The following is a 113222-nucleotide window of genomic DNA, read 5'->3' as shown; positions in this document are numbered from 1 at the left end:
GTAACATCAGGAGGGTTGAATGAAGTCCCGTCGTGAATTGATGTTCGGCGCCGCTGGGGTTGGCGTCGGCGCCCTGATGGTGGCGACCGCCGCCCACGCGCGGACGCTCTCGGCCAGCGCCTCGCCGTCGACTATCGGTGTCGGCGAAGGTTACGTGACCGTCAGCGTCAGCGGCGGCGTCGGCCCCTACAGCTACCAGTGGACCCGCATCTCTGGCTCGACCGATATCGAGGTGTCGGACCCCAACAGTCCGGTGGTCGAGTTCGGATGGGTCGGCCCCTCGAGCGGACCGCCGCGTCTCTCGGCCTGGGTGTGCCAGGTGACCGACAGCGCGAACGATACGGTCAGCACCAACAGCGTCCACGTCGCCTACGGCGGCGCCTAAGGACGCCCCTTTCGCCAGGCGCCGGGGGCGACGCCCAGCGCCGCCTTCATGCGCCTGGTGAGACCGCTCTGATCGCCGCGCCCCGTGCGCGCGGCGATCTCGGCGATCGACAGACGGGTGTCCGACAGCAGGCGCTGGGCCGCGCGCAGCCGCGTGTCGAACAGCGAGGCGCGGGACGGGGCGGGGCGACGGGTGGTTTGGCAGCCTCCAACATAGGTTGACTCTTAGGTAGAGCAATGAACTCATTCAATCCTAGGTAACATCAGGAGGGTTGAATGAAGTCCCGTCGTGAATTGATGTTCGGCGCCGCTGGTCTCGGCGCGCTGCTGGTGGCTACGTCCGCCCAAGCCCGAACCATGACCGCCAGCGCCTCGCCGTCTTCCCTCGAAGGCGCCGGCTGGCCGCCCACCGACCCCACCTACGTCACCGTCAGTGGCGGGACACCGCCCTACAGCTACGAGTGGGTGCACATCGGCGGCACCGGCTATGTCTATCCCAACGACCCGGCAGGCGAATCCACCACCTTCTACTGGGACGGCCCATGGGGCGGTCCGCCGAAGATGTCGCGCTGGGTCTGCGTGGTGACCGACTCCGCCAGCCAGACGGCGACCACCAACACCGTCACGGTCACCTTCGACCCGACGATGTAAGGCTAGCGCCGCTTTCGCCAGGCGCCGGGAGTGACGCCCAGCGTCGCCTTCATGCGCCTGGTGAGACCGCTCTGATCGCCATGCCCCGTGCGCGCGGCGATCTCGGCGATCGACAGGCGGGTGTCCGACAGCAGGCGCTGGGCCGCGCGCAGCCGCGTGTCGGACAGCGCGCCGTGCGGCGTCGTCCCGTAGGCGTCGGCGAACCGCGCGAAGAAACGGCTCTGGCTCATGCCGGCCTCGGCGGCGAGGTCGCGGACGGTCAGCGGCTGATCGTAGCGGGCCTCGATCATCGCGACGGCTCGCGCCAGGCGCGGATCGACGGCGATCGGCGCGGCGGCAAGACCGCGCAGCAGCAGCGGCGTCCACAGGCTGGCGACGCCCACTTCGATCACGCCGGGCGCCTCGCCGGCCAGGTAGTCGAGAAGGCCGCGCACCGCGCCGGTGACCGGAGCAAAGGGCCGCTCGCGCAGGCGCTCGAAGGGCCTCATCAGCGCCCCGCCGATGTCGGCGACCACGAACAGGTTCTCGCCCGAGGCGGCGAAGGCGTGGCGCGCGCCGGGCGGGACCACGGCCGCGCGGCCCGGATCGACCCGACCGCCCCGGCCGTCGATCTCCATCTCCAGCACGCCCCGACGCGGCAGCACGATCTGGTCGAAGGCGTGGGCGTGCGGCGGCGCATCCTCGCCATAGCGGCGGAACGATAGCTCGGCGGGGACGATGAGGTCGTGGCCCATGGTCCCGTTATAGCGGGATCAGCCGTGTCCCGGGAGGGCCAGCGGCTCGTCGGCGTCGGCCACCAGCCGGCGGGCCTGGGCCAGGGCCGCGTCGATGTCGTTCTCGATGAACTCGACCTCGAGGTCGGTCAGCGGGTGCGGGGCGGCGATGACGTTGCGCAGATAGGCGCGCTTCTCGACCTCGGTCATGGTCCACCAGCCGACCGTGTGGCCTTCCTCGATGACCGCGTCACCCATGGCCAAGAGGTCGTCGGTGTCGAAGATCGGCTGGCCGGGCTTTTCCGGGAACCACTGGCCGTCGTCGGGCAGGGCCTGGTCCAGCTGGTTCAGCAGCGCCGCCAGCCACGGGCTGATCAGCAGCGGCTTCTCGTAGCCGTCGCCGAACTTGGCGCGCAGCAGCAGGTCGTAGAGCAGGTCCAGGCCGGCGTCGCCGTGGAAGGTGACGGTCTTGGCGTCGGGATCGAACTTGAAGACGTCGGACATGGCGATTCTCGGAGGCTGCGGCGTCTTCTTAACGTCACAACACGACGTTTCGGCAACGGCGAATGCTGGCGAAGCCCCCTCAGTCGGCTTTGCCGACAGCTCCCCCATAAAGGGGGAGCAGGATCCGAGGCGTCCTCCCCCGCTACGGGGGAGGTGGCCCAAAGGGCCGGAGGGGGCTGCCCAGCCTTACAGCTGGTCCAGCCCGTAGACCGCGTGCAGCGCCCGCACGGCCAGTTCGGTATAGGCCGCGTCGATCAGGACCGAGATCTTGATCTCCGAGGTCGAGATGACCTGGATGTTGATGTTCTTCTCGGCCAGGGCCGCGAACATCGACTGGGCGACGCCGGCGTGGCTGCGCATGCCCACGCCGATCACCGACACCTTGGCGACGTCCTCGTTGACCGCGACGTCCTCGAAGCCGATCTCGTCGCGAGCGGCCCGGACGATCTCGACCGCGCGGGCGGCGTCACGCTTGCCGACCGTGAACTCCATGTTGGCGGTCGCGGCGCTGCGGGCGCGCGACTGCACGATCATGTCGACATTGACGTTGGCGTCGGCCAGCCGGCCGAAGATCTGCGAGGACACGCCCGGGTGATCGGGCAGGCCCAGCAGGGTGATCTTGGCTTCGTCGCGGCTGTAGGCGACGCCCGAGACGATGCGCTTTTCCATGATTTCTTCCTCGTCGCAGACGATCGTACCTTGGCCGGGAGCTTCCCCCGGTTCGACGAAACTCGACAGCACCCGCACCGGGACGCGATGGGCCATGGCCATCTCGACCGAACGGGTCTGCAGCACCTTGGCCCCCAGCGAGGCCATTTCCAGCATCTCTTCGTAGCTGATCTTGGCCAGGCGCTTGGCCTTGCTCTCGATCCGCGGGTCGGTCGTGTAGACGCCGTCGACGTCCGTATAGATGTCGCAGGCGCCCTTGACGGCGGCGGCGATGGCCACAGCGGAGGTGTCCGAGCCGCCCCGGCCCAGGGTGGTGATGCGCTGGTTCGGGGTCACGCCCTGGAAGCCGGCGATCACGGCGATCTCGCCATTGGCGAAGCAGGCTTCCAGATTGGCGGGCGGAATGTCCTCGATGCGGGCGCGGCCGTGGGCCTCGTCCGTGATGATCGGCACCTGCCAGCCCAGGAAAGAGCGGGCCCTGTGGCCCATGTTGCGCAGGGTCATGGCCAGGAGACCGGCGGTCACCTGCTCGCCCGAGGCGACGACGGCGTCATACTCGTCGTCCGACTCCGGAAGCCCTTGCGCCGCGCGGCCGGCGCCGTCGGTCCAGGCGACCAGCTCGTTGGTCTTGCCCGACATGGCCGAGACGACCACCGCCACCTGCTTGCCCGTCGCCACCTCGGCCGCGACCAGACGCGCCACCCGACGGATGCGCTCCAGGTCGGCCACCGACGTGCCGCCGAACTTCATCACCAGACGTGACACGTCCTTGGTACCTCGACACTTGGTTATTTCTTGCGCCCGCGCGGCCGGATCGCTCCCCCTCGCGCAAGCCCGCGCCTTCTAGCGGGGCGATGGCGCAACGGCAATGTCGCGGAGGTGTCTTTTTTCCGTGATCGTGGCGAGCGCCGGCGTCCGTGCTAGACAGGCCGCATGACGCAAGCCGCCTCCTCCGCCCCCTCCTGGAGCATCGACCCCGCCGACGTGGCGCGGTTCTCGGCCATCGCCGCCGAGTGGTGGGACCCCAAGGGCAAGTTCGCGCCGCTGCACGTGTTCAATCCCTGCCGCCTGGCCTTCATCCGCGAGGAAGCCCTGGCGCGATTTGGCCGCGACGGAACGCTGCGCCAGCCCTTCGAGGGTCTTTCCCTGCTGGACATCGGCTGCGGCGGCGGCCTGCTGTCCGAGCCCATGTCGCGGCTGGGCTTTGACGTCACCGCCATCGACGCCTCCGAGAAGAACATCAAGACCGCCGCCACCCACGCGGCCGAGCAGGGGCTGACGATCGGCTACCGTCCCGCCACCGCCGAACAGCTGCTGGCCGAGTGCGCGGGTCCGTTCGACGTCGTTCTGACCATGGAGGTCATCGAGCACGTCGCCGATCCGGGCGAGTTCCTGCGCACCTGCGCCAAGCTGCTCAAGCCCGGCGGCATCATGATCGTCGCCACCCTGAACCGCACGCTGAAGGCCCTGGCCCTGGCCAAGATCGGCGCCGAATACGTGCTGCGCTGGGTCCCGCCGGGCACCCATGAGTGGAAGCAGTTCCTCAAGCCTGAAGAGCTGCGGGCCTTCATGGCCGGCGAACCAGTCGAGATGCAGGGCCCTTTCGGCGTCAGCTACAATCCGCTGACCGGCCGCTGGAGCCGCTCGGCCGATGTCGACATCAACTACATGATGACGGTCACCAGGGGTTGAAACGAAGCTTCTTTGCTACGCGCGCTCTTGTCGCGAAACCGGCTTCCACTTTCGCGGATCGCACGCCAACCGGGAACTTCAGCCCGAGGCGGGACTTCTCTCCCGCGCAGGGACTTGAACTCGGATTGGCGACTCAACTTTCGGGGGTCGGCCGTCGATCCGTTCTAGAGGGAACGGAGACTTCTCATGACTTCCAAGACTTTGGCCGCCGTGCTGGCCGCCACCGTGGCGTGCGGCGCGATCGCCCCCGCCTTCGCGCAGGATTCGGCGTATCAGCGCAGCCTTCAGAACTACGACGCCCAGCGCTCCAGCTACTATGACAAGGTCGCCGAGTATCAGGAGCGCCAGGACGCTTACGAGCGCGATCGCGCCAACTACGTCCAGGCTCGCGAGGACTACGACCGTCGCTATGGCCGCGGCGCCTATGACCGTCGCTATCCCACCTATGCCACGCGCTACAGCACGGCCCAGTATCGTGAGAGCGCCGCCTACTATTCCGAGCAGGCAGAGTTCGAACGGGCCCGCGCCAACTATGAGCGCGCCCGCTACGACTATGACCGCCGCAATGGCGACGGCGCCTATGACCGCCGCCATCCCCGCGACGCCGCCCGCTTCCGCACCAGCGGCGTGAGCTACGCCTCGGGCTCGAACTACGATCCGGGCCGTCAGCAGTGGGAGCGTGATCGCGACCGCTACATCTCGGCCCGCGACGCCTATGACCGTCGCTATGGCGTCGGCGCCTATGACCGCCGTCATCCGGGCGAGGGCTCGCGCTTCGCCGCGCCCTATGCCGGCGCCTACAGCATCGACACCAACGCCAACGTCTCGTACCCGAACGACTGCCGTCAGGACGCCAAGCGCAACGCCACCGTTGGCGGCGTGATCGGCGCTTTGGCCGGCGCGGCTCTGGGCTCCAACGTGGCCGCCCGCAATGCCCGTCCGGAAGGCACGGTGCTGGGCGCCCTGGTCGGCGCCGGCGTCGGCGCGGCCGTGGGCAACGCCTCGGCCAAGTGCGACACGCGCGGCAACTACTGGACCTACGAAGAGACGCAGCCCTACCGCTACAGCGACGGTCGCTACGCCAGCACTGGCGAACGCTGCCGCCTGGCCCCGCCCCGACCGAGTACAATGGCCGGGTCGAGACCCGTTATATCCGCGTCTGCCCCGACGCCGAGGGCCGCTATCGCGTCGAGGGCTGATCTCTCGAAACGTAAGACCCTGGCTGACAGTCGGCTTTCCGACAAATTGGAAACCGACCGTCAGCTTGGGCGTTTACGCACCGAGGGATCTTACAAAAACAATTATCGGAGAGCCCGCCATGCGCGCCCGCCTGAAGACCATCGTTCTGGCCACCGTTGTCGGTTTCACCGTCAGCTCCGTCGCCATCACCGCCGCCGAGGCCCAGCAACGCCGTGAACGCGTCCTGGTCTGCAACAAGTCCAAGGCCAAGAACGGCGCCATCATCGGCGGCCTGTCGGGCGCCCTGCTCGGCAACACCGTCGCCGGCCGCGGCAACAAGACCGAAGGCGCCCTGCTGGGCGCCGGCGTCGGCGCCGTCGCCGGTCACGAGATCGGCAAGAGCAAGAAGAAGTGCCACTACGAGTACCGCTACCGCCGGTAACGACTAGACAGGCTTAGCGCATCTTCGGATGACAAAGGGGCGGCGGATCAAAGGTCCGCCGCCTTTCGCGCGCCTGGGGAGGGAGATTTCCCCTCAGTTCACGTCGGTCTTCTTCGGGGCGGGCGGCGGCAGCGGGGCCACGCGCACGCCGTCCTCGACCAGCGCCTTGACCTCGGTGGGCGAGGCCTCGCCGTAGATGCCGCGCTCTTCGGACTTGCCCTCGTGGATGGCGCGCGCCTCCTTGGCGAAGGCGTCGCCGACATAGTCGAAATTGTCCTCGAACGTGCCGACGGACCTCGCCCATGGCCGTCATCATCATCTCGCGCATCTTCGGATCGACAGCGGGCGCCGAACTCTGGGCCTTCGTGCCCGCCACGGCCGGCGCCATGATCTGCTTGGAAACGCCGCGCGAGCCGCACAGCGGACACTCGACGAGGCCCCGCGCGGCCTGGTCGTCATAGTCCGCCGAGGAGCCGAACCAGCCTTCGAACTCGTGGGCCGCGTCGCACTGAAGCGCGTACTTGATCATGGGCTATAGATGGCGAGCTTTACGGCCCGACGAAAGGCCGGGCGTTCTGAAGGACCGGAATCGCCGCCCGCGCCGACAGGGCGGCGGGCAGATCGAGCTCGGCCATCAGCACGCCGGGCTCATCGCGGTCAAGCTTGGCGATCACCTCGCCCCAGGGGCCGACGACGATCGAGCGGCCCCAGGTGCCGCGGCCGTCCTCGTGGAAGCCGCCCTGGGCCGCGGCGATGACGAACGAGCCGGTCTCGATGGCCCGGGCCCGCAGCAGCACGTCCCAGTGCGCCTCGCCCGTCGGCCGGGTGAAGGCGGCCGGCGCGGTGATCACCGTCGCCCCGGCCAGGGCCAGGGCGCGGTGCAGGGCCGGGAAGCGCATGTCGTAGCAGATGGTCAGGCCGAACTTGCCGATCGGCGTCTCGACCACCACGGCCTTTTCGCCGGGCGTGTAGGTCGCCGAACTCCCGCGCCGTCTCGCCGGTCGGGAGATCCACGTCGAACATGTGCAGCTTGTCGTAGGTGGCGACAATCGCGCCGGTCGGATCGATGACGACCTGGCGATTGGCCGCCTTTCCGTCCTCGCGCCGGACCAGGGCCGAGCCGACGTCGATCCAGGTCCCGGTCTCGGCCGCGATCTCGCGCAGGCCGTTAACGACCGGGTCGTCGGCCAGCGCCGTCAGGGTCGGCAGCAGCTTGCTCCGGTCCTTCTGCAGGACGTTGGTGCATTCCGGCGTCAGCACGAACCGGGCGCCCTGCCCGATCGCCTCGCGCACCAGCGGCGCGACATGATCCAGCGCCGCCGCGTGCGTCGCGGGCGTCCGGGTCTGGATCAGACCGACTCGCAAGGACGCGGACGGGCTCATGCGGCGAGAAGAGCGTCCAGCTTGCCCTCGCGTTCGAGGGCCATCATGTCGTCGCAGCCGCCGATGTGCCGATCGCCGACGAAGATCTGCGGGAAGGTGGTGCGGCCCGAACGCTCCATCATCTCCTGGCGCAGCTTGGGATCCATGCCGGCCTCGACCTCGGTGAAGTCGGCGCCCTTATCGGTCAGCAGGGCGAGGGCGCGGGCGCAGTAGCCACAGAACGGGCGGGTGTAGATGGTGACGTGAGCCATGGAACGGTCGATACCCTGGTGTTGTGCGTCCTCATATAGGACGCGCCTGCATTTCTGTAACGCGGGCGACGACGGAAAGCGTCACCGACGCCGCGCCGGCGGCCAGAAGCGCTCGCGCGCACCCTTCGGCCGTGGCGCCTGTGGTCAACACGTCATCAATCAGAACGATCCGCCGGCCGACAACCCGGTGTCGCCTCCCTTCGGGGACGGCGAAGGCGGCCGCCACGTTGCGCCGCCGGCCCGAGGCCGACTTGCCGCCCTGACTGTCGGTGTCGCGCCTCCGGATCAGGACGTCGGGCAGGTAGGCCAGACCGGTCATGCGGGCCAAGGGCCGCGCGATCTCGGCGGCCTGGTTGTAGCGCCGACGGAGCATCCGCGCGCGGTGGACCGGCACCGGGACCACCGCCTCGGCTTCGGCCAGCAGGTCGACGCCGGCGCGGGACAGCCAGCGCGCGAACAGGCCGGCCAGATCCGTGCGGTCGGCGTGCTTCAGCTTCAGGATCAGTTCGCGGGAGTGCTCGTCATAGACGCAGGCGGCGCGGCAGCGCTGGAACGCCTTGGGCTTGGCCTGGCAGGCGGGCAGCGCTCCAGCGCCGCCTCGGCATAGGGCATGGCCAGGCCGCAGCCGTCGCAGACCGGATCGTCCAGGAAGGTGAGTTTCGAAAAGGCGCTGGCGGTCAGCCCGCCGCTGAGCGCCGCCGCGCCGTCCAGGCTGGACGGCGGCAGCAACAGGTCGAGCACCGAGCGCCCGAGTCCAAAGATCAGAGGTCCGGCTTTCCAGAACGGTTCGGAATCGCCATGTTCCGCGCGCAATGACCGCCTCCCCCCTGCTCTTCGACCGCGCCCTGCATCGCGTCCGCCTCGACCGCGCCGCGCCGGGCTACGCGTCCGCCGACTTTCTCAAGGCCCGCGTGGCCCAGGACGTGGTCATGCGGCTGGAGACGATCCTGCGACGCTTTCCGGTCGCCGTCGACCTCGGCGCGAGAAACGGCCATTTTTTCAAAGCCTTGAGCGACAGCGACGCCCGCGCCAACATCGAGACGCTGATCGAGACCGACCTCTCGGCGCGGATGCTGGACGGTCGCCAGACCCTTCGCGTCGCCGCCGACGAGGAGCGCCTGCCGTTCGGCGACGCGACGCTCGACCTGGTGGTCTCCACCCTGTCGCTGCACTGGACCAATGATCTGGTCGGGGCGCTGATCCAGATCCGCCGCGCCCTGCGCCCCGACGGCCTGTTCCTGGGCGCGATGTTCGGCGGCGCCACCCTGACCGAGCTGCGCCAGTGCCTGCTGGCCGCCGAGGCCGAGATATCGGACGGGGCGTCGATGCGGGTGTCGCCGTTCGCCGACGCCATCGACGCGGCGGGCCTGCTGCAGCGGGCCGGCTTCGCCCTGCCCGTCGCCGACGTCGACCGCGTGAAGGTCCGCTACGCCCACCCGATCAGGCTGCTGCGGGACCTGCGGGCCATGGGCGAGACCAGCGTGCTGCTGGACCGTTCGCGCAAGCCGCTGACCCGCAAGGTGCTGTTCCGGGCGATGGAGCTCTATGTCGAACGGTTCGCCGAGGCCGACGGCCGCGTGCCGGCGACGTTCGAGATCGTCTCGGTGACGGGGTGGGCTCCGCACGAGAGCCAGCAGAAGCCGCTGCGGCCGGGCTCGGCCAAGATGCGCCTGGCCGACGCCCTGGGTGTTCAGGAACAGCCGGCGGGCGAGAAGCCCAGGCCCTGATCAGGCGCCGAGGGCGGCCTTGGCCTTGTCGAAGACCCCGTTGAGAGCCCCGCTCAGACCCGTCAGCACGCCGACGAGGGCCAGGGCCAACAGTCCGACCAGCAGGGCGTATTCGATCGCGGTCGCGCCGGAACTCGTCGGTCCAGAAACGCTTCAGAGCACGTCGCGCAGCCAGGCCACCAGCGGCTCGTCGGCGGGCGGCATCGGATAGTCCGCAAGCTTGTCCGGTTTCACCCATGCCAGGCCCTCATGCTCCCTGCGCGTCACCTGGCCTTCCCAGCGGCGCAGCAGATAGAGTGGCATCAGGAGGTGAAAGAACTCGTAACTGTGCGAAGCGAACACGAACGGCGCGAGGCAGGCCTGGGCGACCTTGATGCCCAACTCCTCGTCCAGCTCGCGGATCAGGCATTCCTCGGGCGTCTCGCCCGGCTCGACCTTGCCGCCCGGGAACTCCCACAGGCCGGCCAGTTGCTTGCCCTGGGGCCGCTGGCAGATCAGCACCCGCCCGTCGACATCGATCAGGGCGGCGGCGGCGACGAGGACGATCGGCTTGCTCATGGGCCGGGTTTGGCGCGGCGTTCCGACGCTGGCAAGGGGCCGGGCCCTTACCTTCCTTGACTTTTGCACTGCAACAAGCGATATCCGCTTCGCGCCCCCTTGGCGCTATCGGTGCTCCAGCCGCGTGACGGTCCGTTTCCGGACCAGCCTGTCGAGCGCCCTGAAGAGATTCTCATTAGATCGCCCGTGCACGCGGGGCGCTCCCCGACGAAGAGCCTTGAGGGCTCCTACGTCTAAACCTTGAGCATTTCGCCGCTGGCGAAGGCTCAGGCCGAGGAGCCAGCCGTGCGAGGACGCATGGGCTGTCTTTCGGCGCACGAAAGACTGAATCACTTGACTCAATTCGCTGACCTTGGCCTGGCCAAGCCGCTGCTGAAGGCCCTCGCCGAGAAGGGCTACAAGGAACCGACCCCGATCCAGGCCCAGGCCATTCCGGTGGTGCTGCAAGGCAAGGACCTGCTGGGCATCGCCCAGACCGGCACCGGCAAGACCGCCGCCTTCGCCCTGCCCATCCTGCAACGCCTGGCCGAGAACCGCATGCCGGCGCCCGCCGCGGCTTCCGCTGCCTGGTGCTGTCGCCGACCCGCGAACTGGCCACCCAGATCGCCGAGAACTTCAAGGCCTACGCCGTCCATATGGGCCTGTCGGTCCACACCATCTATGGCGGCGTGAAATACGGCCCGCAGATGAAGGCCCTGGCCGGCGGCATCGACGTGCTGGTCGCCACCCCCGGCCGCCTGATGGACCACATGGCCGAGAAGTCGGCCAGCGTCTCGGGCGTCGAGATCTTCGTTCTGGACGAGGCCGACCAGATGCTGGACCTGGGCTTCGTGGTGCCGATCCGCAAGATCGCCGCCCAGATGTCCAAGAACCGCCAGAACCTGTTCTTCTCGGCCACCATGCCGACCGAGATCGGCAAGCTGGCCGGCGAGCTGCTGAAGGATCCGGTGCAGGTCTCGGTGGCCCCGCAGGCCACCACGGTCGAGCGCATCGACCAGCGCGTGCTGTTCATCGAGGCCCAGCGCAAGCGTCCGCTGCTGGCCGAGCTGTTCGCCGACAGCAACTTCAGCCGCACCATCGTCTTCACCCGCACTAAGCGCGGCGCCGACCGGGTCGCCAAGTATCTGAACGCGGCGGGCATCGAGGCCGCCTCGATCCACGGCGACAAGACCCAGGGTCAGCGCGAGCGCGCCCTGGCCGCCTTCAAGGCCGGCGAGATGCGGGCCCTGGTGGCGACCGACATCGCCGCGCGCGGCATCGACGTCAACGACGTCAGCCACGTCATCAACTACGAGCTGCCCAACGTGCCGGAGGCCTATGTCCACCGGATCGGCCGCACCGCCCGCAAGGGCAAGGACGGCATCGCCATCAGCTTCTGCGCCGATGACGAACGCAACCTGCTGAAGGACATCCAGAAGGCCACCCGCCAGACGATCCCGTCCTTCGACCGCCGCAACGACAAGCAGCTGGCCGCCGCCGCGGCCGTCGCCGACAAGCTGGTCCCGGCCGAGAAGTACGTCGATCCGCGCAAGGCCGATCCGCGCAACGACGTGCCGTCCGAGCTGCGCCGCAAGCGTCCGCGCAACCGCAACGGCGGCCAAGGCGCCAATGGCGGCGGCGGTCGCAACGAGGGCGGCACAGAAGGCCCAGGGCCGCGGTCCCGGCCAGGGCAAGGGTCCGGGCCAGGGCCGCAAGCCTGGCGGTCCCCAGAACGAGTTCCGGGGGCCCAAGCGCCAAGCCGCCCCGGCCGCCAAATCCTGGTCGCCGATCGACTGATCCTCCATTTCGAACAACCAGTTGCGCCGGAGAACCATTCGCGTTCTCCGGGCGTTTTCGTGCGTGCGTTCACCAAGGCCCCGCTTGAATCCGGGGGGACTATGGGTTCACCTTGTTCAGGGCCGGTCGTCTGATCGGATGGGGGACCACACATGGGCGAGGGCAGGCCACGCGCCGCGCCTGTACTGAGCAGGATCGCCGGCGGCGAAATGGCCGAGCGCGTGCGGGCGTTCGACTGGTCCCAGACGCCCGTCGGCCCGCGCGACGCCTGGTCGCCCAGCCTGCGCCTGGCCGTGGACATGATCCTGGCCACCAACTTCCCGATGGCCCTGCGCTGGGGTCCAGAGCTGGTCCTGATCTACAACGACGCCTATACGCCCGCCCTGCACGAGCGACACCCCGAAGCGCTGGGCGCGCGGCTGGACCAGACCTCGCCCGACTTCCAGGCCTCGATCCGCGCCTTCCACGAGGACATCCTGAACGGAACCAGCGGCGGCTTCGCGTTCGAGAAGCTGCCCCTGAAGGTGACCCGCGGCGGAGCCCAGGAGACCGGCTACTTCACCATCAGCTACAGCCCCGTCCCGGACGCCAGCGCGCCGAACGGCGTCGGCGGGGTGCTGGTCACCGCGGTCGAGGTCTCGCAGTCGGTGGCCGACCAGAAGACCCTGAAGACCACCCAGGAGCGCTACGAGATGGCGCGCGACGCGTCCGGGGTGGTCGGAGCCTGGGAGTGGGACATCAAGGCCAACAAGGTCTATGCCGACGCCCGCTACGCCGAGCTGCACAACGTCTCGCCCGAGTTCGCCGCGGCCGGCCTGCCGGTGCAGAGCTATACGCCCGCCGTTCATCCCGACGACCGCGAACGCGTCCGCGACAGCGCCTTGAAAGCGACCCAGGAGGGCGGCGACTTCTCGCACGAGTATCGCCTGGTGCAGGCCGATGGCTCGATCCGCTGGGTCTATACGCGCGGCCGGGCCTATCTGGACGAGGATGGGCAGCCGGCCCGCAACACCGGCGTCGTCGTCGACATCACCGAACGCAAGCAGGTCGAGGCCGAACTGGCGGCGGCGCGCATCGACCTCGACCTCGCCGCCCAGGCCGCCGGCATGGGTCGCTGGGACCACAAGCCCCATATCGGCCAGCGCTTCTGGGACGCCCGCGCCCGCTCGATCTTCGGCCTGTCGCCCGACGAGAAGCCCACGCAGGAGGCCTTCGAGCGCCTGCTGCATCCGGACGATCTGTCCCGAGTGCGCGCGGCCGTGGCCGCCGCCATGGATCCCTCCGGCGACGGCGCGATCAATCTCGAATATCGCATCCGCCGCGGCGGCGACGGCGCCCTGCGCTGGGTCGAGGTCTTCGGCCGGGCCTTCTTCGACGGCGGCCAGTGCGTGCGCTTCGTCGGCGTCGCGTCGGACGTCACCGAGCGCCGGGAAGCGGTCGACCGCCTGCTGCGTCAGGAACAGACCCTGCGCCTGGCCATGGACGCCGCCGATGTCGGCACCTGGCAGCTGGACCTCGACACCGGCGACCTGACCTGGTCGGATCGCTGCTATCAGCTGTTCGGCCTCCAGCCGGGCGAGCCGGTCGACCTCGAGACGGCCTACGCCCTGATCCATCCGGCCGATGAGCCCCAGGTGCGAGAGGCGACGGAGCGGGCTATCGACCCGAATGTCCGCGCGGACTACGCCATCGAGTATCGCGCGATCGGGCGCGACGACCATGTCGAGCGATGGCTGAGCGTCAAGGGCAAGGTGTTCTTCGGCGACGACGGCAAGTCCCGCCGTTTCGTCGGGGCCGTGGTCAATGTCACCGACCGCAAGCGCGCGGAGCTGCACCTGCGCCTGCTGGTCAACGAGCTGAACCACCGGGTGAAGAACAGCCTGGCCACCATCCAGGCCATCGCCACCCAGAGCTTCAACGGCCAGCGCCCGCTGGACCAGGCGCAGGAGGCCTTCTCCAGCCGCATCGTGGCCCTGGCCGAGGCCCACGACCTGCTGACCCGCGAGAACTGGGAGGGGGCCGAACTGCACGACGTCACCGCCCGGGTGGCGGCGTTGCACGGCGGCCCCGGCCGGTTCGACCTCAGCGGGCCATCGATCCGCCTTTCGCCCAAGAGCGCCCTGTCGCTGTCGATGGCCCTGCACGAACTGGCCACGAACGCGATGAAGTACGGGGCGCTGTCGACGCCGGTGGGCCGGGTCCATGTCTCGTGGGCGCTGGCTCCCGATCCCGGCGCGGCGCGGGTGGACCTGACCTGGACCGAAACCGGCGGCCCGCCCGTCGCCCCGCCCACCGAGCGGGGCTTCGGCTCGCGTCTGATCGAGCGCGGCCTGGCGGCGGAACTGTCGGGTTCGGCGGCGATCGACTTTCACCCGGACGGGGTGGTGTGCCGGATCCGAGCCCTCACGGAGGCTTGAGGCTCTAATTCATGGACTTAGAGCGCGCTCGAGCGGTTTAACTTGACCTAACGCGCTAAGCCGACGCGGCGCGCAACGCCGCCGAGATCTGCTCGTCCGTCCTTCGCAGCGCCATCATCAGCGCCCCGGCCACGATCAGCGGCAGAACCGCCCAGACCAGCCAGCCCGCCACCGCCAGCGCCGTGGCCACCCCGATCAGGGCGGCGATGAACAGCTCGGCGAAGGTCGCCAGCACCGAACCGCCGCGCCGGCGCCGGAAGTCGGCGCGCTTGCCGGGCTTCTGATACCAGACGCCGATCAGGCCCGCGGTCCAGGCCGACAGCCCCGCGCCGATCGCGGTCCACAGCCCGGCCAGCGGCGCGTACCAGGCCAGGACGGCGATCGGGATGGCCAGCAGCACGGCCACCGGCAGCAGGGCGGCGGTCAGCTTGGCCTGGCGCAGAACGCCCATCGGGGCCGGGGCGATGGCCAGCAGATCGGGCGTGTCCTCGGCCGAGACGGTGATCCAGACGAGAACTTCCCGGCCACCTGTCCGGCCAGGAAGGTGACGGCGGCGGCCGGTCCGGCCAGGGCCCAGACCGGCATGTGCGCGGCGCCGCGGGCCAGCACCAGGGCCAGCGGCAGCATGTACAGCACCCGCAGCAGCACCTGGGACAGAAGGGCGGCGTCGCGGCTAATCAGGCGCAGCTCCTTGCGCACCGTGGCCCGGAAGGGTCCGGCGGCGAACGGGCGGGTCGGCCCCCTCGCGCCCTTGCGGGTCTCGGCGCCCTGGGTGGCGGCGGCCGCGTCGGCGAAACGGCGGCCCAGGGTCTGGGCGGCGAACAGGAAGATCCCCGCGCCCAGCGCGACCAGGATCAGCAGCGGAATCGGCTCGCCCAAGGCCGCGCGCAGCGGCAGGTCGGCGAAGGGCGGCGGCTGGATACGGCCCTCGCGCGCGTCCATGGCGATACGGGCGAACAGGCTCTCGCTGGCCTTCTGGCCCATCAGGTTGCGGTACTGGCTGGCCAGAAAGAAGGCCGCGCCGATCAGGGCCGCCATCACCTGGGCCACGGTGCGCGTGCGGCGCGGACCGATCACGGCGAACAGCGCCATGGCCAGCAGCAGGCCAATCCCGGATGCGCCCAGGGCGGCGGCGGCCAGCACCACGAACACGCCCAGCCAAGCCGGATGGCCCAGCACGATCGAGGGCGTCAGCAGCAGCACCGCCGGGACCATGAACCAGAGCCCGGCATTGACCGCCAGGCCCAGGGCCCGGACGAACAGCACCTTGCGCGGGGCCAGCGGCGAGGAGAACAGCAGATCAAGATCGCCCCGCTCATAGAGGGCGTCCGCCGAGGCCGCCAGGGTGCTGGACAGCATTAGGGTCAGGATCACCGCCAGCGCCAGGTCGACGATGACCACCGCCAGCGGAACCACCGGAACCTGCTGGCCGCGCAGGGCCAGGCCCATGGCCACGCCGCCGAAGACAATCAGGCCGCCCAGGATCACGAACGCGATCAGCGCCCCGGGTCCCCGCCCCTTGCGCCCCGCCAGAAAGCCGCGCCAGGCCAGGCGCAGCTCGTGGGCCAGCAGCCACGCCGTGCTGGCCGGCTTGAACGGCAGGCTCACGCGACGACGCCTTGAGGGACGGCCTCTGAGGTCAGTTGCAGGAACACGTCCTCCAGCGTCCGGCCGCTGGCCTCGCCGGCCTTGCCGCGCAGCTCGTCCAGCGTGCCCTCGGCCAGCAGGCGGCCGCCGGCGATGATGCCGATGCGGTCGGCCATGCGTTCGGCGACTTCCAGAATGTGGGTGGTCAGGATCACCGTGGCGCCGGCGTCGACGCGCGCCCGCAGCATGTCCTTGACCAGGCGCGCGGCGGCCGCGTCCAGGCCGGTCAGCGGTTCGTCCAGGATCAGCAGCTTGGGATCGTGGATTAGCGCCCCGGCCAGGGCGACCTTCTGCTTCATGCCGCGCGAGAAGCCCTCGCACCGCCGCCGCGCCTCGCTGGTCAGGCCCAGGGTTTCGAGCAGGTCCTCGGCCCTGGCCTTCGCCGCGCGCGGCTCGATGTTCCAGAGGCCGGCGACGAACTCCAGATATTCAAGCGGGCTGAGCTTGTCGTAGATCATCGCCTCGTCGGGGGCCCAGGCCAGCAGGGCCTTGGCTGCGGCCGGATCCTTGCGGGCGTCGACCCCGAAGATCGCCACGTCGCCGCTGTCGGGCTGGGTCAGGCCCGCCACCATCCGCAAGGTGGTGGTCTTGCCGGCCCCGTTGGGACCCAGCAGCGCATAGAGCTCGCCAGCGTGGACCGTCAGGTCGAGGTCGGACACGGCGGGCTTGGCGAACGTCTTGTTCAAGCCGCGAACGATCAAGGCTTCCGTCAAAACCCGCCCCCAAAATCACACGCGGGCATGTGAGCGCGAAGTCGGGCTGGAAGCAAGGCGGCGACTAGAACCTACTCATAGCCTCGGTTCGACGGCGCGCCAGCAAGGCCAGAATCATGTTCCCCTCCCGCTGCAACGCGTCCAGCCGCTGCAGATGCTGCGAGAAGGTTTGCAAATCTAGCTCGGAGCTGAAGGCGTACTGGCCGCCTTGAATGTCCCACTCGGCCGTCCCGAGCAGACGTGAGCACTGCTCTATCGTGTCGAACGTCTCCAGCGAGATGGCGCTCAGCCGCGCCCGCTTGGGTCGCAGCTCGGCCACCGTCCTCTCGAAGACTGCGCGATAGTGCGCCTTGAGCTTGGGGGACATCCCGCTCCTGGCCACCCCGTCAAGGCCCTCGGCATCGTGCTGGGCGCGCAGGCGCTCACCGCGCTGGACCAACGCTCGGCCCTGGTCCAGGCGCGCGCGCGTTAGGGCGCCGTCCCTGTCGCGCTTGCGGAAAGCGGGCGTCAGCAGCTCCGAGAGATTCAGCGCGAGCATCTCGCGCCCGACAGCCGCTTCCTCCGCCATGATCCTCATGACGAGCGGCTTGCTTTGCTCGGCGTAGAGCTGGGCCTGGCGTTTCTCGGCCGGCGTCAGGGCAGTGTAGTATGCATCGTTGAGCGTTTCCTGGATCTCATAGGGGATAGGGACCTGCCGCGCGACGCCGAGTGTCGGCCAAGCCAGCGCGCAGAGCGCCAGCGCCTTGATCATCGACCGCATGAAGCCCCCTCCATCCCGACCTAAGGTTGAGGCATCGACGGTCCGCGTCAAGCCCTACTCCGCCGCGATCGGCGCGCGCAGGGCCTCGACGTCACGCGCCGGCGGCAGGCCGTAGAGACGGCGGTATTCGCGGCTGAACTGCGAGGGACTCTGGTAGCCGACGGAGAAGCCGGCCGCGCCGACGTCCAGGCCGTCGACCAGCATCAGGCGGCGAGCCTCGTAGAGCCGCAGCTGCTTCTGGTACTGCATCGGCGTCATGTTGGTGACGGCCTTGAAGTGGTGGTGCAACGAGCTCTCGCTCATGCCCACGTGCTCGGCCAGGAGTTCGATCCGCAAGGTCTCGGCGAAATGCTCGCGCAGCCAGGCGACGGCGCGGGCGACCCGCTGGCCCTGGCCCTCGGCCATGGCGATGTGCATCAGGCGCGCCCCCTGCGGACCGCTCAGCAGGCGGTAGAGGATCTCCTGCTCGATCAGCGGGGCCATCGCCGCCACGTCCCCCGGACGCTCCAGCAGCCTCAGCAGCCGCAGGGTGGCGTCCAGCAGCTCCGGCGAGGCCGGGTTCACCGCCACGCCGCGCACGCCGCTGGGGGTGGCCGAGGCCTGCTCGGGCAGGCGGCCGATCAGCTCGGCCAGGCGGGCCGGATTGATCGCCACGCCGACGCACAGGTGCGGCTCGGCGTCGCTGGCCTGGAGGATCCGCGCGGTGGCGGGCAGGTCCAGGGCCACCAGCAGGCAGTCGCCGACGCCGTAGTGCAGGTCCTGGTCGCCGACGGTCAGGCACTTGCGCCCGCCGGCCACCAGCCAGAACGACGGCCGCTGGTCGACGTGCAACCGGCCGCTGGGGGAGCAGCGACGCGTCAGATAGAGGCCGTCGATCGCCGATTCCGGGCCGTCGTCCTTGGCGTAACGGGCGACCAGGCTGGCGATCTCGGCATAGACGGCCGCGCTGTCGGGGGCGTTGTCGGACGCGCTCAAGGGCTTGGTTTCCTGGGGTTTCGGACCATCGAACCTCTACGCCGCCGCGCGCGAGGCGAAAACCGCTCTCACGGCCTTTTGCAGGATCGTGCATGAGCTTTGCAGGATCGGCATAACGCCGCCGCCCCGGCGCGTGGCAAACCTCCCGTCGTTCGATCCTCCCCGATCGGTCCCCAAACTCAAGGACACATTTCCTATGGCCACCGCTAAAGGCTATGCGGCGCCCGCCGCCGGCGCGCCCCTGGCGCCGTTCAGCTTCGAACGTCGCGCGCCCAACGCCGACGACGTCGTCATCTCGATCAAGTACTGCGGCGTCTGCCACTCCGACATCCACATGGTCGACAACGGCTGGGGCCAGAGCGTCTATCCGATCGTGCCCGGCCACGAGGTCGCCGGCGTGGTCACCGCCGTCGGCGCCGATGTCACCAAGTTCAAGGAAGGCGACCATGTCGGCGTGGGCTGCTTCGTCGACAGCTGCGTGACCTGCAAGGAAGCCCGCGACCTGGACCGCGAGCAGTACCAGCCGGGCCTCGTCCTGACCTACAGCGGCTTCGAGCCGGGGTCGGACACCCCGACCTATGGCGGCTATTCCGACCACATGGTGGTCAAGGAAGACTACGTCCTGTCGATCCCGGAGAACCTGCCGCTGGACGCCGCCGCGCCGCTGCTGTGCGCCGGGATCACGCTCTATTCGCCCCTGCGCCACTGGAACGCCGGTCCCGGCAAGAAGGTCGCGATCCTGGGCATGGGCGGCCTTGGCCACATGGGCGTCAAGCTGGCCCACGCCATGGGCGCCGAAGTCACGGTGCTGAGCCAGACCCTGTCCAAGCAGGCCGACGGCCTGAGGATGGGCGCGTCGCACTACTACGCGACCAACGATCCCAAGACCTTCGAGACCCTGGCCGGGACGTTCGACCTGCTGATCTGCACGGTCTCGGCCGGCATCGACTGGGGGGCGTACCTGAACCTCCTGAAGGTCGACGGCGCCATGGTGCTGGTCGGCGCGCCGGAAGAGCCCGTGCCGCTGAACGCCTTCGCCCTGATCCCCGGCCGCCGCACCCTGGCCGGCTCGATGATCGGCTCGATCAAGGAAACCCAGGAGATGCTCGACTTCTGCGGCGAAAAGAACATCGTCGCCGACATCGAGATCATCGCGATCGACCAGATCAACGAGGCCTACAAGCGCATGGCCAGGAGCGACGTGCGCTACCGCTTCGTGATCGACATGAGCACGCTGTAGCCGAAGGTCCCCTTCTCCCGCCAAGGGAGAAGGGGAAATCCTGAGAACCGCGTCTTGCAGCCCTGCCTCAGGTGCACGCCGCGCAGGAAGCCGCGCCGGGCGAGGCCCGCGTCGACCACCGCGTTCATGTGGCGGTCGGCCGGAGCCGCGCCGGTCATTTCGCGGACCAGGCCGCGGAACGGGATGATGCTGTTGATGATCGTCTTGCCGCCGGCCTCGGCCAGCTTGCCGGCGCGGTTCTCGGTATATTCGTTGCCCACCGAATAGTCGGGACCCAGCACCGCGTTCAGCTGGGTGATCTCGCCGGCGATCGCCTTGCAGGTCTTCAGGCCCTGCAGGCTGTAGGGATTGTCGAACGCCTTCTCCAGGATCGGCGGAATCTCGCGCTTGGACATGCCGACGTCACGGGCCGGCTGCGACCCGATGTCCACGGCCTTCTTCTTGGCCTCGCCCCAACGGCCGCCCGGCTCGTCCGGCGTCGTGGGCGGCTTCATCTGGGCGTGGGCCGGCCCCTGGACAGCGACCGTCAAGGCCAGCGCCGCCAACAGAGCCCACCGATAAGTCTTGCGCGTCATCCCAAAGCCCTCCGCCTACATACTGAACGCCGATCAGGAACGGGAAGCGCCAAGGCCGGTTCCCGTTCCCCGGACGGCTGTCCGGCCGTCGCGGATCAGCCGTAAGCATACTCCGGCTTGCCGTAGGTTCCGACTAGATTGACGCCAAAATTCGCGCCGTCGGAAAGATCGAACAGGAAGTTGTCGTTCGACCGGGCCATCATGCCGACGTCCTCGGTGGCCGCGGCCGCCAGCAGGAAGCCGACCATGGCCGCCTTGGTGCCGATCCCGTCCGGGCCATCCCCGCCATAATAGGCCAGATAGTCGACGCGCGTGTCGATCAGGGCGTGCGCCTTGGCGTCGGTGGGTTCGCGACCGAAGATGGTCTCATAGGCCTCCTTGGTGGCCTCCAGCAGGGTCAGATTTCCATAGGCCTGCTTGAACGACTCCTTGGCCTCGCCGTTCTTGCCCAGGTTCACCGCGAAGTTGATGTAGCGGTTCACGATGTCGAACGTGGCGTAATAGTCGCTGTTCAGGTTGGTCGTGTTGGGTCCCGTCGGCGAGATCAGGAAGTCGTAGCCGGCCTGGGTCGGGATCTTCCCAGTGAAGAACTGGTAGTTCAGCGTGGCGACCGAGGTGGTCGAAGCCGCCACCGCGCTCAACACGCCGATGGCGTTGTTCACCGTCAACTTGCCATCGACCACCGCGGTCACCAGGCCGTTGAAGGCCTCGTGATCCGCTGCCGGGGCATAGCGCATGATATGGGTGAAGGCCGTGGTCAGCACCGTCTTCGGCGAGGTGTCGACCGGCGCGCCGGCGGGCGTCGTCACCTTCAGCGGCGCGCCGACATTGTTCAGCTCCTGCTCGTCCTTGGCGAAGATCAGCAGCTCCAGATCCGCCGTCCCCGCGGGAGCGACGCCCGAGAATACGCCGGTCGCGCTGTCCAGCTTCATCCACGACGGCAGGTCCGAACCGTCCTTCAGGGTGGCGTAGTAGGTCAGCGTTCCGCCCTCGGGATCGCTGAAGCTGGTCGCCGGCAAGGTATAGCTGAAGGCCTCGCCCTCCTTCCACTCCAGGGCGTTCGGAACGTCCCGGGCGATGGGCGCGTACGTCTTTGTCGTCGACGTGCGGGAAAAGACGTCCAGCAGGACGAGCGAAGCGTCGCCATAACCCTGGCGCCAACCGGTCTCGACGTAATAGACGCCGCTGTAGGTCGCGAGCACGCCGTAGGCGGCGTCGGCCTTGTAGGCGGCGCCGGCGTAGACGAAACTGTTCGGGTCGTTGCCCTCGTCGTTCACGCCGATAACGTTCCCGAACTGGTCGTAGATCGTCATCTCCTTGGGATCGGAGAACGAGGCCGAGATGAAGTCGTACCGCACGCCCGCCGTGAGCGTGACCTTGTAGAGCGTGCGAGTCCCTATCGCGTCGGTCGTGGCCAGCTCGGCTACTTTGTCGACGCCGGCCGGCATGTTCGAATAGGCTCGGAAGAATATCTCGGTCGCGCTGCTCTTCGCCGCGGCCGAGAGCTTCGGCTGCGTCGTATCGGTCGTATAAGGAAGCACCTAAATCCCCCGCAAATCAGACTTACCTGAGCGTGCAAGCCTTTCGGGGACACAACCATGCTATTTTTGGCTTGGCAATACGGCGGAAACCAACCTCGCGAACAACGCGCGCGGAATTCGCTAGATCCGTCGAGAAGCCGACAATAATCAACGGGTTGGAAGCCGGATCGCGGGTCATCCACGGCCTGGCGCGCGAAGAATCGCCTCAGTTCGGCGGCGTCGCCGCTTCCAGGTCGAACGCGGCGTCGAAGGCGTCGTCGTTGGGCACGGCCCCTTCGAGCGCGCTCTCGAACAGGTCCTCCAGCGCGTCCCAGATGAAGGTCAGCTGTTCCAGCACGGCCGGGACCTTGGCCGGATCGAAGCCCGGATAGAGGTCCTCGACCAGCCACAGGCCGGTCTCGGCGTCGTAGCCGAAGCGGCAGCCGATCAGCCGGAACTGGGCCTTGGCCACCGTCTCGAACAGGGCCGTCAGGTCGCGGGCGTCCGCCAGGTCCTCGGGATCCAGGACGAGGCAGCGCGCCTGCAGCCAGCCATGGTCGGGCAGCAGGTAGAACGCGCCCTCCTCCTCGCCGCCGGACACCTCGAGGCCGCGATCGATCGCCTCGACCACATAGCCGGCCTCGCGGCAGGCCTTGGTCAGGTCGGCCAGCAGGGCGGCTTCCTGGTCGGGAGTGAGGTCGGTCATGGGAGGAGGCTCCTTACGCGATTGGCGTCGGGATTTCACGATAGCAGAAAAGCGCCAACCGCTTGTCGCCCCGACCCTCCGCTTCGCTGCGGCCGGGATGACAAGGGTCTGGACTTTGGGCGTGAGCCCTAGCTCCGGTAATCGCCGTTGATCGCGACGTATTGCTTGGTCAGGTCGCAGGTCCAGACCGTGGACGAGCCCTTGCCGACGCCGACGTCGACGCTGACCTCGAATTCCTGGTTCTTGACGTAGGCGCTCATCTTGGCCTCGTCGTATTCGGCCGACACCAGGCCATCGCGGGCGGCGTAGAGGTCGCCGAACTTGACGCTGATCTTCTCGCGGGCGACCGGCTCGTCGGCGCGGCCAACGGCCATGACGATGCGGCCCCAGTTGGCGTCCTCGCCGGCGAAGGCGGTCTTGACCAGGGGGCTCTCGGCGATGGTGCGGGCGATCTTGCGGGCGCTGGCCGGGCTCTCGGCGCCGTTGACGGTGATCTTGACGAACTTGGTGGCGCCCTCGCCGTCCTTGACCAGCTGCAGGGCCAGATCCAGCAGCACGCCCTCCAGCTTCTCGCGGAAGTCGGCCAGGCGCTTGTCGCCCGGACGGCTGATCTTGGGCGCGCCCGACTGGCCGGTGGCGAACAGCAGCAGGGTGTCGTTGGTCGAGCGGTCGCCGTCCACCGTCACGCAGTTGAAGGTCGTGCGGGTATAGAGCGACACCAGCGTCTGCAGGGCGGCGGGCGCGATGGCCGCGTCGGTGGCCACGAAGGCCAGCATGGTGGCCATGTCGGGCGCGATCATGCCCGAGCCCTTGGCGATGCCGGCGATCTTCACCTCCACGCCGTCGATCAGCGCCGTGGCGTAGGCGCCTTTGGGGAAGGTGTCGGTGGTCATGATCGCCCGGCCGGCCTCGGCCCAGGCGTCGGCGGTCAGGCGCGCTTCGACCTCCGGCAGGCGGGCGGTGATCTTGCTGTCGTCCAGGATGACGCCGATGACGCCGGTCGAGGCCATCATCACGTCGCGCTGGCGGCAGTCCAGGCGCTTGCCGACGGCCGTGGCCACGCGGCGCACCGCGTCGGCGCCGGGACGGCCGGTGAAGCTGTTGGCGCAGCCGGCGTTGACCACCAGGGCGCGGACGTCCGCGCCGCCCGTGGCGGCCAGCTGGCGCTTGCACCAGTCGACCGGGGCCGAGCCGACGCCGTGGCGCGTGAACACCCCCCGCCGCCGAGGTGCCCTCGGCGAAGCGCATCAGAAGCAGGTCCTCGCGCTCGTGCTTGTAGAAGCCGGCGCGGCCGGTGGCGATCTCGACGCCGGGGATCGGCGGGATGACCGGGAACGGCACGGCCAGGGGCGAGATCGCCAGGCCGGGCTTGCCCGCGCCGCCGGAGACGGGTTTGGCGGGCGCGGTCTTGGCGGGGACCGGGGCGGTCGGGCTGGCGAGGTCCTCGCCGGCGGACTTCTGGGCGCGACGCAGGCCGGCGCGCTTCAGGGCCGAGGTCAGCGGATCGACCAGGGCGCGCTCGATCGCGGCGCCGGCGGCGGCCACCGGATTGGCCGAACCCGACACGGCCTCGGGGGCCTTCGCGGCGGTGGTCTTGCCCGAAGTCTTGCCGGCCTTCTGGGGGGTCTTGGTCATATGGGCCGCTCTTACTTCTTGGCGGGTTGGACAGGTTGGGCGGGCGGCGGGGCCGAGGCCGGGGCCCCGCCCTGCAGCTCCGCCGGCGCCGAGGCCGGCTCCTGGGCGCCGGTTGCGCCGGAGACGTCCTGGGGCTTGCCGATCAGCATCTCGACCTTGGCCGAGCCGCGCAGCTTCTCGAGAATGTCGCGCACCTGATCATAGGTCAGGAAGCGAACGATCTGCGGGCGGGCGGCCTCCAGCGTGATCGGCTCCTCGGTGCGCTTGTCCTCGACCTTGACGATGACCCAGCCGCCCTCGGCCGCGAACGGACCGACCAGCGCGCCCTTCTGGGCGTCCTTCAGGGCCACGCCATAGGGCTCGGGCATCACGTCCAGGGTGAAGTAGCCCAGGTCGCCGCCGTTGAAACGGGTCGCCTGGTCGGTGGAGCGCTCCATGGCCAGGGCGTCGAACGAGGCGCCGGAGGCCAGCAGCTTCTTGATGCTGTCGGCCTCGGCCTGGCTGCCGACGATGATCTGGCGGGCGCGGATCTCTTCCGAGCGTTTCGAAAGCTTCTGCTGCTCGGCGTAGAGCTTGCGGATGGCGTCCTCGGTGACGGCCTTTTCCACCACGCCCTCGACCAGCATGTCGCCCAGGATGCGCTCGCGGGCGGCGGCCAGGCGGCGCTGGGCCACCGGATCCTTGTCGATCTTGCGCTTGGAGGCCTCGGCGGCCAGCAGCTTCTGGTCGATCACCTCGTTCGAGGCGCTGGCGGAAGACCTCGCTGGAGATGTCCAGCGGCTCGCCCTCGCTGATCAACCCCTGGGCCACGGCCTCGCGCTTGACATCGGACGCCCAGATCACCTGGCCGTTGACGCGCGCCACCGCGGTGTCGCCAGGCTCCGGCGGCTTGTCGGCGACCTTGTTCTGGCCGCAGGCGGCCAGCAGCAAGGCGCAGGCGATGGCGCTGATCATACCGACGCGGCGTAGAGTGCTGTTCAAGGCCAAGATCTCCGGCTTTGCTGAAGCCGCTCTAGCGCGGTTTTTCGCCAAGAGGAAACGGCTTCGGCGTGGAAAGCGTTCGAAGTCCCCGAAAACCGAGGCGGGACGGCCACTAAGGGGCCTGGAAGCCTTACTTGCGACAGGGTCTTCGCGTTGACACCAAGATGACCGGTGCTTAAGTCTCCGGCCGCACCGGAATAGCGGATTTTATCCGTTGCTCCAGCGCGACTTCATCTTCCGTAGTCGAGGCCGCACAGCCTTAGCGCCGGCCTCCTCGTCAAACCGTCCCACCGGATTCCCCCCGCATGCTTGGTCTCGCCAAAAAGCTCTTCGGCTCTTCCAACGAACGCAAGGTCAAGACGCTGACCGCGCGCGTGGCGAAGATCAACGCCTACGAGGCCGAATACGCCGCCCTGTCCGACGAGGCCCTGAAGGCCAAGACGGCCGAGTTCAAGGCGCGCCTCGAGAAGGGCCAGACCCTCGACGACATCCTGAACGAGGCCTTCGCGGTCGTTCGCGAGGCGTCCAAGCGCGTGCTGGGCATGCGCCACTTCGACGTGCAGCTGGTCGGCGGCATGGTGCTGCACTTCTCGGGCATTTCGGAAATGCGCACGGGCGAGGGCAAGACCCTGGTCGCCACCCTGCCGACCTATCTGAACGCCCTGGAAGGCAAGGGCGTCCACGTCATCACCGTCAACGACTACCTGGCCCGCCGCGACGCCGACTGGATGGGCCAGATCTACAATTTCCTGGGCCTCAGCTACGGCGTGATCGTCAACGGCCTCTCCCAGGGCGAGCGCCAGCGCGCCTATCGCAGCGACATCACCTACGGCACCAACAACGAATTCGGCTTCGACTACCTGCGCGACAACCTCGTCTACAGCGTCGAGGAAATGGTCCAGCGCGGCCACAACTTCGTCATCGTCGACGAAGTGGACTCGATCCTGATCGACGAAGCCCGCACGCCGCTGATCATCTCGGGCCCGACCGAGGACCGCAGCGAGTTCTACAAGACGATCGACGTGCTGGTGAAGCAGCTGATCCTGGACAAGGGTACGTACGACCACGACGAGAAGCAGAAGCAGGTCATCCTGACCGAGGACGGCCAGGAGAAGATCGAGGAGATGCTGATGTCGGGCGGCCACCTGGCCGAGGACTCGGCGGGCCTCTACGACGCGGCCAACGTCTCGGTGGTGCACCACGTCAACCAGGCCCTGCGCGCCAACGTGCTGTACACGCGTGACAAGGACTACATCGTCAAGGGCGGCGAGGTGATCCTGATCGACGAGTTCACCGGCCGCATGATGACCGGCCGCCGCCTGTCGGAAGGCCTGCACCAGGCCATCGAGGCCAAGGAAGGCGCCGACATCCAGCCCGAGAACCAGACCCTGGCCTCGGTGACCATCCAGAACTACTTCCGCCTCTACAAGAAGCTGTCGGGCATGACCGGCACGGCCTCGACCGAGGCCCAGGAGTTCGACGACATCTACAAGATGGGCGTCAGCGAAATCCCGACCAACCGGCCGGTCCAGCGCATCGACGACGATGACGAGGTCTATCGCACCGAGCGCGAGAAGAACGAGGCCATCCTCAAGCAGATCGCCGACTGCCACGTGCGCGGCCAGCCGATCCTGGTCGGCACCGTCTCGATCGAGAAGTCGGAAGAGCTGTCCAAGCTGCTGTCCAGCTTCTCGTTCGAGAACAACGGCAAGAAGCAGAAGGGCATCCCGCACCAGGTGCTGAACGCCCGCTTCCACGAGCAGGAAGCCGTGATCGTCGCCGACGCGGGCGTGCCCGGCGCGGTGACCATCGCCACCAACATGGCCGGCCGCGGCACCGACATCCAGCTGGGCGGCAACATTGACATGCGCCTGTTCAACTGGCGCCAGCAGCAGAAGGGCATGGGCCTGGAGATCACCCACGAGGACGAGGCCGCCGAGCGCGCCCGCCTCGAGGCCGAGATCGCCGACGCCAAGGCCAAGGCGCTGGCCGCCGGCGGCCTGTTCGTGCTGGGCACTGAACGCCACGAAAGCCGCCGCATCGACAACCAGCTGCGCGGCCGCACCGGCCGTCAGGGCGACCCGGGCCGGTCGAAGTTCTTCCTGTCGTGCGAGGACGATCTCCTCCGCATCTTCGCCGGCGAGCGCCTGGACGCGATCATGCGCACCTTCGGCGTCCAGGAAGGCGAGGCCATCACCCACAAGTGGCTGAACAACGCCATCGCCACGGCGCAAAAGCGCGTCGAGCAGCGCAACTACGAGATCCGCAAGAACCTCCTGAAGTACGACGACGTCGTCAACGACCAGCGCAAGGCCGTGTTCGAGCAGCGCCAGGAGTTCATGGAGAGCGACGACCTCTCGGACATCATCGTCGAGATGCGTCACGACACGATCGACGACCTGGTGGCCCGTCACCTGCCGCCGAAGGCCTATGCCGAACAGTGGGACATCGAGGGCCTGAAGGAACGGGTCCAGTCGATCCTGGGCCTGGACCTGCCGATCGAGGCGTGGGCCGCCGAGGAAGGCATCGCCGACGAGGAGATCAAGCAACGCCTCGTCAAGGCCGCCGACGACTACGCCGCCCAGCGCGAGGTGATCATCACGCCCGAGCAGATGCGCTCGGTCGAGAAGAACTTCCTGCTGCAGATGATCGATCTGCAGTGGCGCGAGCACCTGATGCACCTGGACCACCTGCGCAACGTCATCGGCCTGCGCGGCTATGGCCAGCGCGATCCGCTGAACGAATACAAGACCGAGGCTTTCTCGCTGTTCGAGAAGCTGCTGGGCGATCTGCGCACCAACACCACCCGCTGGCTGATGACGGTCGAGATCGCCTATGCCGAGCCGGAAGTCCCGCAGTCGTCGCTGGAAAACCTGGTCGAGGTCCACCTGGACCCGCTGACCGGCGAGAACGCCGCCGTCGCCGGCGCGATCCCCGACGGCCTGTCGCCGCAACAGCGCCAGGCCCTGCCGATCTCGTCCCTGCCGGAAGAGTGGGAGCGCACCAACCGCAACGCCCCCTGCCCCTGCGGCTCGGGCAAGAAGTTCAAGCAGTGCCACGGCTCGCTGGTGTAAGACGAGACGAAGCCTGAGCCTTGAAACGCCCGCCCTGGGAGACCGGGGCGGGCGTTTTGCTTGGCGCTAGATAGCTGATTTTAGAGCCTGTTTATCCCGTTTAGATGGTTCCATCTAACGGGACAGGCTCAGGCCCTTCGCGCGGGCAGAAGGATCACCGCCGCCGCCCCGACCAGGATCACCGCCGCGCTGACGCCCGACATCCGCAGCCCCGCCGCCACGTCCGTCCCGGCCAGCGCCCCGAAGATCGCCACCCCGGCCGCGCCGCCGACCTGGCGGCAGGCGTTGAGCGTTCCCGAGGCCGCGCCGGCGTCGTGTCGGTCGACGCTGGCCAGCAGGCCGCTGGTCAGGGCCGGGATCGCCAGGCCCATGCCGCCGGGGATCAGGGCGAAGCCGGGCATCATCTCCAACAGGCCGCTATCGGGTCCCAGCCGGGCGGTCAGGGCGTAGCCGCACGCGGCGATCAGCACGCCGCCTGCGGTCACCGTCCTGGCGCCCAGCCGCGCCACGAGCCCGCCGCTGACCAGATTCGACAGCACGAAGGTCGCCGTCAGCGGCAGGAAGGCGATCCCGGCCTTGCCCGGCGCCCAGTGCAGGGCGCGCAGCATGTAGAGGCCCAGCACGAAGATCAGCCCGTAATAGGTGAAGTTCAGGGCCGAGCCGACCACCACCGCCGTCCAGGCCGGGCGCTTGCGGAACGCCGCCAGCGGCATGGCCGGGTGCGAGGCATGGCGCTCGACCCACACGAAGGCGGCGGCCAGCAGCAGGCCGGAGACCAGGGCGAGCAGCGGCCAGCCGTTCCATCCTCGATGTCCGCCCTCGATCAGCCCGCCGACCAGCAGGGTGACGGCGGCGACGGCCAGGGCCTGGCCGGGGATGTCGAACGGGACCTTCGGCCTGGGCGGCGTCGTGGGGGCGACGAGCAGGGTCAGCATCGCCCCGGCCGCGCAGAGCGGCAGGTTGACGAAGAACACCCAGCGCCAGCCGACCGCCTCGACCAGCAGGCCGCCCAGCACCGGGCCGGCGGCGATCGACACCCCGCCGGCGGCGGTCCACCAGCCAACGGCCGTAACGCGCGCCCGATCGTCGCCATGCGCGGCGTGGGCGATCAGGGCCAGGGACGGCGGGATCAGCAGCGCCCCGGCCGCGCCTTGCGCCACCCGGGCCAGGATCAGCGCCAGCGGGCTCCCCGCGACGCCGCAGGCGGCCGAGGCGAGGCCGAACAGCGCCAGCCCCGCCATGAACGCCCGCTTGGGTCCGACCCGGTCGCCGATCGCGCCAGCCGACAGCAGCATCGCCGCCAGGGCCAGCACATAGGCGTCGACCACCCATTGCAGCTGCGCGGTCGGGGCGTCGAAGGCCTTGCCGATGGCGTCCAGCGCGACATTGACGATGGTCACGTCCAGCTGGGTGACCAGGAAGCCGAAGCTGGCGGCGGCGGTGATCCAGCCGAGGCGGGAAGGCTTGGTGCTCATGGCCTGCGTCATGCCCTGGTCCGGCGCGCGATTGCTACACGCGTCGATGAACCATTCCGGCGGCGATCGGTCTAGGATGCCGGTCATGGACGCCAATATCGCTTCCCCCGCCGCCCTGATCGGCGACCCGACCCGTGCGGCCATGCTGCAGGCCTTGCAGGACGGTCGCGCCCAGCCCGCCAGCGCCCTGGCCTGGGCCGCCGGGGTCACCGCCCAGGCGGCCAGCAACCACCTCGCCAAGCTGGTCGACGGCGGCCTGCTGGCGGTCGAGCGCGAGGGGCGTCATCGCTACTACCGCCTGGCCAGCGCGGAGGTGGCCCACGCGATCGAGGCGCTGTCGGCGCTGGCCGCGCCCGTTCGCTCCCTGGAGATCCCGCGCTCGCCGAAGGCTAGGGCGCTGCGCGACGCGCGGTGCTGCTACGGCCATCTGGCCGGACGGCTGGGGGTGAGGGTGTGCGAAGCGCTGGTCGACCGCGACCTGATCCGACCGGCGGATGGGAAACTCTACGACGTCACGGCCGAAGGGCGACGCTGGTTCGAGGACCTGGGCGTCGCGGTCGACAGCCTGCGCTCGCCGAGAGGCATCGCCCGCCAGTGCCTGGACTGGACCGAGCGGCGGCATCACCTGGCCGGGCCGCTGGGGGTCAAGCTGCTGGAGACGATGACGGCGCGCGGCTGGCTGGCGCTGGAGGCCAAGGGACGGGCGGTGCGGGTGACGGCCGAGGGCGCGCTGGCGTTGCGGGCGCGGCTGGGCGTGAGCCTGGAGGATGAGGGCCGGGCGGCGGCCTGAAAGTCACCTTCCTCCCCCTCCTGGGGGAGGGGGACCGCCGAACGGCGGTGGAGGGGGTCAGCTGCGGCGAGCGCGCCACCGCTTCGCGGACCCCCTCCGTCTCGATGCGTATTCGCATCGATCCACCTCCCCCTAATGGGGAGGAGAGACCCAAGCGCCTCCTAAGGCCGCAGGACTATCCCCACGTCCGCCGGCGTCCCGCCGTCGACCTGCGCCAGATACGCGGCCTGGACGGCCTCGGGGCCCTGTCCGGTCTCCACCTTCAGCCACCGTGGCGCATCGGCCACGAAGCCGCTCCACGCCGCGCCGTAGCGTCGCTCGAACTCGCCCGGCGCCCAGTCCTGCCGCCGCTTGGCGATGCGGCTCGGCGCGAAGAAGAAGGCCGGCGTAGGGCCGGGCAACGCCCCGCTGCCTGTCTTGGGCGCCTCCCAGTGGGTGCCGCCGACCAGGATCGAGGCCTTCAGATCGTCGGCGAACCGGTTGTGCACGCTGGCCAACACCGCCGCATCGCCCGCGAAGTCGACGAACGCCGCCGGTCCCTCGATCGGCGCCGTCGCCAGGTCGTCGTACAGCACGACCTGATCGTAGAACCCCAGCCCCTCGACGAAGGCCTTGTTGCGGGGCGAGGTCAGGCCCACGACCTTCACCCCGCCGCGCCGCTTCAGCAGCGCCGCCAGGCCGATCGCCGTCTTGGACGAGGCGCTGGAGAGGATCACGCTCGTCGCGCCGTAGAAATCATTCTCGTCGAACTGGTCCTCGATCAGGAACGACGTGATGAACAGGGGCTGCAGCAACGCCTTGTGCGCCTCCAGGCCGTCGTCTTCTCCGACCGCCTGGTACTGGTTGTAGACCACCGCCAGATGCGCGCGACGCGGCGCGGCGTCGGTGAAGCCGGTCTTGCCCGGCTTGGCCAGCACGGTCAGGTGCGTCGACATCGGCCAATAGCCGTAGAACCGCTGGCCGACCGCGATGTCCGGGTGGTTCGAGGCCTCGACCCGGGCGTGACCCCAGACCGGCACGCGGCCGAAACCCTCCGGCGCCGGGAAGAAGTCCCAGTATTTCATCGCCTCGCCGAACACGGCGTAGGTGATGTTGTTGGCCGTCAGGGCGAAGCTCTCGATCGCCAGGCGGACCTCGCCGTCGTTCAGCGGCGCGGGCGCGGCGTCGCGGACCTCGGCGCGGCGCAGGTTGTCTTTCGCGACCAGCAGGTCCCAGCCCATGGCGTTCTCTCCCTCGGTTTCCGATCGAGGCTAAGCGGCGGCGGAGAAGGCGTCAAACGAGCGTTTACCTCCTCCTCGTAGCACCGCTGGCAAGGAAGCCGCCCCCAACCCCAAGGCGTGGAGGCGCGCCGCGCATTGTCACCAGAACAATGTTTCCGTTGCCCCGACGGCGGCCAGGGGGCAATCCGAAGCCATCCCTCGCCCGATGGAACCGCCATGACCACGACGCCCCTGCCCTTGCGCCACTTCCTGCTGGCCCTGGCCGTGGTGGCGGTGTGGGGCACCAATTTCGTGGTCATCCGCATCGGCCTGAACCACCTGCCGCCGCTGCTGTTCGCGACCTTGCGCTTCTGCATGGTGCTGGTTCCGATGGTGTTCATCGTCAAGCGGCCGGCGGTGTCCTGGGCCAACCTGGCGGCCTACGGCCTGCTGATCGGCGCGGGCCAGTTCGGCCTGCTGTTCGTGGCCATGAAGGGCCACATCTCGCCGGGCCTGGCCTCGCTGATCCTGCAGACCCAGGTGTTCTTCACCATCGGCATGGCCATGTGGATCAGCAAGGAGCGGATCCAGGGCTTCCAGATCGCGGCTCTGGCGCTGGCCATCGCCGGCATCGTGGTGATCGCCGCCCACGGCGGCGGGGCGGCCACGCCGCTGGGCGTGATGCTGGGTCTCTTGGCCGCGCTCAGCTGGTCGGGCGGCAACATCGTCGCGCGCCAGGCCGGGCCGGTGAACATGCTGGGCTATGTCGTCTGGGCCAGCCTGTTCTCGATCCCGCCGCTGTTTCTCATGTCGCTGTGGCTGGAAGGCTGGCCGGCCATCGTCAAGGGCGTGACCGGCGCGGGCCTGTCGACCTGGCTCGCCGTGGCCTGGCAGGCCGTGGGCAACACCATGTTCGGCTACGCCGCCTGGGGCTGGCTGCTGGCGCGGCACCCGGCCGCCACCGTGACCCCGATGGCCCTGCTGGTCCCGGTGTTCGGCATGAGCGCCTCCGCCCTGGTGCTGGGCGAGAGCCTGCCGGCCTGGAAGCTGATCGCCGCGGCGCTGGTGCTGACGGGCCTGGCGGTGAACATGCTGTGGCCGAAGGTGCGGATGAAGTTCCTGGCGCCCGCCTAAAACGGACATTGACCTCCCCCGCGTCACCCGCCTGACCCTGCCTTAAAACAGGGAGGCCGCCATGACGCCGTTCGAGGTGAACTGGACCCCGGCGCAGATCGACAAGGTCCTCGCCCAGGTTCGCGCCTATGAGTTTCCGCCGGCGCCGGAGGGCGGCGGCTGGGGCTATGGCTGCGACGCCGATTTCCTGCGAGACCTTTGCGCCTACTGGACCGAGGGCTTCGACGTCGCGGCGGCCCAGGCCAATCTCAACCGCTTCCCGCAGTTCACCGCGACGATCGAGGATCTCGACATCCACTTCGTCCATGTGGTCGGGGAGGCGAAGGGCAAGCGGCCGCTGCTGATCAGCCACGGCTGGCCGGGGTCGCACTTCGAGTTCTGGGACGCCATCGCGCCCCTGGCCTTCCCCTCGCGCCACGGCGGCGACCCGGCCGATGCGTTCGATCTCGTCATTCCGTCGCTGCCGGGCTTCGGCTTCTCCGGAAAGCCCAAGCGGCCGCTGGGCCAGCGGGCGACGGCGCGGATCTTCGACACGCTGATGACCGATGTCCTCGGCTATCCGACCTATCTGGCCCAGGGCGGCGACTGGGGCGGCCTCGTCACCTCGTGGCTGGGTCTGGACCACGCCGCGCATGTGAAGGCCATCCACCTGAACATGATCGGCCTGCGCCCAGCCGGCCCGCCCACGACCCCCGAGGAGATCGCCTGGATCACCGGCTTCGGCGCCCAGATGGATCTCTGGGCGCCTATTTCCGCCTGCAGGCCAGCAAGCCGCAGTCCGTCGCCTGGCTCGGCGCCAGCAACCCCGTCGGCCAGGCGGCCTGGATCCTGGAGCGTTTCCACGACTGGGCCGACCTGTCGCAGAAGCCTTTCGAGCGGGTGTTCACGCGCGACCAGCTGCTGACCAACCTGATGATCTATGTGATGACCGGCAGCTTCACGACCGGCGCCTGGTACTACCGGGCCATGCTGGAGGAAGGCGGCCCCGTCCTGGCCGAAGGGCAGCGCTGCGAGACCCCGACCGCCTTCGCCAACTTCCCTGGCGAGAGCATCTACAAGCCCCCGCCCCGCTCGTGGGCCGACCGGGCCTACAACATCGTCCGCTGGACCGAACAGCCGCGCGGCGGCCACTTCGCGGCGATGGAGGAGCCTGAGCTGTTCGTCGACGATGTGCGCGCCTGGGCGCGCGCGACCTGAAGATTTTCTGACCCGTCGGCGAGAATATTGGACCTTATCGCCCGTTCCCGCGCGGCTAAGGTCGCGCCCGTCGTCGCCTGGATTACAAGTACGAGGAAACGCCGATGTCCGACCGCAAGCTCCACCCCGAGACCCTGGCCCTGCACGCCGGCTGGCGCGCCGATCCCGCCACGGGGGCCGTGCGCCGCCGATCTACCAGACAACCTCGTACCAGTTCGAAAGCGCCGAGCACGCGGCCGACCTGTTCGCCCTGCGCAAGCTGGGCAACATCTACACCCGCCTGGGCAACCCCACGACCGACATCCTGGAGCAGCGGCTCGCGGCTCTTGAAGGCGGCGCCGCAGCCCTGGCCGTCGCTTCGGGCCAGGCGGCCTCGGCCCTGGCGATCCAGAACCTGGCCCGGGCCGGCGACAATATCGTCAGCTCGACGGACCTCTATGGCGGCACCTGGAACCTGTTCGCCAACACCCTGCGCGACCAGGGGATCGAGGTTCGCTTCGTCGATCCGCAGGACCCGCAGGCCTTCGCCCGCGCCACCGACGAACGCACCCGCGCCTACTACGCCGAGACCCTGCCCAATCCGAAACTGACCGTCTTCCCGATCGCCGAGGTGGCGCAGATCGGCCGCGAGCGGGGCGTCCCGCTGATCGTCGACAACACCGCCGCCCCGCTGCTGGCCCGACCGCTGGAGCATGGGGCGGCGATCGTCGTCTATTCGACCACCAAATATATCGGCGGCCACGGCACCTCGATCGGCGGCGTCATCATCGACGGCGGCAATTTCGACTGGACGGCCCATCCCGAGCGAAGCCCGACCCTGAACACGCCCGACCCCAGCTATCACGGCGCGGTGTGGGCCGAGGCCGCCAAGCCGCTGGGTCCGATCGCCTATGTCCTGCGCGCCCGCACGGTGCTGCTGCGCGACCTGGGGCGCGGCCCTGTCGCCGTTCAACGCCTTCCAGATCCTGCAAGGGCTGGAGACCCTGCCGCTGCGTATCACCCGCCACAGCCAGAACGCCGCCGCCGTGGCCCAGGCGCTTGCCCAGACGCCGGGCGTGACGCGCGTGATCCACCCCAGCGTCCAGACCGGCCTCCAGCGCGAGCGCGCCGACCGCTATCTGTCGGGCGGCCATGGCGGCCTGGTCGGCTTCGAGCTGGCGGGGGGTCGCGAGGCGGGCCGCAAGTTCATCGACGCGCTGAAACTGTTCTACCACGTGGCCAATATCGGCGACGCGCGCAGCCTGGCGATCCACCCGGCCTCGACCACCCACTCGCAGCTCAGCGCCGAGGAGCAGGCGGCGACGGGGGTGTCCGACGGCTATGTGCGCCTGTCGATCGGCCTGGAGCATATCGACGACATCCTGGCCGACCTGACCCAGGCCTTGGCGGCGGCCCAGTAGGTCGATCGCCCCCGCGGGTTCCGCTTGCCCGGAACCCGCGCGGGCCTCTATCCAGAGGGCATGACAAGCCCCCGCTACGATTTCGCCTCTGACAACGTCGCCGGCGCCATGCCCGAGGTCATGGAGGCCCTGATCGCCGCCAATGTCGGGACGGCCTCGGGCTACGGGACCGACCATGTCAGCAAGGCCGCAGGCGACCGCATCCGCGCCCTGCTGGACGCCGACGCCGAGGTCCGGTTCACGGCCTCGGGCACAGCGGCCAACGCCTTCGCCCTGACCCTGCTGGCCGCCCCGCACGAAGCGGTGCTGGCCCACGAGCACGCTCACATTTGCACCGACGAGACCGGCGCGCCGGGCTTCTTCAGCCAGGGCGGCGGTCTGATCGGCCTGCCGGGCGCCTCGGGCAAGATCGCGCTGGCGGGTCTCGAGGCGGCCCTGGCGCGGCCCGAAGTCTCGTACAACCAGCCCGCCAACGCCCTGTCCCTGACCACCGCCACCGAATACGGCACGGTCTATTCCGAAGACCATCTGCGCGCGCTGATCGCGCCGGTGAAGGCCAAGGGCTATGGCGTCCACCTGGACGGCGCCCGCCTGGCCAACGCCGTGGCCGCCGGCTTCGACCTGAAGAGCGTGGCCAGGATGGGCGTCGATATCCTGGTGATGGGCGGCACCAAGGCCGGCTCGACCCCGACCGAGGCCGTGGTGTTCCTCAACCCCGCCCACGCCCGCCGCCTGGACGCCCGCCTGAAGCACGCCGGCCAGCTGGTCAGCAAGGGCCGCTTCCTGGCCGCCCCGTGGCTGGGCCTGCTGGGCGAGGACGGCTCCACCGGTCCCTGGGCCGCCCGCGCCGCCCACGCCAACGCCATGGCCCGCAAGCTGGCCGACCTGATGCCGTTTCCGATCAAGCACCCGGTTCGAGGCCAACGGCGTCTTCGTCGAGATGGACGAACCGACCCTGGAGCGCCTGCGCGGCGAGGGCTGGTTCGTCTACCGCTTCCTGGACGGGACCGTGCGGTTCATGTGCTCGTGGGCGACGACGCCGGAGATGGTGGAAGACCTGGGCGCGGCGCTGGCGCGGGTGGCCTAAGTAGATGCTCCCCCGCGCGCGGGGGAGCTGTCGCGGAGCGACTGAGGGGGCTAATGCGGCAGGGGCTCCAGCTAGCCCCCTCCGGCCCTCCGGGCCACCTCCCCGGCATCGCGGGGGAGGATCTTTGGCGCCGCTTCGGCCTGAGCGAAAGCCACGACCTCCGCCGCCGCCGCGCTGGCGCTCGTCTCGGTGATCCCCAGCAGCTGGGCGATCTCGCTGGCCGGGGCCGGGCGGCTGATGAAATAACCCTGGATCTCGGCGCAGCCCTGGCCTCGAAGGGCGTTCAGCTGCTCCAGGCTCTCGACGCCCTCGGCCGTGGTGACGATGCCCATGGACGAGCCGAGGTCCAGCACGGCCTTGATGATGGCCATGGCGTCGCTGTCTTCCAGGATGTCGCGCACGAAGGTCTGGTCGATCTTGATCTTGTCGAACGGGAAGCTGCGCAGATAGCTGAGCGAGCTATAGCCCGTGCCGAAGTCGTCCATCGAGATCCGCACGCCCAGGGCTTTCAGGTCGTGCAGCATCGACATGTTGGCGGCGCTGTCCTGCAGCAGCACCGACTCGGTGATCTCCAGCTCCAGGCGCTGGGCGGGCAGGCCCGAGGCCGCGATCGCCGAGACGACAGTGCGCACCAGGCCCCGGTCGCGGAACTGGGCCGGCGACAGGTTCACCGCCAGACGCACGTGATCGGGCCATCGGGCCGCTTCCGCGCAGGCCGTGCGCAGCACCCAGTCGCCCAGCGGGACGATCAGGCCGATCTCCTCGGCCAGCGGGATGAAGTCGGCCGGCGAGACCATGCCCCGGTCGGGGTGACGCCAACGCAGCAGGGCCTCGCAGCCCGTCACCCGCTCGTCGCCCAGATTGTACAGCGGCTGGTAGTAGAGCTCGAACTCGCCGGCCGTCAGGGCCCGGCGCAGATCGAGTTCAAGCGCGCGGCGGGCCTGCAGCTGCTCGTCCATGGCGCGCTCGAAGAAGTGGAAGGCGCCGCGACCGTCGGCCTTGGCGCGATAGAGGGCCATGTCGGCCTTCTTCAGCAGTTCGTCGGCGTCCTCGCCGTCCGAGGGCGCTGCGGCGACGCCGACGCTGGCGCCGATCACCACCTGGTGGCCCTGCAGGTCGAACGGCGCCGACATCGCCTCGAACGATGCGCTCGGCCAGGCGCGTGGCGCCGGTCATGTCGGACAGGCCGGCCTGGACCACCGCGAACTCGTCGCCGCCCAGGCGGGCCACGGTGTCGCCTTCGCGCACGCAGCCGCGCAGCCGCTCGGCGGCGACGCGCAGCAGCTCGTCGCCCAGCGGGTGGCCGAGGGTGTCGTTGACGGTCTTGAAGCGGTCGAGATCAATGAAGTGCACGGCCAGCTGGTCGCCTTTGCGGGCGCGGCGGGCCAGGGCCTCCGACAGGTGCCGCTGAAACAGCACGCGGTTGGGCAGCTCGGTCAGCGGATCATAGTGGGCCAGGCGGGCGATCTGGGCCTCGGCCCGCTTGCGCTCGGCGATGTCTTCCGAGACGCCCAGCAGGTATTCGGCCTGCCCCTCGGCGTTGCGCAGGGCGATCTTCTTGGTGCGGAGGATGGCCATGCCGCCATCCTTGCGCGGCACGTGGTCTTCCTCGATCACGCGAACCTCGCCCGACTCCAGGACCTCGCGGTCGCGCTCGACATAGAGCGCCGCCAGTTCGGCGTCGTGGAAGTCGGCGTCGGTCTTGCCGATCACCTCGGCGCGAGGCCGGCCCAGCATCTTCTCGCCGGCGCGGTTCAGCAGGACGTAGCGGTGATCGTCGGCGCGCTTGACGAAGACCATCGAGGGCATGGCCTCGACGATGGCGGTCATGAAGGTCTGGGCGCGCTCGACATCGGCCTTGGCGGCGGCCAGCTCGGCCACGCCCCGGCGGTTGGTCTCGTTGGCCGCCTGCAACAGGCCCAGCACCGTGCCGACGCCCAGATAGCGGCCGCCCTCGGTGACGATGAAGCCGCGCAGCAGGTCCGAGGCGCGGTAGGACAGGCTGTCGGTGGTGAACTCGGCCAGGGCCGTGTCGGCGTCGACGACCAGCGGCTCGCTGTCCATCAGCGTCGAGATCGGACGGTTGGCGTACAGGGCGCGGCCATACTCGGCGGCCATGCGCAGGAAGAAGGCGTTGCGTTCGACCAGGCCGATGGGGCGGTCGTCGGCGTCGACGACGGGCACGATCAGGGTGTCGGGCTCCTCGCGGAACCGCTCGTACAGGGCCTTGCCGAGATCGTCCTGAAGCGCGGGTTTCAGGGAAGAAACGGTATCCCGCAGGGTGAACATGGTTACGCCTCCACTCGCGGAGGGAAGGACCATTTCCTCGGCTAACGACGTGCTAATGGCCCCGCTTGAACGGGGTTATTTCGCGAAAACTTCATGGCGGCGTCACAGTGTTTGCGGGCGTGTTTACCGTGCCCGCCCACCCTGACGGCCTATTCCCTCGTGGCGTCCCCGAGCAGCACCTGGCCGACCCAGCTGACGATCCCCGTCACCACGGCGGCCTGCACCCCGGCCCACAGGCCGTTCACCGCCAGGCCGTCCAGGAACCAGGCCACTAGCCCGATCATCGCCGCGTTCACCACCAGCAGGAACAGGCCCAGGGTCAGAAGGGTCAGCGGGAAGGTCAGGACGGTGACCACCGGCCGGACCACGGCGTTGACGATCCCCAGCAGCAAGCCGGCGATCAGCAGGGTCTTCCAGCCATCGGCCGTGACGCCAGGCACGATCCGCGCGGCCAGCCACAGGCCGGCGGCGGCGATCAGGATGCGGAAGATGAAACGGAACATGCGGCGCGACTCCCCTCTCGATGGACGGAGATTGGCGCAATCGCGCGCTCGATCAAAGTGACGCCGCATTCGTACAATATCCCAGCGGGCAACTCGGACATTACAAATGCGTTACCACTCTTCCAACTGCCGCTTCGCGAACTATCTAGTCCCTCGTGTGGGGGATGATCGCGCGCGATTGGCGAGCGGATCCGCACGCAAGGGGATATGAAAAGCATGGCCGTGAATTCTCTATCGGTGATGTCGCCGGACGGCGGCCTGTCGCGATACCTCACCGAAATCCGCAAGTTCCCGATGCTGCCCAAGGACGAGGAGTTCATGCTCGCCCAGCGCTGGAAAGAGCATCAGGACTCCGAAGCCGCCCACAAGATGGTCACATCGCACCTGCGTCTCGTGGCCAAGATCGCCATGGGCTATCGCGGCTACGGCCTGCCGATCGGCGAGGTGATCTCGGAAGGCAATGTCGGCCTGATGCAGGCCGTCAAGAAGTTCGAGCCCGACAAGGGCTTCCGCCTGGCCACCTACGCCATGTGGTGGATCCGCGCCTCGATCCAGGAATACATCCTGCGCTCGTGGTCGCTGGTGAAGATGGGCACGACCGCCGCGCAGAAGAAGCTGTTCTTCAACCTGCGCAAGGCCAAGAGCCAGATCGCCGCCTTCCAGGAAGGCGACCTGCGCCCCGAGCAGGTCAGCGCCATCGCCACCAAGCTCGGCGTGCTGGACAGCGAGGTCATCTCGATGAACCGCCGCCTGTCGGGCCCCGACGCCTCGCTGAACGCGCCGCTGCGCGCGGACGGCGAAAGCGAGTGGCAGGACTGGCTGGCCGACGACGACCAGGTGTCGCAAGAGACCGTCGTCGCCGAGAACGAGGAGAAGTCGCTGCGGATGTCGCTTCTGGAAGAGGCGATGGTCGAGCTGACCGACCGCGAGCGTCACATCCTGACCGAGCGCCGCCTGAAGGACGACCCGACCACCCTGGAAGAACTGGCCGCCCAGTACGGCGTCAGCCGCGAACGCGTCCGCCAGATCGAGGTCCGGGCGTTCGAGAAGCTGCAGAAGACCATGCGCGAGGCGGCGATCGCCAAGAACATGGTGGATGCGTAAAAGCTTGAGCTCACGGAAGTGAGACGGAAAGGGGCGCTCGCTGAGCGCCCCTTTTCGTTGCGCCACGGTCCTGAAAGTCCGGCGGCCGGCAAGGCGCCGGCGGCGAATTTCGACCCGTTGGCGACCTTCGCAGGGTCGGCTACCGTGGCGATCCCATGTCTACAAACGTGCTGCCTTACGCGATGGCCGCGCTGTGCTTCGTAGCGGCGATGTACGCTGGTACGCGCGCCAACGCTGTCGTGTTCGAGGTCGTTAGAGCGATCAATCAGCAAAGCCCTCCTGAAGATCAAGAAGCGCTCTACGTTTGGTATCCCTCAAAATGGGATCGCGTAACGACCAAATACAAAGCACTGTTTCCCGAAGGAAAGCTGCTCAGGAAGTTCTGGGCCTACACGGCACTTAGCGCGATTGGGATGCTTTGCGTGTTGTTTTCGCTGGCGTCCGGGGAACACTAGCCCGATCGTAACGTCCGACAGCCACCCCAAGCGGGCTTAGTCGTCTTCGCCGAAAATGCTCGGCTCCAGTGTCATTGTTGCGCCGACCATTCTGATCTTCGCACATTCAGCGTGGGCGTAAATCTGCTGCCAGGGATCGTCATCGCCGCGTTGGTCGGCATCCCAACGCCATAGGCTTTCCACACCGATCGCCACTGCACCGTGATCGGTTCTCTCAATGCCTTTGCCGCAGAACCAGCAGGTGTATTCGTTCATGTGCGCATGCTGGCTCAGCGGCAGCGTTGCGACAAGGTCCGCTCACCACCCCGAACAGACGATGGGCAGGTCTGCTATCGGACGTCTGCGGCCGGCTTTGCTTGTATCGGTGCGCTCCCCCATCTCCGGACGGGAATGACCGAGCTTTTTATGGTGCTATGAGCACGGCAATGACCGACACGACCGCTCCCCTCCCCCAGTTGATCCTGCTGCCCGGCCTGCTCAACGACGCCGAGCTGTGGCGCGACCAGATCAGCGGCCTGGCTGATGTCGCGCGGATCTGGGTTCCCGACCTGACGCCCTACGCCACGATCCGCGAGATGGCGCAGAGCGTGCTGGAGAAGGCCGAGCCGCGCTTCGCCCTGGCCGGGTTCTCGATGGGCGGCTACGTGGCCCAGGAGATCGCCCGGATCGCGCCCGAGCGCATCGAGCGGCTGGCCCTGCTGGACACCTCGATCCGCGTCGACACGCCCCAGCGCGCGGCGCAGCGCCGGGCCCTGAACAAGGCCGCCGCCAAGGGCGGGGACGTTCCTGGGCGTCGGCCAGGCGATCATGAAGAGCTATGTCGACGCCTCGCGCCTCGACGACGCCGACCTGACCGGCCGCATCGTCGACATGACCCAGCGCCTGGGCCGCGAGGTGTTCCTGCGCCAGAACAGCCTGGAGCGCGAGGACGGCGAGGCGGCGCTGCGCGCCCTGCGCGTGCCGCTGGTCATCATTGTCGGCGAGAACGACCAGATCACCCCCGCCGAGGGTCACCGCGCGATGGCGGCGGCGATCGGCTGCACGCACCTGCTGGTGATCCCCGACACCGGCCACATGACGCCGATGGAGGCGCCGGGGCCGGTCAACGGGGCGCTGCGCCACTGGCTGGGAAGACCGGCCGGGACGCGTTAGCGCAGACGCGCCGCGCGACCTTCAAGATTTCTGAGACAAAACTGTCAGGGAAACATCGCCTCCCAAAACTATGCCGACCCCCGGGCTGTCCAAGCGCGCTGCTCAAGAATGCGCGACGAACAAGGGGATACTGATGAAGAAGACCATGCTCTTCGCGCTGGCGGCCTTCGGGCCGCTGGCCCTGGCGTCTGTCGCCGCCGCCGCCGCGCCCGAGGACGCGCCGATCGCCACCGCCGAAACGCCGACCCTGGCTTCGGAAGTCGTGGTCCAGGCCAAGATCGCCTATCGCAACCGCAGCGAATCGACCGCCCCGGTTCTCGACTACGGGCTCGACTATTTTCAGCGCTTCGAGCCGCTGACCGTCGGCGACGCCCTCAAGCGCGTGCCCAGCGTCTCGTTCTTGTCGGACGTGCTGGAGTCGGACGGCGTGCGCCTGCGCGGCCTCGATCCGGCCTACACCCAGATCCTGATCAACGGCGAGAAGGTCCCCGGCTCGGGCTCCAGCTCGGGCGCGTTCGGCAGCGGCTCGGACCAGGCGTTCTTCGTCGACCGCATTCCGGCCGAGCTGATCGACCACATCGAGATCGTCCGCAGCAACAGCGCCAACCGCAGCGGCGACGCCGTGGCCGGCGCGCTGAATATCGTGCTGCGTGACGCCATGAAGCTGGACGGCGGCTATGTCCGCGTCGGCGCCCTGCACTTCGACGACAAGCGCGTGCGCGAGACCTATGGCGCGGTTCGGGGCGGATAGGTCGGCCCCGGCCGCCTGCTGGTCGGCGCCAACGTCCAGGGCCGCCGCAATCCGAAGGAAAAACTCAGCCTGCGCTACGACGAGCCGGGCGCGGCCCTGAACAACAACGAACTCCAGACCGACAAGCGCAACGGCACCGACAGCTCGTTCAACATCGCCTACGACGTGCCGGTCGGCGCCGGCCAGCTGTCGGTCAACGGCTTCTACGTCCACACCGACCGGTACCAGAACGAAGACTCGATCGAGTACAACACCGGCAACAACGTCAACGCCAACCTGTCGAGCATCAACGACAACGACGTCGACATTCAGCAGGACAGCTACGCGCTGAACGGCAAGTACAAGTTCCCGATGGCCGGCGGCGAGACCAGCATCAAGCTGGGCTACGCTTCGTTCGAGAACAACGAGTACGAGTTCGAGTACGAGACCGAATATCTGCGGGACTCGACCCCGTTCCCGGACGGCGACCGCTTCACCGGCGACCGCGCCAAGACCCGCATCGCCGACGACGAGGTCTCGGCCAAGCTCGAGCACAAGCGCGACCTGACCGACAGCGCCAGCCTGGAGTTCGGCGTCCAGTACGAGGGCAAGCGTCGCGACGCCCACGTTCAGGAAGTTCCGCGCAATCGCTACAACCTACCGGCCGCTTCGCCGCCCGCCTTCCGCCCCTATGGCGTGGTCGGCAGCGCGCGCCTGGAGCAGACCCGCATCGACCCCTACATCATGGCGTCGGGCCGCTCGAACGGCGTGAAGTGGGAAGCGGGCCTGCGCTACGAGACCACCGACGTCACGATCGAGGACTACGTCCTGAGGACCAAGACGGACAAGGACTACCAGATCCTGCTGCCGTCGGCCTCGGTGCGCTACAACCTGTCGGGCGCCGACCAGATCTACGCCTCGGTCGCCCGCACGGTGCGCCGTCCCAGCTTCCAGCACCTGTCGCCGGTGCTGCTGGAGGAAGAGCTGGGCTCGAACGACTTCGTCGGCAACCCGAACCTGGATCCGGAAAAGGCCTGGGGTCTGGACGTCGGCTACGAGCGCCGCATGGGCCGCGACGGCGTGTTCGGGGTCAATGTCTTCTATCGCGACGTCAAGGACCTGATCGAGCTGACCAACACCGGCGTGCGCGGCTCGGCCGATGATCCGCCGGATGACATCGCCTGGGTCTATTCGGCCCGCAACACCGGCGACGGCAAGGTCTACGGGATCGAGTTCGACCTTTCGACGCCGCTGTCGTTCATCGGCCTGGATAACACGGGCGTCTTCCTGAACTACTCGTACCTCGACTCCGAGGTCAGCGACGAGTTCGGCAAGCGCCGTTTCAACAGCCAAGCCGAGTCGGTGTTCAACGTCGGCTTCATCCAGGACATCCCGTCCTTCGGCGCCGCGTTCGGCGTGACCTATCGCAAGCAGGGCGAGGCCTACAGCCGCGTCGTCGGCGAGGAGGTCACCACTACCTACGGCGCCGACCTTGAAGCCTTCATCGAGAAGCGCATCGGCAAGAACATGGTCGTGCGCCTGACCGGCTCGAACCTGCTGGACGCCAACAAGCGCGAGACGTTCAACAAGTTCACCACCCTGGCCAGCCAGCAGACCCGCGACTTCGACGAGTACGAGCTCGAGCGCGAAAAGGCTGGTCCGGTATTCCAGCTGGTCGCCCGCATGGCGTTCTAGGGAACCGACCACCTGAAACGAAGAAGGCGGCGCCCGCGAGGACGCCGCCTTTTTTGTGTTCTCCCGGCCCCAGAGAGGAAGGAGCCCCCTAGGCCGCGCGGCCCGTGTCCTCGCCGGCCATGAAGCCCATCAGGGCGTCGATGCGCTTGACCAGTTCGACGCGGGCCGCGGGACCGGCCAGGTCCGCGCCCATGCAGGTTTCCAGCGCCGCCGCGGCCTGGACCAGGCGGCTGTCCTTGACGAACTCGCCGACCTTGCGCAGCTCCACCGCCTGGGCGACCAGCGCGCGGCGGGCCTGGGCCGGATCGCTGTCCAGCGCGGTGGCGGCGGATTTGACGATGCGCAGGGCCTGGGACAGGCGCGCGGCGGGCGTACCGGCGCCGTCGGCCTTGCGCTTGCGCGGACCCTTGTAGTCGGCCGAGTTGAAACGGCGGCGGTCGGGACCGACATAGGCCACGGCCTCGATCCAGTCGCGCGGCTTCAGGGTCACCGCTTCGAGACGGCGCTCCAGGTCGCCCAGATTGAAGGGCTTGCGCATGAACTCGTGCACCCCGGCGTCGCGGGCGCCGAAGATCGCTTCGGCGGTGGCTTCGGCCGTGCACATGATCACCGGGGCCTCGCGGCACATCAGGTCGCTGCGACGGATCTTGCGGGTGAAGGCCAGGCCGTCGACGCCGGCCTGGTTGTGCTCGACGAAGATCAGCTGGGGGTCGGTGGCGCGGGCCATGGCGTAGCCCTTCTCCGCCGACGGCGCGGCGAAGATCTGCACCCCGCCCAGGGGGCGCAGGTGCTCGGCCAGCAGGCGCGCCGTCGCCGGATTGGGATCGACGACCATGACGCGCTGCACCTTGGCGGCGACACGCTGGATTGTGCGGACGTTACCGTCGAACACGGACGACAGCCTCCTCGAAACTAGACCCCGACGAATAGACCCAGATTGTAAAAATCCACTTATAATCGTGAGGCGATCAACCGCGTCGGTTTATCGCGCTGGTTCGGCGCCCAGCCCCTACACGCCCAAGGGAACCGACAGGCCGGCCTCGAAGTCCATCAGGATATCGATGGCCTCTTCGACGTCGACCGTCAGCGGCTCGTTCTGCGGGAAGCGATAACGCCAGTAGCTGGAGATGTGGGAGATCACCCCCACGCGCTCGCCGAGCGACAGGAACATCTCCGGCGCGCGCAGCAGGAAGTCGCGGAAGGCCGTGGGCCGGCCGTTCTCGATCAGATCCTCGAATGCGTCGTCATAGACCTTCAGCGTCCGCAGGATCGCCGAGCGCTCGACCAGCACCCCGCCCTGCAGGCGGCGGCGGGAGTCGTCGACGAACTTGGCGGTCTCGGCGTCCTTGTTGCCGGTGACGATCAGACGGCCGATTTCCTGGCCCACCGTGGTCAGCTGCGGCCACAGCTTGGTCAGCATCCATTTGTAGTAGAGGAAGCCCTTCCAGCTGAAGACGCCTTCCTTGAAGCTCTCGCCCTCCATGACCAGGGTGTCGCGCAGCGGCTCCAGGCGTTCGTCGACATCGGTCGACAGCAGGGCCTCGACCAGGCGCGCGGCGTGGGCGCGGCCGACGCCGCCGGCCCCGCGATAGGCCAGCTCGATCAGCCGCGAGATTTCCAGGGTCACGAAGCCCTGCATGTTCTCGTAGTCGGCCGTCGACAGGGCGAAATAGCAGTTGGCGACCAGCACCCCGTGGCGGCGCAGGTGCTCGCGCAGCAGGAACGGATCCAGCGACGGCAGCACGTCGATCATCCGCAGGGTGGCCAGATCCCGGCTCATGTCGCCCGAGGCGTTGCAGGCCTCGATCACCAGGTCGGCCCAGCCGCGCTGGCCCACGAACACCGACTGGCCGCCCAGGCCCAGGTCCTTGCGGTCGAACGGAATGATGATCTTGGTCGCCGTCGGCCGGGCTTCGTCGAACAGGTAGATGTCGTCGTTGCGCAGGCGGTGCTTCAGCACGATGGCGGTGTTCAGGGTCCGGTTCCGGAACAGCGGCGCCTGGGCGTATTCGGGCCGGTGGGCGCTTTCGGCCTCGACGGCCAGCAGGTTCAGGACACGGCTGGTCGAGGCCGTGCGCTCCAGGGCGCGCAGGCTGCGCATCATCCGATCGGCCTTATGGACCGGCTTCAGCCTCCGGCGACGCGCGAGTGCGGACACGAAACCCCCTCTGTAGACAGGTCGTCATAAGGCCCGGATGGCTAACAAACGCTAACCAAACAGTGTTCGCTCAGTCGCACGCAACCGAAAGTGGGGACGAGGCTGGGGTTCGTCCCCAGGTCCCGCCTGGTGGGGCCACGTGGCCGGATCGGAGATCGCGCTCTGGGCGCTCTACCCGTGCTCGGCGCCCTCGGCCTTGCTGGAACACCTGAGGACAGCCTTCCCCCCCCGGCGCGCCCGGGATAGACGCTAGCTCGCGGCCTTCAGCGCTTCGGGAGCCGTCGCCGCGCCGCGCAGCCTGGCCACCGTCATCAGCAGACCAGCCGGCTGGATCGGCTTGGGATGGGCGTCATCGAAGCCCTGGGCCATCAGACGCTCGGCGTCGCCGACCATGGCGTCGGCGGTCAGGGCCACCACCGGCAGGTCGATCCGGCCGCCCTCGCCCGCGCGGATGCGGCGCACGGCCTCGAACGCCGTCCATCACCGGCATGTGGACGTCCATCAGCACGACGTCGAAGTCCTCGACCCGCAGGCGGGCCAGGGCCGTGTGGCCGCTGGCGGCGGTCGCCACCTGGACTTCCGCGGCCTCCAGGATGGCGCGGGCCACGGTCTGGTTGATGGTGTTGTCGTCGACGACCAGCACGCGCGCGCCGGTCAGGTCGGCGGCGACGTCGCCATCCAGCACGTCGTCCGGCGCCGTGGCAGCGGCCAGCGGCAGGCGGGCGGTGAAGATCGAGCCCTGGCCTGGCGTGCTCTCGACGCCGATCTCGCCCCCCATCTGCTCGGCCAGACGCCGGCAGATGGCCAGGCCCAGGCCGGTGCCGCCGAACCGGCGGGTAATCGTGCGGTCGCCCTGGACGAACGGGGTGAAGAGCTGGTCGACCTGGGCGGCGTCCATGCCCACGCCGGTGTCGGAGACGGACAGGGTGATCCCCTCGCCCGCTTCACGCCCGCACGGCGCGACGCGGATGACCACCCGGCCGGCGTCGGTGAACTTCAGGGCGTTGGAAATCAGGTTGCGCAGGATCTGGCGCACGCGGATGTCGTCCCCCGCCAGCCAGGCCGGCGTCGCGGGGTCGATCTCGACCGCCAACTCGACGCCCTTCAACAGCGCGGTCTCGCGCCAGACCAGGCGGATCTGGGAGACCGACTTGCGGATATCGAACGGCGCGACGTCCAGGGCCAGCTTGCCGGCTTCGACCTTCGACAGGTCGAGGATGTCGTTGAGGATGGTCATCAGGCCGTGGCCCGACTGCTCGATCATCTCCAGATAGCCGCCCTGGCGCGCGTCCAGGTCGGTGGCGCGCAGGGCATGGGCCATGCCCAGCACGCCATTCATCGGGGTGCGCAGTTCGTGGCTCATCATCGCCAGGAAGGCCGACTTGGCACGGCTGGCGTCCAGGGCCTCGGCCTCGGCGCGTTCCAGGGCCTGGGCGGACTTGCGCATCACGCGCACCGCGTCGATGGCGTAGCCGATCAGGCCCGCGATCGTCACGAGGACCACGGCCTTGTCCCAGACGGTGAAGCGCTTGGCGACGAGGCCCACCAGGATCAGGGCGCCGAACGGCCCGGGCAGGATGGCGAGCATGGCCGCCCAACTGACCGTGGCGTATTTCAGCCCCTCGACCACGAGCCCGAACAGAATGAGCACGGCGGCGAACTTCATCGCTATCGGACCGTGCACCGCGCTCAGGCCGGCCATGATCGACCAGGCCAGCGTGAAGCAGGCCGGCGGCCCCACCCGCAGAGCCAGCGGCGTGCGCCCGGTCTGGCGCGGTTCGAAGACCATCTGCAGATAGACCAGCCAGCCTTCGAGGACGAGATTCACCGCGCCCCAGGCCAAGGCCGGCCCGGCGCCGAAGTGAAAGGTCAGCAACCCGCCCACCAGGGCGGTGACGGCCAGGCGCGCGACGCGGCTGCGCCGACTCATCATGAGCGAAGCGCCTTCGCGTCCGTCGTCGAGAAAGTCTCTCAGCCCCACCCGCCGTCCTCTCCCGGTAGTTCTCGCGGCGGAACTTGGGCGAACAAGGTTCACAATCGTTTACGATGTGAAAGCCTGTCCGCCTTTTTCGGCGGCGGGCCCCCGCCGTGGGTAGGGCGCCCGATGGACGGTGACCCTATCCCTGGAACGGGTTTCGCATCAGGCCCCCGCTATCCCTGGAAGGGGTCGCGCATCAGGCCCCGCTACCCCTGGAAGGGGTCGCGCATAAGGCCCCGCTACCCCTGGAAGGGGTCGCGCATAAGGATGGTGTCGTCGCGCTCGGGGCTGGTGGACAGCAGGGCGACCGGCGCGCCGATCAGTTCCTCGACCCGGCGCACATACTTGATGGCGTTGGCGTTGAGGTCCTTGAACGAGCGGGCGCCGGCGGTGCTTTCGGTCCAGCCGGCGATCTCCTCGTAGACCGGCGTGGCCGCGGCCTGGTCGCGCAGGCCGGCAGGCAGGTAGTCGACGACCTTGTCGCCGATCCTGTAGCCGACGCAGATCTTCAGGGTCTCCAGCCCATCCAGCACGTCCAGCTTGGTCAGGGCCACGCCGTGGATGCCGTTGATGGCCACCGACTGGCGCACCAGCACCGAGTTCGAACCAGCCGCAGCGACGGGCGCGGCCGGTGTTGACGCCGACCTCGCGGCCCACGGTCGACAGGTGCTTGCCGACCTCGTCGAACAGCTCGGCCGGGAACGGGCCTTCGCCCACGCGGGTGGTGTAGGCCTTGACGATGCCCAGCACGAAGCCGGTCGCCGCCGGCCCCATGCCCGAGCCGGCCGAGGCCTGGCCCGCCACGGTGTTGGACGAAGTGACGAACGGATAGGTGCCGTGGTCGACGTCCAGCAGAGCGCCCTGGGCGCCCTCGAACAGGATCTTGCGGCCGGCCTTGTGGGCCTGGTCCAGCACCCGCCACGCCGGCTGGGCGTAGGGCAGGATGCGCGGGGCCAGCGCCATCAGGGCGTCGAACAGCTCTTGCGCGCTCGCCTCCGGCAGGTTCAGGCCGCGACGCAGGGCGCCGTGGTGGCTGAGCAGGCGCTCGATCTTCGGCTTCAGGGCTTCCGGATCGGCCAGGTCGGCGACGCGGATGGCGCGGCGGCCGACCTTGTCCTCATAGGCCGGACCGATGCCGCGGCCGGTGGTGCCGATCTTCTGGGTCGAGGCGGCCTCGCGCGCCTGGTCCAGGTCCTTGTGCAGCGGCAGGATCAGGCAGGCGTTGTCGGCCAGGATCAGCAGGTCGGGGGTGATCGCTACGCCCTGGTCGGCGATCTTGTCGATCTCCGAGAGCAGGTGCCAGGGATCGACCACGACGCCATTGCCGATCACCGACAGCTTGCCCTGGACGACGCCCGAGGGCAGCAGGGCCAGCTTGTAGACCTTGCCGTCCACCACCAGCGTGTGGCCGGCGTTGTGGCCGCCCTGGAAGCGCACGACGACATCGGCTCGGTTGCTGAGCCAGTCGACGATCTTGCCCTTGCCTTCGTCGCCCCACTGGGCGCCGACAACGGTCACGTTTGCCATGGTGGAGATATGCCTTGTCGCCTGCCGGGTGACGTCGCGGGGTCCTTCGACAGGAACTCGACCCCGGACGTTCAATCAGTTTTGGGCGGCGCCGCGCGATCGGTCAAATCGACCCCGCGCGAAGTCAGAAGGCGTAAACCAGCCGGACCCCTGCGTCGTCAAGCCCCTGGTTCTTCCCTTGGTGGAAGATCTGGCCGTTCGACAGGTGGGTGTAGGACAGCTCGACCGACAGCTTGTCGCTGACCTGGTAGCCCAGGGCCAGCTCCGGCTCGAACAGCACGTGCGAGCCGAATTCGATGCGGTGATAATAGAGATAGGTGCGGCGCGCCCGCTCCTCGTCGCTGAGGCCTGGCGCGTTGGCCGGCGGCAGCTTGGCCTTGCCGTCGGTATAGGCCAGGCCCATGCCGGGGCGCAGGTAGAAGCCGCCCCGGCTGGCCGAAATCCACCTTCCAGTCGAAGCCGGCGGCCACGAAGTTCGAGGTGTTTTTGGTGTTGATCGACACCATCGTGTGGACCTGCGGCTTGCCGAGCCAGCGCAGGTTTTCCAGCTTGTTGGTGCGGTAGCCGAGGTGGATGTCGGCGCCGTCCTCGCGTCCGGCGGCGCCCAGGCCCACGGCCTTACCGATGAAGGTCACGTCGTGCTTGTAGACCCCGACGAAGGCCTCTCCGGCCATCGCGGGAGCGGCGAACCCCAGCCCCGCGCCCCCAAGCGCGAGGGAGCCCAAGGCGGCGAACATGGCGGTCTTCATCGAGTTGTCCTGAACAGATTGCCCAGCCCTATATGGAGCGAACGGTCATTGTCGCAAAGTGTTTCAGGCGCGGCCTTTCGAATGGTTGCGCCGGGATGAGGCGGCGGCGCTTCAAAAGCGCGGCCGCAACCCCTAAACCTGGGGGCATGACCATCGCGCTCACCGACATCCAAGCCGCCGCCGAACGCCTGAAGGGCCTGGCCGTCGAAACCCCGCTGATCGAGAGCCCCGCGCTGAACGCGCGCCTGGGCGGGCGCATCTTCCTGAAGCCCGAGACCCTGCAGCGGGCCGGGGCCTTCAAGTTCCGGGCGCCTATAACCGGCTCAGTCAGTTGAACGACGCGGAGAAGGCGCGGGGCGTCGTGGCCTTCTCGTCCGGCAACCACGCCCAGGGCGTGGCCCTGGCGGCCCAGCTGCTGGAGATCCCGGCCCTGATCGTCATGCCGTCGGACTCGCCGGCCGTGAAGGTCGAGGGCACCCGGGGCTTCGGGGCCGAGATCCGCTTCTACGACCGCTTCACCGAGGACCGCGTCGCCATCGCCGACCAGATCGCCGCCGAGCGCGGTTGCACGGTCGTGCCGTCCTACGACGATCCGCACATCATCGCCGGACAAGGCACGCTGGGGATCGAGGTCGTCGAGCAGGCCCGGGCCCGAGGCGCGGAACTGGACCGCGTGCTGTCGCCGGTCGGCGGCGGCGGCCTGATCGCCGGGACCAGCACGGCCGTGAAGGCGCTTTCTCCGTCCACGGAGGTCTGGGGCGCCGAACCCGCCGGCTTCGACGAGACCCGCCGCTCGCTGGAGAGCGGCCGGCGCGAGACCATCGACAACGACGCCCGCTCGTTCTGTGACGCCCTGCTGACCCCGATCCCGGGCGAGCTGACCTGGGCGATCAACAGCAAGACGCTGAGCGGGATCGCCGCGGTCACCGACGCCGAGGTGGCCGAGGCGATGCGTTACGCCTTCTCGGTGCTGAAACTGGTCGTCGAACCCGGCGGCTGCGTGGCCCTGACCGCGGCGCTGACCGGAAAGATCGACCTGAAGGGCAAGACGGCGGCCATCGTGCTGTCGGGCGGAAACGTGGATCCGGGGCTGTTCGCGCAGGTTCTTCAGGGCGAACTCTAAGCAACATAATCCTTGTCTTCCCGGACGCCTCACGGAGGCTCTCCGCTTCGCTGCGGCCGGGATGACAAGAGGAGGATTGGGGACGACATGAAACTTCCAAGCGCCGAGCACCTCCCCCAGACGCCTCTCCTGGTCCTCGACCGCGCGGCGCTGACCCGCAACCTCGCCCGCATGCAGGCCCTGTGCGACGCCGCCGGCGTGCGCCTGCGGGCCCATGGCAAGACCCACAAGTGCTCGACCCTGGGCCGCCTGATCATCGAGGGCGGCGCCGTCGGCCTGTGCTGCCAGACGGTGGGCGAGGCCGAGGCCTATGTGACCGGCGGGATCACCGACGTCCTGGTCACCGCCCCCGTCCCGCCCTGGGGACCGCCGCGCCTGGCGGCCCTGGCCAAGACCGGCGCGACCGTCGGCGCTGTCGCCGACGACGAGGGCCAGATCGACCGCCTGTCCGACGCGGCCGTCGCGGCCGGCGTCACGCTGGATCTGGTGGTCGATCTCGACCTTGGCACCCACCGCGCCGGCGCCTATCCCAAGGACGCTCTTAAGCTGGCCCGCGCCGCCGACGCGGCGCCGGGTCTGCGGTTTGCGGGGATCCAGGCCTATCTCGGCCATCTGCAGCACATGGACGACCTGACCTTGCGCAAGACCGCCGACGAGGCCGCCTTCGCCACGCTGAAAGCCCTGGTCGCCGAACTGACCGCCGCCGGCCTGCCGCCGCCGGTGGTGACGGGCGGCGGCACCGGAACCCACGTCTTCGACCTGGCCTCGGGCGTCTATACCGAGCTGCAGGCCGGGTCATATGCGGTCATGGACGTCGAGTACGACGCCTGCGGCGCGCCGGACGGCCAAGCCTGGGCGTTCGAGCCGGCGCTGTTCATCGCCTCCACCGTGGTCTCGGCCAACCACAAGAGCCACGTCACCGTCGACGCCGGCTTCAAGGCCGTGTCGATGGACGGCCCGCCGGCCCGGGTGGTGGCCGGCGCCGCGCCGGGCTCCCTCTGGCGGCCGATGGGCGACGAGCACGGCATGATCGCCCACCCGGCCCTGATCGACGTGCTGAAGGCCGGCGGCCGCGATCCGCTGGGCTTCGACCGCGCCGTGGCCGACGCCGACGCCGATCCCGACCGCGCCATCCCCGCCGATGCGCCCAAGGTTGGCGACCTCGTCTGGCTGAGCCTGGCCACTGCGATCCGACCATCAATCTCTATGACGCCCTGCATGTGTGGGACGGCGAAAAGCTGGAACGCTGGCCGGTGGACGGCCGCCGGGTCTCCCTCTAGGGTCCGCGCCCAACGACAAGATCTGCTCCTGGAGGGGCTTGAGATGAAACGCCTGCTGCTCGCCACCGCCCTGATCGCCGCGCCCATGCTGGCGCACGCGGCGGACGCGCCCAAGATCGACCCCGCCAGGCTTTCGGCTCACATCAAGGTGCTGTCGTCCGACGCGTTCGAGGGCCGAGGCCCCGCCACCGAGGGCGAGAAGAAGGCCGTCGGCTACATCGTCGACCAGATGAAGGCCATCGGCCTCTCCCCCGCCGGCGACCTGCAAAAGGACGGCAAGCGCGCCTGGACCCAGAACGTGCCGCTGGGCAAGTTCGAGATCGCCGGCCCGGTCGCGGCCAGCGTCACGGTCGGCGGCGAGAAGCAGGCCTTGACCCAGGGCGAGCAGGTCGCCATCCGCGCGGCCATGACCAATGTCGACAGCGTCTCGATCAAGGACGCCCCGCTGGTCTTCGTCGGCTATGGCGTCAAGGCGCCGGAGCGCAACTGGGACGACTTCAAGGGCATGGACCTGAAGGGCAAGGTCCTGGTCGTGCTGATCAACGATCCGGACTTCGAGACAGGTTCCGGCGATTTCGGCGGCAAGGCCATGACCTATTATGGCCGCTGGACCTACAAGTACGAAGAAGCCGCGCGCCAGGGCGCGGCCGGCGTCCTGATCGTCCACGAGACGGCCCCGGCCTCGTACGGCTGGAACACGGTCAAGAACTCCAACACCAACACCATGTTCGACATCGTCCGCAAGGAGCCGGCCAAGTCGCACCCGTCGATGGAAGCCTGGATCCAGCGCGACGTCGCCGCCGATCTCTTCAAGAAATCCGGCCTGGATTTCGACGCCCTGAAAAAGCAGGCCCAGACCCGCGACTTCAAGCCGGTGGTGCTGAAGGGCGCGACCTTCTCGGCCGACTTCAAGGTCAAGCACGAGGTCATCACCTCGCACAACGTCGCCGGTCGCATCGTCGGGACCAAGTTCCCCAACGAGACCATCATCTATAGCGGCCACTGGGACCATCTGGGCGTCGGCGCGCCGGACGCGCGCGGCGACAAGATCTATAACGGCGCCATCGACAACGCCGACGGCATCGCCGCCCTGCTGGAACTGGCCCGCGCCTTCAAGAGCCAGCCCCGCGCCCCAGCGCTCGATCCTGTTCCTGGCCGTGACCGCCGAGGAAAAGGGCCTGCTGGGCTCGGAATATTACAGCGCCAACCCGCTGTTCCCGCTGGCGACCACGGTCGGCGACATCAATATCGACGCCCTGTCGGCCGCCGGTCCGGCCAAGGACATCGGCACCTCGGGCGACGGCAAGGTCGACCTGCAGGACATGCTGGTCGCCAAGGCCAAGCTGCACGGCCGCTACTTCACGCCGGATCCGGTGCCGCAGGCCGGCCACTTCTACCGCTCGGACCACTTCCCGTTCGCCAAGCGCGGCGTGCCGGCCATCTCGATCGGCTCGGGCAACGACCTGGTGAAGGGCGGCAAGGAAGCCGGCGAGAAGGCCGAGGCCGACTACACCGAAAAGCGCTACCACCAGCCGGCGGACGAATGGTCGGCCGACTGGGACCTGTCGGGTCAGGCCATGGACCTGGGCCTCGTCTACGAGATCGGCCACGACCTGGCCAACAGCCGCGTCTGGCCGCAATGGCAGGCGGGCTCGGAGTTCAAGGCCCTGCGCGACAAGACCGCCGCGCAGCGGAAGTAGAGCTCGTTCAAACGCTCCAGCCTTGTCATCCCGGCCGGAGCGCAACGTAGAGCCGGGACCCAGGGGCCGCCGCACTGCCGCCCGCCCCTGGGTCCCGGACAGCCTCTTCGAGGCTTCCGGGATGACAAGCTGTATCCGCGAAGTTTTCTGACATGACCGCCTCCGTCTTCGACCTCTTCAAACTCGGCGTCGGCCCGTCGAGCAGCCACACCATGGGGCCGATGACGGCCGCCGGGTTGTTCGTCGGGCGGCTGCGCGAGGCCGGTAAACTGCCCGACGTGGCCCGGGTCGAGGTCCGGCTCTACGCCTCCCTGGCCCTGACCGGCCGAGGCCACGCCACGGACCGCGCAGTGATCCTGGGCCTGATGGGCTTCGTCCCGGCCATGCTCGATCCCGACACCGGCGAGGCGGCTTTGCTGGAAACCCAGGCCACACAGTCCCTGAACCTGGCCGGCGACCACGCCATCGCCTTCGACGAGGCCAAGGACATCGTCTGGCTGGGCCACGAGCGCCTGCCGCAGCATCCCAACGGCCTGACCTTCACCGCCTTCGACAAGGCGGGCGAAGCCCTGGCCGAGCGCACCTATTTCTCGATCGGCGGCGGCTTCGTCCGCGACGAGCGCGAGATGGGCAGCAACGCCCCGCCGGAGGAAGGCCCCGCCGTCCCCTTCCCGTTCGAGAGCGGCGCCGACCTGCTGGACCGCGCCGCCCAGGCCGGCCTGACCATCGCCCAGGTCATGGCCGCCAATGAGTTGGCCCGGATGGACGAGGGGGCGATGAACGCCGGCCTCGACCGCATCTTCGGAGCCATGGAGGCCTGCATCGATCGCGGCATGCGCCAGGACGGCGTCCTGCCCGGCGGCCTCGCCGTCAAGCGCCGCGCCCGCCAGATCCACCAGACGATCCTCGGCCGGATGGAGCGCCAGATGAGCGACCCGCTGGCGGCCATGGACTTCGTCAATCTGTGGGCCATGGCGGTCAACGAGGAGAACGCCGCCGGCGGCCGCGTCGTCACCGCCCCGACCAATGGCGCCGCCGGCCTGATCCCGGCCGTGCTGCGGTTCTTCGTGCGCTTCCACAAGGGCGGCCCCGAGCAGATCCGGGTGTTCCTGCTGACCGCCGCGGCGATCGGCGCGCTCTACAAGCGCAACGCCTCGATCAGCGGCGCCGAGGTCGGCTGCCAGGGCGAGGTGGGCGTGGCCTGCTCGATGGCCGCCGCCGGCCTCGCGGCGGCCCTGGGCGGCACCAACGCCCAGATCGAGAACGCCGCCGAGATCGGCATGGAGCACAACCTCGGCCTCACCTGCGACCCGATCGGCGGCCTGGTGCAGATCCCCTGCATCGAGCGCAACGCCATGGGCGCCATCAAGGCCATCGACGCCGCGCGCCTGGCCCTGCTCGGCGATGGCCAGCACTCGGTCAGCCTGGACAAGGTCATCGCCACGATGAAGCGCACTGGCGAGGACATGAACGAGATCTACAAGGAAACCTCGATGGGCGGTCTGGCGGTGGGGCTGTCGGTCAACCGGGTGGAGTGCTGAGGACTCGCCCCCCTCCGGGCCTGACGGCCCTCCTCCCCCAGAGGGGAGTTATATACTTGCCAAAGCAACCCGATCCGGTGGATGATTCGAGCGCGTTCCAGGCAGCGTCTTTCGGCAATCATTCCAACGTTGTAGCCTTCCCGCTCACCGATGAATCGGCGGCCGGGGAGGTTCGCGTGGACCGCATCAATCAGTTTGCATTTCTTGACCTTGGTAAGAAGCTGCAAGCGCTATCGTCGGCGCCAGATGCCACCGTCCTGTCGGACAGGGTGTTCGCCGTCTTGAACGCCAAGTCAGCCATGAGCGATTTGCTAAGCGGCAAGCCTGTCCCGCTCGGCGTATCGCGCGCCAAGGCGGAAGCGCTGGGCTCGGCTTTGGAAAAGTTGATCGCCGGTCATTTGGCCAAAGAGGGCGGCGGCATCAAATGGGATGCCGATATCCCTGATTGGCGCTGGCACACTGTGACGGTTGCTGTAACGGCGTTTGAGACCGTTTTTAGCGAGGAAATGCGAGAGGCGGACACCTATCGCGTCCCGACGAGAGGTATCTATTCGACTTCCAAGCTGATTGATGCGGCTGACGAGACGTTTCCCGAAGACCTACGGCCCATCATTCCAGAAAAGACGCGCTTGGATTGGTGCGCGGCGGGACGATGCTTGGCGTTCAACTTGCTTTCGGCGTCTGGATTTCACGTAGCCCGTGCGGTCGAGGGGACCGTTGAGTCCTACTACCAGCTAGCCACCGGGAAACAGAAGACGCTCAATAGCTGGAACGACTACATCAAGGCGCTTGAGCCGCTTGTGACGGCTCCTTCGCCAGATGGAAAGTTGCAGCCGTCCGCGAAGGTCATCGGCGAGCTAAAGCAGATGAAGGACGACTACCGCAATCCGATCGTCCACCCGCGCGTTGTTCTCTCCGAACCAGACGCCAGGATGCTATTTGCCAACGGCGAGAGCGTTATTATCGCGATGGCTCAGGAGATTAGAGACGTGCAGCAGGCCACGCCGATTAACGCCCTTCTCTCGTTAGTTTCCGAATGACCGACATGGCGGATGCTGACGAGAAGCGCGACGAGGAGGCGTTCAATGCCTTGCTAGGCAAGATGATGAACACGCCCCCAAAGCCGCACGACCAGATGAAGAAGGGGCGCGAGCCGAAGCCCGCGCCCAAGGCCGACTGAATGTCAGCGCCTCAACAAGGCATTGGCGATGCGGGTGTTGAGATCGTCGGCTCTTCGCAGGGCGTTCCCGACATTAGCGCCGAGCTTTCTGTTCGCGCGCCAGTGCAAGGCGCGGACGTTGGCGAGGCTATCAGCACCGCCGAGAGCCAGGGCGATAATGTGATCGACCTCCCATCCGTACTCGCCCTGCTTTCCGTGGTGGTCCCACACGATCAGGTTCCCGTGAGCGTCGATGCGATAGTCGGCGGGAGAGACGCCCTGGATCGGGCGACACGATTGCCACGCGGCAATCTTCTTCTGTTCAGTCCAAGGCAGTTGGGATAAAATGTTCATGGCTTGCGCCGTCCTATGCAACGCCCCGTGAGGGGCAGGGATGGCATGTCGTTGTTCTTTCCAGGGAATCACGCGACATACCGGCGTTAGCCATAGCACAGCGCACGCCCGACTAGGAGTCGTGGCGTGCGCTGTTTGTTCTCACAACATGTAGACGGTTTTGGCCTTACGCTTGGCGGCGAGCTTGCGCGCCTTTTGCTTAAGCGTGCGCGCCTTCGTTAGTCCGCCGATAGGTCAGGCGCTTGCCGCCGATCATGCGAAGGGCTTCGTCGGTACGCATGGCGTCGTTCACGCCGAGCGCCGAGCGGTTCGAATAGCGGAAGTCAAACTCGGCGAGATAGCGGCCAAGGTGGGCCGCTGAAACGTGGTGGAAGGTGCCGTAAACGCCGCGCTTGAGAACCGAGAAGTAGCCTTCAACGGTGTTGGAGTGAGCGTCGCCGCGAACGTACTCGTCGCGGCCGTGGTCGACCATCTCGTGACGGGCGAACTCCTTGCCGAGACGCATGTAACCGCCCGCCGTGTCGGTCATTAGGTTCGACGAGCGGTGAACGTTGGTGAAGACCAGCGGGCGCAGCGTAGCGCCGGTGATGTTGGCGATGTGATGCGAGCGAGCGCGACCGTTACGCTCAACGAGCGTATGGACGATCTGCTTACCCATGCCGCCGATGTTCTTCGAGTTGCGCTTGGACTTGTGCTTGTTGGCTTCCTTGCCGCCGACATAGGTCGTGTCGGCTTCAACGGTCTTGCCTTCGCCGCCAAGGGCGCCGGGGTTGGTCTCGGTCATAGCCTCGCGGATGCGGTGGCACATGAACCAGGCGGTCTTGTAGGTCACGCCCAGCGTACGGCCGATCTGGTGAGCTGAAATGCCCTTCTTGCTGGACGACATAAGGAAGGTCGCCAGCAGCCACTTGTTGAGCGGGATCTTGGACTTCTCAAACACGGTCTTGACCGTGACCGTGAACTGTTCGCGGCAAGCGTTGCACTGATAGAGGCCTGGGCGGTGAGCCTTGCCCTTGAGGCCGGTGGCGTCATCCACAACGCCGCAATGCGGGCAGATCGGACCTTGCGGCCAACGGAGCGCTTCGAGGTGCTCACGGGCCTTGTCGGCGTCTTGGAAGATCGGCGAGGTCAGATTCATAGCGGCGGCTCCTGACAGCTAACTTAGCCGTCAGGACTGCTTTGTAAAGTATATAACTCCCCCCCAGAGGGGAAGAAGACATTCTTCCGCCCCCGCTGGGGGCGGACGACCTCGCAACGCGAGGTCAGATGGGGGCCGCGCGGCGCTTGCCGATTTGGCTCGCGATGCTAGGGTGCGCGCCGGGAACAGGAAGGGAACAAACATGGCCAAGGGCAAGATCCGAACCGGCATCGGCGGCTGGACGTTCGAGCCCTGGCGCGGGACCTTCTATCCCGACGATCTCAAGCAGAAGGACGAGCTGAAATACGCGTCGTCGAAGCTGACCAGCATCGAGATCAACGGCACCTACTATTCGACCTTCAAGCCCAACAGCTGGCAGAAGTGGCGCGACGAGACGCCGGACGACTTCGTGTTCGCGGTCAAGGCCAGCCGCTTCTGCACCAACCGCAAGGTGCTGTCCGAAAACAACGATTCCCTCGAAAAATTCCTGTCCCAGGGGCTTGAGGAACTGGGTCCGAAACTGGGTCCCATCAACTGGCAGTTCATGGCGACCAAGAAGTTCGACGCGGCGGATTTCGAGGGTTTCCTGAAATTGCTGCCAAAGGAGCGGAAGGGCGTCCAGCTTCGTCACGCCCTGGAGGTCCGCAGCCCGACCTTCGCCTGCCAGGAGTTCTACGACCTGGCTGCAAAGTACGGCGCGGCCATCGTCTACGCCGTCGACGACGAGGAGCCGACCTGGCCCTGCATCGACCAGCCGACGGCGGATTTCACCTATGCGCGGCTGATGTCCAGCAAGCCGGACGAGCCGACGGGGATGACCTCGGAGGAGCTGGACGGGGTGGTGAAGCAGGCGCGGAAATGGGCCGAACGGGGCGACGTGTTCGCCTACTTCATCGCCGGGGCCAAGGTGCGCAATCCCGCGGCGGCGATGGCGCTGATCGAGAAGCTGGGGGCCTGACTCCCTCTCCCATAGGAGAGGGTTGGGGTGAGGGGTTACGAGGGTCGACGGCGTGCCGGCACTCCGTCCGACGCTGTAACCCCTCACCCTCCCACCGCTCCGCGGCGGGCCCCGCCCTCTCCCATAGGGAGAGGGGTTTCCTCACCCCTTCTTCGGAAACCAGGGCACGAAGCCGCTGGTGCGCGCCACGTAGTCCTCATAGCCCGGCTTGGACTTGCGCATCTTGCCCTCGGTGGTCGGCACGCCGCTCCAGCGGGTCAGCAGCACGGTGATCAGGATCGGTCCCGGCAGGCTCCAGGCCCCCAGGCCCGTCTCCGCCGCGATCAGATAGAGCCCCCACCAGACGCAGGCGTCGCCGAAATAGTTCGGATGGCGGGTGTAGCGCCACAGGCCCCGGTCCATGACCTTGCCGGCGTTGGCCGGGTCGGCCTTGAAGCGGGTCAGCTGCGCGTCGCCGATGGTCTCGAACAGAATCCCGACGACGGCCAGGGCCGCGCCCGCGAAGGCCAGCGGTCCAAGCGCCCCGCCCTGCTGGCCCAGCTGCACCGGCAGAGCCACCACGAACCCCAGGGCGAACTGCAGCGAGAACACCAGCAGCAGGGCGGTCTTGGCGAAGCTCCAGCCGCGATGCTTTTCGGCGTGCTCGATCATCGCGACATAGCGCCGGTCGGGCCCGTGCTGGCGCCAGCGCCAGAACAGATAGCCGCCCAGCCGCGCCGCCCACAGGGCGCAGAGCCCTGTCAGCAGCAGGCCATGTGGGCTCGGAGGTCCTTGCAGCAAGGTGCTGCAGGCCAGCAGCGCCATGCCCGGTCCCCACCAGGCGTCGATGAAGCTGACGTCCTTGAGCCGGAGACTGATCAGCCAGAGCGCCAGGAAGGCGACCGCCGAGACAGCGGCGTTGATGGCGAGGACGGTGAGCAGCGGCATGGCGAGACCTCGGGTCTGGTCACCAAGATACGCGCCAAACCTCGAAAAAGATTTCGCCCGCTACAGCCAGAGCCCCTCGGCCTCTGTCGCGTCGCCCCAGAAGCCCGCTTGCGGCGGCGTGATCCGCCCGCGCTCGACCCGCAGTCCCCCCGGGTGATCGGTCGCCAGCCACCACGGCCCATCGAGGTCGGCGAAGTCGCTGGCCCCGCCCAGATGCAGCGCCGGCGCGACGCCCAGGGACGAGGCGACCATGCAGCCGGTCATCACCTGGAAGCCCAGCGCCTTGGCCGACTTCAGCATGGCGACCGCCTCGGTCAGGCCGCCGGTCTTGTCCAGCTTGAGGTTCACCGCCTGGTAGCGCCCCTTCAGCGCCGCCAGGTCGCCGCCGACATGGACGGACTCGTCGGCGCACACCGTGAACGGCGGGTCCCAGCCTTCGAGGTCATGGTCGGCGTCGGCCGGCAGCGGCTGCTCGACCAGGGCGATCGGCAGGTCGGCCAGCAGAGATTTCAATCCGTCGAGAATGTCGAAGGTCCAGCCCTCGTTGGGATCGACGATGAAGCGGGAATTGGGTGCGGCGGCCGCGACGGCGCGCAGGCGCGCGGCGGGGTCCTCGGCCGACAGCTTGATCTTGATCAGCGGCGCGTCGGCCACGGCCCGGGCGGCCTGCCCCATGGCCTCGGGCGTGTCGAGGCTGACCGTCACGGCGGTCACAAGGGCGGAGGGGATCGGCAGGCCGGTGGCGGCGGCCACGCTGACCCCGGTGCGCCTGGCCCGCAGGTCCCACAGCGCCAGATCCAGCGCGTTACGGGCGGCGCCAGGCGGCAGTGCGGCGCAGGCGGCCTCCACATCGGTCGCGGCCAGGGCCGGCGCCAATTGGGCCAGCACGCTGTCGACCGTCTCGCCGTAGCGGCCATAGGGCACGCTCTCGCCGCGCCCGACGTGGCCGTCAGCCGAGGCGACCGCCTCGACCACGTCGGCGGCGGTCTTGACCCCGCGCGAGATGCGGAACGGGGCCTTCAGCGGGTGCGAAACCGGACGGACGGAGACGGCGATCGACATGCCCGAAGGGATGCCGCGTTTCGCGGTGTCCTACCAGCCCCCCAAATCACCAGCCCCAGCGACGCGGGATCGGCGAGTCGGCGCGACGCTCGGCCATCACCTTCAGGGCCAGCGGGCGGTCGACGACGAACAGGGCCAGCCAGACCAGCAGCACGCCGGCATAGTGGATGGCGCCGAGAACGCCGCCCGGACGGCCCGGACGCACGAAGCGGGCCCGACGGGCGAACGGCTGGGTCATGGCGAAGTCGGTCATGTCTTTTCCCCGGTCCGATGAGGGGCCTCATCTGATGACGACGACCTTGGCCTGGCCTTGCGCCAGAATCGGACGTATGCAGCCAGGCTTCGGTCGACCGCGTTTCGCCGAAGGACTTCGAAAGGACCGACCCCATGGCCAAGACCGTCAGCATCAACATCCCCCACCAGCTCGGCGCGGCCGAGGCCAAGCGCCGCCTGGAGCAAGGCCTGGCGCAGCTGGCCGGCCAGATCCCCGGCGGCGACGCCAAGGGCTTCACCCAGAGCTGGGCCGGCGACGTGCTGAACTTCTCGGCCGTGGCCATGGGCTCGACCATCACCGGCGTCGTCCAGGTGCTGGAGGACCACGCCCGCCTCGACATCAGCCTTCCCGGTCTGCTGGGCATGGCCGCCGGCAAGATCAAGGACGAGCTGTCGCGGCGTGGGCAGTTGCTGCTGAAATAGGCTAGACCATCGCCACTTCGACGGCGTCCAGGCGGGCCGGATCGCCGGCGACGAAGATCTCGACGATCCGGCCGTTTTCGACGCGGAAGTCGAGCACGCGGGTCAGCTGGCCCAGCGGCGCCACCACAGCGCCGATCGCGCCGTCGACCAGGGCCGTGCGGGCGGTCTGGGCCAGGCCGTTGTAGAAATTGGCCACCTTCTCGGCGCCGCGCAGCTCGCGGACCTGACCGCCGCCGCCCAGGACGTCGGAGCGGACCACCACGTTCGGCGCCAGCACGGCCATCAATCCCGCCAGGTCACCGGTGCGCGAGGCCAGCAGGAAGGCGTCGACCACGCTCTTCTGCGCGGTCTGAGCCGCGTCCAACGACGCCTCGCCGCCGCGCACCCGGCGACGGGCGCGACTGGCCAGCTGGCGGGCGGCGTCGGGCGTGCGCTCGACGATCGAAGCGATCTGCTCGAACGGCATGTCGAACAGGTCGTGCAGCACGAAGGCGATGCGCTCGGCGGGGCTCAGGGCCTTCAGCACCACCAGCAGGGCCAGCCCCACGGAGTCGGCCAGGATCGTCTCGCGCTCGACCGCGTCCTCGCCGCTGACCGAGGGCTCGATCCCGCCATCCAGCGCGTCCTCGCGACGGGATTTTCTCGACCGCAACATGTCCAGGCAGACGCGCGAGGTGACCGTGGTCAGCCAGGCCGACAGATCGTCGACGCCGTCGGCTCCCGACCGTGACAACCGCAGCCAGGCCTCCTGCACGGCGTCCTCGGCCTCGGGCAGCGAGCCCAGCATCCGGTAGGCCACGCCGCGCAGACGCGCCCGATCAGCCTCGAAACGGTCGGCCAGGACATTTTCTTGCGGCATCGGTCACATCGCTCCGTCGGGCTTCGTCACCTCTTCGACGAACGCAAGCCGTCGGATGTGACCGGCGGCGTCGCCAAACCGCAAGGAGCAAGACCGATGCAAGCCCGCCAAATGAACGCCAGGATGCCCCAGCCCGCTCACCTGCTGCCCGACGCCATGAAGGCGATGATGGCGCTGTCCAGGTCCGCCCATGTCGAGGGCGTGCCGGAAACCCTGCACGAACTGCTGCACCTGCGCGTCAGCCAGATCAACGGCTGCGGCGTCTGCCTGGAGATGCACGCCCGCGGCGCCCTCAAGTCCGGCCAGAGCCCCGAACGCGTGGCCACCGTCGCCGGCTGGCGCGACACGCCCTACTTCACCGAGGCCGAACGCGCCGCCCTGGCCCTGGCCGAAGCCGTGACCCGCGTCGCCGACAAGGCCGACCCGGTGTCCGACGAGGTCTGGGACGAGGCCGCTCGTCACTATGACGAAAAGGCGCTGGCGGGCCTGCTGATCAGCATCTCGGCGATCAATGTCTGGAACCGCCTGAACGCGGCCACGCGTCAGGTGGCCGGGTCGCTGGGGGTGTCAGCCCCCAGCCCCTTAGAGCCGCCGCGAGTCGAAGTCGTGGCGGCCCAGGCTCTCGAAGCGGCCTTCCTCGGCCTTGTTGATATATTGCGAGGCGACCAGCCAGCTCTTCACCGGGCGCAGGGTCGCCAGGCAGCCGATGATCAGGGCCGGGAACACCGTCACCAGATGCACCCACAGCGGCGGGTGGTAGGCCACCTCGACCCAGGCGAAGATGCCGATCACCACGATGCCGATGCCGCTCATCACGAAGAAGGCGGGGCCGTCGGCCGGGTCGGCGAAGCTGTAGTCCAGGCCGCAGCGGTCGCACTTCGGCGCCAGCTTCAGGAAGCCGCCGAACAGCTTGCCCTCGCCGCACCGCGGACAACAGCACTTGAAGCCGGCCTCGATGGGGGTCGGCGAGTTCGTAAACTTCATAGTCGGCCATCGGAGGCCCCTTCCTACAATCGCAGGATTGTTCCATACATTGCGCGATCAATGTATGGATATCGAGCCATGTCCGCAACTAAGGGATCACCGAATCCGGCCGCCGCATGGTTGCGCCGCATCGAGACCCTGGATGGTCCCGCCTATCGCCGCCTCGCCACGGCGCTCGAGCAGGCCGTGGCCGAGGGCGAGCTGCAGGCCGGCGACCAGATCCCGGCCCAGCGCGAGGTCGCCCGGCTGGTCGGGATCGACTTCACCACGGTGACCCGCGCCTACGCCCTGGCCCGCGAGCGGGGGCTGATCGAGGGGACCGCCGGGGCGCGGCACCTTCATCCGCTCCCGCGCGGTCGAGGACGAGGCGGGGCTGGTCGACCTGTCGATGAACCTGCCGCCGCCGCCGGCGGGACTGAACCTTGGCGCTCTGCTGCGCGAGGCGACCGGCGCGATCCTGGCCCGCACCGATCCGGCGACCTTGATGGCCTATCACCCGGGCGCGGGCTCCCTGGCCCAGCGCGCGGCCGGCGCGGCCTGGCTGGCTCCAAGCCTCGGCGAGGTCGATCCCGCGCGGGTGATCGTCGCCAGCGGCGCCCAGACGGCGTTGTCGGCCCTGCTGGACCATCTGACGAGGCCGGGGGACACGATCCTGGCCGAGGCCTTCGCCTATCCGGGCCTGCTGGCCACCGCCGCCCGGCGCGGCCTGAGCGTCGTGGCCTGCCCGATGGACGCCGAGGGGCTGGAGTTCCGAAGCTCTGGATCGGCTGATCGCCCGGCATCGCCCGCGCCTGCTGTGCTGCACCCCGACCTTCCAGAACCCGACGGTGGCGACCATGGGCCTGGCGCGGCGCGAGGCGGTCGTGGCGATCGCCCGCGCGGCCGGCGTGACCATCCTCGAGGACGACGCCTATGGCCTCTTGCCGACCGCGCCCCTCCCCGCTCTCGCCGCCCTGTGGCCCGAGGGCGTGTTCCATGTCGCCACCACCGCCAAGGCGCTCTCGCCCGGCCTGCGCCTGGCCTATATCGTCGCGCCACCGGGGCAGGCGGAAGGCGCGGCCCAGGCCCTCCACGCCATCGCCCAGATGCCCGCGCCGCTGATGGCGGCCGTGGTGACCCACTGGATCCGCGACGGCGTCGCGACCCGCATCCTGGAGGGCGTGCGCGAGGAAGCCGTCGCCCGCCGCGCCCTCGCGGCCGAGCTGCTGCCGGCGGCGCTGGGCGGGCCCGAGAGCTTGCACGTCTGGCTGCCCGGCGCGACCGCGACGCCGGCCGCCAGAGATCGCGGCCTGGCGCTGGTGGGGGGCCGAGGCCTTTCGGGCGCCGGGCGCGGTCGGCGAGGGTCTGCGGGTCTCGCTCGGCGCCGCGGCCAAGCGGGCGACCTTGAGCCGGGCGCTGACGGAGCTGGAAGCCCTGACTAGTCGGTGATCCCACCGCGCCGGAACGCGTCCGCCAGCTGATCGATCAGCGCGCGCACCGACGGCGGCAGACCGCGCCGCGTGGTGAAGACCACGTGGACGATGCCGACCCGGCTGCTCCAGTCGGGGAACACCCGCACCAGCCGCCCGGCTTCCAGCAGGTCGCGGCAAGCGTGATCCGGCAGGAAGGCCACGCCCAGGCCGGCGGCGGCGGCGTCGCGCAGGGCCCCGAAGTCGCCGCAGGTCATGCGCGGCGTGTGCTTGACCGTCCGCGCCTCGCCGTCGGCGTCGAGTAAGCTCCCATTCCAGCTCTCCGATCTGGTCGGTGGGGCTGAGGGTCGGCAGGTCCGCCAGCGCCGCCAGCGGTTGACCCGCACAGCGCATGGCCAGCTTCGGATCGGCCACCAGGATGCGGGTCGAGCGGCCCAGGGTGCGCAGGGTCAGGGCGGCGTCGGTGTCCGGCGTCAGGCGCACGCGGATGGCCAGGTCGATCCGCTCGGCGATCAGGTCCACGGGCCGGTCGACGGCCACGATCTGCAGCCGCACCTTCGGATAGCGCGCCATATAGGCCTGGAAGGTCGGCGACAGCGCCTCGACCAGACCGACCGGACAGCTGCAGCGCACCAGCCCATGCGGCTCGCTCAGCGCCTCGGCGACCACGGCGTCGGCCTGCTGGGCGTCGAGCATCAGCAGGCGGCAGCGCTCGTGGAAGGCCTGGCCGACCTCGGTCACCCGGAAGCGGCGGGTCGAGCGCTCGATCAGCCGCACGCCCAGCCGCGCCTCGAGGGCGGAGATCCGACGGCTGAGGGTCGACTTCGGCTGGCGCAGCGCCCGCCCCGCCGCCGCGAAGCCGCCGTGCGCCACCACCTCGGCGAACAGAACATAATCGTTGAGGTCGACGGCCATGGATTGTCTCACCAATGGAACGCTGAAGGCCGATTTACCCGTCTACTCCGCTTTTCGTCCCGATCACATGTTGTTTTCACCGACGGACGAGCCGCCGGCTCAACAAGGATGAAGACGATGAACAAGACTTTCGAGGGCAAGGTGGTCGTGGTCACCGGCGGGGCCAGCGGCATCGGCCTGGCCACGGCCAAGCGCTTTTCCGAGCTCGGCGCCGCGGTTTACGTGACCGGCCGCCGCGAGGCCGAACTGGCCGCCGCCGTGAAGGCGATCGGCGGCGACGTGACCGGCGTGCAGGGCGACGCCTCCAAGCTGGCCGATCTCGACACGCTGTACGACACCGTCCAGCGGCGCCACGCCCATATCGACGTGCTGGTGCCCAACGCCGGCGGCGGGTCGATGCTGCCGCTGGGCGCGATCACCGAAGAGCACTACGAGGACACTTTCGGCCGCAACGTGAAGGGCGTGATCTTCACCGTGCAGAAGGCCCTGCCCCTGCTGCGCGACGGCGGCGCGATCGTGCTGATCGGATCGACGGCGGGGTCGGACGGCACGCCGGCCTTCAGCGTCTACGGCGCCAGCAAGGCCGCGGTGCGCAACCTGGCGCGCGGCTGGACGAACGACCTCAAGGACCGTCAGATCCGCGTCAATGTCGTCTCGCCCGGGCCGATCAAGACGCCGGGCCTGGTCGAGCTGGCCGGCCCGGACGCCGCCGCTCAGCAAGGGCTGCTGGATTTCATGGCCAGCCAGATCCCCCTGGGCCGCGTCGGCGACCCGGCCGAGATCGCCAAGGCCGTGACCTTCCTGGCGTCCAGCGACGCCTCGTTCATCGCCGGCGCCGAGCTGTTCGTCGACGGCGGCATGACCCAGGTCTGAGGAGACTTCAGATGACCATCGAACAACTGCTGACCCGCAACCTGCACGAGGTGTTCGGCGAGGGCGATCCGGCCCGCCGCCGGGCCGCGATCGACGAACTCTACGCCGAGGACGCGGTATTCTACGGCCCGGATGGCGAGGGTCACCACGGCCGCGAGGCGATCGACAGGATCGCCGGCGTCATCCGAGCCTCGCACCCGACCTTCGCCTATACCGAGACCTCGCCCGCCCAGGCCAGCCATGACGCCGGTCGACTGTCGTGGGTCTCGGGTCCGGTCGGCGAGCCGCCGCGCTATGCCGGCCACGACTTCATCCTGGTCCGCGACGGCCGGATCGCGGTGATCTACGTCTTCCTCGACGGCGAGGACAAATAGCCGACAGAGGGCGGCGTCTGGCCTCAGAACTCGGCGTCGTCCTCGGCGTCTTCGCCTTCGCCCTCGCCGCCCATGGCGTTCTCGAGGCTGTCGATGATGTCGTCCATCTGGTCGGGGGTGATCGAGACGTAGAGCGACTCGCCGCCGATGGCCGAGACCAGCAGGCGGTAGCCGTCGTCGGTCTCCTGCAGGCTGAACGATTGGAGCGGCAGGAGCTGGGCCATGGGGGATCCTTCCCGAAAGAGCGAGGCGCTCACTTAGAGGCCCCGGCCGGCGACTTCAACGCCCGCTACTTGAGCGCGCCCCTGCGCAGCATGGCCACATGGGTGGCGATCAGCGTCTCGCGCTCGATCCAGGGGAATTCCGGCCGGGCGATCAGCAGCGAGACCAGGCCGTGCAGCCCGGCCCACAGCGACTGGGTCGCGGCCATGGGGTCGTCGCCGGCCATCAGCCCGCTGGCGTGCAGTTCAGCAACCATCTCGACGAAAACCTGGAAGACCTCCTTGCCGGCGGCCATCGGCTTCCCGCCGGTCTTTTCCAGAAATGAGCCGTCGACGCTCTTCTCCAGCATGAAGGCCACCCGGTAGGCGTCGGGATGGTCGAGACCGAAGTCGATATAGACCCTCAGGCAGCGATCGAAATTCTCGGTGGTCGGGGTGTAGCCGACACGCGCGTCGGCCATCCGCTGGCCCAGGATCGCGAAGGCCCGCACGCACAGCTCGGCGGCGATATCGTCCTTGGTGGTGAAATAGGCGTAGAGGGCCGGCTGCGAAATGCCGGCGATCTCGGCGATCTGGCGGGTCGAGACCGCGTGGACGCCCTTCTCGGCGAACAGGCTCTGGGCGGCGTTCGAGGATTTCCTCGCGGCGCTCGGCGCCATGGCCCTTGGGTTTACGCGGGGAACGCGTTTGGGGAGACTTCATCGACGGTCGTTGACCACTGCTATCCAAGCTTGACAAGCCCTCGCTATCGATCACTGATAACTTATCATCGATCGATTTGGAACAGCTTATGTGGCGAACACCGCTCCCTCCCCTGGCGGCGCTGCTGATGACGACGGCGCTGGCGGCCTGTGACGGCAAGGCCAGGACCGAGGCGACGACGCCGCCGACTCCGGTCGAGGCCGCCCGCGTCGCCGCCCCCCGGCGCGGCCGGTTCGGTGACGGGAGCCGGTACGCTGGAGCGTCGCCGCGAGATGGCGCTGTCCTTCCGCATCCCCGGCGTGCTGACGGCCATGAAGGTCGAGGCCGGCGACCGCGTCTCGGCCGGCCAGCTGGTCGCCGCCATCGACCCGGCCGGGGTCGACGCTCGTCAGCAGCAGACCATGGCCGACCTGGAGCGCGCCCGCCGCGACATCGAGCGCGACAAGACCCTGTTCGAGAAGGGCTATGTCAGCCGCCAGCGCATCGACGACCGCCAGAGCGCGCTGAAAGCCGCCCAGGCCGCCTATGACGCCGCCCGCTTCGACCGCCGCTGGGCCAGCCTGGTCTCGCCGGCCTCAGGCGTGGTTCTGGAGCGCCGCGCCCAGGCGGGCGAGGTCGTCGCCGCCGGCCAGGTGGTGGCGCGGATCGCCGACCTTTCCAGCCCGCTGGTCCTGCGCCTGCCGCTCTCCGCACGAGAAGCCGCGCGGGTCCGGGTCGGCGACGCGGCTCAGGTGAGGGTCGAGGACGCGCAGGCCAGTGGGACCGAGCAGAGCCTATCCGGCCGCGTCACCCGCGTCGGCGAGGCCGCCGACACCCGCACCGGCGCGATCAGCATCGAGATCGAGCTCTCCGCCCCGCCCGCCGCCCTGCGCAGCGGCCAGGTCGCCCACGCCACGCTGTCGGTCCGCACCGCGCCGGGCGCCACGACCGCCTTTGCCCGCATCCCCGCCGAGGCGGTGCTGGAGGCCAACGGCCAGCGCGCCTTCGTCTATCGGTTCGACCACGGCAAGGCCCGGCGCATGGCCGTCGGCTTCGGCGGCTTCGACGGCGACGACGCCCTGGTCTCGGGCCTGCCGGACGGCGCCCAGGTGATCACGGCCGGGGCCGGCTTCGTGGCCGACGGCGAGGCCGTGCGGGTCATCGACCCCAAGCGTCTCGACGCCTCCAGGGGTCAGTAAGCCGTGAAGTTCGATCTCGCGACCTTCGCCGTCCGTCGCTGGCAGTTCACCCTGGTCGCCTTCGGCCTGCTGATCATGCTGGGGATCAACGCCTTCAACAACGTGCCGCGCTCGGAAGACCCGCACTTCCCGACGCCGATCGTCATCGTTCGAGCGGTCCTGCCCGGCGCCGAGCCTTCGGAGATCGAGCAGCTGATCGTCGACCCGATCGAGGACGCCGTCGACGGCCTCGATGACATCGACAAGGTCGAGTCGACCGCCGTGGACGGCTCGGCCATCATCCGGGTCCACTTCACCTGGGACGTCGACACCGAGCGCAAGTTCGACCAGGTGGTGCGCGAGGTGAACGCCATCCGCGGCAACCTGCCGGCCGGCGTCCAGCGGCTGGAGATCGAGCGGATCCGCACCACCGAGGTGTCGATCGTCCAGGTCGCCCTCACCTCCGACATCCTGCCGATGCGCCGCCTGGAGAAGACCGCCGACCGGCTGCGCGAGCGGCTGGACCGAGTGCCGGGCGTGCGCGAGGCCAAGTACTGGGGCGCGCCGCCTTCGGAGGTTCAGGTCACCCTGGACCTGGCCCGCCTGTCGGCCCTGAAGCTGCCGCCCACCGCCGTCGTCGACGCCCTGAAAGCGGCCGGCGCCGAGGCGCCGATCGGCGCGGTCCAGGCGGGGGAGCGCCGCTTCAACGTCAAGTCCGGCGGGGCCTTCCACGACCTGGCGACGATCGGCGACACGCCGGTCCGCTCGCTGGGCGGCCAGGTGACCCGCGTGCGCGACGTCGCCCAGGTGGCCTGGGCCCAGGCCGAGCCGACGCATCTGACCCGCTTCAATGGCAAGCGCGCCGTCTTCCTGACCGTCAACCAGAAGGACGGCCAAGACGTCGCCAAGATCACCAAGGGCGTGCAGCGGGTGCTGGACGACTACGAGAAGACCCTGCCCGCCGGGGTGAAGATGGAGCGCGGCTTCGTCCAGGCCGAGAACGTCAAGCACCGGCTGAACAACCTGTTCCGCGACTTCGGCATCGCCCTGTGCCTGGTGCTGATCACCCTGCTGCCGCTGGGGCCACGGGCGGGCCTGGTGGTGATGGTGTCGATCCCGCTATCGCTGCTGATCGGCCTGACCATGCTGCAGGCGCTGGGCTTCACCCTGAACCAGCTGTCGATCGCCGGCTTCGTGCTGGCCCTGGGCCTGCTGGTCGACGACAGCATCGTCATCACCGAGAACATCGCCCGCCGGGTGCGCGAGGGCGAGGACCGGGTCGACGCGGCGATCAACGGCACCCGCCAGATCAGCCTGGCGGTGCTGGGCTGCACGGCGACGCTGATGCTGGCCTTCCTGCCGCTGATGGCCCTGCCGGCCGGCTCGGGGGCCTATATCAAGTCGCTGCCGGTGACGGTGCTGTGCACCATCGCCGCCTCGCTCTTCGTGTCGATGACCATCATCCCGTTCCTGGCCAGCCGCCTGCTGGACAAGCACTCCGATCCCGAGGGCAACGCCCTGCTGCGGGCGGTCAACAACGGCATCCATCGCTTCTATCGGCCTGTGCTGCACCGCGCCCTGGCCCGGCCGTGGGTGGCCATGGCCATCCTGCTGGCCATCTGCCTGACCACCTTCCCGCTGGTGAAACTGGTCGGCTCGTCGCTGTTCCCGGCCGCCGAGACGCCGCAGTTCCTGATCCGCATCGAGACGCCCGACGGGACGTCCCTGGCCCGCACCGACCAGGTGCTGCGCTATGTCGAGCAGCGCGTCCGCGCCGAGCCGGACGTCATCTGGGAAGCCGCCAACCTTGGCCGCGGCAACCCGCAGATCTTCTACAACAAGAGCCAGCGCGAGAGCGCCACGACCTTCGCCGAGGTGTTCGTCAGCCTCAAGCGCTGGGAGCCGGGCCGTAGCGAGCAGGTGCTGGACCGCCTGCGCAAGGCCTTCGCCGACTATCCCGGCGCGCGGATCAGCGTGCAGACCTTCGAGAACGGCCCGCCGATCGACGCGCCGGTCGCCGTGCGCGTCACGGGGCAGAACCTCGAGGTGCTGAAGGCCCTGGCCGCCCGGGCCGAGGCGATCCTGAAGGCCACGCCCGGAACCCGCGACGTCACCAACCCCGTCCGCCTGGACCGCACCGACCTCGACCTCGGCGTCGACGAGGCCAAGGCCGCCGCCCTGGGCGTCCAGGCCGGCGCCACGCGGCGCATCGCCCGCCTGGCCCTGTCCGGCGAGGAAACCGCCCGCTTCCGCGACCCGGACGGCGACGACTACGCGGTCAAGGTGCGGCTGCCGATGGCCCAGGCCGACGGCGCGGCGCGCAATCCGCTCTCGGCCCTGAAGGGGGTCTATGTCCCGACCGCCGACGGCCTGGCCGCGCCGCTGGACGCCATCGCCACCCCCCGCCTGAAGTCCAGCCCCTCGCGCATCGACCGCTTCGACCGCGAGCGGACCGTGACCGTCAGCGCCTGGGTCCGCACCGGCTTCCTGGCCTCGGGCGTGACCCAGGACGCCCTGGCCCGGCTGAACAAGGACCTGCCGCTGCCGCCGGGCTATCGCCTGTCGCTGGGCGGCGAGGCCGAGGCCGCGTCGGAAAGCTTCGCCGGCCTTGGCGCGGCGGTGCTGGTGGCGGTGTTCGGGATCCTGGCCGTGCTGGTCCTGGAGTTCCAGAAGTTCAAGACCGCCCTGGTCGTGGCCGGCATCATCCCGTTCGGGGTGTTCGGCGCGGTGCTGGCCCTGGCCCTGACCGGCTATTCGCTGTCGTTCACCGCCACGATCGGCGTGATCGCCCTGATCGGCATCGAGATCAAGAACTCGATCCTGCTGGTCGACTTCACCGAACAGCTGCGCCGCGAGGGCATGAACCTGCACGACGCCATCGAGAAGGCCGGCGAGGTCCGCTTCCTGCCGGTGCTGCTGACCTCGGTGACGGCTATCGGCGGGCTGCTGCCGCTGGCCCTGGAGCGGTCGGGCCTCTACTCGCCCCTGGCCATCGCCATCATCGGCGGGCTGATCACCTCGACGCTGCTGAGCCGGGTGGCGACGCCGGTGATGTACTGGCTGACGGCGCGGGGCAAGGCGGAGGGGGCTTAGGAGCTCAGCACAGCATCCCTGGCTTACGCGAGAGCTTGCCATTCGCGGCCACTCGCGGCGTCGATCCAAATGTCGCGCTCACGCGCTGGTGACTTCAGGCTCTAGATACCGGCATGCGCAATCACTTCGTCCCTCAATTCCTCCAGCGTCCATGGACCGACAGCAGCGGCGAGCTTCAGGTCTTCCGGATGAAGTCCGGACGGTTCGAGACATACCGGCAGGTGCCGAAGGGCAACGGCTACTTGGAAGACATGCTGTCGCTTACGCGCGACAAAGTCGCCGGCATGGACAAACACGCCATCGAGAAGGTTGTGCTTCAGTCAGTAGATAATGACGCGAGCAAGGTGCGAGACAAGCTAGAGGCTGGACAACTCGGTGTGCTGACCATCGAGGAACGGTCCGCGTGGGTGCGCTTCATCATGTCTCTACAACTGCGCCAGCCAAGCACCGTCTTGTATCTGAGGAGCGAGTCAGAAGCTTTGCTGAGGAAATCCTTGGCCGAGCAGCCTGATGAATACGATGCCATCGCCATGCCGGGGGCACCGGCCACGCTGGAGGAGTGGACGGAAAAGCACTTCCCCGGCGCGATTGAGAACTTCGGCCTTTCGTTCTTCCATGAGCTGCTCAACGACCAGGGCATAGGCAATAAATTGTTGCGACTGCGCTGGTGGGTCTGGGATTTTAGCGTGTGCAGACATCACCTACTACTCGCCGACTGTCCCTGCACCTTCGCCGGCGGTATCGACAATCCCAATCTCGCAGTGATTTTGCCGATTTCGCCCACAAAGGCGTTCATGGCCACGCGTGGAGAGTTAACTGCGGACGCACTACGGAAAGCCGATCCAAAACTGCTGCTGGGCCGACTGAACGATGCAAGTACGAAGCAGGCGACTGAGCGTGTCTTCGCGCGAGATGCCTCGCCTCGTCGGTTTATCGAGAACCGGTGGCCAGCGGCTACTGCGTAGCCGATAGGAACGTGAGCGGCATGGCACCTAACCAGAGGCCCGCCCGCCGCTTGCCTATTGTACGATCGTATAGCAACCTCTCCGCCTATTCTGGGGAGAGCGACACCATGGCCGAAACCACCACCCGCGACGCCGTGATCATCGGCGGCGGCCACAACGGCCTGGTCTGCGCCTTCTACCTGGCCAAGGCCGGGCTGAAGGTCACGGTCTGCGAGGCGCGCGGCGTGGTCGGCGGGGCGGCGGTGACCGAGGAATTCCACCCCGGCTTCCGCAACTCCGTGGCCAGCTACACGGTCAGCCTGCTGAACCCGCGGGTGATCGCCGACATGGGCCTGCACGACTACGGCCTGACCTTCCTGGAACGGCCGATCTCGAACTTCCTGCCGATCAGCGACGAGCGCTATCTGAAGCTGGGCGGCGGACTGGAGCGCACCCAGGAAGCGTTCCGCAAGTTCAGCTATCGCGACGCCGAGGTGCTGCCGGCCTACTACGCCATGCTGGACGAGATCGGCGACGTGCTGCGCGACTTCGCCCAGGAGACGCCGCCGAACCTGGGCGACGGCCTGCCCGGCGCGCTGCGAGCCTTGCGCCAGGGCGGTCGCCTGGCCATGCTTTCCCGGCAGAGGAAGCGCGACCTCTTGGACCTGTTCACCAAGAGCGCCCGCGACGTGCTGGACGGCTGGTTCGAGAGCGACGCGGTCAAGGCCGCCTTCGGCTTCGACGCCGTGGTCGGCAACTTCGCCAGCCCGGACTCGCCGGGATCGGCCTATGTGCTGCTGCACCACACCTTCGGCGAGGTGAATGGCAAGAAGGGCGCCTGGGGCCACGCGGTCGGCGGCATGGGCTCCATCACCCAGGCGATGGCGAAGGCGTGCGAGGCGGCGGGCGTCGAGATCCTGCTGAACGCGCCGGTCGAGGGCGTCCATATCGACGGCGCTAAAGCAGTCGGCGTGCAACTGGTCGACGGCCGCCAGATCATGGCCCCGATCGTCAGCGCCAATGTCAATCCGGCCCTACTGTACAAAAAGCTGGTCCCGCCGTCGGCCCTGACCGCCGACTTCCGCAAGACGGTCGACGGCTACAAGAACGGCTCGGGCACCTTCCGGATGAACGTGGCGCTGTCGGAGCTGCCCAGCTTCACCTGCCTGCCCGGCAAGGACGCCGCCGAGCACCACCAGTCGGGCATCGTGATCGCCCCCAGCCTCGACTACATGGACGCGGCCTATCGCGACGCCAAGGCGGACGGGATCAGCAAGGCTCCGATCGTCGAGATGCTGATCCCCTCGACCATCGACACCTCCCTCGCCCCCTCCGGGCCAGCACGTGGCCAGCCTGTTCTGCCAGCAGTTCGCCCCCACCCTGCCGAACGGCCGGTCGTGGGACGACGAGCGCGAGGCCGCCGCCGACCTGATCATCGACACGGTCGAAAAGTGGGCTCCAGGCTTCAAGGCCTCGGTGCTGGGCCGCACCATCCTGTCGCCGCTGGACCTGGAGCGGAAGTTCGGCCTGATCGGCGGCGACATCATGCACGGCCACATGTCGCTGGATCAGCTGTGGGCCACGCGTCCGTTCCTGGGCCACGCCAGCCACCGCGCGCCGATCGCCGGCCTCTACATGTGCGGCGCGGGCACGCATCCCGGCGGCGGGGTGTCTGGGAATCCGGGGCGGAACGCGGCGCGGGAGATCCTGAGGGACAAGGACTTCGCCACGGCGGTCAAGCTGTCGGTGGTGGGGCGATGACCATGCCTGGCACTGGCCCCTACCTGACCGCTTCGCGGTCGTCCGCCCCCGAAGGGGGCAGAAGGAAGCCCGCGACCTTCTTCCCCCTCCGGGGGAGGAGCGCGCAGCGCGGAGGGGGCCAGTGACCGCCATCCCCGAACGACGATCCCCAGGCCGACTGGGGCCTGCCCGGCTGGATCTACGGCTCCGAGCGCTTCTTTCGCGAGGAGCAGGACAAGATCTTCCGGCCGTCGTGGCAGATCGTCTGCCACCTGAACGACATTCCCAAGGCTGGCGACTTCCACACCTTCGACTTCGTCGGCGAGAGCCTGGTGGTGGTGCGCGGCAAGGACGGCGGAGCGCGGGCCTTCGCCAATGTCTGCCGCCATCGGGGCGCGCGGCTGCTGGACGGCCCTGTCGGTCGCTGTGGCGGCCGGATCGTCTGCCCCTACCACGCCTGGACCTACGACCTGGAAGGCCGGCTGATCGGCGTGCCGATGCGCGACGACTACCCGGCGCTGGACATGGCCAAGGAGGGCCTGGCCACGATCGAGACCGAGATCTGGCGCGGCTTCGTCTTCGTGCGGATTGAAGGCGAAGGGCCGTCGGTGGCGACGATGATGGCCCCCTACGAGGACGAGGTCGCCCACTACCGCTTCGAGGACCTGCAGCCGTTCGGCCGCGTGACGCTGCGGCCGCGCACGGTCAATTGGAAGAACATCAGCGACAACTATTCGGACGGGCTGCACATCCCCGTCGCCCACCCGGGCCTGACGCGGCTGTTCGGCAAGGGCTACGGCGTCGAGGCCCACACCTTCGTCGACAAGATGTGGGGCCAGCTGATCGACGAGCCGTCGGAGAGCCCGTCCGAGCGCCTGTACCAGGACCTGCTGCCCGACGTTCCGCACCTGCCCGGCGACCGCAAGCGGCTGTGGACCTATTTCAAGCTCTGGCCGAACTTCGCCTTCGACATCTATCCGGACCAGGTGGACTTCATGCAGTTCATCCCGATCTCGGCGGAGAAGACCATGATCCGCGAGATCGCCTACGCCCTGCCCGACGAGCGGCGCGAGATGAAGGCGGCGCGTTATCTGAACTGGCGCATCAACCGGCAGGTCAACGCCGAGGACACCGAGCTGGTGGCCCGCGTGCAGCAGGGCATGGCCTCACGCACCTTCACGGCCGGACCGCTGGCGACCAGCGAAGTGTCCTTGCGCAGCTTCGGCCGCAAGATGCGGGCGCTGATCCCGGAGGCTCGGATGGCAAGGCCGCCGGAGGGGTGGTGAGGGAGGGCTAGATCTTGCGCGCCGCCTTCACCCGCGAGACCGCCGACGTCCGCCGGCAAGCGCTCGTGGCCGCCGCCGAGACCGTGCTGGCGCGCGAAGGCGTCGGCGGAACGTCCGTCCGCGCGATCTGCGCCGAGGCGGGCGTCTCGCCGGGTCTGCTGCGGCACTATTTCGAGGGTGTCGACGAGCTGATCGCGGCGGCCTACGAGGCCGTCAGCCAGCGGATCGACGCGGCGCTGGACGCGGCGCTCGAAGCGGCCGGCCCGACGCCGCGCGAGCGCCTGCTGGCCTATCTCGGCGCCAGCTTCGCGCCGCCGGTGCTGGATCCGCGTCTGCTGGCCGCCTGGATCGGATTCTCGGAGCCTGGTGAAGACCAAGCCGCGCATCGCCGCGATCCACGCGGCGTCCTACGCGGACTTCCGGGCGCGTCTGGAAAAGTTGCTGAGCGAGGCGGACGTGACCGACACCCGCCTGGCCGCCATCGCTCTGACGGCGACCGTCGACGGCCTGTGGCTGGAGCTGTGCCTGGACCCAGCCACCTTCAGCCCGGAAGAGGCGCGCGCGGTCGTGACGCGCGCGCTGGAGAGCTGGCTGGCTTAAGCCGCAGCCGCCTGGTGCGCCGCGCGGTTGCGGCCCCACGAAGGCGTGCGGACTTCCGGCTCGTCGACGTGGACCTGGGCCTTGCGGCCCTGCTCGCGCATGTGGCGGGCCAGCAGCTGGGCCAGGGCCTCGGCTTCGTGCTGCGAGGAATAGCAGCCGATCAGTTCGGCCGAGTCGTTCCAGGTCACATGCCACACACCGGCGACCGGGCGGACGTAGTAGTGATTCTCGGTCATGGAGACCTCCTTGGACGTACTCAACGTGTGACTAACCACGTCGACATGACAGTTGTTTCGCTATCGCACAATCAAATTGCGTTGCGATGCACAATGCATGGTCCGGGCCACGGTCGACTGTGCCGAATTTCACAGCGGGCTAGGGGGCGTCCTTCACGACCGCCCCGCCCTTCATGACCTTGGGAATCCGGGTCAGGATCCCGATGTCCGCCAGCGGGTCGCCGGACACCGCGATCAGGTCGGCGTAGCAGCCGGCCGCGTCGCAGCCGACCTTGCCGGTCTTGCCCATCAGCTCGGCCGCCACGGTCGTGGCCGACTGGATCGCCTGCATCGGCGTCATGCCGTACTTGACCATGTAGGGCAGCTGGCGGGCGTTGAGACCGTGCGGATAGACGCCGGAGTCGGTGCCGTAGGCGATCTTGACCCCGACCTTCACCGCCTTGCGGAAACCCTCGCGCTGGGCCTCGGTGGTCTCAAAGTTCTTGCGAAGGGTCTCGGCCGGCCAGCCATGAGCCTTGCCGTATTCGTCGATCCAGTCGCCGTCATAGATGTCGGCCACCAGATACACGCCCTTGGCCTTCATCATGGCGATGGCCTCGTCGTCCATCAGCGAGCCGTGCTCGATCGAGCGGACGCCGGCCCGCATGGCGACCTTCATGCCCTCGGCTCCATGGGCGTGGGCGGTGGCGTAGGTCCCGCGCTTGGCGGCCTCCTCGACGGCGGCGCGGATCTCGTCTTCCGACAGCTCCATCTGGCCGGGTTCGGTGCCGACGGTCAGCACCGCGCCGGTGGCGATCAGCTTCAGGAAGTCGGCGTGATGCGCCAGAATGTTCGCGGCCTTGCGGTGGGTGTCGGCGGCGTCCTCGACCACCCCGACCCGCATCTCGGCCGGGATGCCGACGTCGGCGGCGATGCCGGTCACCTCCCCGCCGCCGCCGGGGACGGTGATATAGGCGCCGGCCACCGACATGCGCGGACCCGGGACGAGACCGTTGTTGATCGCGTCGCGCAGCGCCACGTCGCCGAACGCCCGCCAGGTCCCGACATCGCGCACGCTGGTGAAGCCGGCCATCAGGGTCTTGCGGGCATGGTCGGCGGCGATGAACGACTGGTAGGCGGCCGTGGTCAGCAGCGGCTCGGCGATGTTCTCGGTCTGCTCCTGGTCGACCAGATGGGTGTGCATGTCGATCAGGCCGGGCAGGACGGTCAGCTTGCTCCAATCCGTCAGCGGGCCGTCCGTCGGCGCCGTTTTCCAGGGCGTGACGGCGGTGATCGTCTCGCCCTCGACGCGGATCAACTGGTCGGTCAGCACCTTGCCGGCCCGCGGGTCGATCAGCTTGCCGGCGCGGACATAGGAGACCTGGGCGCTGGCGATCGTGGGGGACCAGCGCGGCCAGCAGGGCGAGGGAGGCGAGCTTCACGAGACAGTCTCCGGAAGAGCGGAACGCGCCGCGCGGGCGGTGAGAACGCGGACAGGCAGGCCGACCAGCAGCAGCACGACACCCCACAGCGTGGCCTGGGCGCCGGCGCCATAGAGCGTCCAGGCCGAATAGACCGCCGCCACGATGGCCAGCGCGGTCAGGAGCATCGAGGCGTCCATCCGATGCTTCTGTTGCAGTCGCAACGCCGCCAGGGCGCTGAACAGATAGGCGAACAGGCTGGCCGAGGTGGCCAGCAGGGCGATGAAGGTGAACAGGTCGGCCATCGACTTGGCGTAGTTCATCAGCACGAGGATGGTCAGCAAGACGCTGGACAGGACATGGGCCCGCACGGGCGTTCCGCGCTTGCCGGCCTTGCCCAGCCAGGCGGGGAACACCCCGTCGATCGCCATGGCGTAGGGCATCTCGCCCTGCAGCAGCACCCAGCCGTTCAGGGCGCCGAAGGCGCTGATCGCGGCGAAGGCGGCCAGAACCAGCCGCAGGTCGCCGCCGCCGTGATAGCCGACGAAGTCGGCGAACGGGGCGTTGGAGCCTTTCAGCAGGTCGGCGGGCGACAGCAGCACCACCGCCGAGCAGACGACCAGATAGATCAGCCCCGTGAAGGCCGTGCCGTAGAGGGTGGCGCGCGGGATGGTTCGGGTCGGCTCATGCACCTTGTCGGCGGGCACGGTGGCCGACTCCAGCCCCAGCAGGGCCCACAGGGTCAGGGTCGCGGCGGCGGTGATCCCGCTGGCCGACAATTGCGACGGCTCGAACGGCGTCACGGCCGCCCCGCCCCTGCGCGCCAGGATCACGACCGCCAGACCCGCCACAGCCAGCAGCGGAAGCAGCTTCAGGATCGTCGCGACCACCTGCAGCCGCCCGGCCGACCTGGAGCCCCAGCAGTTGACCGCCGTCAGCGCCCAGACCACGGCGACGGTGACCAGCGCAGCCAGCCCCGGAACCTTGGCGAGCGCCGGAAAGAACACCGACAGATAGCTGACCCCGCCGGTGGCGATGGCCGCGTTGCCGACCCACAACGAGATCCAGTAGGCCCAGGCGACCATGAAGCCGGCCGTCGGTCCGAACGCTTCCTGCGTGTAGGCCAGCGGTCCGCCGGCGCGGGGAAAGGCCTCGGCCAGGCGCGCGAAGACGAAGGCCAGGCACAGGGCGCCGCCGATGGTCACCAGCCAGGCGATGACGGCGTTCCAGCCATAGGGCGCCAGCGAGGCCGGCAACATGAAGACGCCCGAGCCGATCATGTTGCCCACGACCAGGGCGGTGCACATCCACAGGCCCAGCGGACGGGCGCTCGACGACGCCATGGATCCCCCTAACGCAAAGCGAAAAGGGGCGGCCTCTCGCGGACCGCCCCCCTACTCACCCCACCACCAACTAGAACGTCTTGCCGAGCCTGACCCCGATGGTCCGGGGCTGGTTCGGAACGATGTAGTACTGGGTCCCGCAGACGCTTTCGGCGCACTCGGCGTAGCGGTTCAGGCTGGCCCGCTTGTCGAAGGCGTTCTTCAGATAGATCGAGATCGACAGGCCGTCCTTGTCGATCCCGCTCGAGAAGTCGGCCGTCGTATAGCCCTTCTGCCGGCCGATGATGTTGCGCTCGACGATCCGCAGGTCGGTCCAGTTGCCGGACTGGCCGACGATCGAGCCCTGGGCGAAGGCGTTCCAGTCGGCGAGGCTGAACTCGTAGCGCGCCGTCAGGTTGGCCTTGTACTTCGGCGTGACGGGAAGGGCCGTCCCGTCCGGCGCTTGAGGCCCCTCCGGGAAGTCCGGATTGATCGTCCCGTCCTTGAGGTACTTCGGACAATCCGTGATGGGATTCCCGGTCGCCGTATCGACCTTACCGCAGTAGTTGGCGGCCAGCTTGGCGTCGGTATAGGCCGCCGAGGCGTTGATCGTCAGGCCGTGGACCGGTGCCCAGGTGACGTCGCTCTCGATCCCCTTGATCCGCGCCTGGTTGGCGTTCTTGATCTCGGTCAGGCCGTTGGCGCCCAGGATCGAGAACTGGAAGTTGCTCCAGTCCTCCAGATAGACCGTGCCGTTCCAGCGGAGGGTGTTGTTCAGCCAAGTGGTCTTCCAGCCAACCTCGTAGTTCTTCAGGTAGTCGGCGTTGTATGGCGGCAGGGTCGAGCGGCGATTGATGCCGCCCGGACGGAAGCCCTTCGAGTAGGTCGCATAGATCAGCTTGGAGCCGTCGAACTTGTAGGTCAGCGTCACCTTGGGAACGTTGCCGCTTTCCTTGACGCCCTTGTCCAGGTTCGTACAGGGCGAGCCCGGGACCACGGCCGGCTTGAAGCAGGCTCTTTCGCCGGTCGAGCCATAGCCGGCGCCGTAGCCATAGAAGCCGACCAGGGTGTTATGCGCCTTGAAGAAGCGTAGCCCGGCGGTCAGCATCAGCTTGTCGGTGATGTCGTACTCGGCCTGGCCGAACACGGCCTTGTCCCGGTCGACCCGGTTCTGCTTGGTCAGCCAGACGGTGCCGACATAGCCCGGCACCGACAGGTCGCTGCCCAGGCCGTCGATCTTGTAGTTCTGGAAGATCTCGTGCTTCTGCTTCTGGTAGAAGCCGCCGACCACGAACCGCAGCTTCTGATCCTGCGGGAAGCGATGCGGATCTCGTGGCTTTCCTTGCGGTAGTGATCCTGGCCCTGGATGTACTGTGACGGGTTCACCAGGTTGCCGGCGTTGTCCGTCCAGTAGAAGCCGTAGCCGACCTGATCGTAGAAGTACGAGTAGTCGGTGTAGTCCGAATTGGTGACGTCGTTCCGCTTCAGGTACGAGCCGGCGTAGGTGACGTCGAGATTGGCGATCTGGCCCTCGATGGTCATCGCCGCCTGGACCCACTTGTCCTTGGCGCTTTCCGGATAGAAGTGCGTGACCTTCAGGTCGCCGACCTTGGGATCGAAGGCGAACAGGCCGCCCGACTTCTGCACCTGGCCCATCACCGTGGGCGTGATCACCCAGTTGTCGTCGACCTCGATGCGCAGGGCCGCGCGGCCGCCCTGGGTGTAGACGCGGTTGTAGTTTTTCCGGACCCGGGCCTGATTGTTGATCGTGTAGTCGTTGGTCGGATCGGAGTCGCCGCGGTCGTAGGTGCGCGTGCCGGCCACGTTGTCGATATAGCCGGCGTCGCGGACGTCCCAGCCGACCAGGCGCACGGCGATCTTGTCGGACAGCGGGACGTTGACGAAGCCCTCCACCGTGTGGCCCGTGCCGCCGTGATCGACCTTGTTGGCCTCGACGTCGACGCCGGCCGAGAAGCCGGCGGTCGTCGGCTTGTTGGTGATGATCCGCAGGGTGCCGGCCTGGGAGCTGGCGCCGTAGAGGGTGCCCTGCGGCCCGGCCAGGGCCTCGACCCGGGCGACGTCATAGACGTGGATGTCCAGCGCGCCCTGGATGGTGGTGACCGGCTGTTCGTCCAGATAGACGCCGACGCTGGGCAGCGAGCCGGAGTGGTTGCCATCGCCGCCGCTGGCCACGCCGCGCATATAGACCTGACCGAAGCCTGGCCCCGAGGTCGTGAACGACACGCTGGGCAGGTACTTCACATAGTCGACGAAGGCCGAGACCTGCAGCTGTTCCAGCTTCTCGCCGCCCAGCGCCTGGATGCTGACGGGAACGTCCTGCAGATTTTCACTGCGCTTCTGCGCGGTGACGACCACCTCTTCCAGAGCGGTCGACGATTGCGGCGCCTGCGCCTGAGCGTAGGCCACGGTGGTGAACATGGTGGTGGCGAACAAGGCGGCGGAACAGACGCCCGCCTTCTTCAAACGAACCGATCCCAACGACATACAGTCGCTCCCCTTACGGCTTTGAAGGAACGACGTTCGACCCGCCTCAAGCGTCCGGCAAGATTGGAAATTTCAGTTTGATGTCAATTCCTTGAAGTGTTGCACAAATGGCAAGGCGCGACGGAGATGGTCAAATAACGGGCGCGTTCGGATAGGCGTCGAGGACCGGCCCCAATGCCTGCTTGAGGGGGTCCAGGTGCGATTCGAATTTCTGCCAGTGCTCGACCGCGTCCTTGAAGATCGGGCGGCGGACCTGCTCTGAACTGGCGGTGCGGACGGCGCGGTCGTTCTCGTGCGGCGACAGGCAAGCGGCCTCGAACGGCAGGCCGCAATGATCCAGCAGGGCGCGGATCTCCCGCTCCGGGTCCTCGATCAACGCCTCGTAGATCACCCGGTGCACGCGGCCCGGCAGCACGGCGTCGAAATGCGCCATCAGCTCCACATAGTCGGCGTAGTAGCGCCCGATGTCGGTCAGGTCGTAGGTGAAGCCCTGCCCGCGGGCGAAGTGCTGCTTGAAGCCCGAGAAGCAGCAGCCCAGCGGATGCCGGCGCGCGTCGATGATCTTGGCGTTCGGCAGGATCAGGTGGATCAGCCCGGCGTGCGCGAAGTTGTTGGGCATCTTGTCGATGAAGAACGGCCGGTCGGTCTTGCGCTGGACGCGGGTGCGCTCAAGGAATTCCTCGCCCAGCGCCTTCAGCGCCTCGGGCGACAGGTCGGCCAGCACCTCCGGATAGATCGAGTCGGCGCGGTTGGCGGTCTTGCCGCCCAGACGCCGGGCCATGACGATCAGGTCGGGCAGCTCCATCGTGCCCTCGACCATCGAGTGACTGGCCAGGATCTGCTCCACCAGGGTCGAGCCCGAGCGCGGCAGGCCGACCACGAAGATCGGATCGGGCGCCGGGCAGCCCTGCCCCGCCCGCGCCGCAACGAAGGCCGGGGTGAACACCGCCTTGGTGCGGGCGGCGTCGGCGGCGTTCTCCTCGGGATCATAGGCCAGCTGCTTCCGGCGGATCGCCGCGCCCTCGGCGTAGCGCGCGAACGCCTCGTCCCAGCGGCCGGCGTCTTCGAACGCCTTGCCCAGGGCGTAGTGCAGATGCAGGCGGTCGTCTTCCGGCAGGTCCTCGCTCGCCAGGGCCGCCGCCATGGCCTCGAGATCGGCGTCGGTGAACTTGACCGTCTTCAGGTTGGCGAGACTCCACCAGGCCTCGCCCATGGTCGGCAGCAGGGCCAGGGCCTGGCGATAGGCCGCGACGCTGTCGGCCTGGCGGCCCACGGTCTTGAGGGCGTGGCCGTAGCTCATCCAGCCCTTGGGCTGGTTGGGATAATCGACCAGCACCCGCTCGTAGATCGCGATCGCCTTCTGGTACTCGCCCAGCCGCGCCAGGATCGCCGCGCGCAGGTTGGCATAGCCCGGATGGCGCTCGTCCTTGGCGGTCAGGGTCTCGATCTCGGCCAGAGCCTCGGCGTTCTTGTTCTGGCGATAGAGGACGGTCGCCAGGTTGTGACGGGCGCCGGCGAAGCCGGGCGCGATCTCGACACAGCGCGCCAGCAGAACCTCCGCGTCGGGATAGCGGCCCTGGCGCGACAGGGTCTCGGCCAGCATGCGCAGGGCCGCCGGCTCGTCGGGACGGGTCGCCAGCAGGCCGCGCAGGATCGTCTCGGCCTCGGCCAGCTTCTCGTCGATCATGGCGGCGGCGGCGTTCATCAGCAGCGGATCGCGCACGCCGCCCTTGATCTGGCGATCGCGGGCGGCCTCGGCGCCCTCGTCGTCGCCGAGACGCCGCAGCACCTCGGCCAGGCCGCGCCAGGCCTCGGTGTTCTGGGCGTCGGCGGCGAGGCTGCGTTTGAAGGCGGCGGCGGCGGCGCGGTCGTGGCCGCGCGCGGCCAGGGTCAGGCCATGCTCCAGCTGAATCTCGGGCGCGGCGGGAAAGGCGCGGGCCAGCGGATCGATCGTCCGCAGCGCCGCGTCGACCTCCTCGGCCAGACGCAGGGCCGTGGCCAGCAGCAGGGTCGCTCCGGCGTGACGCGGCACGGCCTCCAGGATCGCCCGCGCCTGCTCGGCCGCCAGCCTCGGGTCCACCTCCAGCAGCCGTTGCGCGTGCGCCATGGCCGTGGCGAGGCCGCCCGTCGGCGCGGAGGTGGTGGTGGCGGACATGCGGAACCCGAACTTCTCAAGAGCGACGATCGGAGGACGCCCCGCGCCGCTTGTCAATCGGACGGGCGCTTCGGCCCGCTACAGCCGGTCCCGCAGCGCGTACCAGGTCAGACCGGCCACGGTCAGCGGCCACCGCAGCAGGCGTCCGCCAGGGAACGGCGGCGTGGGCAGGCGCGCCAGCAGGTCGGCGCCGCCCGTCTCGCCCAGCGCGGCGTCGGCCAGCAGCTTGCCGACGCGGGGCGCCAGCATCACCCCCTGCCCGGAATAGCCGGACGCCGCGCGGACGCCCGGCGCGATCTCGCCGACGAAGGGCATCCGGCTCATGGTGATGCCCAGGGTCCCGCCCCAGGCGTGGGTGATCGGGACATCGGCCAGCCGCGGATAGACCTTGGCGAGGTTCTTGCGGACCATGCCGGCGATGTCGCTGGGAAACCCCGGCCGGTAGTTCTCGCCGCCGCCGAACAGCAGCCGGCCGTCGGGCGTCTTGCGGAAGTAGTTCACGACGAACCGGCTGTCGGCCACCGCCGCGTTGGAGCGGATGATCGTCTCGGCCAGATCGCCCAGCGGCGCGGTGACGGCGATGAAGTTGTTGATCGGCATGACCCGCGCGCGGGCCCCGCCGGCCATGGCGTTCAGCAGGCCATCGCCGCTGAGGATCAGTTGATCGCAGGTCACCCGGCCCAGCGCGGTCTCGACGACGATCCGGCCGCCTTGGCGGGTCCAGCTTTCGGCGCGGGTGTGCTCGTGGACCACCGCCCCCGCCGCCATCGCCGCGCGCGCCATGCCCAAGGCCAGCTTCAGCGGATGGACATGGCCGCCGCCGCGATCGATCAGGCCGCCGTGATAGACGTCCGTCCCCAGCTCGGCGGCGAGATCGGCCTCGTCGATCAGCGCCAGTTGGTCATAGCCATAGCGGTCCGCCATCAGCGCGACGTGGCCAGCGTCCTCGGCCTCGCCGTTCGGCTTGTGGCGGGCGTGGATCATGCCCGGCCGCCAGTCGCAGTCGATCGTGTCGGTCAGGGTCTTGAAGCGCGCGCGGGCGTCCTCGGCTAGTCGCCACAGCGCCAAGGCGTCGTCACGGCCGACGGCCTTCTCCAGCCAGGCCTGGTCGCGCCGCTGGCCGGTATGGACCTGTCCGCCGTTGCGCCCGGTGGCCGCGCCGCCGACCTGGCCCGCCTCCAGCACCACGACCTTGGCGCGCGAGGCCAGGGCCATGGCGGCGCCGAGCCCCGTGAAACCGGCGCCGACAATGCAGACATCGGCCTGAACGTCGCCGTCGAGCGGCGCCAGGTCGGGACGGCCATGCGCGGTGGACTCGTACCAGTTCCCCATCATCGCTTGCCCCCACCTGACCGCTTCGCGGTCGTCCGCCCCCGGAGGGGGCGGAAGGTGCGCCACGCCCTTCTTCCCCCTTTGGGGGAGGAGGGCCGCAGGCCCGGAGGGGGTGAGTAATCCTCAAACATTCAGCAGCAGGAACTCCCGCTCCCACGGGCTGATCGTGCGCATGAAGGTCTCATACTCGGCCTGTTTCACGCGGTCATAGGCCTGGCAGAAGATCGGCCCCAGGATCTCGACCAGCGGCTCGCACTGTTCGAACAGCTTGAGGGACTCCGACAGGCTGCGCGGCAGCTGCACGCCGGCCACGCTGGCGTCGGTCGCGACCGGATCGCTCGGCGTCAGCCCCTGGGTCATGCCCAGATAGCCCGCCGCCAGCGAAGCCGCGATGGCCAGGTACGGATTGGCGTCCGATGACGGGATGCGGTTCTCGAGACGCCGGTTCTCCGGCCCGGACGGCGGGACCCGCAGGCCGCAGGTGCGGTTGTCATAGCCCCACTGGGTGTTGACCGGGGCCCCGCTGTCGCGCGCGATGCGGCGGTAGCTGTTCACGTACGGCGCCAGGATCGCCATGATCGCCGGCAGATAGGTCTGCTGGCCGGCGATGAAGCCGTGGAACAGCGCCGTCTCCTCGCCCTTCTTGTCCGAGAAAAGGTTCTTGCCATCCTTGTCGACGATCGACTGGTGGATGTGCATGGCGCTGCCGGGCTCGCTGGCCATCGGCTTGGCCATGAAGGTGGCGTAGATCTCGTGCTCAAGCGCCACCTCGCGGATGGTGCGCTTGAACATGAACACCTGGTCGGCCAGCTCCAGCGGATTGCCGTGACGGAGATTGATCTCCATCTGGGCCACGCCGCTTTCGTGGATCAGGGTGTCGATCTCCAGGCCCTGGCGCTCGGAATATTCGTACATGTCCTCGAACAGCGCGTCGAACTCGTTGACCGCGCTGATCGAGTAGCCCTGCCGCCCGGTCTCGGGCCGGCCCCGATCGCCCGATGGGCGGCTTGAGCGGGTAGTCGGGGTCGGTGTTCTTGTCGACGAGGTAGAACTCTATCTCCGGCGCGACGATCGGCACCCAGCCCTTCTCGGCGTACAGCGCCAGCACCCGCCGCAGCACCTGGCGCGGCGCCTCCTCGACCGGACGGCCGTCGGGGTGGAAGGCGTCGTGGATCACCTGGGCGGTCGGATCCTGGGCCCACGGCACGGCGGCCAGGGTCGCGAAGTCCGGGGTCAGGAAGATGTCGGTGTCGGACTGCACCGCGCTGACCGCGCCCTCGAACTCGGGAAAGTCACCGGTGATGGTCTGGTAGAACACCGCCAGCGGCAGGTTCATCGACGGCGTCCCCAGGAACTTGCGCACCGGCATGATCTTGCCGCGCGCCACCCCGGCCAGATCGGGGACCACGCACTCGATCTCCTCGATGCTCTGGCGCGCGAACCAGGCCTGGGCCTCCTCCAACGACGAAACGCCCCGATTGAGCGTGGTCTCGCGCTTGGCCTTGTTGTGCTTGGGCTTCATGACGCGCTCCAAAAGCTCGGTTTTTCCCGATTTGTTCTCGGAAAGTTTCTGCTATCGTAGGGCATGGCCGAGCCTGATCCCGACATCTTCGACGAAGTGGAAGACGAGGCCGAACGTCTTGCCGAGGCTGAAGCCGACGCCGATATAGCGGCGGGTCGGGTTGTCCCGCATGAGCAGGTGCGAGAGTGGCTGTTGTCCCTTGGAACGCCTGACCAGCTGCCCACGCCATATTCGTGGCGAAAGTAGTCTGGACCGACCGCGCTTTCGCGGACGTCGAAGCGATCGTCGCCTACATCGTCAGCCAGTCGAAACCCCTCGCCGCCCAGCGTCTCGGTCAGAAACTGGCGGCGGTTGGCGACAGTCTCGAAAGGCATTCTGATCGCGGCCGCGCCATTTCGCGGGGCCGACGCGAGATCACCGTCGTCACGCCCTACCTGCTGCGCTACCGCATCGTCGGCGACCAGGTCTTCATCCTGGAAGTCCGCCACGGCGCACGCCGCTCCTCCTAACCTCATGACACCGCCTCCGGCTTCAAGGCGCGAAGCACGGGCTCGGCCTCGTCCAGCGACTGGCGGATGATGGCGACAAGTTTGTCGATCTCGGCGTGGGTGATGATCAGCGGCGGGCAGCAGACGATGCTGTCGCGGATGGCGCGGACCATCAGGCCGTTCTTGATGCAGAGGTCGCGCACGATCGGGCCGGCCTCGCCCTCCTTGTCGAGGAAACGATGGTTGGTGCCCTTCTCGCGGACGATCTCGACCGCGCCGATCAGGCCCAGCGAGCGGGTCTCGCCCACCAGCGGATGGTCGTTGAGGGTCGCCAGGGCCTTGGCCAGATAGGGACCGGTGTCGTCGCGGGTGCGCTCGATCAGGCCCTCGCGCTCCATGATCTCGATGTTCTTCAGCGCCACGGCCGCGCAGGTCGGGTGGCCCGAATAGGTAAAGCCGTGGATGAAGTCGCCGCCCTTCTCGCGCAGCTCGGCGACGATATGGTCGGCCACGCCGACGGCCGAGATCGGCAGGTAGCCGGACGACAGGCCCTTGGCCATGGCGATCAGGTCCGGCTTGATCCCGTAGTGCTGGTGGCCGAACCACTGGCCCAGGCGGCCGAAGCCGCAGATCACCTCGTCGCAGACCAGCAGGATGCCGTACTTGCGGCACAGGGCCTCGACCGCCGGCCAGTAGCCGTCCGGCGGGATGATCACCCCGCCCGCCCCCTGCACCGGCTCGCCGATGAAGGCGGCGACATTCTCGGGGCCGACCTCGAGGATCTTGTCCTCGATGGCCTTGACGGCGCGGTCGCGGAAGGCGGCCGGGTCCTCGCCGAAGCCGTCGCCGAACGGATAGGGCTGCATGACGTGCTCGACGCCGGGGATCGGCAGGTCGCCCTGCACGTGCATGTGCTTCATGCCGCCCAGCGAGACCCCGGCCACGGTCGAGCCGTGATAGGCGTTCCAGCGGCTGATGAAGACCGTCCGCCGCGGTTCGCCCTTGAGTTTCCAATAGTGGCGGACCAGGCGGAAGACCGTGTCATTGGCCTCCGACCCCGACGAGTTGAAGAATACGTGGCTCAGATGGCCGCCCATCTTGCTCGCGATCTTGGCCGCAAGGGTCACGGTCGGGGGCGTCGCGGTCTTGAAGAAGGTGTTATAGTACGGCAGCTCCAGCATCTGCTCGTAGGCGGTCTCGGCCAGCTCGACGCGCCCATAGCCGACATTGACGCACCACAGGCCGGCCATGCCGTCGAGGATCTGGTGACCGTCCCCGTCATGGATATAGACACCGTCGGCGCGGGTGATGATCCGGCTGCCGCCCAGCTCGGCGATGACCTTGTGGTCGGCCTGGGCCGGCAGATGGTGGGCCAGGTCCAGGCGCCGGAGCTCGGCGATGTCGTGGTTGCGGATCGGGACGGTCATTTCACTGTAACTCCTGCGTTTCCTCAATCACTTGCCCCCACCTGACCGCTTCGCGGTCGTCCGCCCCCGGGAGGGGGGCGGAAGGTTCGCGCGGCGTCCTTCTTCCCCCTTCGGGGGAGGAGCGCGTAGCGCGGAGGGGGGCCAGTGAGCCCTATGACAACAGCACCGCCGGCGAGCAGGCGTGCCAGCACAGCCACACCGTCTCGCCCAGCTTGAAGTCCTCCTGGTCCCAGCGGGTCAGGTTCGAGCGCTGGACCTTGATCCGACGCCCACCGGCGATCTCGACCTCGTAGGTCGATTGGCCGCCCAGATAGGCTTCGTGCTTGATGACGCCCGCGATGGCGTTGGTCCCTTGCGGGCAGTCGCCGAGATTGGGCGGCGTGTCGCCGTCCTTCTTGTGCAGCTCGATCTTCTCGGGGCGGATCGCCGCCCAGACCGTGCCGCCGCGCGGGCCGGTGACGCCATGGTCCAGGAAGATGTCGACCGGCAGGTCCGGAGAGCGGATCACCGCGTGGCTGGGCTCGTCGACGGCCAGCACGCCCTCGAACAGGTTCACCTGGCCGATGAAGTCGGCGACGAACCGGCTGTTGGGGAACTCGTAGAGGTCGCTGGGGGTGGCCACCTGCTGCAGCAGGCCCCTTGCTCATCACCGCGCAGCGGGTCGCCAGGGCCAGCGCCTCGTCCTGGTCGTGGGTGACCATGATGAAGGTGATGCCGACCTTCTCCTGCAGGGTGCAGAGTTCAGTGCGCATCTGCTCGCGCAGCTTGGCGTCCAGGGCCGAAAGCGGCTCGTCCAGCAGCAAGACGCGGGGCCGTTTCACCAGCGCGCGGGCCAGCGCCACGCGCTGACGCTGGCCGCCGGACAGCTGGTCGGGCTTGCGGTCGCCGTAACCGCCCAGCTGCACCAGTTCCAGCGCCTCCTCGACGCGCCGCTCGCGCTCGGCCTTGCCGACCTTGTCGACCACCAGGCCGTAGGCGACGTTATCGGCCACGCTCATGTGCGGGAACACGGCGTAGGACTGGAACACCATGTTCACCGGCCGCTTGTTGGGCGGGATGTTCGAGATGTCCTGGCCGTCGATCAGGATCCGGCCCTCGGTGGGCGTCTCGAAACCGGCCAGCATCCGCAGCAGGGTGGTCTTGCCGCAGCCCGACGGTCCCAGCAGGGCGAAGAACTCGCCCTCGGTCACGGTCAGGGAGACGTTGTCGACCGCCGCCAACTTGCCGAAGCGCTTGGTGACGTTCTCGAAGGTGATGATCGGCTTGCTCATTTGGCGTCCCCCGCCCCATGCCCCGCCGTGGCGGCCGGGTCCCCCTGCAGTTTCAGCGCCGCCGCGGTCAGCAGCACGGTCAGCACGATCAGCACCGTCGAGGCCGCGTTGACCTCCGGCGTCACCGAGAAGCGGACCATCGAATAGACTTTCACCGGGAAGGTCACCGTGTCCGGGCCGGCGGTGAAGAAGGTGATGACGAAGTCGTCCAGGCTCAGCGTGAAGGCCAGCAGCGCCCCGGCCACCAGCGACGGCGCCATGTGCGGCAGGATCACGTCCTTGATGGTGCGGAACTCGCCGGCCCCCAGGTCGCGGGCGGCCTCCTCCATCTCGCGATTGAAGCTGGCCATGCGCGCGCGCACCACCACCGCCACGAACGGGAACGAGAACGACACGTGGGCGATGATGATCGCCCCCAGGTTCAACGGCCACGGCAGCCCCTGCGGCCAGGGCATGACGCGGGCGAAGAACACCAGCATGGCCACGCCCATGCAGATCTCGGGCACCACGATCGGCAAGGCCAGGGCGCCGTCCAGGGCCGTCTTGCCCGGGAAGCGGAAGCGCCACAGCAGCAGGGCCGCCGAGGCGCCGAGGATCAGGCTGATCACCGTCGAGGCCGCCGCGATCGTCAGGCTGTTGCCGAACGCTTCCAGCAGGGCGGAGTCGTTGAACAGCTTGTCGTAATATTTGAGCGTGAAGCCCTTCCAGACGATGTTGCGCCGGCTGTCGTTGAAACTGAACGCCATCAGGGCGACCAGCGGCGCGTAGAGAAAGATCCCCACCATCGCCAGCCAGGCCTGCATAGGCCAGCGGCGGAGGTACTCGAGCGGACCGGGCGGGCTGCGCTTGCTCATCCCTTGGCCTCCGGGGTCTTCTTGGCCAGCACCGCCTGGATCGCGATGGCGATGAAGGTCAGGTACATCAGCACGAACGACATGGCCGCGCCGAACGGCCAGTCGTTGGCGCGCTTGAACTGGCGCTCGATGACATTGGCGATCATCTGGCTGTCGGGGCCGCCCAGCAGGTCCGGCGTCAGATAGGCGCCGAGGGCCGGGATGAAGGTGATCAGGATTCCCGAGGCGATGCCCGGCAGGGCCAGCGGCACGACCACCTTGAACAGGGTCCGCATGTGGCCTGCGCCGAGGTCCAGGCTGGCCTCCAGCAGCGACTTGTCCAGGCGGTCGAGGGCCGAATAGAGCGGCAGCACCATGAACGGCAGGTGGACGTAGACGAGGCCCAGGATCACCGCGAAATTGTTGTGCAGCAGCCCCAGCGGCTGGAAGTCGCCCAGCGGTTGGAGCCCCACCAGCGCCGCCAGACCGCTGCCGCCCTTCCACAGCCATTCCAGGCCCTGGTTGACGTAGCCCTCTGTGCGCAGGACGGCGATCAGGGCGTAGGTGCGGATCAGGAGGTTCGTCCAGAACGGCAGCATGATCATCAGCAGCAGCCAGGTCTTGGCCTTGTCTGACGCGAAGGTGATGGCCAGGGCGACCGGAAAGCCCAGCACCAGGCACAGGCCCGTGGTCAGCCCCGCCACCCAGGCCGACTTCAGGAAGATCTTCAGATACAGCGGCTCGATCGCCCGGGCGTAGTTGTGGAACGTGCCGGTGATGGCGATCTGGGTCAGGCCCTCGTTGTGGCCGAAGCTGTAGGCCCAGACGATCGCCATCGGCGCCAGGAAGAACACCACCAGCCACACCAGCGGCGGTCCCAGCGCGGCGGCGAAGACGGCCTTGGCCTGTTTCCAGCTCTGCTCCATCAAGATCCCCGCTTTCGTGGATCCTCCCTCGCGATGCGGGGGAGGTGGCCCAGAGGGCCGGAGGGGGCTAACTCGGCCTATGCCGTGAAGGCCCCCTCAGTCGCTTCGCGACAGCTCCCCCGCATCGCGAGGGAGCATCTAACGCGCCCAGACCTAAGCCGCCCGCACCCGGGTGATGATTTCCTCGTACTGGCTGGCCTTCTCGGCGCCTTCGAAGGCGCCGTACTCGCACTTGGCCATCACGTCGGCCGGCGGGAAGATCACCGGATTGTTGCGGTAGCTGTCCGGCATCAGCGCCTTGGCCGCCGCGTTGGGGGTCGGGTAGAGGATCGTCTTGGTGATCTCGGCCCCGGCCTGGGCGTCCAGCAGGTAGTTGATGAAGGCGTGGGCGTTGTTGGGTCGCGGCGCGCCCTTGGGGATGCACAGGGTGTCGCTGTTGATCAGCGAGCCTTCCTTGGGCACCACGAAGTCGAGGTCCGGATCGTCCTTCATCACCTGGGCGATGTCGCCATTGTATTCCAGCACCAGATCGACCTCGCCCGAGACCAACAGGTCCTGGCCGTTGTCATCGTGGAAGGCCTTCACGAACGGCTTCTGCTTGATCAGCATCTGCTCGATCTTCGGCAGCATGTCCTCGGGGATGTTATTGACCGAGTGGCCCAGATACTTGGCCGACAGACGCACCAGGTCGGCGCTTTCCGACAGCAGGGCGATGCGGCCCTTGTACTTGTCGCTGTCGAACAGCCACTTCCAGCTGTCGGGCACGCCCTGGACCTTGCTCTTGCGATAGCCGATGCCGAGCAGCAGCCAGGTGTAGGGCATCGAGTACTTCCGGCCCGGGTCGAAGTCCGGGTTCAGGAAGGACGGGTCGATGTTCTTCATGTTCGGGATCTTGGCGTGATCCAGCGGCTCGAGCATGCCGGCCTGGCCCATGCGAGTCACGAACTCGTTCGACGGCACGATCACGTCGAAGCCCGGATTGCCCGCCTTGAGTTTGGCGAACAGCTCATCGTTGGTCGCGAACAGGCTCATGTTCACGTCGACGCCGGTCGCCTTCTTGAAGTCGCCCAGCGTGGTCTCGCCGATATAGGTGTCCCAGTTGTAGAAGTTCAGCTTGGGCTCTTCGCCGCCCGCCCCCGTGGCCTTGGGCTTCTCGCCGCAGGCCGTGAACGACAGGCCGATGGCCGCCGCCCCGAAGGCCGTGAGAAGCGAGCGCCGCGAGGCCCCGCCGTTCCTGTATCCGCTCATTCGAAACTCCCTCTTGTTCCGTGTGTGCCTTGCCTTGGGCAGCTACTCGCCGTCAGGCGTTGCGGAGGTACCAGTCGAAATCGAGTTCGGTGACGACCTCGAAGAAGCGCGCCTGTTCCGTGCGCTTGACCGAGACGAACATGTCCACGAAGCGGTCGCCGAGATAGTCGCGCAAGACCTCGGACGTCTCGAACAGGTCGACCGCCGCGAACCAGTTGGACGGCAGCCGGATGTTCTCTTTGGCCGCCGCGGCATAGCCGTCGCCGACCACCGCAGGGCCCGGATCCAGCTTGTTCTTGATGCCATGGTGGGCGCTGGCCAGCAGCACGGCCAGCACCAGATACGGATTGCCGTCGGCGCCCGCGACCCGATGCTCGACGTGGCGGGTCTTGGGCGGACCAGCGGGGACGCGCAGGCTGACCGTGCGGTTGTTGACGCCCCAGGTCGGCGCCACCGGCGCGTAGCTGTTGGCCTTGAAGCGGCGATAGCTGTTGGCGTTGGGCGCCAGGATCGCCATGCCTTCGCCCAGCAGCAGCTTCATGCCGGCGATGGCCTGTTTCAGCAGCGGCGAGCCCTCCAGGTCCTCGGCGGCGCACAGGTTGTTGCCGTCGGCGTCATTGACGCTGAGATGGACGTGGAAGCCGTTGCCGGCCCGCTCGGCCCACGGCTTGGCCATGAAGGTCGCCTCGCAGCCGTGACGCAGGGCCACGCCCTTGGCGGCGCGCTTGTACAGCACCGCGTCGTCGGCCGCGCGCAGGGCGTCGGGCTTGTGCTTCAGGGTCAGTTCGACCTGGCCCGGGGCGAATTCCGAGATCGCGCCCTCCAGCGGCACGCCCAGCACGTCGGCGGTGTCCCACAGTTCGCGCAGGAACGGGGCGTGGGCCTCCAGCTCGGGCAGGCCGTAGACCTGGATGCCGGTGGGCCGCAGACCGGTCTGCATCGACTTGGCCGGCATCAGCTCGCCGTTCGGGCCGCGCTGCAGATCGACGAGGTAGTATTCCAGCTCGCAGGCGGCGACGGGCGTCAGGCCATCGGCGGCGTAGCGGTCCAGCACCCGTTGCAGCACGTGGCGCGGGTCGAGGTCGTTGGGCGTCCCGTCCAGCTCGTACATCGACAGCATGACCTGGGCGACGTCGGGACCCAGCCACGGGGCCAGGGTCAGCGTGCCCGGCACGGGCCGCGCGCGGCGGTCGGCGTCGCCGTCCTCCCAGACCAGGCCCGTGTCCTCGCAGTCGGCGCCGTTGGTGTCGACCACCAGCACCGAGCCCGGCAGGAAGCGGCCGTATTCGTAGATCGCCTCCAGCTCATGAACACGCAGCCGCTTGCCGCGCGGCACGCCGGTCATGCTGGTGAAGAACACCTCGAACGAACTTCACCTGCGGGTTCGCGGCGAGGAAGTCGCGGCATTCCTGGATATCGGCTACGGCGCTCATGCGTCCCCCATCGCGGCCGCGAAGCCGTCCACGGCCGCGACCAGCCGATCGATCGCCGAATCGTCGGTGACGGGCGAGACCAGCATCATGTTGTGAAAGGGCGCGATCAGGACGCCCCGGTTGATCAGCCACAAGTGCAGCGCTTCCACCGCCTCGTGGTCCAGCACTTTCCGCATCGCAGCGGCATTCTTCGGTGGAGGATCGGCGAACACCAGTTCGACGCGGGCGCCGACATGGGCCATCGACCACGGCAGTTTGCGCGCGGCGATCACGGTCTTCAGACCCGCGACCAGCCGCTCGGCGCCGGCCAGCATCTTCGCGTAGGCCGCATCGGTCATCACCTCGGACAGCATGGCCCGCATGGCCGCCATGGCCAGGGCGTTTCCGGACAGGGTGGTGCCGATGCCCGACTGGCCCGGCCCGACCCGCGCCTGGGCCGCGTCCATGCGCGCCGACAGCTCGGCGGTGACGCCCCAGACGGCGGCCGGCACGCCGCCGGCGATCGCCTTGCCCAGCACGAAGACGTCGGGCTCCAGGCCATGGGCGCGGGTGTAGCCGCCAGGCCCGGTCGAGATCGTGTGGGTCTCGTCGATGATCAGCAGGGTCCCGGCGTCGCGGGTCAGCCTGCGCAGCGCGTCGTGGAAGCCCGGCTCGGGCAGGATCATGCCGCAGTTGGTCATCACCGGCTCAGCCAGCACGGCGGCGACCTGGTCGGAGGCCAGGGCGTTCTCCAGGGCCGCCAGATCGTTGAACGGCACGACCCAGGTGGTGGCGGTCAGGTCGTGGACCTGGCCCAGCAGGCCCGGCTTCATGACGCGCTCGCCATCCTTCAGCACCACGAAGGCGTCGTCGACCATACCGTGATAGCAGCCGTCGAACACCAGGATCACCGGCCGCCCGGTCACCGCCCGCGCCCAGCGGATCGCCGCCCGGTTGGCGTCGCTGGCCGTGGTCGCCGTCTGCCACAGCGGCAGGCCGAAGCGCTCGGCCAGCAGCTTGCCGACGATCGCGGCAGAAGGCGTCGGCAGCATGAAGCCCGCGCCGCGCTTGATCTGGTCGGACACGGCCGCCGCCACCGACGCGTCCCCATGCCCGAACATCGACGGCGTGTCGCCCAGGCAGAAGTCGTCATAGAGCCTGCCGTCGACGTCGGTGATCTGCGCCCCGACGCCCTGCGCCGCGAAGATCGGGCTGGGGCTGGCCCAGTCGTTCATCCAGTGCATCGGCGCGCCGCCGCGCCAGTGGGCCGCGGCCGCCTTGGCCATGGCCACGGAGCGCGGATGCTCGACCGTGAACCGCGCGCGTTCGCTGGCGAGAAGGTCGGGGAGGGTTGGGGCGAGGTCGGCGATCATCCCACCCCGCCAAAGCACAGATACTTGGTCTCCAGATACTCATCCAAGCCCTCGGACGAGCCCTCGCGGCCCAGGCCGGATTCCTTCACCCCGCCGAACGGGGCGACCTCGGTGGAGATCAGGCCTTCGTTGATCCCGACCATGCCGGCCTCGATCGCCTCGGCCACGCGCCAGCAGCGGGCGACGTCGCGGCTGTAGAAATAGGAGGCCAGGCCGAAGGGCGTGGCGTTAGCAAGGTCAATGGCTTCGGCTTCCGTCTCGAACTTCACGATCGGCGCGACCGGGCCGAAGATCTCTTCCTGGAACAGCCGCATGTCGGGCGTGGCGCCGGTCAGCACGGTGGGCTGATAAAAGAGGCCGCCCAGCGCGTGGCGCTCGCCGCCCACGACGACCTTGGCCCCATCCGCGACGGCCTCGCGCACCAGGCTTTCCACCTTGGCGATGGCCTTGTCGTTGATCAGCGGGCCGATCGTCACGCCCTCGCCGGTCCCCGGACCGACCTTCATCGCCGCGACCTTCTCGGCCAGCCGCGCGGCGAAGGCGTCGTGGATGCCGGCCTGGACGATCAGCCGGTTGGCGCAGACGCAGGTCTGGCCGGTGTTGCGGTATTTGCTGGCGATCGCGCCGTCGACGGCGGCCTCCAGATCGGCGTCGTCGAAGACGATGAAGGGCGCGTTGCCGCCCAGCTCCAGGCTGAGCTTCTTCATCGTGCCGGCGCACTGCTGGTAGAGCACCTTGCCCACCGGCGTGGAGCCGGTGAACGACAGCTTCCGCACCCGGCCGTCCTCGCACAGGGCCTTGCCGATGCCGGCCGAGTCCTTGCCAGTGACGACGTTGAGCACGCCCGCCGGCACGCCCGCCTCGACCGCCAGGCGGGCGATGGCCAGGGCGCACAGCGGCGTCTCGGGCAGCCGGCTTGACCACCACCGTGCAGCCGGCGGCCAGGGCGGGCCCGACCTTGCGGGTGATCATGGCGATCGGGAAGTTCCACGGCGCGATGGCGGCGCAGACCCCGATCGGTTGCTTGATCGACATCAGCCGCTTGCCGGGCATCGGGGTCGGAATGGTGTGGCCGTAGCCGCGCTTGGCCTCGTCGGCGAACCAGTCGATGAACGCCGCGCCATAGGCCACCTCGCCCTTCGACTCCGCCAGCGGCTTGCCCTGCTCGGCGGTCATCAACCGGGCCAGGTCGTCTGCGTGGGCGAGCATCAGGTCGCTCCACCTGCGCAGGATCGCGCCGCGCTCCTTGGCGGTCTTGGCGGCCCAGGTCGGGAAGGCCCGATGCGCGGCCTCGATCGCCACCCGCGTCTCGCCGGGGCCGAGGTCGGCGACCTTGGCGATCACCGTCCCATCGGCCGGGTTCAGCACCTCGAAGGTGGCGTCGCCCTCGATCCAGAGGCCGTCGATGAAGGCTTCGGTTTCAACGAGATTCAGGGACTTGCTGGTCATTGGGGGCTCACCTCAGCGTCACGGACACCGACTTCAGGTCGGCGTACTTGTGCAACGCATGAAGGCTGCGGTCACGGCCAAAGCCCGACTGCTTGAAGCCTCCGAACGGCATGGTGATGTCGCAGGCGTCCCAGCCATTGACCCAGACCAGACCCGCCTTCAGCCGCCGCGCGCCGCGCAGGGCGCGATTGATGTCGGACGTCCAGAGGCCGGCGGCCAGACCGTAGACGGTGTCGTTGGCCAGTCGCAGCGCCTCGTCCTCGGACTTGAAGCTCATCACCCCCAGCACCGGCCCGAACACCTCCTCCCGCGCCAGGGTGTGGTCGGCGTCCAGGCGGTCGAAGATGGTCGGCTCGACATAGAAGCCGCCGGTCTCGCGGCGGATGCGCTGGCCGCCCAGCACGCGGCGCGCGCCCTGGCTGTCGGCGGTGGCGATATAGTCGAGGGCGGTGTTCATCTGCCGCTCGCTGACCATGGCGCCGAACTGGGTGGCCGGGTCCAGCGGATCGCCAACGACCATCGACTTCGCGACGGCCACGACCTTCTCCAGGAATTCGTCCTTGATCGAGGCCTCGACCAGCAGCCTTGAGGCGGCGGTGCAGACCTCGCCCTGATTATAGAACACGCCCCAGGCGGCGGCCTGGGCGGCGGCGTCCAGGTCCGGGCAGTCGGCGAAGACGATCTGGGGCGACTTGCCGCCCAGCTCCAGGCTGACCCGCTTGAGGTTCGAGCGAGCCGAATATTCCATCAGCTTGCGGCCGACCGGGCCCGAGCCGGTGAAGGCGATCATGTCGACGTCCATCGATAGGGCCAGGGCCTCGCCGGCGACGCCGCCCAGGCCGGGGACGACATTGAGCACCCCGGCCGGAAGCCCGGCCTCGAGGGCCAGTTCGCCCAGCTTCAGAGCGGTCAGCGGCGACTGCTCGGCCGGCTTCAGCACCACGGAATTGCCCATGGCCAGGGCCGGAGCGACCTTCCACATCGCCATGTGCAGCGGGAAGTTCCACGGCACGATCGCTCCGATCACGCCCAGCGGCTCATGGACGGCGTAGCTCAGACGGTCGACCGGCGAAGCCCCGACCTCGCCATAGACCTTGTCCAGCGCCTCGGCGTACCAGCGGCAGGTGTTGATCGCGAGCGGCACATCGACATTGCGCGCATCACTGATCGGCTTGCCGACGTCCAGGCTCTCCAGCAGGGCCAAGTCCTCGGCGTCGCGCTCCATCAGTTCGGCGAGGCGGAACAGCACCTTCTTCTTGGCGCGCGGGCTCTGGTCGCGCCAGCGGCCATCCTCGAAGGCCGTGCGGGCGCTGAACACGGCCAGCGCCACGTCCTCGGGCTGGCAGGCCGTCACCAGGTTCAGCACCCGGCCGTCGCGCGGCGAGACATTGTGGAAGGCCGCGCCGGACACGGCCTCGACCCGCGCGCCATCGATCACCGCCCGGCTGGGAGCCTCCAGGCGGGACAGGCGCTCGGTGATGTCGGCGGGCAGGGTCAAGCGGCGAGGTCCATACCAATTGTGATCACAGTTTTACGGCGAACCAGAAGTGTCAAGCATTCGACTTTACGAGGCGGCGTCCACCGCCACGCGCATCTTGTCCATGCCTTCGGAAAGGTCAGCGGCGACGGCGCGGCGGGCGCCCTCGGGGTCGCGGGTCTCCAGCGCCTCGATCGCCTCGGCGTGACGGTCGGCGACCAGGCCGTCGGCCCCGACCCGTCCGAACACCACCCGCATGAACGGCCCGACCTGCAGCCACAGGCCGCCGGCCATCGACAGCAGCACGTCCGCCCCCGCCCGCTCGTAGATCGCGAAATGGAAGGCGTGGTTGGCGGTCATGTAGCGGTCGACATCGCCCAGCCGCAGCGCCTCGTCGACATCGGCGTCGATGGCCCGCAACTGGCGCGCCAGGCTGGCGTCGGCCCGGGCCGCGGCGCGGGCGGCCAGCTCCGGCTCGACCCATAGCCGGGCCAGGGACAGCTGCTCCAGTCGGTCGGCGGTGAGCGAGGGCACGGACAGGCGCTTGTTGGCCGGATTGATCGCCAGGGCCCGCTCGGCGACGAGGCGGCGCACGGCGTCGCGCACCGGCATCGGCGAGAACTCCCAGTTCGGCCGCCAGGCTGCGCAGCGACACGCCCTTGCCGGGGGCGATCCGGCCGGTGATCAGGGCCTGGCGGATGGCCTCGTAGACCCGGTCATGGACGGCGGTCTGGTCGGCCAGCGGACGGCGGGTCTGAACCATCTTTTCCACCGCCTCTCCAAGCCCGGCCATAAAAGCTCTCTTTACGAGAGGGGCTCAATTGCGATCACAATGCAAGGCTCTCGCGAAGGACCTCCCATGCCCAGCGCCAACGATCTCGACGCCTTCTGGATGCCGTTCACGCCGAACCGGCGATTCAAGGCCCATCCCCGGATGCTCTCGTCCGCCAAGGGCATGATCTACAAGACGCCGGAGGGCCGCGAGGTGCTGGACGCCACCGCCGGCCTCTGGTGCGTCAACGCCGGCCATGATCGCCCGAAGATCCGCGAAGCCATCCAGCGCCAGGCGGCCGAGATGGACTACGCCCCCTGCTTCAACATGGGCCATCCGCTGGCCTTCCAGTTCGCCTCGCGCCTGGCGCAGATCACGCCGAAGGGGCTGGACCGGATCTTCTTCACCAACAGCGGTTCGGAGTCGGTCGACACGGCGCTGAAGATCGCCCTGGCCTATCACCGCGCCCGGGGCAAGGGGACCAAGACCCGGCTGATCGGCCGCGAGCGCGGCTATCACGGCGTCGGTTTCGGCGGCATCTCGGTCGGCGGCATCCCGACCAACCGCAAGTATTTCGGCTCCCTGCTCACCGGCGTCGACCACCTGCCCCACACCCACGGCGTGGCGGGTAACCTGTTCGCCAAGGGCCAGCCCGCGCATGGCGCCCACCTGGCCGACGACCTGGAGCGGATCGTCGCCCTGCACGACGCCTCCAACATCGCCGCGGTGATCGTCGAACCCGTGGCCGGCTCGACCGGCGTGCTGGTCCCGCCCAAGGGCTATCTCGAACGGCTTAGGGCGATCTGCGACAAGCACGACATCCTGCTGATCTTCGACGAGGTGATCACCGGCTTCGGACGCCTGGCCGCCCCGTTCGCCGCCGACCGGTTCGGCGTTACGCCCGACCTGATCTGCCTGGCCAAGGGCCTGACCAACGCCACCGTCCCGTGCGGCGCGGTGGCGGCCTCCACCGGGATCTACGACACGATGCTCGAGGGCGCCGACGCGCCGATCGAGCTGTTCCACGGCTACACCTATTCGGCCCACCCGCTGGCCTGCGCCGCGGGCCTGGCGACCCTGGAAACCTACCAGGAGGACGACCTCTTCAATCGCGCCGCTGGCCTGGAAGGCTACTGGCAGGAGGCCATGCACAGCCTGGCCGACGCCCGCCACGTCATTGACATCCGCAACCTCGGCCTCGTCGCCGGCATCGAGCTTTCGCCCCGCCCGGGCGCGGCCACGGCGCGGGCGATGGAGGTGTTCGAGACCTGCTTCGACGAAGGCCTGCTGATCCGCGTCACCGGCGACATCATCGCCCTGTCGCCGCCGCTGATCCTGGAGGAGAGCCATATCGACCGCATGGTCGAGACGCTCCGCAAGGTGCTGGCGAAGGTCGACTAGGCGCGCGCACATTACCGATTGTTGTGTTGCCCTCGCGGCCCGGAGCCTCTGAACTCCTTGCCGCACAAAGGGGCTCGCCACGTGACCATAATCAGATCCGCCGTCATCCTCGCGATCGCCTGCGCCATCGCCGCGCCGAGCTGGGCCGCGAATCCGACGGTCGAGCAGCGTGTCCGGGGCGTGACGACCGGCCTGCGGAGCGCCGTCGAGATCCAGGGCGCGCCGCCGGCCAAGCAGAGCCTTCAGGACCGGATGGCGGCCCTGCACGTGCCGGGCGTCGCCATCGCGGTGATCAAGGGCGGCAAGATCGAGTGGGCGCGCGGCTTCGGCGTCACCCGCCAGGGCGGCGAGCCGGTGACCGCCGACACGCTGTTCCAGGCCGGTTCGGTCAGCAAGCCGGTCGCGGCCATGGCGGCCCTGGCCGTGGTCGAGGACGGTCGGCTGTCGCTCGATACGGACGTCAACAAGACCCTGAAGAGCTGGACCCTGCCGGCCAGCCCGTTCACCGCGACCACGCCGGTCACCCTGCGCGCGCTGCTGTCGCACACGGCCGGAACCACGGTGCATGGCTTCGCCGGCTACGCGGCCGGCGCGCCTGTTCCGACCCTGCCCCAGGTGCTGAGCGGAACGGCCCCGGCCAACTCTGCGCCAGTCGTCGTCGACCAGGCCGTGGGGAGCGCCTATCGCTATTCCGGCGGGGGCTATTCGATCGCCCAGCAGATGATGGTCGACGCCACGGGCCAGACCTTCCCCGCCATCGTCCGCGACAAGGTGTTCGCGCCGATCGGCATGACCCGCAGCACCGAGGACCAGCCGCTGGACGCCGCGCGCTCGGCCCACGCGGCTTGGCCGCACGACAGCGCCGGCGCGGTCGTCGAGGGCGGCCCTCACACCTATCCGGAAATGGCCGCCGCCGGCCTGTGGACCACCGCCAACGACCTCGCCAGGTTCGTGATCGACCTGGCCAAGGCGGCGAACGGCGAGACCGGCCACGTCCTGTCGCCCAAGACCGCCCGCGAGATGCTGACGCCGGTCAAGTCCGACTACGGCCTGGGCCTGTCGATCCAGGGCGCCACGGCGCGCAAGTACTTCTACCACAACGGGTCCAACGCCGGGTACAAGGCGGTGATCCTGGCCTATCCCGACACCGGCGACGGCGTCGTCGTGCTGACCAACGGCGACCAGGGCTATCAGCTCAGCGAGGCGATCGTCCGCGCCGTTGCGGTCGAATATGGCTGGCCCGACTATCACCCCGTCGAACGTCCGGTCGTCCCTCTGTCGGCGGCCGAGCAGGCCAAGTTCGCCGGGACGTTCACCCTGGGGGGCGACGACGATTTCACGATCCGCCGCGACGGCGACCGACTGGTGGCGGACATCTGGAAGGGCGTCGTCGACCCGCTGTTCCCCAGCTCGGCCAGCAGCTTCTTCATCACCGCCCAGGACCTGACGATCAGCTTCAGCGACCCCGACCACGGCGTGCTGACCCTGCGCGACTACAAGGGGGCCTTCACCCGCAAGCCGACGAAGTGATCCTTGAATTTGTCCTAGGACAGAATTCGGAAACCCCCTTGTCGTCCGCCAACGAATACAGCAAGCCTCCCGCCCAATACTGAAAAGGGGCGGGGAGGCCCTGATCGCGCATGAATTCCGACGCCGCCGCGACCTCAACCGACGCCACCGCGCCCGCCAAGAACCACTACGTCATCCTCGATGGACTGCGGGGCGTCGCCGCCTTGATGGTGGTGCTGTTCCACCTGTTCGAGGCCCATGCCGGCGGCGACCCGGAACGGCAGATCATCAATCACGGCTATCTGGCGGTGGACTTCTTCTTCCTGCTGTCGGGCTTCGTGGTCGCCTACGCCTATGACGACCGCTGGGGCGGCATGAGCGTCTGGCAATTCTCCAAGCGCCGCCTGGTGCGCCTGCAGCCGATGATCATCGTCGGCGCGCTGATCGGCGCGGCCCTGCTGGGCCTCCAGCATTGGTCGCTGTTCCCCAAGCTGGCGACCGTCACCGCCGGGCAGGTGCTGGTGATGGTGCTGCTGAGCTTCGTGATGATCCCGATGACCCCGGCGGCCGAGCCGCGCGGCTGGGGCGAGATCTATCCGCTGAACGGACCGCAGTGGTCGCTGTTCTACGAGTACATCGCCAACTTCCTCTATGCCGTGGGCCTGCGGAAGCTGTCGAACCGCTGGCTGGGCGCGCTGGTCGCGGTGTCGGCCCTGGCGCTGATCGGCCTGCTGGTGCTGGGGCCGCGCGGCGACGTCATCGGCGGCTGGGCGCTGGACAGGAGCGGCGTCCAGATCGGCCTGACGCGGGTGATGTTCCCGTTCTTCGCCGGCGTGCTGCTGATGCGCCTGGGCAAGCGGATCAAGGTCCCCAACGCCTTCGCCGTGTGCAGCCTGCTGCTGATCGCCGGCCTGTCCCTGCCGCGCTTCGGCGTGGGCGAGCTGCGCTGGGTGAACGGCCTCTACGAAGCCGCCTGCATCATCCTGCTGTTCCCGCTGATCGTCGCCATCGGCGCGGGCGAGAAGAACGCTGATGGCCCCAGCGTGCGGATCGCCCGCTTCTTCGGCGACCTCTCCTATCCGCTCTACATCACCCACTATCCGCTGATCTACATCTACACGGGCTGGGTCGTGGACAGGAAGGTCGGGGCGGCCCAGGGCGCCCTGGTCGGGGCCGGGGTGTTCGTGCTGGCGGTGGCGATCGCCTGGGCCTGCCTCAAGCTCTATGACGAACCGGTCCGGCGCTGGCTGGCCCGCAAGGTCCTCGCCAAGGCCTAACCACGCGGGCGGTACGACATGGCCACGTCGCAGCGCTCGTAGCGCGCCCCGAACATCGCCATGATCTCGGCGTCGTGGACGAAGCCCAGCTTCTCGTAGAGGTGGATGGCCGGCCCGCACTTGCGGTTGGTCAGCAGATAGACCTTGTCCATGCCCAGGCTGGCGGCGCGCTCCAGGGTCTTGGCCAGCAGGAACTCGCCGACCTTCAGGCCCCGGGCGCTGGCCAGGACGCCCATCTTGGTCAGCTCCACCCAGCCGTCCTTCGAGACCATCAGGGCGCAGGTCCCGACCACGCCCAGCTCGGCCGTCTGCGCGAACAGCACCACCCCGCCCTTGTCGAGGATCAGTTCGCGCGGCCGCGACAGCAGGGCGATGTCGTTGTCCTCCAGGACGAACATGTCCTGAATCCATTCGGCGTTGATCCGATAGAAGGCCTCGGCGAGGTCGTCGGAGAAGTCGCGCGCCCACAGGGACGGCGGCCCGGCCGTCTGTATCCGCGTCAGCAGCGAGGCTTCGTCCAGTCGCGCCTCGACCTTGGCCAGGCCCTGCATGAAGTCGCCGGAAAGCCCCTCGACCAGCTCGGCGGCGGCAGGCTCGATACGCGGCAGGAGCTCGGTCTGCACCCGGACCATCAGCGCCTCCCCCGCCTTCGTCAGCGCCAGGCGCTTGGAGCGACCGTCGCCGGGCGTGCGGCGGGCCTCGACGAAGCCGTCGCGCTCAAGGGTTCCGAGGGCGCGGGTGACGGTCGGCTGGGCCAGTCGCAGGCGCTGGGCCAGTTCGCCCACGGCGATCGGGCCATGCAGGCGGATAGTCATCAGCAGCGACATCTGGGCCGGCTGCACCGGCAGGTCCAAGGACCGCGCCACCTCGGCCGCGTCGGCCTGCATCCGCTCGGCCAGGCGCTTGAGCCGGCTGCCCAGGAATCCCACGCCAAACCCCGCCAGCAGATCGACTTCCATCGCGCGCCTCCAGACTCATAGCACGCTATATAGCTTGCTATGAGAATGCGGAACGCGCAAGCGGGCGACTACATCCGGAACGGCGGGATGACCGCGCAACGCACCTGGCCGCCGCGCACCTCGACGGCGGCCGCGTGACCGCCGGTCAGGTCGAAGAACCGGTCACGGCCTCCGACCGACACGACCAGATAGTCGGGCGCGGTGAATTTGCAGACCGGATAGCGCTCCGCCGCGCCGCCCGTCCGGTCGATCAGATGCGTGCAGGTCATCGTCCCGCCCAGGCGCCGGAACAACACGTCGTCATAGGGCGTGGCCTGCGGCAGCCTGCGAAGGCTGCGGAAGGTCAGGGGCTCCAGCGGCGCGCAGGGCGGGCCCTCGACGCGCCAGAAGGCGTCCCGCTGGACCTGAACCGCGCTGTCATGGCGCGCCATGATCGCGAAGCCCAAGTCGATCAGGACCGCGAAACCGAGAGCGGCCGCCACCCAGCGCCAGCGGCTGGGAGCCCGCCCCTCGAGCGGTACTTTGACAATGCGGACTTGGTCGCTCGCCATGCCTGAACTCACGCACGTAATTTAGATGTACACACGTAAACCAAGCTGTCACGCCTGTCACTAGAGAACGTCGATCACCACGCTTGACGCGAGCTCGTGACATTTGTAGCGTACCCGTGACATCACTGAGGTCCACGCCCCATGACCGAACCCTCCGACCTGGAACTGGAAGTGCTGAAGGCCTTCTGGCGCGGCGGCGCCATGAGCGCCCGCGAGGCTCAAGGCCTGATCGAGCCCGAGCTGGGCTGGAGCGCCTCGACCACCCGCACCGTGCTGGAGCGGATGGTGGCCAAGGGCCTGCTGGTCCGCCGCTCGGTGCACGGCCTGGCGGTCTATGAGGCCCGAACGGCCAAGGTCGACGTGATCGGCGGCGTGCTGAACCGCCTGCGGGGCCTGCTGGAGATCGACGGCCGCCTGCCCGCCTCGGCCTTCGCCGGCAGCCAGATCCTGTCCGAGACCGAGATCGAGGAACTGGAAGCCCTGCTCAACACCGCCGGGTCCAAGGCCACTGGAGAGGAGAAGTGATGCATCCGCTGCTGACCTCCACCGCCCTGGGGCTGATCGCCGCCTGGCCCGTCGGCGCCCTGGGCTTTGGCCTGGGCCGCCTGGTCGAGCGCCTGACCGAAGATCCGCGCCCGCGCGCCGCCGCCTGGAGCCTGGCCTACGCGCTGCCCGCCGGCGCCCTGGCCGCGACCATCGCCCTGACCTTCGCCCCGGCGTCGATCGAGAAGGCCGCGCCGGCCGCCTCGGTCGCTCCGGGACCGGTCCGCATGGCCGTGGTCGAGACGATCGCCCCGACCGAGCCGACATCCGCCACCCCGTCGTGGGCTCCCTCCCCCGCCCTGACCAACGGCCTGGCCTGGAGCCTGGTCGGCCTCTCGGCCGCCGGCCTGCTGACGCGCGGCTGGCGCTGGAACTCGGGGCCGCCGTCGCCTGGCCAAGGTCCGCGCGACCGCCGAGCCGTGCCAGGACTTCGCCCTGGTCGAGGCCGTTCGCCTGCGCGCCGCCCGCCTGCGGGTCAGCGCGCCGCGCGTGCGGATCAGCGACGCCGTCTCCGAACCGCTGCTGGCCGGCGCCCGCCGCCCGGTGATCCTGCTGCCGAAGGCGATGGCGCAAAGCGCCGACACCCGCCGGCTGGAGCTGGTCTGCGGCCATGAGCTGGCCCACCTGCGTCGCGGCGACAACTGGCGGATCCCGGCCGAGGAAGCCCTGGCGGGCCTGTTCTGGCTGGTCCCGCCGGTCAAGGCCCTGCGCGGCCGGATGCTGGCCGCGCGCGAAGCCGTCTGTGACCTGACCGCCCTGGACGGCGCCGCGCCGGAAGCCCGCCGCGACTACGCCCGCGTGCTGGTGGAGGCCCTGAGGATGAACGCCCAGCCCTCGCCTAAGTTGGCCTTCGAGTCGGCCTTCACGGGTCGCGACCGCGATCTGGCCGCCCTGCGCCTGTCGGCGATCCTGCAGCCGCGAGGCCGCGCCTCGGGCTTGCGGGTCGGTCTGACCCTGGCGCTGGGCGGCGCCCTGACCGCCGCGACCGGCGCCGGCTCGCTGGCCCTGGCCGCCCAGGCTCGCCGCCTGGCCCCGCCGCCCTCGCCCGAGACGGTCGCGGCCGCGGAGGCCGTCGCGGCCATCGCCGCCGAGGACGCCGCGCCGGCGGCGGAAGCGGCGCCGGCCCTGGACGCCGCCCCGGCGCTCGCAGCCGCGCCGACGGCGGCCGAAGCCGCTCCCGCCCGGGACGCCGCGGCGGCCGCGCCCGCTCTGTCGCCCCAGACCCCGACGGCTCCCGCGGCGGCGGCGGAAGCGTCCCCCGCCATTGCCCGCGCTCGCGCCCATGGCGCCGACGCGGGTGCGCGCGGGACCCAACCCGAACCCGCGTCCCAATCCGCGTCCTGATCCCCACCCCGATCCGCGTCCGAACCCGCAACCCAATCCCCAGCCCAATCCTCGCCCCAAGTCGAAGCTGACCGGGATCGAGTTCCGGGCCGACAGCCAGGAGACCTCGCTCAAGGAAGACAAGGTGGTCTTCATTGGCGACGTCGAGGTGCGGGGCCGGCTGGACCCGGTGAACGTGGTCGTCAAGGTCAACGGCGCGATGGCCTCGCCCTGGTTCCAGCCCGCCGACCTGCGGGTGGGGGTCATCCAGCGCGTGGAAGTGACCAACGCCAAGTCCGGCAATCCGACCGTCAACGTCGTTCTGAACGACCCGCTGAAATAGATCTCGAGCTCGTGGAGTGATCCCATGAACGCGCTCTTCGCCTCCGCCGCCCTCGGCCTGGCCGCCGCCTGGCCGGCCAGCGGACTGGGCTGGGTGCTCGGCAAGGCCGCCGACCGGCTGACCGGCGATCCCCTGACCCGGGTCAAGGCCTGGAACCGGGCGGTAGCCCTGCCGCCGACGGTGCTGGCCCTGATGGTCGGCGTCTCGGCCCTGCCCCAGGAGACCACCGATCCGGTCTATCAGGTCGCCATGACCACCCGCGCCGCAGCCACCGCCGGCGCCGTGGTCCATGACCTGTCGACTCGCGCCCTGCCGGCGGTCAATACCGGCGAGATGCTGGGCACAGTGCTGATCCTGGGCGCGCTGGGCGGCCTGGCCGTCGCGGGCGCCCGCCAGATCGCCGGTCGCGCCAAGCTCGAGCGCATCGTCCGCGACGCCCGTCCCGTCTCACAGGAGCTGGCCCTGGCCGTCCGCGCCGCCGCCCGCCGGCTGGACACCGGCCGGCCCGAGGTGAAGGTCAGCGACGTGATCGACCAGCCCCTGCTGGCCGGCCTGACGACACCGGTCATCCTGCTGCCCGCCGAGCTGGTCGAACGGCTGGATGTCCACCGCCTCGTGCCGATCTGCGCCCACGAGCTGGCGCATCTGAAGCGTGGCGACAACTGGCGGCTGCTGGCCGAGCACCTGCTGGGCGGGCTGTTCTGGATGGTCCCGCCGTTCGCCGCCATCCGCGCCCGCGCCGCCGCCACCCGCGAGGAGCTGAGCGACGCCCTGGCCCTGGACGGCGCCAGCCCCGCCGACCGCCACGGCTATGCCGAAGCCCTGATCGCGGTGTTGCGCGGCCGCACCGCCCCCGCCCTGCATCCCGCCTTCACCGGCAAAGGACGAAAGCCGACCGCCATGCGCCTGCGAGCCATCACCCATCCCCAGGACCCCGCCAGCTTCACCCGCCGCGCCCTGCTGGGCCTGGCCAGCCTGCTCGCCTTGGCCTTGATCGCCGGCGGCTCGATCGCCCTGGCCCAGCAAGGCGAAAACCAGCGCGGCAGCCGGACCATCATCAGCGACAACGGCAGCGGCCAGTATGTCGAAATCCGTTCCGACATGGTCCGCGTCAGCAACGCCGAGATCGTCAAGGGCAGGCTGAAGGTTCCGGACGGCCAGGTCTCGACCTATCACGGCCACGTCCAGGTCCGCGGCCGGCTCAAGGCGCCCGAGACGACGGTGCTGCTGAACGGCGACACCCCGCCGGCCGGCTTCGATCCCACCACCCTGCCCGACGGGGCGATCGAGCGGCTGGACGTCGTCAACCACTCGACCGGCGGCAAGTCGCGCGTGACCCTGAACGTCTTCCTCAAGCCCGACCTCTAGCATCGCGAAGGCGCGCGGCTAGGCGGCGGAGGTCGCGCCCCCGCCGCCGGCGCCGAGCCGTGTCAGGCCGGGCTCAGGACCTTGAAGTCGGCCTTGGCGCGCGCGGCGTCACCGGTCTTCACGGTGAAATCGTAGTCGCTCCAGTAGATCGCGATGATGTTGGGCGAGCTGCTGTTGAACGACACGGTGTGGGACTCACGCCGCGAGGAATAGATGCTCAGATAGTAGACGTCGTGCGTCTCGTCTTCGAAGGCCAGGTACATCGAACCGCTGAAGGCGCCGCTGGGCCCCTGGGCGTCGACGCGAACCTGGTAGCTGTAGAAGCCGGCGTTCGACAGGAGCTCGATCCCGAACACCGTACCCTTGTCGTTGGCCACGACGCAGTTCTGCGGCGAGCTGCCGTTCACCGTCGCCGACTGCCCCACCTGCATGCCGCCGCGACAGGTCGCCGTGTGATACTTGCCCCGGTCGGAGCATTCGCCGCAGTCACCCGCAAAGTTCGCCACACCACTGGTCATTTCCTTCTCCCATCGGTTTTTCGTGAGCGATCGGCGCGTCCCGGTTTCTGGGGGGCGACGCCGAGCGCCAAGGTACCAACCACCCGTCGAAATACAATCTATAAGTTCTTTTCATTTTAATTCTATTCAAACGAGCATTCGAGCTTGGGCATCACGCCTGGCGGCTTTGCCCGGACCGTCCGTTTCCGCTAGAAGCCGCCCCATGTCGCACAACACCTTCGGTCACCTGTTCCGCGTCACCACCTGGGGCGAAAGCCACGGCCCGGCGCTCGGCTGCGTCGTCGACGGCGTGCCGCCGGGCATCGCCCTGACGGCCGAGATGATCCAGGGGTTCCTCGACAAGCGCCGACCGGGCAACGGCAAGTTCGTCACCCAGCGCCAGGAACCGGACGCGGTGCGCATCCTGTCGGGCGTGTTCGAGGACGAACGCACCAACGGCCAGCGGACCACCGGCACGCCGATCAGCCTGATGATCGAGAACACCGACCAGCGGTCCAAGGACTATGGCGAGATCGCCCAGGCCTTCCGCCCTGGCCATGCGGACTATCCCTATTTCGCCAAGTACGGCGTGCGCGACTATCGCGGCGGCGGCCGCAGTTCGGCGCGCGAGACGGCGGCGCGCGTGGCGGCCGGAGCGGTGGCGCGGCTGGTGATCCCGGGCGTGACGATCCGCGCCGCCCTGGTGCAGATCGGCCCGCACGCGATCAATCGCGAGAACTGGGACTGGGACCAGACCGAACAGAACCCCTACTGGTCGCCCGACGCCGCGATCATCCCGGTCTGGGAAGAGCATCTGGAGACGATCCGCAAGGCCGGCTCTTCGACCGGCGCGGTGGTGGAGGTGGAAGCCACCGGCGTGCCGGCCGGCTGGGGCGCGCCGCTCTACGGCAAGCTGGACGCCGAACTGGCCGCCGCCCTGATGTCGATCAACGCCGCCAAGGGCGTCGAGATCGGCGAGGGCTTCGCTAGCGCCGCGCTGACGGGCGAGGACAATGCCGACGCCATGCGCCTGTCCGAGGGCGGCCAGCCGATGTTCCTGTCCAACCACGCCGGCGGCGTGCTGGGCGGCATCTCGACCGGCCAGCCGGTGGTGGCGCGCGTGGCCTTCAAGCCGACCTCGTCGATCCTGATCCCGCGCCAGACCCTCAACGAGGCGGGCGAGGAGATCGACCTGCGCACCAAGGGCCGCCACGACCCGTGCGTCGGCATTCGCGGCGTGCCGGTGGTCGAGGCCATGACCGCCTGCGTGCTGGCCGACGCCTTCCTGCGTCATCGCGGCCAGACCGGCGGCCACGTGTTCGCGCCTGGCGCGAGCCGCTGACGGTGGGGTCAAGGCGCAGAAACCACGGTTTCTGACCCTCGCCCTCTGATTAGGTTCAGCTTTCGGGTTGACGTGCACACGATTGCGGGCGTAAGGCTCGACCCGCATATCCCTTGGCGCGCGAACGCGGCACGCTAAGGTTGTGATGCGTGACGCGATGAGAAGGGGACTCGGCGCGTGCGGTTCGATCTCCTGAAGATCCTGCTGGTCGACGACAACCAGCACATGCGAATGCTGCTGATCGAGATCCTGCGGGCGATCGGCGTGCGCTATGTGTTCGAGGCCATGGACGGCGCCGAGGCGCTGGCGATCTTGCGCTCCACCGCGATCGACGTGGTGTTCACCGACCTGTCGATGAACGGCCTCGACGGCATCGATTTCGTCCAGTTGGTCCGCCAGTCGCCCGACAGCCCCAACCCGTTCGTGCCGATCGTGATGATCACGGGCCACTCGACCGAGCGCCGGGTGCACGAGGCGCGCGACGCCGGGGTCAACGAGTTCCTCACCAAGCCGGTCACGGCGCGCGGGGTCATCCACCGTCTGACCCTGCTGATCGAGAACCCCCGCCCGTTCGTCCGCGCGGGAGACTATTTCGGCCCTGACCGTCGCCGCCGCGCCGATCCGCGCTACCGGGGCGAGCGCAGGCGCGAAGACGACAAGCGGGCGCTCTATGTGGACGACGCCCAGGCGGGTCGCGGCCATCCGACGCGGAGAATTTAAACCTTTGGCCGGCTAGAACGTGGTGAACAGCGTTTCACGAGCTTCACCATGACCCTTCGCCGCCTGGCTCCGCTTTCCCGCGTCGCGCCCCTGGCCGCCATCCTGACGATGGTCGCGCTTTCGCAGACCGGCTGCCTCGCGGCGGCCGCCGTCGGGACCGTGGCCGGCACGGCGATCGGCGTCACCGGCGCGGTCGTCGGCGGCGCGGGCAAGGCGGTCGTCGCCACCGGCAAGGCGGTGATCCCGGGCGACAGCAAGAAGGATCGCGATCGCGACGACTATCGCCGCTAGCGCTTAGGCCTAGGGCAGGCCCAGATATTTGTGGGTCTGGACGCTCAGGCGCCATTGCGGA

Annotated in this window: 80 protein-coding genes and 35 pseudogenes (1 of these 115 only partly in view); 54 read left to right on the top strand and 61 right to left on the bottom strand. The window is 68.6% G+C overall.

The window, feature by feature from the left end; translation table 11 throughout:
• Window positions 1-19 precede the first annotated feature (19 nt).
• On the top strand, window positions 20-385 hold the full coding sequence (locus ACHMW8_RS13040; protein ID WP_125155994.1) for a SprB repeat-containing protein: 366 nt from the start codon (window positions 20-22) through the stop codon (window positions 383-385).
• Here ACHMW8_RS13040 and ACHMW8_RS13035 read toward each other — a convergent pair.
• Complete coding sequence (locus ACHMW8_RS13035) at window positions 382-534, bottom strand: helix-turn-helix domain-containing protein (RefSeq protein WP_395445968.1); 153 nt, start codon at window positions 532-534, stop codon at window positions 382-384. The genes ACHMW8_RS13040 and ACHMW8_RS13035 overlap by 4 nt on opposite strands.
• Before the next feature lie 126 nt (window positions 535-660).
• On the opposite strand from ACHMW8_RS13035, the gene ACHMW8_RS13030 reads away from it, so the two are divergent.
• Entirely contained in the window at window positions 661-1035 is a 375-nt protein-coding gene (locus tag ACHMW8_RS13030; protein WP_125155993.1) for a SprB repeat-containing protein, read from the top strand.
• Window positions 1036-1037: 2 nt separating this feature from the next.
• On the opposite strand, the gene ACHMW8_RS13025 is transcribed toward ACHMW8_RS13030, so the two are convergent.
• The 3 genes from ACHMW8_RS13025 to ACHMW8_RS13015 form a co-directional block, all read right to left on the bottom strand.
• A complete protein-coding gene (locus tag ACHMW8_RS13025) occupies window positions 1038-1769 on the bottom strand; it encodes a helix-turn-helix domain-containing protein (RefSeq protein ID WP_395445763.1) in 732 nt (243 codons plus the stop codon).
• Between the two features lie 18 nt (window positions 1770-1787).
• On the bottom strand, window positions 1788-2252 hold the full coding sequence (locus ACHMW8_RS13020; RefSeq protein WP_125155991.1) for a hypothetical protein: 465 nt from the start codon (window positions 2250-2252) through the stop codon (window positions 1788-1790).
• Between the two features lie 186 nt (window positions 2253-2438).
• A complete protein-coding gene (locus ACHMW8_RS13015) occupies window positions 2439-3686 on the bottom strand; it encodes an aspartate kinase (RefSeq protein ID WP_125155990.1) in 1248 nt (415 codons plus the stop codon).
• A 168-nt stretch (window positions 3687-3854) separates the two neighbouring features.
• Here ACHMW8_RS13015 and ubiG point away from each other — a divergent pair, with 168 nt between their 5' ends.
• The 3 genes from ubiG to ACHMW8_RS13000 all read left to right on the top strand — a co-directional run bounded on the left by ubiG (window position 3855) and on the right by ACHMW8_RS13000 (window position 6234).
• Window positions 3855-4613: a bifunctional 2-polyprenyl-6-hydroxyphenol methylase/3-demethylubiquinol 3-O-methyltransferase UbiG gene (gene ubiG, locus ACHMW8_RS13010; protein ID WP_395445762.1), complete on the top strand. Its 759-nt coding sequence runs from the start codon at window positions 3855-3857 to the stop codon at window positions 4611-4613.
• A 186-nt stretch (window positions 4614-4799) separates the two neighbouring features.
• Window positions 4800-6029: a glycine zipper 2TM domain-containing protein gene (locus ACHMW8_RS13005; RefSeq protein ID WP_395445761.1), complete on the top strand. Its 1230-nt coding sequence runs from the start codon at window positions 4800-4802 to the stop codon at window positions 6027-6029.
• The gene (locus ACHMW8_RS13000) at window positions 5932-6234 is read left to right on the top strand and encodes a glycine zipper 2TM domain-containing protein (protein WP_395445760.1); all 303 of its coding nucleotides are present in this window, start codon (window positions 5932-5934) and stop codon (window positions 6232-6234) included. The genes ACHMW8_RS13005 and ACHMW8_RS13000 overlap by 98 nt, the downstream gene beginning before the upstream one ends.
• A 93-nt stretch (window positions 6235-6327) precedes the next feature.
• Here ACHMW8_RS13000 and ACHMW8_RS12995 read toward each other — a convergent pair.
• The 4 genes and pseudogenes from ACHMW8_RS12995 to ACHMW8_RS12980 form a co-directional block, all read right to left on the bottom strand.
• A pseudogene (locus tag ACHMW8_RS12995) lies at window positions 6328-6763 on the bottom strand (DUF1178 family protein).
• Window positions 6764-6782: 19 nt separating this feature from the next.
• Window positions 6783-7617: pseudogene (locus tag ACHMW8_RS12990) on the bottom strand (carbon-nitrogen hydrolase family protein).
• Window positions 7614-7868: a glutaredoxin 3 gene (gene grxC, locus ACHMW8_RS12985; protein ID WP_395445759.1), complete on the bottom strand. Its 255-nt coding sequence runs from the start codon at window positions 7866-7868 to the stop codon at window positions 7614-7616. The pseudogene ACHMW8_RS12990 and the gene grxC overlap by 4 nt, the downstream one beginning before the upstream one ends.
• Window positions 7869-7899: 31 nt before the next feature.
• Window positions 7900-8681: pseudogene (locus tag ACHMW8_RS12980) on the bottom strand (ComF family protein).
• On the opposite strand from ACHMW8_RS12980, the gene ACHMW8_RS12975 reads away from it, so the two are divergent.
• Window positions 8681-9595 carry a methyltransferase domain-containing protein gene (locus tag ACHMW8_RS12975; protein WP_395445758.1) on the top strand — a complete coding sequence of 305 codons (915 nt, stop codon included), beginning with the start codon at window positions 8681-8683 and terminating at the stop codon, window positions 9593-9595. The pseudogene ACHMW8_RS12980 and the gene ACHMW8_RS12975 sit on opposite strands and share 1 nt — an antisense overlap.
• On the opposite strand, the pseudogene ACHMW8_RS12970 reads toward ACHMW8_RS12975, so the two are convergent.
• A pseudogene (locus tag ACHMW8_RS12970) lies at window positions 9596-9715 on the bottom strand (Flp family type IVb pilin); the annotation flags it as partial. It abuts the gene before it with no gap.
• A gap of 33 nt (window positions 9716-9748) precedes the next feature.
• Complete coding sequence (gene mutT, locus ACHMW8_RS12965; RefSeq protein ID WP_395445757.1) at window positions 9749-10153, bottom strand: 8-oxo-dGTP diphosphatase MutT; 405 nt, start codon at window positions 10151-10153, stop codon at window positions 9749-9751.
• Between the two features lie 333 nt (window positions 10154-10486).
• On the opposite strand from mutT, the pseudogene ACHMW8_RS12960 reads away from it, so the two are divergent.
• Window positions 10487-11929: pseudogene (locus tag ACHMW8_RS12960) on the top strand (DEAD/DEAH box helicase).
• Window positions 11930-12081: 152 nt separating this feature from the next.
• Complete coding sequence (locus tag ACHMW8_RS12955) at window positions 12082-14346, top strand: PAS domain-containing protein (RefSeq protein WP_125155978.1); 2265 nt, start codon at window positions 12082-12084, stop codon at window positions 14344-14346.
• A 55-nt stretch (window positions 14347-14401) separates the two neighbouring features.
• Here the strand turns inward: ACHMW8_RS12955 and ACHMW8_RS12950 are convergent.
• The 4 genes and pseudogenes from ACHMW8_RS12950 to ACHMW8_RS12935 all read right to left on the bottom strand — a co-directional run bounded on the left by ACHMW8_RS12950 (window position 14402) and on the right by ACHMW8_RS12935 (window position 18441).
• Window positions 14402-15954 (bottom strand): annotated as a pseudogene (locus ACHMW8_RS12950) (hypothetical protein).
• On the bottom strand, window positions 15951-16706 hold the full coding sequence (locus ACHMW8_RS12945) for an ABC transporter ATP-binding protein (RefSeq protein ID WP_395445756.1): 756 nt from the start codon (window positions 16704-16706) through the stop codon (window positions 15951-15953). The pseudogene ACHMW8_RS12950 and the gene ACHMW8_RS12945 overlap by 4 nt, the downstream one beginning before the upstream one ends.
• Window positions 16707-16770: 64 nt before the next feature.
• The gene (locus ACHMW8_RS12940; RefSeq protein ID WP_125155975.1) at window positions 16771-17466 is read right to left on the bottom strand and encodes a hypothetical protein; all 696 of its coding nucleotides are present in this window, start codon (window positions 17464-17466) and stop codon (window positions 16771-16773) included.
• Between the two features lie 54 nt (window positions 17467-17520).
• Window positions 17521-18441, bottom strand: a complete 921-nt coding sequence (locus ACHMW8_RS12935; protein ID WP_395445755.1) for an AraC family transcriptional regulator N-terminal domain-containing protein — start codon at window positions 18439-18441, stop codon at window positions 17521-17523.
• A gap of 196 nt (window positions 18442-18637) precedes the next feature.
• On the opposite strand from ACHMW8_RS12935, the gene ACHMW8_RS12930 reads away from it, so the two are divergent.
• Window positions 18638-19681, top strand: a complete 1044-nt coding sequence (locus ACHMW8_RS12930; protein ID WP_395445754.1) for an NAD(P)-dependent alcohol dehydrogenase — start codon at window positions 18638-18640, stop codon at window positions 19679-19681.
• A gap of 44 nt (window positions 19682-19725) precedes the next feature.
• On the opposite strand, the pseudogene ACHMW8_RS12925 reads toward ACHMW8_RS12930, so the two are convergent.
• The 5 genes and pseudogenes from ACHMW8_RS12925 to ACHMW8_RS12905 form a co-directional block, all read right to left on the bottom strand.
• Window positions 19726-20175 (bottom strand): annotated as a pseudogene (locus ACHMW8_RS12925) (hypothetical protein); the annotation flags it as partial.
• Between the two features lie 176 nt (window positions 20176-20351).
• Entirely contained in the window at window positions 20352-21797 is a 1446-nt protein-coding gene (locus ACHMW8_RS12920) for a putative Ig domain-containing protein (protein WP_199743394.1), read from the bottom strand.
• A 205-nt stretch (window positions 21798-22002) separates the two neighbouring features.
• Complete coding sequence (locus tag ACHMW8_RS12915) at window positions 22003-22482, bottom strand: hypothetical protein (protein ID WP_125155972.1); 480 nt, start codon at window positions 22480-22482, stop codon at window positions 22003-22005.
• Between the two features lie 128 nt (window positions 22483-22610).
• Window positions 22611-24117: pseudogene (gene argJ / locus ACHMW8_RS12910) on the bottom strand (bifunctional glutamate N-acetyltransferase/amino-acid acetyltransferase ArgJ).
• A gap of 11 nt (window positions 24118-24128) precedes the next feature.
• Window positions 24129-25071: pseudogene (locus tag ACHMW8_RS12905) on the bottom strand (peptidyl-prolyl cis-trans isomerase).
• A gap of 332 nt (window positions 25072-25403) precedes the next feature.
• Between ACHMW8_RS12905 and secA the strand changes: the two are divergent.
• On the top strand, window positions 25404-28172 hold the full coding sequence (gene secA, locus ACHMW8_RS12900; protein ID WP_395445753.1) for a preprotein translocase subunit SecA: 2769 nt from the start codon (window positions 25404-25406) through the stop codon (window positions 28170-28172).
• Between the two features lie 128 nt (window positions 28173-28300).
• Here secA and ACHMW8_RS12895 read toward each other — a convergent pair whose 3' ends face one another.
• On the bottom strand, window positions 28301-29659 hold the full coding sequence (locus ACHMW8_RS12895; protein ID WP_125156615.1) for an MFS transporter: 1359 nt from the start codon (window positions 29657-29659) through the stop codon (window positions 28301-28303).
• Between the two features lie 73 nt (window positions 29660-29732).
• On the opposite strand from ACHMW8_RS12895, the gene ACHMW8_RS12890 reads away from it, so the two are divergent.
• Entirely contained in the window at window positions 29733-30437 is a 705-nt protein-coding gene (locus ACHMW8_RS12890; RefSeq protein WP_395445752.1) for an ArsR/SmtB family transcription factor, read from the top strand.
• 161 nt (window positions 30438-30598) lie between these two features.
• Here the strand turns inward: ACHMW8_RS12890 and ACHMW8_RS12885 are convergent, their stop codons facing one another.
• Entirely contained in the window at window positions 30599-31657 is a 1059-nt protein-coding gene (locus ACHMW8_RS12885; protein ID WP_395445751.1) for a DUF2855 family protein, read from the bottom strand.
• Between the two features lie 216 nt (window positions 31658-31873).
• Between ACHMW8_RS12885 and ACHMW8_RS12880 the strand changes: the two genes are divergently transcribed.
• The 5 genes and pseudogenes from ACHMW8_RS12880 (at window position 31874) to ACHMW8_RS12860 (ending at window position 36454) form a co-directional block, all read left to right on the top strand.
• On the top strand, window positions 31874-32770 hold the full coding sequence (locus ACHMW8_RS12880; RefSeq protein WP_395445750.1) for an EamA family transporter: 897 nt from the start codon (window positions 31874-31876) through the stop codon (window positions 32768-32770).
• Window positions 32771-32831: 61 nt separating this feature from the next.
• Window positions 32832-33967: pseudogene (locus tag ACHMW8_RS12875) on the top strand (epoxide hydrolase family protein).
• Window positions 33939-34706, top strand: a pseudogene (locus tag ACHMW8_RS12870) (PLP-dependent transferase); the annotation flags it as partial. The pseudogenes ACHMW8_RS12875 and ACHMW8_RS12870, both read left to right, overlap by 29 nt.
• Window positions 34707-34857: 151 nt before the next feature.
• A complete protein-coding gene (locus ACHMW8_RS12865) occupies window positions 34858-35367 on the top strand; it encodes a PLP-dependent transferase (RefSeq protein ID WP_395445749.1) in 510 nt (169 codons plus the stop codon).
• 60 nt (window positions 35368-35427) lie between these two features.
• Window positions 35428-36454, top strand: a pseudogene (locus ACHMW8_RS12860) (low specificity L-threonine aldolase).
• A gap of 71 nt (window positions 36455-36525) precedes the next feature.
• Here ACHMW8_RS12860 and ACHMW8_RS12855 read toward each other — a convergent pair.
• A pseudogene (locus ACHMW8_RS12855) lies at window positions 36526-38743 on the bottom strand (putative bifunctional diguanylate cyclase/phosphodiesterase).
• A gap of 149 nt (window positions 38744-38892) precedes the next feature.
• Entirely contained in the window at window positions 38893-39246 is a 354-nt protein-coding gene (locus ACHMW8_RS12850) for a phage holin family protein (protein ID WP_125155963.1), read from the bottom strand.
• 106 nt (window positions 39247-39352) lie between these two features.
• Between ACHMW8_RS12850 and ACHMW8_RS12845 the strand changes: the two genes are divergently transcribed.
• The 3 genes from ACHMW8_RS12845 (at window position 39353) to ACHMW8_RS12835 (ending at window position 40805) form a co-directional block, all read left to right on the top strand.
• On the top strand, window positions 39353-39457 hold the full coding sequence (locus ACHMW8_RS12845) for a hypothetical protein (protein WP_395445748.1): 105 nt from the start codon (window positions 39353-39355) through the stop codon (window positions 39455-39457).
• Complete coding sequence (gene rpoH, locus ACHMW8_RS12840; RefSeq protein WP_395445747.1) at window positions 39454-40350, top strand: RNA polymerase sigma factor RpoH; 897 nt, start codon at window positions 39454-39456, stop codon at window positions 40348-40350. Before ACHMW8_RS12845 ends, rpoH begins: the two co-directional genes overlap by 4 nt.
• Before the next feature lie 155 nt (window positions 40351-40505).
• Window positions 40506-40805 carry a hypothetical protein gene (locus ACHMW8_RS12835; protein ID WP_395445746.1) on the top strand — a complete coding sequence of 100 codons (300 nt, stop codon included), beginning with the start codon at window positions 40506-40508 and terminating at the stop codon, window positions 40803-40805.
• A gap of 36 nt (window positions 40806-40841) precedes the next feature.
• Here the strand turns inward: ACHMW8_RS12835 and ACHMW8_RS12830 are convergent, their stop codons facing one another.
• On the bottom strand, window positions 40842-41060 hold the full coding sequence (locus ACHMW8_RS12830) for a hypothetical protein (protein WP_395445745.1): 219 nt from the start codon (window positions 41058-41060) through the stop codon (window positions 40842-40844).
• Between the two features lie 170 nt (window positions 41061-41230).
• Between ACHMW8_RS12830 and ACHMW8_RS12825 the strand changes: the two are divergent.
• The 3 genes and pseudogenes from ACHMW8_RS12825 to ACHMW8_RS12815 all read left to right on the top strand — a co-directional run bounded on the left by ACHMW8_RS12825 (window position 41231) and on the right by ACHMW8_RS12815 (window position 44382).
• A pseudogene (locus ACHMW8_RS12825) lies at window positions 41231-41957 on the top strand (alpha/beta fold hydrolase).
• Window positions 41958-42090: 133 nt separating this feature from the next.
• Window positions 42091-42708, top strand: coding sequence for a TonB-dependent receptor plug domain-containing protein (locus ACHMW8_RS12820; protein ID WP_395445744.1), 618 nt, complete (start codon window positions 42091-42093; stop codon window positions 42706-42708).
• Window positions 42709-42873: 165 nt separating this feature from the next.
• A complete protein-coding gene (locus ACHMW8_RS12815) occupies window positions 42874-44382 on the top strand; it encodes a TonB-dependent receptor domain-containing protein (RefSeq protein WP_395445743.1) in 1509 nt (502 codons plus the stop codon).
• Between the two features lie 88 nt (window positions 44383-44470).
• Here the strand turns inward: ACHMW8_RS12815 and ACHMW8_RS12810 are convergent, their stop codons facing one another.
• The 5 genes and pseudogenes from ACHMW8_RS12810 to ACHMW8_RS12790 all read right to left on the bottom strand — a co-directional run bounded on the left by ACHMW8_RS12810 (window position 44471) and on the right by ACHMW8_RS12790 (window position 50794).
• Window positions 44471-45217 carry a response regulator gene (locus ACHMW8_RS12810; RefSeq protein WP_125156613.1) on the bottom strand — a complete coding sequence of 249 codons (747 nt, stop codon included), beginning with the start codon at window positions 45215-45217 and terminating at the stop codon, window positions 44471-44473.
• Window positions 45218-45391: 174 nt separating this feature from the next.
• The gene (locus ACHMW8_RS12805) at window positions 45392-46486 is read right to left on the bottom strand and encodes a hypothetical protein (protein ID WP_395445967.1); all 1095 of its coding nucleotides are present in this window, start codon (window positions 46484-46486) and stop codon (window positions 45392-45394) included.
• 403 nt (window positions 46487-46889) lie between these two features.
• Window positions 46890-48473, bottom strand: coding sequence for an ATP-binding protein (locus ACHMW8_RS12800; RefSeq protein ID WP_395445742.1), 1584 nt, complete (start codon window positions 48471-48473; stop codon window positions 46890-46892).
• A 284-nt stretch (window positions 48474-48757) separates the two neighbouring features.
• Window positions 48758-50045 (bottom strand): annotated as a pseudogene (locus ACHMW8_RS12795) (adenylosuccinate synthase).
• A 124-nt stretch (window positions 50046-50169) separates the two neighbouring features.
• Window positions 50170-50794 (bottom strand): annotated as a pseudogene (locus ACHMW8_RS12790) (acyloxyacyl hydrolase).
• Window positions 50795-50940: 146 nt separating this feature from the next.
• Here ACHMW8_RS12790 and ACHMW8_RS12785 point away from each other — a divergent pair.
• From ACHMW8_RS12785 to ACHMW8_RS12760, 6 genes and pseudogenes are all read left to right on the top strand, one after another.
• Window positions 50941-51917, top strand: a pseudogene (locus tag ACHMW8_RS12785) (threonine/serine dehydratase).
• An 87-nt stretch (window positions 51918-52004) separates the two neighbouring features.
• A pseudogene (locus ACHMW8_RS12780) lies at window positions 52005-53197 on the top strand (DSD1 family PLP-dependent enzyme).
• 43 nt (window positions 53198-53240) lie between these two features.
• Window positions 53241-54897: pseudogene (locus ACHMW8_RS12775) on the top strand (M28 family metallopeptidase).
• A 152-nt stretch (window positions 54898-55049) separates the two neighbouring features.
• Window positions 55050-56438 carry an L-serine ammonia-lyase gene (locus tag ACHMW8_RS12770; RefSeq protein ID WP_395445741.1) on the top strand — a complete coding sequence of 463 codons (1389 nt, stop codon included), beginning with the start codon at window positions 55050-55052 and terminating at the stop codon, window positions 56436-56438.
• Between the two features lie 56 nt (window positions 56439-56494).
• Window positions 56495-57478 carry a hypothetical protein gene (locus ACHMW8_RS12765; protein WP_395443549.1) on the top strand — a complete coding sequence of 328 codons (984 nt, stop codon included), beginning with the start codon at window positions 56495-56497 and terminating at the stop codon, window positions 57476-57478.
• A gap of 5 nt (window positions 57479-57483) precedes the next feature.
• Window positions 57484-57618: a hypothetical protein gene (locus ACHMW8_RS12760; RefSeq protein ID WP_395443548.1), complete on the top strand. Its 135-nt coding sequence runs from the start codon at window positions 57484-57486 to the stop codon at window positions 57616-57618.
• A 3-nt stretch (window positions 57619-57621) separates the two neighbouring features.
• On the opposite strand, the gene ACHMW8_RS12755 is transcribed toward ACHMW8_RS12760, so the two are convergent.
• The gene (locus ACHMW8_RS12755) at window positions 57622-57951 is read right to left on the bottom strand and encodes an HNH endonuclease signature motif containing protein (RefSeq protein WP_395443547.1); all 330 of its coding nucleotides are present in this window, start codon (window positions 57949-57951) and stop codon (window positions 57622-57624) included.
• Window positions 57952-58150: 199 nt separating this feature from the next.
• Complete coding sequence (locus tag ACHMW8_RS12750; protein ID WP_395443546.1) at window positions 58151-59089, bottom strand: IS1595 family transposase; 939 nt, start codon at window positions 59087-59089, stop codon at window positions 58151-58153.
• A 128-nt stretch (window positions 59090-59217) separates the two neighbouring features.
• Between ACHMW8_RS12750 and ACHMW8_RS12745 the strand changes: the two are divergent.
• Window positions 59218-60047 (top strand): annotated as a pseudogene (locus tag ACHMW8_RS12745) (DUF72 domain-containing protein).
• Window positions 60048-60074: 27 nt separating this feature from the next.
• Window positions 60075-60185 (top strand): annotated as a pseudogene (locus ACHMW8_RS12740) (hypothetical protein); the annotation flags it as partial.
• 3 nt (window positions 60186-60188) lie between these two features.
• Here the strand turns inward: ACHMW8_RS12740 and ACHMW8_RS12735 are convergent.
• The 3 genes from ACHMW8_RS12735 to didA are packed head-to-tail and all read right to left on the bottom strand — an operon-like array spanning window position 60189 to window position 62289.
• Entirely contained in the window at window positions 60189-60974 is a 786-nt protein-coding gene (locus tag ACHMW8_RS12735) for a DUF1295 domain-containing protein (protein WP_395445740.1), read from the bottom strand.
• A gap of 60 nt (window positions 60975-61034) precedes the next feature.
• Window positions 61035-62036 carry a dipeptide epimerase gene (locus ACHMW8_RS12730; RefSeq protein WP_395445739.1) on the bottom strand — a complete coding sequence of 334 codons (1002 nt, stop codon included), beginning with the start codon at window positions 62034-62036 and terminating at the stop codon, window positions 61035-61037.
• Window positions 62037-62082: 46 nt separating this feature from the next.
• The gene (gene didA / locus ACHMW8_RS12725; RefSeq protein WP_125155948.1) at window positions 62083-62289 is read right to left on the bottom strand and encodes a DNA damage-induced SOS-independent cell division inhibitor A; all 207 of its coding nucleotides are present in this window, start codon (window positions 62287-62289) and stop codon (window positions 62083-62085) included.
• Between the two features lie 134 nt (window positions 62290-62423).
• Between didA and ACHMW8_RS12720 the strand changes: the two genes are divergently transcribed.
• Complete coding sequence (locus ACHMW8_RS12720; RefSeq protein WP_125155947.1) at window positions 62424-62732, top strand: polyhydroxyalkanoic acid system family protein; 309 nt, start codon at window positions 62424-62426, stop codon at window positions 62730-62732.
• 1 nt (window position 62733) lies between these two features.
• Here ACHMW8_RS12720 and ACHMW8_RS12715 read toward each other — a convergent pair whose 3' ends face one another.
• Window positions 62734-63591: a sigma-70 family RNA polymerase sigma factor gene (locus ACHMW8_RS12715; protein WP_395445738.1), complete on the bottom strand. Its 858-nt coding sequence runs from the start codon at window positions 63589-63591 to the stop codon at window positions 62734-62736.
• Window positions 63592-63687: 96 nt separating this feature from the next.
• On the opposite strand from ACHMW8_RS12715, the pseudogene ACHMW8_RS12710 reads away from it, so the two are divergent.
• Window positions 63688-63927, top strand: a pseudogene (locus ACHMW8_RS12710) (carboxymuconolactone decarboxylase family protein); the annotation flags it as partial.
• A gap of 246 nt (window positions 63928-64173) precedes the next feature.
• Here the strand turns inward: ACHMW8_RS12710 and ACHMW8_RS12705 are convergent.
• Window positions 64174-64575: a DUF983 domain-containing protein gene (locus ACHMW8_RS12705; RefSeq protein WP_395445966.1), complete on the bottom strand. Its 402-nt coding sequence runs from the start codon at window positions 64573-64575 to the stop codon at window positions 64174-64176.
• Between the two features lie 60 nt (window positions 64576-64635).
• Between ACHMW8_RS12705 and ACHMW8_RS12700 the strand changes: the two are divergent.
• Window positions 64636-66003: pseudogene (locus ACHMW8_RS12700) on the top strand (PLP-dependent aminotransferase family protein).
• Here ACHMW8_RS12700 and ACHMW8_RS12695 read toward each other — a convergent pair.
• Together ACHMW8_RS12695 and ACHMW8_RS12690 are read right to left on the bottom strand one after the other, a co-directional pair.
• Window positions 65993-66370, bottom strand: a complete 378-nt coding sequence (locus tag ACHMW8_RS12695) for a LysR substrate-binding domain-containing protein (protein WP_395445737.1) — start codon at window positions 66368-66370, stop codon at window positions 65993-65995. The pseudogene ACHMW8_RS12700 and the gene ACHMW8_RS12695 overlap by 11 nt on opposite strands.
• 397 nt (window positions 66371-66767) lie before the next feature.
• A pseudogene (locus ACHMW8_RS12690) lies at window positions 66768-66899 on the bottom strand (LysR family transcriptional regulator); the annotation flags it as partial.
• Window positions 66900-67007: 108 nt separating this feature from the next.
• Here ACHMW8_RS12690 and ACHMW8_RS12685 point away from each other — a divergent pair.
• Both ACHMW8_RS12685 and ACHMW8_RS12680 read left to right on the top strand, forming a co-directional pair.
• A complete protein-coding gene (locus ACHMW8_RS12685) occupies window positions 67008-67772 on the top strand; it encodes an SDR family NAD(P)-dependent oxidoreductase (RefSeq protein WP_395445965.1) in 765 nt (254 codons plus the stop codon).
• Between the two features lie 11 nt (window positions 67773-67783).
• Complete coding sequence (locus ACHMW8_RS12680; RefSeq protein WP_125155941.1) at window positions 67784-68146, top strand: nuclear transport factor 2 family protein; 363 nt, start codon at window positions 67784-67786, stop codon at window positions 68144-68146.
• Between the two features lie 23 nt (window positions 68147-68169).
• Here ACHMW8_RS12680 and ACHMW8_RS12675 read toward each other — a convergent pair whose 3' ends face one another.
• Both ACHMW8_RS12675 and ACHMW8_RS12670 read right to left on the bottom strand, forming a co-directional pair.
• On the bottom strand, window positions 68170-68370 hold the full coding sequence (locus ACHMW8_RS12675) for a hypothetical protein (protein WP_395445736.1): 201 nt from the start codon (window positions 68368-68370) through the stop codon (window positions 68170-68172).
• Between the two features lie 65 nt (window positions 68371-68435).
• Window positions 68436-69069: pseudogene (locus tag ACHMW8_RS12670) on the bottom strand (TetR/AcrR family transcriptional regulator).
• A 76-nt stretch (window positions 69070-69145) separates the two neighbouring features.
• Here ACHMW8_RS12670 and ACHMW8_RS12665 point away from each other — a divergent pair.
• The 7 genes and pseudogenes from ACHMW8_RS12665 to ACHMW8_RS12635 all read left to right on the top strand — a co-directional run bounded on the left by ACHMW8_RS12665 (window position 69146) and on the right by ACHMW8_RS12635 (window position 77889).
• A pseudogene (locus tag ACHMW8_RS12665) lies at window positions 69146-70247 on the top strand (efflux RND transporter periplasmic adaptor subunit).
• Window positions 70248-70250: 3 nt separating this feature from the next.
• Entirely contained in the window at window positions 70251-73319 is a 3069-nt protein-coding gene (locus ACHMW8_RS12660) for an efflux RND transporter permease subunit (RefSeq protein WP_395445735.1), read from the top strand.
• 113 nt (window positions 73320-73432) lie between these two features.
• Complete coding sequence (locus ACHMW8_RS12655) at window positions 73433-74284, top strand: DUF4238 domain-containing protein (protein ID WP_125155936.1); 852 nt, start codon at window positions 73433-73435, stop codon at window positions 74282-74284.
• A 107-nt stretch (window positions 74285-74391) separates the two neighbouring features.
• A pseudogene (locus ACHMW8_RS12650) lies at window positions 74392-76024 on the top strand (phytoene desaturase family protein).
• 37 nt (window positions 76025-76061) lie between these two features.
• Window positions 76062-76142: pseudogene (locus ACHMW8_RS12645) on the top strand (hypothetical protein); the annotation flags it as partial.
• A gap of 46 nt (window positions 76143-76188) precedes the next feature.
• Window positions 76189-77289, top strand: a complete 1101-nt coding sequence (locus ACHMW8_RS12640; protein ID WP_395445964.1) for an aromatic ring-hydroxylating dioxygenase subunit alpha — start codon at window positions 76189-76191, stop codon at window positions 77287-77289.
• Window positions 77290-77300: 11 nt separating this feature from the next.
• A pseudogene (locus ACHMW8_RS12635) lies at window positions 77301-77889 on the top strand (TetR/AcrR family transcriptional regulator).
• Here the strand turns inward: ACHMW8_RS12635 and ACHMW8_RS12630 are convergent.
• From ACHMW8_RS12630 to ACHMW8_RS12600, 7 genes and pseudogenes are all read right to left on the bottom strand, one after another.
• Window positions 77886-78125, bottom strand: coding sequence for a hypothetical protein (locus ACHMW8_RS12630; RefSeq protein WP_125155932.1), 240 nt, complete (start codon window positions 78123-78125; stop codon window positions 77886-77888). The pseudogene ACHMW8_RS12635 and the gene ACHMW8_RS12630 sit on opposite strands and share 4 nt — an antisense overlap.
• A gap of 139 nt (window positions 78126-78264) precedes the next feature.
• On the bottom strand, window positions 78265-79500 hold the full coding sequence (locus ACHMW8_RS12625) for an amidohydrolase family protein (protein ID WP_395445963.1): 1236 nt from the start codon (window positions 79498-79500) through the stop codon (window positions 78265-78267).
• 42 nt (window positions 79501-79542) lie between these two features.
• A complete protein-coding gene (locus ACHMW8_RS12620) occupies window positions 79543-80868 on the bottom strand; it encodes an amino acid permease (RefSeq protein WP_395445734.1) in 1326 nt (441 codons plus the stop codon).
• A 70-nt stretch (window positions 80869-80938) separates the two neighbouring features.
• Window positions 80939-83352, bottom strand: a pseudogene (locus ACHMW8_RS12615) (TonB-dependent receptor).
• Between the two features lie 130 nt (window positions 83353-83482).
• On the bottom strand, window positions 83483-85507 hold the full coding sequence (locus tag ACHMW8_RS12610; RefSeq protein ID WP_395445733.1) for a sulfotransferase: 2025 nt from the start codon (window positions 85505-85507) through the stop codon (window positions 83483-83485).
• A gap of 78 nt (window positions 85508-85585) precedes the next feature.
• Window positions 85586-86842, bottom strand: a complete 1257-nt coding sequence (locus tag ACHMW8_RS12605) for an NAD(P)/FAD-dependent oxidoreductase (protein ID WP_395445732.1) — start codon at window positions 86840-86842, stop codon at window positions 85586-85588.
• 120 nt (window positions 86843-86962) lie between these two features.
• Window positions 86963-88361 (bottom strand): annotated as a pseudogene (locus ACHMW8_RS12600) (glutamine synthetase family protein).
• Window positions 88362-88424: 63 nt separating this feature from the next.
• On the opposite strand from ACHMW8_RS12600, the gene ACHMW8_RS12595 reads away from it, so the two are divergent.
• Entirely contained in the window at window positions 88425-88607 is a 183-nt protein-coding gene (locus ACHMW8_RS12595; protein ID WP_395445731.1) for an antitoxin, read from the top strand.
• Window positions 88595-88870 (top strand): type II toxin-antitoxin system RelE/ParE family toxin, encoded by a 276-nt coding sequence (locus ACHMW8_RS12590; RefSeq protein ID WP_395445730.1) that lies wholly within the window; start codon window positions 88595-88597, stop codon window positions 88868-88870. Before ACHMW8_RS12595 ends, ACHMW8_RS12590 begins: the two co-directional genes overlap by 13 nt.
• A gap of 2 nt (window positions 88871-88872) precedes the next feature.
• Here ACHMW8_RS12590 and ACHMW8_RS12585 read toward each other — a convergent pair whose 3' ends face one another.
• From ACHMW8_RS12585 to ACHMW8_RS12540, 10 genes and pseudogenes are all read right to left on the bottom strand, one after another.
• A complete protein-coding gene (locus ACHMW8_RS12585) occupies window positions 88873-90276 on the bottom strand; it encodes an aspartate aminotransferase family protein (protein WP_395445729.1) in 1404 nt (467 codons plus the stop codon).
• Between the two features lie 151 nt (window positions 90277-90427).
• Window positions 90428-91547 (bottom strand): annotated as a pseudogene (locus tag ACHMW8_RS12580) (ABC transporter ATP-binding protein).
• The gene (locus ACHMW8_RS12575; protein ID WP_125155921.1) at window positions 91544-92401 is read right to left on the bottom strand and encodes an ABC transporter permease; all 858 of its coding nucleotides are present in this window, start codon (window positions 92399-92401) and stop codon (window positions 91544-91546) included. The pseudogene ACHMW8_RS12580 and the gene ACHMW8_RS12575 overlap by 4 nt, the downstream one beginning before the upstream one ends.
• Window positions 92398-93306, bottom strand: coding sequence for an ABC transporter permease (locus tag ACHMW8_RS12570; RefSeq protein WP_125155920.1), 909 nt, complete (start codon window positions 93304-93306; stop codon window positions 92398-92400). Before ACHMW8_RS12570 ends, ACHMW8_RS12575 begins: the two co-directional genes overlap by 4 nt.
• Window positions 93307-93459: 153 nt before the next feature.
• A complete protein-coding gene (locus ACHMW8_RS12565; RefSeq protein WP_395445728.1) occupies window positions 93460-94554 on the bottom strand; it encodes a PotD/PotF family extracellular solute-binding protein in 1095 nt (364 codons plus the stop codon).
• 52 nt (window positions 94555-94606) lie between these two features.
• Window positions 94607-95987 (bottom strand): annotated as a pseudogene (locus ACHMW8_RS12560) (glutamine synthetase family protein).
• Window positions 95984-97339, bottom strand: coding sequence for an aspartate aminotransferase family protein (locus tag ACHMW8_RS12555; RefSeq protein WP_395445727.1), 1356 nt, complete (start codon window positions 97337-97339; stop codon window positions 95984-95986). Before ACHMW8_RS12555 ends, ACHMW8_RS12560 begins: the two are co-directional and overlap by 4 nt.
• Window positions 97336-98788, bottom strand: a pseudogene (locus tag ACHMW8_RS12550) (NAD-dependent succinate-semialdehyde dehydrogenase). The gene ACHMW8_RS12555 and the pseudogene ACHMW8_RS12550 overlap by 4 nt, the downstream one beginning before the upstream one ends.
• Before the next feature lie 7 nt (window positions 98789-98795).
• Window positions 98796-100286, bottom strand: a complete 1491-nt coding sequence (locus tag ACHMW8_RS12545; RefSeq protein ID WP_395445726.1) for an aldehyde dehydrogenase — start codon at window positions 100284-100286, stop codon at window positions 98796-98798.
• A gap of 66 nt (window positions 100287-100352) precedes the next feature.
• A pseudogene (locus ACHMW8_RS12540) lies at window positions 100353-101028 on the bottom strand (GntR family transcriptional regulator).
• A 69-nt stretch (window positions 101029-101097) separates the two neighbouring features.
• On the opposite strand from ACHMW8_RS12540, the gene ACHMW8_RS12535 reads away from it, so the two are divergent.
• The 3 genes from ACHMW8_RS12535 (at window position 101098) to ACHMW8_RS12525 (ending at window position 105224) form a co-directional block, all read left to right on the top strand.
• On the top strand, window positions 101098-102438 hold the full coding sequence (locus ACHMW8_RS12535) for an aspartate aminotransferase family protein (RefSeq protein WP_395445725.1): 1341 nt from the start codon (window positions 101098-101100) through the stop codon (window positions 102436-102438).
• Window positions 102439-102519: 81 nt separating this feature from the next.
• A complete protein-coding gene (locus tag ACHMW8_RS12530; protein ID WP_395445724.1) occupies window positions 102520-103968 on the top strand; it encodes a serine hydrolase domain-containing protein in 1449 nt (482 codons plus the stop codon).
• Window positions 103969-104078: 110 nt separating this feature from the next.
• Window positions 104079-105224 carry an acyltransferase family protein gene (locus ACHMW8_RS12525; RefSeq protein ID WP_395445723.1) on the top strand — a complete coding sequence of 382 codons (1146 nt, stop codon included), beginning with the start codon at window positions 104079-104081 and terminating at the stop codon, window positions 105222-105224.
• Here ACHMW8_RS12525 and ACHMW8_RS12520 read toward each other — a convergent pair.
• On the bottom strand, window positions 105221-106183 hold the full coding sequence (locus ACHMW8_RS12520) for a GNAT family N-acetyltransferase (protein WP_395445722.1): 963 nt from the start codon (window positions 106181-106183) through the stop codon (window positions 105221-105223). The genes ACHMW8_RS12525 and ACHMW8_RS12520 overlap by 4 nt on opposite strands.
• A 68-nt stretch (window positions 106184-106251) precedes the next feature.
• Window positions 106252-106665: a hypothetical protein gene (locus ACHMW8_RS12515; RefSeq protein WP_395445721.1), complete on the bottom strand. Its 414-nt coding sequence runs from the start codon at window positions 106663-106665 to the stop codon at window positions 106252-106254.
• 210 nt (window positions 106666-106875) lie between these two features.
• Between ACHMW8_RS12515 and ACHMW8_RS12510 the strand changes: the two genes are divergently transcribed.
• The 4 genes from ACHMW8_RS12510 to ACHMW8_RS12495 all read left to right on the top strand — a co-directional run bounded on the left by ACHMW8_RS12510 (window position 106876) and on the right by ACHMW8_RS12495 (window position 110311).
• Window positions 106876-107259, top strand: a complete 384-nt coding sequence (locus ACHMW8_RS12510; protein ID WP_125155910.1) for a BlaI/MecI/CopY family transcriptional regulator — start codon at window positions 106876-106878, stop codon at window positions 107257-107259.
• 408 nt (window positions 107260-107667) lie between these two features.
• Window positions 107668-108621 (top strand): M56 family metallopeptidase, encoded by a 954-nt coding sequence (locus ACHMW8_RS12505; RefSeq protein WP_395445962.1) that lies wholly within the window; start codon window positions 107668-107670, stop codon window positions 108619-108621.
• Entirely contained in the window at window positions 108575-108943 is a 369-nt protein-coding gene (locus ACHMW8_RS12500; RefSeq protein ID WP_395445720.1) for a hypothetical protein, read from the top strand. Before ACHMW8_RS12505 ends, ACHMW8_RS12500 begins: the two co-directional genes overlap by 47 nt.
• A 24-nt stretch (window positions 108944-108967) precedes the next feature.
• A complete protein-coding gene (locus tag ACHMW8_RS12495) occupies window positions 108968-110311 on the top strand; it encodes a M56 family metallopeptidase (protein WP_395445719.1) in 1344 nt (447 codons plus the stop codon).
• 62 nt (window positions 110312-110373) lie between these two features.
• On the opposite strand, the gene ACHMW8_RS12490 is transcribed toward ACHMW8_RS12495, so the two are convergent.
• Window positions 110374-110829, bottom strand: coding sequence for a hypothetical protein (locus tag ACHMW8_RS12490; protein ID WP_395445718.1), 456 nt, complete (start codon window positions 110827-110829; stop codon window positions 110374-110376).
• 202 nt (window positions 110830-111031) lie between these two features.
• Between ACHMW8_RS12490 and aroC the strand changes: the two genes are divergently transcribed.
• The 3 genes from aroC to ACHMW8_RS12475 all read left to right on the top strand — a co-directional run bounded on the left by aroC (window position 111032) and on the right by ACHMW8_RS12475 (window position 113161).
• A complete protein-coding gene (aroC, locus tag ACHMW8_RS12485) occupies window positions 111032-112150 on the top strand; it encodes a chorismate synthase (RefSeq protein WP_395445717.1) in 1119 nt (372 codons plus the stop codon).
• 177 nt (window positions 112151-112327) lie between these two features.
• Window positions 112328-112870, top strand: a complete 543-nt coding sequence (locus ACHMW8_RS12480) for a response regulator (RefSeq protein ID WP_125155905.1) — start codon at window positions 112328-112330, stop codon at window positions 112868-112870.
• 48 nt (window positions 112871-112918) lie between these two features.
• Entirely contained in the window at window positions 112919-113161 is a 243-nt protein-coding gene (locus ACHMW8_RS12475) for a hypothetical protein (protein ID WP_395445716.1), read from the top strand.
• A 9-nt stretch (window positions 113162-113170) separates the two neighbouring features.
• Here the strand turns inward: ACHMW8_RS12475 and queE are convergent, their stop codons facing one another.
• A protein-coding gene (gene queE / locus ACHMW8_RS12470) for a 7-carboxy-7-deazaguanine synthase (RefSeq protein WP_395445715.1) crosses the window boundary here: on the bottom strand, window positions 113171-113222 show its 3' portion. 581 nt of this gene lie beyond the right edge of the window; only the last 52 of its 633 coding nucleotides appear in the window; the start codon falls outside the window, past its right edge; it ends in the stop codon at window positions 113171-113173.

Origin of the sequence: Caulobacter sp. UC70_42 (genome assembly GCF_044056025.1) — a bacterium.
In the GTDB taxonomy this organism is placed as follows: domain Bacteria; phylum Pseudomonadota; class Alphaproteobacteria; order Caulobacterales; family Caulobacteraceae; genus Caulobacter.
The sequence above is the reverse complement of the archived record's forward strand: the minus strand, read 5'-3'. Positions and strand labels throughout refer to the sequence as shown.

What these genes read in the sequence shown, in the direction of transcription:
- ACHMW8_RS13040 (WP_125155994.1), top strand. Translation starts at nt 20, where the DNA reads ATGAAGTCCCGTCGTGAATTGATGTTCGGCGCCGCTGGGGTTGGCGTC.
- ACHMW8_RS13030 (WP_125155993.1), top strand. Translation starts at nt 661, where the DNA reads ATGAAGTCCCGTCGTGAATTGATGTTCGGCGCCGCTGGTCTCGGCGCG.
- ACHMW8_RS13025 (WP_395445763.1), bottom strand. Translation starts at nt 1,769, where the DNA reads ATGGGCCACGACCTCATCGTCCCCGCCGAGCTATCGTTCCGCCGCTAT.
- ACHMW8_RS13020 (WP_125155991.1), bottom strand. Translation starts at nt 2,252, where the DNA reads ATGTCCGACGTCTTCAAGTTCGATCCCGACGCCAAGACCGTCACCTTC.
- ubiG (WP_395445762.1), top strand. Translation starts at nt 3,855, where the DNA reads ATGACGCAAGCCGCCTCCTCCGCCCCCTCCTGGAGCATCGACCCCGCC.
- ACHMW8_RS13005 (WP_395445761.1), top strand. Translation starts at nt 4,800, where the DNA reads ATGACTTCCAAGACTTTGGCCGCCGTGCTGGCCGCCACCGTGGCGTGC.
- ACHMW8_RS13000 (WP_395445760.1), top strand. Translation starts at nt 5,932, where the DNA reads ATGCGCGCCCGCCTGAAGACCATCGTTCTGGCCACCGTTGTCGGTTTC.
- grxC (WP_395445759.1), bottom strand. Translation starts at nt 7,868, where the DNA reads ATGGCTCACGTCACCATCTACACCCGCCCGTTCTGTGGCTACTGCGCC.
- ACHMW8_RS12975 (WP_395445758.1), top strand. Translation starts at nt 8,681, where the DNA reads ATGACCGCCTCCCCCCTGCTCTTCGACCGCGCCCTGCATCGCGTCCGC.
- mutT (WP_395445757.1), bottom strand. Translation starts at nt 10,153, where the DNA reads ATGAGCAAGCCGATCGTCCTCGTCGCCGCCGCCGCCCTGATCGATGTC.
- ACHMW8_RS12955 (WP_125155978.1), top strand. Translation starts at nt 12,082, where the DNA reads ATGGGCGAGGGCAGGCCACGCGCCGCGCCTGTACTGAGCAGGATCGCC.
- ACHMW8_RS12940 (WP_125155975.1), bottom strand. Translation starts at nt 17,466, where the DNA reads ATGCGGTCGATGATCAAGGCGCTGGCGCTCTGCGCGCTGGCTTGGCCG.
- ACHMW8_RS12930 (WP_395445754.1), top strand. Translation starts at nt 18,638, where the DNA reads ATGGCCACCGCTAAAGGCTATGCGGCGCCCGCCGCCGGCGCGCCCCTG.
- ACHMW8_RS12915 (WP_125155972.1), bottom strand. Translation starts at nt 22,482, where the DNA reads ATGACCGACCTCACTCCCGACCAGGAAGCCGCCCTGCTGGCCGACCTG.
- secA (WP_395445753.1), top strand. Translation starts at nt 25,404, where the DNA reads ATGCTTGGTCTCGCCAAAAAGCTCTTCGGCTCTTCCAACGAACGCAAG.
- ACHMW8_RS12895 (WP_125156615.1), bottom strand. Translation starts at nt 29,659, where the DNA reads ATGACGCAGGCCATGAGCACCAAGCCTTCCCGCCTCGGCTGGATCACC.
- ACHMW8_RS12890 (WP_395445752.1), top strand. Translation starts at nt 29,733, where the DNA reads ATGGACGCCAATATCGCTTCCCCCGCCGCCCTGATCGGCGACCCGACC.
- ACHMW8_RS12885 (WP_395445751.1), bottom strand. Translation starts at nt 31,657, where the DNA reads ATGGGCTGGGACCTGCTGGTCGCGAAAGACAACCTGCGCCGCGCCGAG.
- ACHMW8_RS12880 (WP_395445750.1), top strand. Translation starts at nt 31,874, where the DNA reads ATGACCACGACGCCCCTGCCCTTGCGCCACTTCCTGCTGGCCCTGGCC.
- ACHMW8_RS12865 (WP_395445749.1), top strand. Translation starts at nt 34,858, where the DNA reads ATGTCCTGCGCGCCCGCACGGTGCTGCTGCGCGACCTGGGGCGCGGCC.
- ACHMW8_RS12850 (WP_125155963.1), bottom strand. Translation starts at nt 39,246, where the DNA reads ATGTTCCGTTTCATCTTCCGCATCCTGATCGCCGCCGCCGGCCTGTGG.
- ACHMW8_RS12845 (WP_395445748.1), top strand. Translation starts at nt 39,353, where the DNA reads ATGCGTTACCACTCTTCCAACTGCCGCTTCGCGAACTATCTAGTCCCT.
- rpoH (WP_395445747.1), top strand. Translation starts at nt 39,454, where the DNA reads ATGAAAAGCATGGCCGTGAATTCTCTATCGGTGATGTCGCCGGACGGC.
- ACHMW8_RS12835 (WP_395445746.1), top strand. Translation starts at nt 40,506, where the DNA reads ATGTCTACAAACGTGCTGCCTTACGCGATGGCCGCGCTGTGCTTCGTA.
- ACHMW8_RS12830 (WP_395445745.1), bottom strand. Translation starts at nt 41,060, where the DNA reads ATGAACGAATACACCTGCTGGTTCTGCGGCAAAGGCATTGAGAGAACC.
- ACHMW8_RS12820 (WP_395445744.1), top strand. Translation starts at nt 42,091, where the DNA reads ATGAAGAAGACCATGCTCTTCGCGCTGGCGGCCTTCGGGCCGCTGGCC.
- ACHMW8_RS12810 (WP_125156613.1), bottom strand. Translation starts at nt 45,217, where the DNA reads ATGGTCGTCGATCCCAATCCGGCGACGGCGCGCCTGCTGGCCGAGCAC.
- ACHMW8_RS12805 (WP_395445967.1), bottom strand. Translation starts at nt 46,486, where the DNA reads ATGATGCGCAGCCTGCGCGCCCTGGAGCGCACGGCCTCGACCAGCCGT.
- ACHMW8_RS12800 (WP_395445742.1), bottom strand. Translation starts at nt 48,473, where the DNA reads ATGATGAGTCGGCGCAGCCGCGTCGCGCGCCTGGCCGTCACCGCCCTG.
- ACHMW8_RS12770 (WP_395445741.1), top strand. Translation starts at nt 55,050, where the DNA reads ATGACCGCCTCCGTCTTCGACCTCTTCAAACTCGGCGTCGGCCCGTCG.
- ACHMW8_RS12760 (WP_395443548.1), top strand. Translation starts at nt 57,484, where the DNA reads ATGGCGGATGCTGACGAGAAGCGCGACGAGGAGGCGTTCAATGCCTTG.
- ACHMW8_RS12755 (WP_395443547.1), bottom strand. Translation starts at nt 57,951, where the DNA reads ATGAACATTTTATCCCAACTGCCTTGGACTGAACAGAAGAAGATTGCC.
- ACHMW8_RS12750 (WP_395443546.1), bottom strand. Translation starts at nt 59,089, where the DNA reads ATGAATCTGACCTCGCCGATCTTCCAAGACGCCGACAAGGCCCGTGAG.
- ACHMW8_RS12735 (WP_395445740.1), bottom strand. Translation starts at nt 60,974, where the DNA reads ATGCCGCTGCTCACCGTCCTCGCCATCAACGCCGCTGTCTCGGCGGTC.
- ACHMW8_RS12730 (WP_395445739.1), bottom strand. Translation starts at nt 62,036, where the DNA reads ATGTCGATCGCCGTCTCCGTCCGTCCGGTTTCGCACCCGCTGAAGGCC.
- didA (WP_125155948.1), bottom strand. Translation starts at nt 62,289, where the DNA reads ATGACCGACTTCGCCATGACCCAGCCGTTCGCCCGTCGGGCCCGCTTC.
- ACHMW8_RS12720 (WP_125155947.1), top strand. Translation starts at nt 62,424, where the DNA reads ATGGCCAAGACCGTCAGCATCAACATCCCCCACCAGCTCGGCGCGGCC.
- ACHMW8_RS12715 (WP_395445738.1), bottom strand. Translation starts at nt 63,591, where the DNA reads ATGCCGCAAGAAAATGTCCTGGCCGACCGTTTCGAGGCTGATCGGGCG.
- ACHMW8_RS12705 (WP_395445966.1), bottom strand. Translation starts at nt 64,575, where the DNA reads ATGAAGTTTACGAACTCGCCGACCCCCATCGAGGCCGGCTTCAAGTGC.
- ACHMW8_RS12685 (WP_395445965.1), top strand. Translation starts at nt 67,008, where the DNA reads ATGAAGACGATGAACAAGACTTTCGAGGGCAAGGTGGTCGTGGTCACC.
- ACHMW8_RS12680 (WP_125155941.1), top strand. Translation starts at nt 67,784, where the DNA reads ATGACCATCGAACAACTGCTGACCCGCAACCTGCACGAGGTGTTCGGC.
- ACHMW8_RS12675 (WP_395445736.1), bottom strand. Translation starts at nt 68,370, where the DNA reads ATGGCCCAGCTCCTGCCGCTCCAATCGTTCAGCCTGCAGGAGACCGAC.
- ACHMW8_RS12655 (WP_125155936.1), top strand. Translation starts at nt 73,433, where the DNA reads ATGCGCAATCACTTCGTCCCTCAATTCCTCCAGCGTCCATGGACCGAC.
- ACHMW8_RS12630 (WP_125155932.1), bottom strand. Translation starts at nt 78,125, where the DNA reads ATGACCGAGAATCACTACTACGTCCGCCCGGTCGCCGGTGTGTGGCAT.
- ACHMW8_RS12620 (WP_395445734.1), bottom strand. Translation starts at nt 80,868, where the DNA reads ATGGCGTCGTCGAGCGCCCGTCCGCTGGGCCTGTGGATGTGCACCGCC.
- ACHMW8_RS12610 (WP_395445733.1), bottom strand. Translation starts at nt 85,507, where the DNA reads ATGTCCGCCACCACCACCTCCGCGCCGACGGGCGGCCTCGCCACGGCC.
- ACHMW8_RS12605 (WP_395445732.1), bottom strand. Translation starts at nt 86,842, where the DNA reads ATGATGGGGAACTGGTACGAGTCCACCGCGCATGGCCGTCCCGACCTG.
- ACHMW8_RS12595 (WP_395445731.1), top strand. Translation starts at nt 88,425, where the DNA reads ATGGCCGAGCCTGATCCCGACATCTTCGACGAAGTGGAAGACGAGGCC.
- ACHMW8_RS12585 (WP_395445729.1), bottom strand. Translation starts at nt 90,276, where the DNA reads ATGACCGTCCCGATCCGCAACCACGACATCGCCGAGCTCCGGCGCCTG.
- ACHMW8_RS12575 (WP_125155921.1), bottom strand. Translation starts at nt 92,401, where the DNA reads ATGAGCAAGCGCAGCCCGCCCGGTCCGCTCGAGTACCTCCGCCGCTGG.
- ACHMW8_RS12570 (WP_125155920.1), bottom strand. Translation starts at nt 93,306, where the DNA reads ATGGAGCAGAGCTGGAAACAGGCCAAGGCCGTCTTCGCCGCCGCGCTG.
- ACHMW8_RS12565 (WP_395445728.1), bottom strand. Translation starts at nt 94,554, where the DNA reads ATGAGCGGATACAGGAACGGCGGGGCCTCGCGGCGCTCGCTTCTCACG.
- ACHMW8_RS12555 (WP_395445727.1), bottom strand. Translation starts at nt 97,339, where the DNA reads ATGATCGCCGACCTCGCCCCAACCCTCCCCGACCTTCTCGCCAGCGAA.
- ACHMW8_RS12535 (WP_395445725.1), top strand. Translation starts at nt 101,098, where the DNA reads ATGCAAGGCTCTCGCGAAGGACCTCCCATGCCCAGCGCCAACGATCTC.
- ACHMW8_RS12525 (WP_395445723.1), top strand. Translation starts at nt 104,079, where the DNA reads ATGAATTCCGACGCCGCCGCGACCTCAACCGACGCCACCGCGCCCGCC.
- ACHMW8_RS12520 (WP_395445722.1), bottom strand. Translation starts at nt 106,183, where the DNA reads ATGGAAGTCGATCTGCTGGCGGGGTTTGGCGTGGGATTCCTGGGCAGC.
- ACHMW8_RS12510 (WP_125155910.1), top strand. Translation starts at nt 106,876, where the DNA reads ATGACCGAACCCTCCGACCTGGAACTGGAAGTGCTGAAGGCCTTCTGG.
- ACHMW8_RS12495 (WP_395445719.1), top strand. Translation starts at nt 108,968, where the DNA reads ATGAACGCGCTCTTCGCCTCCGCCGCCCTCGGCCTGGCCGCCGCCTGG.
- ACHMW8_RS12490 (WP_395445718.1), bottom strand. Translation starts at nt 110,829, where the DNA reads ATGACCAGTGGTGTGGCGAACTTTGCGGGTGACTGCGGCGAATGCTCC.
- aroC (WP_395445717.1), top strand. Translation starts at nt 111,032, where the DNA reads ATGTCGCACAACACCTTCGGTCACCTGTTCCGCGTCACCACCTGGGGC.
- ACHMW8_RS12475 (WP_395445716.1), top strand. Translation starts at nt 112,919, where the DNA reads ATGACCCTTCGCCGCCTGGCTCCGCTTTCCCGCGTCGCGCCCCTGGCC.